The organism is Vibrio sp. VP6, assembly GCF_028823755.1.
Taxonomy (GTDB): Bacteria; Pseudomonadota; Gammaproteobacteria; order Enterobacterales; family Vibrionaceae; genus Vibrio; species Vibrio parahaemolyticus.
The window spans coordinates 1-85,200 of sequence record NZ_JAPEID010000021.1 but is presented as its reverse complement, the minus strand read 5'-3'; the positions used below and the strand labels follow the sequence as shown (position 1 = coordinate 85,200).

The window sequence follows — 85,200 nt, the reverse complement described above, 5'->3', positions numbered from 1 at the left end:
ACGCCCGATAAATCGTCTTCATCAACCATAATGGCATCGACGTTTGTGATGGTCGGTTGGTCATCGACGATGGTCACTGGGATCACCGCTGAGCTGGTGTCACCATCAAAATCGGTTGCAATAATCGGGAAGTTCAGCGTTAGATCGTCACTACCATTGGCATGGTCGATAGGGCCTTCTAGCGTAAAGTTATAAGAGCCATCAACGTTCACTACCAAAGTAAATACTGGATTGCCATTTGCTGTTGCAGTGTAGGTGAAGCTGCCATCGGCATTCGCTGTTTCAACCAAATCAACAACTTCACCATGTGACGTCAGCCCTGCAACAGGATCGGCAGAAGAATCCAATTGATAACTAACGACACCATCAGAACCTTGCGTTGTTGCAAATTGGCCGTTGATAGAAATTGCATCATTTTGGTCTGAGCCAATCCCCGTCAAGTCATCTTCATCAACTTGAATTGCATCCACATTTGTGATGACTGGTTTATCATCGACGATAGTCACTGGGATGGTGGCAGAAGTTGTATCGCCATCAAAGTCAGTCGCAATAATTGGGAAGTTCAGCGTTAGCTCATCGCTATTAATAGCGTGATCGATTGGGCCTTCCAGTGTGAAGTTATAACTGCCATCCGATTTCACTTCCAACGTAAAGACAGGGTTGCCATCTGCGGTCGCAACGTAGTTGAAGCTGCCATCAGGATTTGCAGTCTCTATCAACGCCACTGGATTGCCTTGCGAGGTGAGCCCTGCAACCACATCTACAGAGGTATCTAACTGGTAACTCACCACGCGGTCAGAACCTTGCGTTGTCGTGAACTGCCCATCAATCGAAAGTGAATCATTTTGGTCCGAACCGATGTTCGCTAAGTCGTCTTCATCAACACTGATGGCTTCAACATTTGTGATAGTCGGTTGGTCATCGGTAATCGTGACAGGAATAACGGCGGAAGTCGTGTCTCCATCAAAATCGGTCACTGTGATCGGGAAGTTGAGCGTTAAGCTGTCGATGTTTGCTGCGTGGTCAATCGCGCCTTCAAGTGTAAAGTTGTAGCTGCCGTCGGGATTGACGGTTAATGTGAAAACCGGATTTGTCCCTGCTGTTGCCGTATAGGTGAAGCTGCCATTAGAATTAGCCGTTTCTGTCATTGTGACAGCTACGCCTTGTGAGGTTAATCCATCAACAAGTGTCGCATTCGAGTCAAGCTGGTAACTCACAACTCTGTCTGCACCTTCAGTGGTCGTAAACTGGCCATCAATTGAAACTGAGTCGTTTTGGTCAGAACCGATACCAGCCAGATCGTCTTCATCAACACTGATCGCTTCAAAATCCGTTACAACTGGCAATGAGTCAACGATCGTGACTGGCAACGTAATTTTGCTCGTGTCACCATCAAAATCCGTCGCGATGATGGAAAAGTCCAACGTTAAGGTGTCACTATTTGGAGCATGATCAACAGCCCCTTGCAGTTCAAACGAGTAACTCCCGTCACTGTTTACCTGTAACGTAAATACCGGATTGCCGTTTGCCGTCGCCGTGTAGGTAAAGCTACCGTCGGCATTACTGACTTCAGCCAACGTGATAACTTGACCGTTGGAGGTCAAACCGTTTAGCGGGTCTGAACCTGTTTCAAGCTGGTACTGAACCACACCATCTGAGCCTTGTGTGGTCGTGAACTGCCCTTCAACCAACAGTGCGTTTGATTGTCCACCATTCGTAATTAAGTCATTTTCATCTACAGTGAGAGGCTCGACATTCTCAATCGTAGGAACGTCATCTTGAATGGTGACAGGCAAAACCATGGTGCTGGTATCGCCATCAAAATCCGTCGCTGTAATAGGGAAACTCAGTGTTAACGCATCACTACCACTAGCGTGATCGATTGTGCCTTCTAATGTAAAGTTGTATGAACCATCAACATTCACCACTAGCGTAAATACTGAGTTGCCGTTTGCTGTCGCGGTGTAAGTGAAGCTGCCGTCGGCATTTGCGGTTTCTACCAGCTCAACGGCTTCACCATGTGAAGTCAAGCCATCAATTGGATTGGTCGATGCGTCGAGTTGATAACTCACCACTCGATCGGAGCCTTCTGTCGTGGTGAACTTGCCGTCAACCGAAACAGAATCATTTTGATCCGAACCGATGCTCGCAAGGTCGTCTTCATCCACCGTTAAAGCTTCCACACCATCAATAGAAGGCGCATCATCTTTAACTTCTATAACGATTTCTGCGGCTTTGGCATCGTTCGAACCGAGCGTCAAAGAAGAGCGGTCACCGTCGGCATCAACGGCGTAAACTGGAATGGTGAACGTTAACGATTCGTCGTTTACGCCAGTATGATCCAGCTGTTCATAGAGGTTGAACTGATATTCGCCTTGAGACGGTGAGTCGATACTGATGTCGAATACCGTAATGCGCACACCATCAAGCTCAATGTAGCCTTCGTAAGTACGAACGCCATTGACATCAGAAGTGAGTTCAAGAAGTACAGTTTGCCCTTGCGATTGCAACTCGCCAGAGACATTAAATTCCGTTGGTTCTACTTCGAAGTGATCAATAATATCGCTGCCTGCGGCTGCAGAAATTGATCCGGTACCGCTAGTAATCGCGATGCCCTGTAGAGAACCTTGCTCGACGCCAGACTCATCCAAAGACAAGCTTGTGACATTGTTAATGACTGGGTTATCGCCATCAGCAATTGTAATCACAAAGGTATTGCTGACCGTATCTTGGTCGAAATCCACGATCGTCGTTGGAAGGGAAAGCGCTATCGTATCGCTATCATTCGTCTGCTCAAGCGGTTTGAACTGTTCAAATTGGTACGTGCCGTCGGTGTTTAACGTGATGCTTAATACCACCTCTCCCGTACCAGCTACGGTTAACGTGATGTTACTGCCATCTTCAGACAAGGTCGCAACCGTCGCTTGGTTATCAGTTAACAAACCATCAAATTGCGACAAACTTTCCTGATTAAAAGTGACTGAAGCCAACTGGTCACTGCCAATTTCGACAAACGTCCCCGTAATTGGCGTCGATGAAGATTCTTCATTCTCAAACGAGATGTCTTGCGGCGCTGGATTATCACCATCGATAATCGTCGTGACAAAATCAATTGGCGTACGAATGCTATTACCACCAATATCAGTACCCGTCATCTCAAACTCAATACTGATGCGGTCACCAACAATCGACACCTGCCCGTCATCTACAGACGCAACATGGTCAATGCCTTGGCTTATGGTGGTCGTCACCTCCAACTCTATATCACGAACTAGCGAAGTCGCTTCAATTTCAATACGTAGGACTTCATTGCCATCTTGGACACCAATGATGGCATTTTGCGCTTCGTCGTATGAGAACTCGACAGCTTTACCACCAGATTGAATATCGGTGTTCAACTCTGCCAGTAGCGACTCTAGTGAAGCAGCAGATGGGACAAATGAGCTAGGGTCAAGCGGGAGATCCCCCGCCTCAACGGAGATGCTGGTTGCAGTAGATTGAGGATAAGTCGTAAGGGAAATCGAACCTTCGGTTACTTCCGATTCAAGAGATTGTCCACCATCAGCAAAAATGGTGACATTGATGTCATCGGTTTCTTCGCGATCTTGCACGCCAGTGCGTGCTGCAGAGGTTTCGAAAAACGTCGAGGCAAGCATTTCTGGGTTGTTGTATTCAACCGTCACATAGCCAGCATTTGCCGAGCCAGACGCATCGCCACCAGCGGCCGTTGCTTCAAGAATTGCCGTCGGGTCGGCACCTTCCAAAATCGCTTGTTGGATAGCAGCAACATCATTTGCGTCAAAATTAGCACTATCAATCGCCGTCGGGTCGAAAGCAATTTGACCATCAACCGGGGTTTGAACCAAAGTTTCCGGTTGTTCTGATGAAGGCTCAGGAAGACACGCGACACAGTTTTGGTCGACAAGATAGAGCTCGTTATTGATTAGAACATCCAAAGACGCATTGTTTTCTGTGACAATGACATCCCCTGTATTTAACGCATCTCCGGCGCTTACCACTCGGATCTTACCTGTAAGATCCAATACCAAAACTTCCCCTTTGACAGCATTTACAATCGCGTTTTGCGGCACGGTTTGCGTACTCATCTGACCTCCGCTAATGGCCAACGTTTCCCATTAACCTATTGCATAGTTTTTAGTTGAATATATGTGGTGTTTTGCACATCGTTGGTTGATTAAACTAACTATCAACTCATTAAACAATCGACTTATTGCGTTCCACATCCCAAAACAAGTGAAAGTTACTATCTGTCACAAAAATGGGACACATATCCTAGCGGCGCAATATCAATTAATCATATGAAATGCGTCACTTATTTCTAAACAAGTGTAGTCGGTCTGATAAAAAACGGAGTTATCAAAGTCACTTAACTAAAAGCGATACTGCCAGTTGCGATCAAAAGCGGTAAAAACGCAAACAAAATACTGTAGCGACTTGAGCGAGTTGACAACTTTATTAGTAAAGGAGAAGAAAAGAACGTCACAATTAGATACTGAACGAGATAAATAGGTTGGAAAAACAGGGCTAACATCATGTGTAAAGCCATGTGCAAACCTACACACCATGAATTAGGTTTTGTCCGAAGCGCAACAGCGCATAAAACAACCAAACTAGCAGAAAAATACATCATAAAAACGACACAAATAAAAATAATTCTCATTTGTAATATTAGGACAATATGCCCATATATTCAACTGCGTTTGAGCTATCAATCCCATCGTTATTATCAATCAACATAATAAGTAAAGTTATCAGTAATTTTCTCCCTAAACGTTTGCGTAATCGCTAACCTTCTCTTAACCTTGATTTGAGGCTTTCATCACGGTTTTTCCATTGATATAGTACGGCCAATACAAAAATAAAGACCATTCGAGGCATGGAGCTTCCTCGCTAATCTCAAGATGAGAAGAATTGGTACCGACAAATTCGGCAGATTTAAAGAGGGTCAAATAATGGAAATGAATATGGTTGAGATTTTAGGCTACGCAGCTTCAATCATGGTCGCAATTTCGCTAACTATGAAAGATATTGTTAAGCTTCGTATCCTTAACTTTATCGGCTGTGCACTGTTCACTGCTTACGGACTGATGATTGATTCGTGGCCAGTAGTGCTAACAAACGGCTTTATTGCATGTGTTAACGTGTACTTCCTAGCTAAAATGCAGCAGGAAAAAAAAAGCCTAGAGCCTGAAAAAGCCCAATAAAACTCGTATTTTGAAAAGCCCGCAAGTCATACACTGCGGGCTTTTTTATTGTCTAAATTTCGTTTTTATCGAATCCAATCAAGCTCGAGCGTCTCTCTACGTGAAAACATTTCGACATGCGATTCGATAATGCCCTTCACTTGCTCCAACTGCTTTTCAGAATCCGCTTCACACGCAATAATGAGGCACAGCCCATTCAAACTGAATTCTGCCTTTCCAGCAGGGAATGTTACCAAGCCACTTTGTTCATCCCACGTTGCAGGCACTTTACGTGCGAAATGTCGGCATAGTGTCACTAAGTATTTGCTCGCGTGTTCACTTTCAATCTGGGTCGTTTCTTTGATCATATTGTCACTTTGCTTATTCGTGTAAAAAGGCTCTCTCTCGAGAGCCTTATGAGTAGGTTTTAGAATTGGTAAGCCGCTGAAAGCTTGAAGTTACGACCTGGTTCGTAATCATCTAGCGTGAAGCCGCGTACCGTGCCCGAACGTGACGCATGTGATGTGTAAACCTCATCGAAGATATTATCGATACCGAACGTTACCGATAAGCCATCAACGTTTGACGGCACCCACTGAGCGTACAGATTATGCACATCGTAGCTATCTTTAGCAGGCTGGCCATCAAACACATTGTCTTCTTCAAGTACAAACATGGATGTCCAACCAAAGATGGTTTCTAGCGAATCAGATTGGTAATCCAGCGTTAACGCAATGCTGTCACCCATGTCGATACTGCGACCATTTCCACCTGCAACTGGGCCGCCAGTGTTCTTGTTTTTGGTATCAGACTGCGAGTAAGAAAGCTTACTGTTGAATTTGTCATACCCGTAGGACGCACTGGCTTCAAAGCCTTTGATCTCAACGTCACCAATGTTGTAAATCAGGTAGGTTTGAGTCGCATCTTGGTATTTATCAGCAATGTAATCATCAATATTTGTTTGGAAAACCGTCACATTGGCACCGAAGAAGTGTTTATCTAACGTCTTGTTGAAACGCAGACCACCTTGGGTGTTTTGGCCCGTTTCCGCCTTCATGCCTTCATCGAGGTACGTAACATCTTGATACGCGATGAACGTTTCCATCAACTCTGGGCCCTTAAACAGGGAACGCGAGCTCGCAAACAGTGTCCAGTCTTGTGTCACCGCCCACTCTGCAGCCAATGCCCAAGTCACGTCATCAAAATTGCTTGTACCTGTTTCCGCTTTACGTTTGTAATCATCAAAACGCAGACCCGCAGTAATAAAGAAGGCATCCGAAAAGAAGAACTGATCTTCAACAAACAGCGCCGTTGAAACTGCCGATTCATCCATAAACTTGCTGCTGCCGTAGTAACTAGATGACGTCTTATCCATGTAGTCAAAGCCATAAGTCACTCGGTTATCAAACTGAGCGAGAGCAAAATCCGATTGGAATTTCGCATTTAAGCCAAGGTTTTGGTTCTTAGCCGTGTTCTTTGACAAGCGGTTCGAAGGCCAACGCGGTGCCATAACCGTTTCATCACGTTTGATTTCAGTTTCGGTGTTGTAAAGCGTCACGTTACCTTGGTGCTGCTCGCCTCTTAGCTCGTAACTGAGCGTGACGGTATCGCGATCATAATCCGTTGGGATCAGCAACTTGCTCGACAAGCCATTGTTTGCGCTACCAGCCATATCAGGGCGCGGACTGTAATCGCCGCTGTCACGGTACATATCGTAGGAAAGTTCGAAGCGGTGAATGTCATTAAACTCGTAGCCAAGCTTCGCAAGAATGTTGTAAACGTCCCCTGCCGAGCCGAACGTCTTATCACCGTTTCCATCTTTGAAATCGTCACGCGTCACATAGTGGCCATAAACCATTGCATCTACGTTTTCGGACAGCAAACCGTATAATGTTAATGAGCCTTGTTGGTTGTCGTTAGATGCAAAACCACCGTATACACGCGCGCCAAAAGTTTCATCGTAACGAAGCAAATCGCGTGCATCTTTGGTTTCAAAATACACCGAACCACCCAACCCATTTTGCGTCACTGAGTTGTTACCCACTTGGATATCTGCCGACTTTAGAATATCGGGGTTCAGCGTCAAGTTACCGATGTGGTGGAACATACTCGCGTGTTGTGACGCGCCATCCAGACGGATATCCAAGTCAGTCTCACCCAAGCCGCGAATCGTGATGCGTTGGTTGACTGAGTGAGTGCCGCCCACATCAACGCCCGGAATATCACGCAGTAGATCCGACATATGATCGGCCTGCTTTAATGACATATCGTCCGCGAACATCGATTCGGTATTGCTGGAAACTTTCGTTCCCCATACTACGACTTCTTCGAAATGAGAGTCAGATTCTTGAGCTAAAACGGGATTTGCCAAGGCCATTCCCACTGCAAGGCAAAGGCTTGAAAGCTTGATTGATGAGCAAGCTGGGCTTTCCATAAGTATATTCCTAAATATTAATGATAATAATTCTCAGGTATAATGAGCAGGTGTTTTATAAATACAAAGGCGATTCAGTTATGCGAAATCGCACAAGTGTTATGAGGAAACGTCAAATGCAGGAAGTCACCGCCAAACGAACTAAACTTGGCAAAATAGCTATGACCCAAAAACTGGAAGCCACGGAAAAACAGTTTATTGTAACGCAAGGACAACCATGCCAGACCCAACTGGCTGAAGGGAAGTTTTTGTCTTATCAGTACAATGACCAGATTTTTGTGCATGGCGGGCGCTGCATTGAATTGGTTGACTCCAATATCGTCTCTACCGCGCACGCTTCGTTGTTGATCACCATTCTTCTCGAAGGAAAACTCTCTTTCGGCTACGACGATTTACAGTTCGATCTCGATGCCAGTGATACACCTCAAGGCGTGGTGGTGAATCTCATTCATCCTGCTAACTTTCGTCGTTCGCTTATTGAAAACAATCAGATCAACAAGATTAATATTCTTGTAAAGCCGCAATGGTTAGAGTCCCGCTCGGAAGAATCGTGTTGCAGTACTGCTTTCTTTGAAACGCACCAAGCCTTTTACCACCTAGAGCTTAATCAGGCGTTAACTGAACTTGCCACCGAACTCACCAACCGGGATACACCGCATAGTTTCCAAGACAAGCTCGAAATCGAAAGTTTGATTTATCAAATTCTGTTTCACGCAACACAACAAATGCCACAGGATTTTTGCCCTCAAAACACCAACAGTTACCGAGATAAAATCACCGAACGTCATAGTGATTCACGCGTGGAAAACATTGTCAGCTATATCGAAACGCACCTTGAACAAGAGTTGAGCCTCGAACACATTGCAGAGGTGTTCTCCATGAGTGTGTCTAACCTACAACGCCGCTTTAAACAGTCACTCAATATGACAGTGAATGGTTATATTCGTTATCGTCGTCTTGAGATCGCAAGAGTACATTTGGAGCGTGGTTTAGTGTCGATCACTGAAGCCGCGTACGAAGCGGGCTATCACCATCCTTCTAATTTCACTAATGCGTTTAAAAAAGTGTTCGGTGTGCCGCCCCATGAGATCGTAAAAGAGTGACGGGAACGCTCAACAATGCGTCTATCCAGACTACTTAGGTACTTTGGGGGTATATATCGTCAGCGACATGGGTATATACTCGCGTTAAACATCAAGCCAATGCCATCAGGTTGCAAATCAAACGCTGCGTAGAAACCAATATGTTTAACGCGCTGATACACAACGACAATTAACGGCATCGGCGTTATCTCGAATGTGGAGGTTAAACATGAATATTGGCGCTGTCGCGAAGCTAACTGAACTGTCATCAAAGTCGATTCGTTTGTATGAAGACAAAGGGATCATCTCTCCACCAGCACGCAGTGATTCTGGCTATCGCGAGTATTCGGATAATCATATTCAAGAACTTAACTTAGTTTCACGAGCAAAAAACGCAGGATTTTCACTTCAAGAATGTAAAGAGTTCGTCCAGCTTGCGCATAATCCAAACCGTAAGAGCAGCGAAGTGAAAGAAAGAACGATGGATAAACTGCGCGAAGTAGAAGAGAAAATTGCTCACCTGATGGAAATCAAAAAACAGTTGGAAGGTTGGGTATCGGCTTGTCCTGGCGATGCAAAAAGTCGCTGCCCAATCATAGACGAGCTCACTAAGTAAGCTCGCCTATCTATTGCAGTTCGTTAAAGGCAACAAGTTGGTTCAGATTAATGGTAAGTGCACATGCGCTTGCCATTTAACTCAATGATGTTAAATGGCGTTTCGTAGATGTCTTCCAATGTTGTTGCCTTAATCACCTCTTCAACCGCGCCACTTGCCACCACTTTGCCTTGTTTAAGCGCCAGAATGACATCGGAATAGCACGCCGCGAAGTTGATATCGTGAATCACAACCACCATTGCTTTGTTCATGTCATGAGCAAGCCTTTGAATCACCTTCATGATCTGCAATGAATGCTTGATATCCAAGTTGTTCAGCGGTTCATCTAAGAAAACGTAGTCCGTATCCTGAGCAATCACCATGGCGATAAACGCCAACTGGCGCTGACCACCACTCAACTCATCCAAGTATTTATCTTGAATGTCTTGCAGGTCTAAGTAATCAATGGCTTGTGCAATGACAGCATGATCGTCTTTGGTAAGATTGCCTTTTGAATAAGGGAAGCGACCAAAAGAGACCAGTTCTTTCACGGTAAATCGCATCGTGATTGAGTTCGCTTGGCGAAGCACAGCAAGCCTTTTCGCCAGCTCTTTAGTATCCCACTCAGCGATCTCTTTACAGTCGATGATGACGCTACCACCGTCTCGCTCTGTTAGGCGAGAAGCCATCGAGAGTAAGGTACTCTTGCCAGCTCCATTTGGGCCAATGATTGACGTCACTTTACCTTTTTCGAACTGAGTATCCGCGCTATCAACGACTTTACTCGAACCAAATGCTTTGGTTAGTTTCTCTATGACTATCATGTTTATACGACTTTGTTTTTCAACAGCAGATACAAGAAATAAATGCCGCCAAGGAAGTTAATGACCACGCTTAGCGTTGTCTCAAAATTAAATACGTTTTCAATGATCCACTGCCCTGAAAGCAAGGAGCTAATGGCCAACAGTGAACAGCCTATCAACAATGTTTTATGTTGATAGGAATGAAACATCTCGCGGCTCAAGTTGGTCACAAGCAAACCAAAGAACATAATTGGGCCAACCAAAGCGGTAGAAATTGCAATCAAAACCGCAGAAAGGATGAAGACGTTGCGCGTCACTTTCGGCACATCAACACCCAAGCTTTTCGCGTTGTCTTGATCTAACCAGAACACATCCAATGTGCGATGCATACGAAACAGCAACCAGCAAGCCAATATCAACATAGGCGCACTGAAGTACACGAGATTAACCTTTACGTTGTTAAAGCTTGCATACAGTTTGGACTGCACGAAAGCGAACGTATTGGGATCCATCAATAGCGAAAAGAAAGACGCAATGTTAGAAAAGAGCTGCCCAAATATCAAACCGACCAGCAATAAGGTGATCAAATTTCGGCTGCCTTTGGAGAAATAGAAACCAAACAAAAGCAGTGAAAACGCCACCATGATGCATGCCGCGATGGTGAAGTTGACGTAGATATTCAACACTAATGTGCTCAACCCACCAAACAACAATACGATCAACACTTGCGTTAACACGTACAAAGCATCAAAGCCCATAATGCTTGGCGTCAATATCCGGTTATGCGTAATGGTTTGAAACACCATAGATGACTGAGCAATCGCCACGCCAGCTAATACAATCGCCAACACTTTGGGTACGCGTCGCGAAAGAAAGTACTGGTAGTTGTCTGCGTTCAAGCCAATGCCGATAAACAAAAAGGCAAACACCAGAGCGATAACACCAAGCAAAACGATTTTGGTTGAATCACGCATGCTGCTTACCTCTTAGCAACATCGCAATGAATACCACGCCACCTAAAATGCTGATCACAATAGAAATTGGCATTTCATGAGGGAAGATGATCAAACGACTCACCAAATCACAGCCGAGAACCAATATGGCACCATACATGGCGGTTAAAGGAATGTTCTTCTTCAGGTTATCACCGTAAAAATGACTGACGAGGTTCGGCACAATAAGGCCAAGAAACGGCAACTGACCAACTATCATCACCACACTTGCGGACATGATGGACACCAACAGCACGCCAATAGTAACCACTTGCTGATAGTTCAAACCCAAGTTCACGGCAAAGTCTTTACCAATACCGACCGCAGAGATTCTTGCGGCAAACAAATAACTGAGAATCACCATCGGAACCGCAATGTAAAGCAGTTCAAAATCCCCCCGCAAAATGTTGGCGAAGTTCGCGACCGACCAAGCACTCAAGCTTTGGAGCGCATCGTACTTGTAGGCGATGAACGTGGTCATCGATTCAATAACGTTACCGAAAATAATCCCGACAAGGGGTACAAACACCACACTTTTGAATTGGATACGTTGGATGAAATACACAAACGTGAGCGTTCCGAGCACGGAGATACCAAACACCAACCAAAGATGATCACCATCGCCAAAGAATACCACACTCATTACGTAGCCCAACATGGCACACTCGATTGTCCCCGTGGTCGAAGGCGCGGCAAAACGGTTTTGACTGATCTGCTGCATCACAAGGCCAGCGATACTAAGCCCTGCCCCAGCAAGCAAAATCGCGAACAAACGAGGAATACGGCTAGTAAAGAAAAGCTCTAACGCTTTTGCATCGCCTGAAAACAATTGTTGGGGCGTCATATCAGCCACCCCAACAAACAACGAAACCGTGCTTAAAACCACAAGGGTTAGCAATAACTTTCTCAAAGTTAACCTCTGCTAGCGGGGCTTAAAGATCGACGGTGTTTTTGATCTCGTTGACCATTTTTTCTGTCGCAGTCACGCCTGACATAGCCAAGTACCACGCATCTACATCCAAGAACGTAATTTTTTGGTTCTTGTATGCCGTCGTCGCTTTCACCAAATCATTGTCCATCGACTTACGAAGGTCTTGGCTCGGCTTCGCATGCAGCGAGTTACGGTCGATCACCAAAATGTTTTTCGGATCAGCTTCACGGATAAACTCGTAAGAAATCACGTCACCGTGTGTACCAGTCTTGATGTTTTTTACCGTTTCAATGAAACCAAAGTCATTGTAAATCGCACCGAAGCGGGACTTCGCACCAAAGGCACTGATGTTGTCACCGATGCTCAAAATCGTTAGTGCATCGTTATTGTTCGTTTGGTTGTAGTCGCGAATCGCTTTAAATTGAGCATCCAATGTTTCAATCTTTTGCTCGACTTTGTCTTCAATATTGAAGATTTTGCCAATGTTACGCCATTGAGCCTGCGTGCCTTCCCAATAGCCTTCGCCTTCTTTAGCTGCAAACACAACCGTTGGGGCAATTTCACTTAGCTCTTCATATTTCGCAGAGCCACGCGGGCCAACCAAGATCAGATCTGGTTTTTGCATATAAATAGCTTCAAAGTCAGGCTCAAACAAACTGCCTGCAGATGTGTAATTCTCTTTGCTGTACTTAGAAAGGTAGCTCGGAAGATGAGATGCGTTTGACACAGCTACAGGGTCAATCCCGAAGTTATCCAACGCATCTAAAGGACCAAAACCAATCACAACCACGCGCTTAGGTGATTGTTCTAGCTCGGTTTTTCCCATGTAATGGTCAATAACAACGTTAGCAGCAAAAGATGGAGAAATGGTTAGCAGCGAGAAAACAGCCGCACTGACGAGTTTTTTCATTTTGTTGAGCCTTAATGAGATCTATTATCATGCGCGTTCGCAATATAGCGTTACTCTCAAAAGCATTCAACAAGATTTATACGACTTTACATTCATTACAGTGATTTTAGATTAAACCATTTCAAGCACTTATGAATGACAATCATTACAATCCCGAATTGAATTATTCGTGCGAATCGATGAACGCTTTTAGCGCCATTTCATCAAGAATCGCTAAGCCATTGTCGGTTTTTGCAATGAGTCCTTTATCGATAAGATCTTTGACCGCACGTCGATAAACTCGGCCTGACGTACCAAATCGTTCCGCCTCTCGGTTCACTTTGTCAAAGCCACCAAGCAGCGTATCCGTCTGATTACGGACGAGAAGATCATAGGCAATGTTGTAAGTGATGGGATGCAGCAAACGGTTAGTATAGATATCCATTGAGTCCTGATAGTCTTCTGCCAGTGCAGAGGCAAAAAACACCATCATCTCAGGGTGCTGCTGTAGTGCTTCGGTCAGTTTTTGAATGCAAATGACATCGACTTGCATGTGCTCATCAGCCACCACATTCCACTGGCAAGGGGTTTGAGTAAAGTACTCCATTTCGCCATAAATGTGGTAATCGCAGTTCGCCTCCCCTAGTTGGAAACGTCGCCCATTGGCGGCCAAAATGCTCATAGAAACACGTCCAACAGGCACGATATACAGGTACTGAAGTTGCTCGCCTTGGCGCAAAATGGCTTCGCCGGCATCAAAATAACGAGTGTTTACTTGGCACTGATAGATGAGATCACGAAACGCGGCACTTTTCTGTTCTAGATAGTTTTTGAAGCGACCAGTCGGATAAGGGCTGATTTTCATGCGTTTTTCTCTGCGCTAGGAAGGATGCGAATCCGGACAAATGAGCAACTCAAAGACTAAACCAGTTTGCTTGTTCATCCAGACAATTACTATTGATAACAATCTCAGATGGATTGTACCCCTTCCATTAAGACGATGAAACCAAGTAAATTATCACCTACTGAAATAGGTGCTTTAGGGCTGAAAATAAAAAAAGAGCGTCCATCGACGCTCTTTAATAGTTTACTGAGTCTAGACCATTAAGCGGCTTCGGCTTGACCTATCCAATGGTAATGGTGGTTGGCTTTTTTACCCACTAGCCCAAGCTCTGCCAGCTCTTCGAAGACTTTGTCTACCTCTTCCGCGGAAAGTCTAAATTGCTTCGCTACCGCTTTTTTCGTACACGTGATTTGATGAGTTTTAAGGGCATCGCTCACCTGTTCTAGTAGTGTTTTTGGCTCTTCCGGTTCTTCAACTTTTTGCTCAATGGCGGGTTCATCTTCATCCTTAATGTGTGGAAGATAACCCGCTGGTTCTGGTTCAATATCGCGAATTGATGCCACAGTCATGCCTGCATAGCGACGGTAATAATGACGGAAACGTTGTTCTTCACCAATCAAACCAACAAAAAACGCCGCAAAGAAATCGAGCAGGATGGATAAGAACACCACCAGCCATAACTGAGCTTGTTGCGATGTCGTACCGAACGCATTTGCAAGGCTATCGATCAGACCGATGACCGAGCCTTGTGTCACCGGAGGCAAGCTGTCTCGCTCCATCGCCAATCTCTGCTGCTCTTCGCGCAGGGTTTTGTTTTGCTCTTGAATTCGCGTCACCCCCGTTGCGATGCGCTCCATCTCGATGTACTTCCGCGCCGCGATGTTGTTCAGCTCGATCTGTTTATCGATAGACGCAATCTGGCGGTTAAACGCTTCGATTTTTGCTTGCTCGACAGAAATATGGCTTTGTGCGCTGTTAGTCGCGCTGTTGATGCCGCCGATACTGCCGCCAATAGAGATAGCGGCAAGCACAGAGTAAAACACCAAGGCCGTAATTGCCCCACCGTAATTTCTGTGGGCGCGACGCTCGCCGTATTCATACCACGCATAAAATTTGCCAGCTTCAAAGATGATGGCCAAACCACCAAACAGCGCCTGCATCATTGGGTTGTCGTCAATTGATAAAAACAGCAATAGAGAAAAAATCGTCGACGCTAAAATAGCGGCGCCTGTGAATGTATAAACACTCACCATCGCGAATCGACCTTTAGGGTATCGAAATTCGATCTGTTGTTCGTATTTCATTGGAGAAATTTCTTAAGATGACGCCCCTCTTGCCACAGCAAGAAACGCTCAGGAATACACAAAGGAGCGAGAGAATACCGTATCCTTTATTAAATTACTGTCATAATTCCGTTAACGTAAAACAAGTGTAGAATCAGTGTTCAGTTTGATCTTTTATCCCTCAAATTTTGCACACTAACTCGCCAGTCCATTTTCGCTATCGCCCGTCGTTAATGGTCTTGGGTTCACGATTCACCTGTTTTTTCCTTTTGCACATTTTCGCGCGGTGGGTAATGCACACAAATAAAATACACTTGCATCACTTTTTGGAAATCTTGCAGTTACATTTTTAAGGTTATTTGTTAGTATCCTGCGCCGAATCAGTCAGATATCAAATCGTATGGAAACCACTCAAATACAACCTAGGAAACAACGCGTCGCCGCTATTGCGGTTATTTTCGCGGTACTGTTTCAGCTGTATTTGGCCTCCACTGCGGCGCTCAATCCCACGCAAGTGCACAATAAAAGCTGGCTTAACAAAGTTCAGAATGAAAAGGTGTTGCTCTGTACCGCTGAAGGTTTTAAGTGGGTCGACATCAATACACTCATCGCTGCAAACGCTCAACCGTCTTCCGAATTTATTGATAACTTGAAGCTACACGACGGTTTCCAGTTTGAATGTCCACTGCTGCAAGCCGTGCAATTTTTTTTGCTTGTCTCGGTTGGGCTTTATCTTGCTACCATTCAGTGGTTACGCCGCGTTAAACACGCGCTCACGCCCTACCATTTTGCTCAATGCGGCAGATTGGTTTACCAGCATATCGCACCAAAGCAATCCCCTCCTTGTGTTTTTCCTGCCTAATGGTTCTTTAAGAACCCAGGCTCACAATAATAACAAATATCCCATTGAGCATTTGCTCGGGAAGTCATTCTATTTAAAAGGAAAATACACATGCTTAAACAAATGAAAATCGCCACTTTGTCACTTATCGCTCTCATTGCTAGTCCTATGAGCCTTGCTCACGATTACGAAGCCGGAAAAATTCACATCGATCATCCTTGGAGTCGTGAAGCGCCACCAAATGCCCCTGTTATTGGCGGATTCTTTCAGCTGACCAACCATGGGGATACAGAAGACGCGTTGATCGCAGCAGAAAGCCCAATCGCTGGCCGTGTGGAGATCCACACTCACACGAACGAAGACGGTGTAATGAAGATGATTAAAATCGATGAAGTGCGTGTAGCGGCACACGAAACCGTGGTATTTAAGCCAGGCAGCTTCCACTTAATGATCTTCAACCCAACGCAAACATTGCAAGAAGGCGATCGCTTCCCAATGACGCTGACGTTCAAAAACGCAGGCAAAATCGATGTTGAAATGGCGGTGGAAAAGAAAGGTCATATGGAAAAACACATGCACCACTAAGCTCCTTTCATTTCATGCAAAAGAGCCCGGTCATACTGCCGGGCTCTTTTATTAGAAAAAGGTTCTATTTAATGCGTGACATCAGTAACTCGCTCAGAACTAAAGATCACTTAAAGCAAACGTCCGCCCAGCGTGCCAAGCCTGCGGTTACCGAACCAAAATAGTTACCGCTGACGACAGGAATATTTGGCAACACGGTTTGTACCGCGTCACGTAAAATCGGCGAACGAGCGGAACCACCAGTCATAAAGATCGCATCCGGTTTTATGCCTGCTTGCTCAACAGCTTCTGTTACCAGCGCCGTCATCTTGTTCTTTGGTGATTCAATCGCTTCAATCATCTCATCACGCTGAACATCCACTTCAATCAGCTCCGACAATAAGTTGATGCCAGTACGGTAAGCCGTTTGATCAGAGAGTGCCACCTTCGCTTCTTCTGCACGGCGGACAATGTTGTAGCCTAATGATTCGTGATAAACCTCTAGCAAGCGCGCTAGTTTTTCTGGCTCTTGTGCCTGTTTCTTCAACAATTTTAACGCCGCTAAATTCTCACGTGAGTAGAAGTCGTTTTGCGCTTCAACGTTATTGATAGCAATCGGATTCCAAAACTGAGTCGTCGGCATCACAATGCCCGATTCCATCTTGCTTTCCATCCCAAACGGGAACATCAACTGTTTGAAAGCCAACGCAATATCCAGATCGTTACCACCGACACGCTGGCCACTGTGTGCCAATAAGCTTGCCGTCCTGTCTGCTTTTCTTCGCCAAGATGGCCCCATCTGAATCAAAGAACAGTCGGTTGTACCACCACCGATATCCACCACCAAAATCAGTTTGTCTTCGCTAAGCGTCGCTTCGTATTCCAGTCCAGCGGCTACTGGCTCAAACTGAAATTCTATATTTTTAAAACCGGCACGTTTGGCAGCGCGAAGCAAAATATTCTCCGCTTGAATGTTCGCCGTTTCTCCACCACGACCATGAAAGTTGATTGGGCGACCAATCACCGCATCCGTAATGCTTTGCTGAGCATGGTTTTCTGCCTGAGCTTTGATGTTGTCCATCATGGCGCAAACCAGATCTTCAAAGAAGCTCAGCTGAACATCACGCAAGCCAGATGCACCAAGAAACGACTTTGGTGACTTCACGTAATAGATATCGCGTGGGTCTTCTAAATAGCGGTTCAACGCTGCCTGACCAAACGCGATGTCTTCTGGCTCCAGCTCGATGCTCTCTTCTCGGTTCAAGTTGATTGCGCGGCGCAGTACCTGCTCTCCAACTTGATCAAACGGTTTGATGTCACGGTGACGAAACAAATGCTCAGACACAGACTCACGAGTCGGAGCTGCTAGGGTGGAAGGAATGAACGGGCTATCCCCTTCAAGATTTAGCAAAACAGGCTCGCCTGATTCCATTTTTGCCACTGAACAGTTTGCAGTGCCATAGTCAAAGCCAATATACATGAGTCCTCCCACTGACGAAAAAAGGTCGGCAATGCTAACTCAATGGCACATGAATTACTACTCAAACGGTAGAGCGATTCTCGCTTATTCGCTTTCGGACGTTTCTTTTTTCATGGCAGGTAACACGACGGCTAACAATAACGCTAATAAAAGAAAAGCAGGCGTGAGTTTCAATCCTTGCCAAATTGAGTACGTGTCGTGAAACAGCCAAAAAATTCCTATCGTTAACAAGTAAGCAAAATAGCTGCTGAACACTAAACTCATGGCGACAAAACGCGTGCGATTGATGATAAGGATTCGCACTAAATATTGGCTGAGTAAACTCGCGCAATGCATCGCCAGTTGCCAGTTAATGATAAAAAAAGCCAGAGAAACAAATCCAGCTACCAGCATGGCGTCGTGCGTACTAACAATAAAGTAGCTGCCGAAACGGCTCATCATAACAGGATAATTGCCTTCGTAGACGATGGACCAAGAGATCGCATTCGCCACTGCAATATAATTGGCAAAATAGGCAATAGCATAGAAAGTCGTGCGGGAACTAAAAGGTTGAAATACGTCCGCACAATAGCCGCGCCATTCTTCTTGATTAGCGGTGGGGCCAACCCAACTGCGTTTGTGATCTGGGAGTCGCTCGGCAAATGCAGGGCCATTTCGAAACAGCAGCCAGAAAATGTACAGCGCCAATGCAATCAACAGTATCGTCAACATACTCCCCCCTTGGAATGTCTGTGCCACTGCCGTTGCTATTGAGGTCGTAAACTGCACTTCCCTAATTGTCATCGCTAACGTTACACATCGGTTAACGCGTATTTAAGCCTTTCTAAGCGATTAGAATTGCGATGATTTTTCTATCTTATATGTTTACTCAGCGAGTAATGTTAGTTTTAGAAACGAGCACGCTAACGGTTTTAAACGCGCGAAGGCACACCTTTAGGTCTAGCACACTACGGGATGGATTGCAGGGAAGGAAATAGGAAGAGAGGGAACGCGCCCAAATGATATCGACGTCATACGTCTATACCATTTGGGCAAAAATCGTTAATTCTCTAGCTTTTCTTCGAAAACACCTAGTTCGCGACCTAACCAAATCGCGCTCTCTGTGTGATCACGCAATTCTCTTTCGCTGACCGGGTGAATAAGCACAGAAAAATCCCCACGAATGGTATCTAACCAAGCCAAAAACTCTTCACTGATCGACTCAAGGTGCATTTCAAACATCGGCATCTTGTGCGGACCGACTAATCTGTCGACCAATGGATACACGCGCAACACATCTTGACGCTCTTGGCGGATGATCTCATTCAGAGCTTGTGCTTTTTCCAATTGTTGCAAAGGAAAGTAAACGTGAACGTGGTACATAACTTCTCCAATCTGAATTCTAAGTGTTGCACTCCCCCGTCATTCAAAACCTGTGTAGTCATCTAGACACTGAGCCACACTAGGTTCGAATTAACGCCGCTTAGGCACGTTGGAATCCAAACTTCTTCAATTGACTGCCACCCTACCTTGATTCCGTCTGATTGGGAAGAAGTTATCTTTCTGCAACAAATAAATCTACGACACTCAAATACTTTAGCTTTGTTTGTCAAATTTCACAGCCCAATTTTGTTGCAATTTTGTAACAAATAAAAGTGATTAAATTCAGCCTTTGAAATGAATAATAAAAAAAACCAGTATTTTACTCTGCAAAAATGGGGTGTAAGCAAAACTTTACTGATGGATTAAAGTCGAATTAAAGCGCGATTTAACATTTTGTTTACACTTACTGTATCTGGTTATACCAAGATTGAATCAGAGGGTTGGGCCAAGTGAATAGCAGTCAACACGAGGTCTTGCGTTTTAAAACAATGTGTTTTTCAAACAAGCAGCGGTGTGAGAGACCAATCGTTTAAAGGACAAATAGATGCCTCAAACGCTCGATGACATTCGCAACCCTAGGTATGGCCTTTTGCGCTGATATCAAAGACTGAGTACCCATACAGACTTTGGTTTAATAATGAACAGCTGCAGTCCAAAAGACCCGCAGCGTCAAAAGGAGCTTGAGATGAACGTTCAGGCGTTACCCATGCATCGGTTTATCGACCATGATGGGAACCTAGTCGGCCAACTACCCAACTGGGCTGACATTGAAACTTTGGTCGGGTTTTACCGCGACATGGTATTAACTCGCACCTACGATCAGAAAGCCGTTGCGTTGCAACGAACAGGTAAGCTAGGTACCTACCCTTCACACCTTGGCTCAGAAGCCATTGGTATAGCGGTAGGACGGGCATTAAAAACCGATGACGTCTTTGTCCCTTATTATCGCGATATGCCTGCGATGTGGTGTCGTGGCATTGGTATGGAAAAAAACCTTCAATATTGGGGCGGCGATGAGCGCGGCAGTGACTTCGCGCCAGAAGGCAGCCCAATCCCAAGCCGAGACTTGCCATTTTGTGTTCCAATCGCAACACAATGTACACATGCGGTCGGCGTTGCTTCTGCGTTGAAAATTCAAGGCAACCATGAAGCGGCACTGGTCATGTGTGGCGACGGTGGGACATCCAAAGGAGATTTTCTCGAATCCATCAACTGCGCAGGGACATGGAACATTCCGTTGGTTTTCGTGGTGAATAACAACCAATGGGCGATTTCTGTACCACGCAGTTTGCAATGCGCGGCGGAGTTTCTTTCTGAAAAAGCAAAAGGCGCTGGCATTCCAGGGATTACCGTCGATGGCAACGACGTTGTTGCTATGTATGACGCTACCATGACCGCATTAGAGCGAGCACGAAAAGGCAAAGGGGCGACACTGATCGAAGCGGTAAGTTATCGTCTGAGTGACCACACCACCGCCGACGATGCGACGCGTTATCGTAATGCAGATGACGTGCAAACCGCATGGCAATTCGAGCCCGTGAGCCGACTAAAAACCTTTTTGATCAATCAAGGTGCTTGGAGCGATGAACAAGAGCAACAATGGCAAAGCGACTGTAAGGAACAAGTCGAACTCGCGGTTGAACGCTACCTAAACTTGCCTCAACAAGCGCCTGAAACTGGATTCGATTACCTCTACGAATCGCTTCCTCAAGAGCTTCACGCTCAACGCGATGAATTGATCAATAAAGCAATGCGAATGCAAGGAGGCAAACATGGCTGAACTTACGTTAGTTGAAGCAGTAAACCTCGCTCTGCATCATGAAATGGAACACGATCCAAACGTCGTCGTACTTGGCGAAGACGTGGGTGATAACGGCGGCGTATTCCGCGCAACCGTCGGGCTCAAACAAAAGTATGGACTAAAACGCGTCATCGATACTCCGCTTGCAGAAGCCTTAATCGGCGGCGTTGCAGTGGGCATGGCAACTCAAGGTTTACGCCCTGTTGCAGAATTTCAGTTCCAAGGTTTCGTCTTCCCGGCTATGGAGCACCTAATGTGTCACGCGGCCAGAATGCGTAACCGTACTCGCGGACGCCTCACTTGTCCGGCTGTATTCCGCGCGCCTTTTGGTGGCGGCATTCACGCGCCGGAACACCACTCAGAAAGCATTGAAGCACTGTTTGCACATACCGCAGGCTTTAAAGTGGTGATTCCATCTTCCCCTCAGCGTGCTTACGGTTTGCTGCTTGCTGCCATTCGCAGTAACGATCCAGTGATGTTCTTTGAACCCAAACGCATCTATCGCACCGTTAAATCCGAAGTGATTGATAGCGGGGAAGCATTGCCACTAGACACTTGTTTTACGCTGCGCAAAGGCCGAGATATTACGCTCGTGACATGGGGAGCATGTGTAGTTGAATCTCTCCAAGCTGCGCAAACCCTATCAAGCCAAGGGATCGAAGTCGAAGTTATTGATCTGGCAAGTATTAAGCCGATTGATACCGCGACGATTTTCCGTTCACTAGAGAAAACCGGACGCCTGCTGGTTGTACATGAAGCCAGTAAAACGTGTGGTGTGGGTTCTGAGCTGCTGGCTCGAACCGCCGAGCACGCGATGTGCTTGCTAAAAGCGCCACCTAAACGAGTCACAGGTATGGATACCATTATGCCTTATTACCGTAACGAAGATTATTTCATGGTTCAGGAAGAAGACATTGTGATCGCAGCGCGCGAGCTCGTGGAGGATTGGAAATGAAGACGTTTAACTTACCCGATCTCGGCGAAGGTCTCGCTGAGTCAGAAATTGTAAAATGGCATGTCAATGTGGACGACATGGTCAAACTCGACCAAGTGATCCTCACTGTTGAGACGGCGAAAGCAACCGTAGACGTTCCTGCTCCGTACGCAGGCAGAATTGTCAGCCGCCATGGTGAAGAAGGCGACGTTATTAATATTGGCGCCCTACTTCTAGAAATCGACGAAAGTGGCGCAGAAAACACTGTCTCTGCGGAAAAACGACAAACCGCCGATGCCGCAACCGTTGTTGGCACCGTATCTCACCAATCTCACAACGTAAATGTTGATGATTTTTGGGTGGGCGGCAGCCACAACAAATCGGCAGACAAACTCATCACCGCTTTACCTTCCGCGCGTTTGCTAGCGAAAAAGCTAGGCGTAGATTTGAAAACGATGGTCGGTAGCGGACCAAGCGGTTTGATCGTCGATGCCGATGTTTACGAAGAAGCAGGCAAACAAGTTCCTGGAACTGAAGTGCTCAAAGGAGCGCGCCGTACGATGGTCTCGACCATGGCAGAATCACATCAAAACGTCGCAGCGGTGACCATTACCGAAGAAGCGTTATTGGAAGATTGGTTGCCAAACGAGGACATCAGCATTCGTCTGGTACAAGCTATCGTTTCCGCTTGCCAACAAGAGCCAGCTCTCAACGCTTGGTTCGATGCCGAAACCATGACGCGCTGTGTTCATCCTACCGTCAATCTTGGCGTAGCGGTGGATAGCCGTCACGGACTGTATGTCCCCGTGCTTCGCCACGCGGATGAGTATGAACCGCAAGACGTTCGTCGCTGGCTCGATCAAACCGTCAAAGGCATCCGAGACAGAAAGATCAGCCGAGAAGACTTACAACACGCAACCATTACTTTATCCAACTTTGGGGCCATTGGCGGCATTTTCGCAACACCAGTGGTTTCGCCACCGCAAGTCGCGATTGTCGGTGCAGGACGAATTGTGGATCGAGTCGTGATCCGTAACGGTCAAGCCGTGGCCGTAAAAGCAATGCCGCTGTCCATTACCTTTGACCACAGAGCTTGCACCGGCGGTGAAGCCGCGCGCTTTACCAAGGTGCTTGCAGAACATCTGCAAAGGCCAAGTGTAACTAAGTCATAACGACATAAGGCTTCCTAAATGGAAGCCTTTTTTCTGCTTTACGCGCTAATTCAAACCCACCAACCGAACAGATAAAATCATCACTAACGGTTTAATTTTCAAACACATGTCACTCTTTCATGCTTCAAAGATATGACTACCTCTCATCGAATTCACGTTTACGTTAACTGAGCTATAGTTTTCTATATAAACGAAAAATGTCACCCAGATGACGAAAATAAAAAGGAAGCACAAAAATGGAACGTGAATGCATGGAGTTTGATGTGGTGATCGTCGGAGCTGGCCCTGCGGGGTTAAGTGCAGCATGTCGATTAGCACAGTTGAACCAAGATCGTGAAGGCGAAGCGCTGTCAATTTGTGTGGTAGAAAAAGGCTCTGAGGTCGGCGCACATATATTATCTGGCGCGGTGTTAGAAACTCGCGCCTTAGACGAGCTTTTCCCAGATTGGAAGGAAATGGGAGCGCCCGTTTCAGCCCCCGTTCAACATGATGATTTTCTCTATCTAACAACGGAGCTTAATCATATACGTGTGCCCCACTTCCTCACGCCTAAACCCATGCATAATGACGAAAGCAACCACGTTGTTAGCCTTGCTAATCTTTGTCGCTGGATTGCTACTCAAGCTGAGCAACTTGGCGTTGAAGTTTTTCCTGGTTTTGCCGCTGCGAGCATTAACTACGATGAATCAGGTGCCGTTACTGGAATCACCACCAGCGATATGGGGCTGGATAAAAACGGACAAGAGAAAGCCAATTTCGAACCGGGCATTGAGCTTAAAGCCAAATACACGCTGTTTGCTGAAGGGTGCCGTGGGCATTTAGGAAAAGAGCTCATTCGTCATTTCGATTTGGATGCAGGCAAACAACCTCAGCATTACGCACTAGGCTTGAAAGAGATTTGGGAACTGCCAACTGATGCGAAAGATTTTACTGGCAACGTCATCCACTCCGCCGGTTGGCCATTGAGCGAAACCAACACAACTGGTGGTGGATTCCTCTATCACATGGAAAACCGCCAAATTGCGGTTGGGTTGATTGTCGATCTTAACTATCGCAATCCCCACTTGAGCCCATTCGATGAGTTTCAGCGCTTTAAACACCACCCTGCAATCAAACAATACCTAAAAGGGGCGCAGCGTATCGCTTATGGCGCAAGAGCCATCGCAAAAGGTGGGTTATCTTCTTTACCGAAACAACAATTCCCCGGCGGTTTATTAATTGGCTGTGACGCAGGAACACTTAACGTTGCGAAGATAAAAGGCAGCCACACCGCGATGAAATCAGGCTTACTAGCAGCAGAAGCCATTCATCAAGCCTTACAAGACTCAAGGTGTGAACCTGATTATCAAACGCGATTTGAAGCCTCTTGGCTGTACGATGAACTCGCCGAAACGCGTAACTTTGGAGCGAACCTGCATAAGTTCGGTAGCCTGTTTGGCGGAGCTCTTTCTACCTTCGAGCACAACTTGTGGCTTCCTCTGATTAAAAAGCCAATACCGTGGACAGTGAAAGACTATTCCCACGATCACGAACAGTTAAAACCCCAAAATGAATGCCCGCCGATTGAGTATCCAAAACCGGATGGAGAAATCAGCTTTGATAAACCATCTTCGGTGTTTTTATCCGGCACACAACATGAAGAAAACCAACCGTGCCATCTTGTTTTGACTTATCCTCATATCCCCATCGATGTGCACCTCGGGTTGTTTGATGAGCCAAGCCAGCGTTACTGCCCTGCCGGGGTTTACGAAGTGGTCGAAATTGATGGGAAAGTGAAGTTTCAAATCAACGCCGCGAACTGCGTACATTGTAAAACGTGCGATATAAAAGATCCGTCACAAAACATTACGTGGAAGACGCCTGAAGGCGGTGGCGGGCCTAATTATCAGAATATGTAGTCAATAGAGCATGATAGCACCGTGTCTATCATGCTCTGTCTTTCAAGGGTGAAACAAAATCGAGGACTTAAACCTCTACTCCTGCTTCATCTTCTTCCACAATATCTGTTTCTTGACTTGCTTCCGCTAGCCACTTTTGTACCGCTTGGCTTGCTAGCACTTTTTGCTGGTAAGCTTTAGCGCCTTGGGACAATTCAATGCCATAAGTTTCAAAGCGCAATGCAACCGGTGCATACATAGCATCGGCAATCGACCACTCTCCAAACAAAAAAGCGTCTGGGAACTTTGCCATTTGCTCAGACCAAATTGCGTCTATGCGTGCAATATCCTTCAGTGCTCCATCGCTCAGATCTACTTTTCGACGTGCGCGACAGTTCATCGGTAACTCGTTTCTCAAATCAAAAAAGCCCGAATGCATTTCAGCCGAAATCGCGCGCGCTTTCGCTTTGTCCACTACATGGCTCGGCCACGCCTTTCCCTGTAGGTACTGCTCGTTCACATATTCCAAAATCGCTAAGGAATCCCAAACCGTGACTTCGCCATCAACCAATGTTGGCACTTTGGCCGTTGGTGTTACGCTCGCCAGCTTGTCGTAGAAGTCTTCAGTAAACAGCGTTAGCTTAGTCACATCCACTTTTAAATCGTATTGAGAAAAAATGAGCCACGCTCGCAATGACCAACTTGAGTAGTTTTGATTTCCGATAAAGAGTTGCATTGTTGCCTCCATGCCAAATGGTGTTGTTATTAATTAAAGCGTGAAATCACAATATCTGATTGTTTTATTTCAAACTAACGGATAGTTTTGATGGGACACTTCAACAAAAACGATGGATAGAAAAGAATATGGATATTGACGCGCTGCGCAGCTTTCTTGCGTTTGTAGAAACAGGCAGCTTCACTCGAGCTGCAAAACAAATTAATCGCACCCAATCCGCGTTTAGTGCTCAAATGCGAAAGCTTGAAGATGAACTCCGTGTCAGCTTATTCGAAAAGGAAGGTCGCAACCTTGTACTGAGCGAAGCGGGTATGTCACTTCGTGCGCACGCAGAGCAACTCGTAAGTTTGCACAATCAAGCCGTCAAGCAAGTAAAACGCTACGAAAACAAACGCCCACTGCGTTTAGGATGTCCAGAAGACTATAACGATAGTCTGCTGCCTAAAGTCATCCGCGTATTGCAGCAAACCGAACCGACCTGCTCTATCCAGGTGTACAGTGAGCCAAGCGTGACGCTCCGTGAATGGCTAGATGAAGGCAAATTAGACGCCGCCATCGTGACTCGTGCACCCGATAGCGAAGAAGGATACTGGCTCGCAAGTGATAGAGGCGTGTGGATCAGTCACCCCGATTTCGCTATCGACGAATCACAGCCAGTCCCTCTCGCGCTATTTCAAACCGATTGTAAATACCACGCCGCCGCTATTAATGCGCTGACCAAAAGAGGAACGCCATATCAACTCTTAGCTTGCTGTAACACCTCTTCTGCGCAGCGAGCCATTGTTCGCTCTGGCATGGCGATTGGCGCGATGGGAAGAATCAGTGTCACAGATGATCTGAAGATCTTAGAAGATCTACCTCCACTACCGTCGGTGGATATTGTTTTGGTGACTGGTGTCGAACCTCATCCCATACTAGACAAAGAATGCTTGTCGCAGTTGGCTGAGTTGATGCCTTGCTAGCGAACATCAAACAGATTAAGCAATCACGAAATCGAACGTTCCGGCAATTCGCCGATCAATATTTATCGGCTCAAACTGTAAATGGTCGCGGGCTTTACCACCCCACCATTCGTTGCCCGTCTGTCCTTTCAAATAGAGTTGGGTGGTCAACAATTCGTGGTCGCCACGCCACAGTTTGACGTGAATGTGAGGAGGTCTTGAGCTGTATGGGACAGGAAACAGCGTTTGGAAAAGATAGCGTCCATCTTCTTCAGTTACTGTCGCGCCAAAACCTGAAAAACTTGGGTCAAACTTGTTTTGGCTGGGTTGATTCGGATGATCATAAATCCCTTGGCCATCACACTGCCAAATTTCTATTTTTACGCCAGAGATAGGACGACCAAACACATCCAACACTTTACCTTGCAATGTTATCGCCTCTCCGATCAAAGTATCCGGTTTCAATACTAAATTTTGGCGAAGTGGAATCTTCACCACGGGATAAAATGGCCCTTCGGTCTGAGAGGGCGTCGGACGCATCGAGCTTTCCGCTTTAAGAAATGGCGCAAACATCAATGTCCATAGCGCAAGAAAATGTCGTCGTTCCATGTTACTACCCAGAAAAATCTACTCACTTAAGTTTGGTGAAAGATGCGCAGTTTTCCACTTCCGGGTAAAACAAGAGAAGAGAAATAAAAAATGCCCCTACCAGAGAGTCAGTCGCAGAGGCATGGTGAAATTGAAGATGTGATGAACTTAAATCAACAATGGTTTGGTATTTATACGGCTTCAAAAGCCAGAGCTTTCTTCTCAACTTGGCGGAAGATAAGCGTCAGAATCCCGTTCACGCTCAGATAAAACGCGCCTGCTACACCGAAGACCATTAATGTATCGTAGGTTTGAGCATTAATGCGCTGAGCATAGCCCATCAAGTCCATGATGGTGATGGTGCTTGCCAAAGACGTGCCTTTGAACACCAAAATCACTTCGTTTGAGTAAGCAGGCACCGCGCGGCGAATCGCATAAGGAAGTAACACACGTAACGTGGCACTTTTGTTCATACCCAGCGCACGACACGCTTGCCATTGACCTGAAGGAATAGCATTAAACGCACCTTTAAAAAGCTGAGTACTGTACGCGGCAGTATTTAATGCCAACGCTAACATGGCACAGAACCAAGGTTGGCTCAGCCAAGTCCACAGCACACTCTCTCTAACTGCATCAAATTGACCCGGACCGTAGTAGACCAAGAAAATCTGAACCAACAACGGTGTCCCAGTAAACAGCGTGATGATGCCACGGCTTACCCAGTGCAAACCCGGAGTGCGTAGAATCAACGTCAAGGTCATCAATAGTGCAAGAATACAGCCGACAGTCAAAGACGCAGCCGTTAATTGAAGGCTAGTGCCTAAACCATCCAGCATTTGCCATACATGTTGTTCGTTCATGCGTTTGCCTCCTGCCCCATACTCATGCCTTGGATTGAGAATTTCTTATCAATCACTTTGACCGCGCGCTGCGTGATAAGCGTGATCACTAAGTAAATCGCCGCTGCCGTCGCATACCAAGTAAACGCTTCGTGCGTTGCTGCCGACGTAAGCTGAGCTTGTTTCAGCAGATCCGTCACGCCAATCAAAGAAACCAGCGCCGTGTCTTTTAGCAAAACCAACCATTGGTTGGTTAAGCCAGGAAGCGCATGTCGCACGGCTTGTGGCAACACAATGCGCACAAACGCGTGAAACTGACTGATACCGAGTGCGCTTGCAGCTTCTCTCTGTCCTCTGCCTACGGCTTTTAATGCGCCGCGCAGAGTTTGAGAAGCATAGGAAGCGAAGATCAACGATAACGCCACCACACCAGACAAAAACGGGCTAACCTCAATAAAGTCTCCGGTGATTAAAAACAGAACCTGAGTCGAACCAAAATAGATGAACAATACGACAAGGATTTCTGGCAAGCCACGCACCACCGTAACAAACGCCGTTGTAGGCCATTTCACGAATACGCGACGAGACATTTCACCACTGGCGAATACCACTGCCAGAATTAAACCGACTAAAAGGCTTGTGAAGGCTAGCTGAACCGTCATCCAGCTAGCTTGTACAAGCGATAAAGAGTAACCCGTTAACGCCATATTACTTACCGAAGTACTTGTTGTAGATTGCGTCGTATTCGCCGTTCGCTTTCACGGCTTCTAGCGCTGTGTTTAGCTTGTTCACAAGTTCATCGTTGCCTTTGTTTACTGCGATACCAAAACCATTACCGAAGTATTTAGGATTCGTAACGCGCTCACCAACGTACGCAAGGTTGTCTTCCTTCTTGAACCACTCCGCCACTACCGCTGTGTCACCAAATACAGAATCAATACGGCCATTCTTCATGTCGATGAAAGCATCTTGGTAGCTTGAGTAAGGAACCGACGTTACACCCGGCATTTGCTCGATAAGGTAGCTTTGGTGAGTTGAACCGTTTTGAACGCCTACACGCTTACCTTCTAACGCGTTTTGGTCAGCGACTTTATCTCTGATAGAAACAAACGCTGCTGAGTTGTCGTAGTAAGCATTCGAGAAATTGACTTGCTCAAGACGCGCTTCAGTAATGTCCATTGCAGAAATAGCCGCATCATAACGTTTGAATTTTAATGCAGGGATCAAGCTATCGAAAGATTGGTTGTGGAAGCTACATTTTGCGTCCATTTCCTTACATAGAGCATTCGCCAGATCCACATCGAAACCTTGGATTTGATTGTTCTCATCCATGTATTCGAATGGGGCGTACGTCGCCTCCATCGCGAATTTGATTTCATCTTGTGCCACTGCGTTTGCTGCCACGTTTGCAGAAATAAGGCCGATTAGTGAAGTTAGTAGAATCTTTTTCATTGCAATACTCCGTGTGTACGTCTTGGGCTGACACTCGCAATGACAGCCGAGCTTATCTGTTAGTTGACTGAATTTATTGGTGTTGTTTTTAGTGCTTTAGATAATCAGCAAACTGTGTGGTTTGCGGGTTAGCAAAAGCGTCGTGCGTACCATGCTCTACGATGTGTCCTTTCTCGAGGTACAGAACGTGGCTAGCAATCTTCTTAGCAAAATCGACCTCATGCGTCACTACGACTTGGGTGATGCCAGTTTCGCTTAAATCTTTAATAATCTTAACGACTTGGTTAGTAATTTCAGGGTCAAGAGCTGCGGTCGGTTCATCAAAAAGCAAGACTTCCGGTTTCATCATCAATGCACGAGCAATCGCCACACGTTGTTGCTGACCACCAGAAAGCTGCATCGGCCATGCGTCGGCCTTATCAGCCAAATGCAACGTAGACAAAATTTGCATCGCTTGGGTTTTAGCTTCTTCTTTATCCATTCCAGACACTTTAATAGGCGCTTCAATCAAGTTCTCCATGACCGTCATGTGTGGCCACAAGTTGTACTGCTGAAATACCATGCCCACTTTACGGCGAAGCGCTAATGTGTGGCCACAAGTTGTACTGCTGAAATACCATGCCCACTTTACGGCGAAGCGCTAAACCTTGCTTTTCTTTGATTTCAGCCGAGAAATCAAAGACGTCATTAGCGATGTTTAACTTGCCGTTATCCGCCCCTTCCAAAAGGTTTAGAACACGTAATAAAGAACTCTTCCCCGCGCCGCTTGGGCCCAGTAACACTAGCGTTTCACCGTTTTCACAATTGAAACTCACATCGTGAAGAACTTGTGTATCACCGTAGGATTTGTTGATTCCGCTTACCTGAATACTCATGCTGCAATACCGCATTAATTGTCACTTGGCATTCATCTTACCAACAAGGAGTTTTTATGCAATAAAAATGTATAAAAATTTAATTTGTTAACTTTTTGTATAAGAAACGAACAGCTAGATAGATAATATGACTGGTTTGATGAGTGTGGTTTTTACAGAATTTGTTGATCAAAAAAGCCAGCTTACTTGCTGGCACTTATCTAACCTTGCATATATCGATAACCCCCAGAAAATTATGAAATAGTTCAGGATTGAATACCGGACAAGAATACGTAGCTTTGACCGTGGCTACGTATTCTTGAGTTACCAAACAGATACAACATAACGAAGAACAGAATATCGAGTCACTCACTCTGGCTTGATGTTCTGATTCATTCTGAACAAGTTATTTGGATCAAACTTCTTCTTCACTTCTTGTAAGCGCGCATACGTTGGGCCATATGCGGATTCAGTGCGTTCTGCTTCATCTTGCGTCAAGAAGTTAATGTACGCACCGCCACTGGCATACGGTTTGGTTTTGGCAAAAAAGTCTCTCGCCCACGCGATACAAGCTTGGTCATCTTCTGCGGAGTCCCATCTCCCGTGCACATTTAATACGTAATTAGCGTCACGGCTAGAATAAGCCATAGATTCAGGTTCTGGTCTAGATGCCGCGCAGCCAAGAGAAGCGATAAAAATCTCGCATTGAGGCGATGGTAACTTCCCTGCGTATTCTATCGCCGCATCAATAACACCTTCGCTTAGCGAGTTAAAGTTATGCGATTTCCAATAGTTACGTGCGCCCGGAGTGAGTAAGGGATCAAACGCTTGTTGCCATGCAGCAAATGGTTGTACGCCAACATGCTCACCATGTGCGTCACCAAAATCTCTGAGTGGTTCAATTAGCTTTTCACCCTCGGATGGGTTGCCTGCATAACATATCGCCAGTACGACTACTTCTTTACCGTGAACGCTTTCAGGTAAGAATGGGAGTGGCGGTGCTTTACGACTCACCATCCACACACTTAACTCTTCTGGCGCAGATTCGGTGAATCTTGCAAACTGCGTGATGACCGATTTGGCTTGTTCAAACGGGAAGACAATCAAACCACTCAGTACTTCAGGGCCTACGGGATGCAATTGGAATTCAAACTGCGTAACGATGCCAAAATTACCACCGCCTCCGCGAAGCGCCCAGAAAAGATCTTCGTTTTCTGTTTCACTGGCAAGCAATTGGCGTCCGTCGGCAGTAACAACGTTTGCAGAGACTAAGTTATCTATCGTCATACCGTATTTACGGCTCAACCAACCAAAACCACCACCTAAAGTAAGACCAGCAATACCAGTGGTAGAGTTAATTCCTACCGGGGTCGCTAACCCGTGTTTTTGAGTGGCTTCGTCTAAGTCGCCTAAGGTACAGCCCGGCTCAACAAACGCTCTCTTGGCATTTTCATCAACTCGGACTTGGGTAAGGAGCGACAGGTCGATCATGACCCCATTATCACAGACAGCGTTGCCCGCAATATTGTGTCCCCCACCTCGTACAGAAAGTAGCTGACCATTGTCTCGCGCAAAGTTAACCGCCATCACAACGTCATCTGTCGACTTACAGCGAGCAATCAAACTCGGCTTGCGATCAATCATGCCATTCCAGATTTGGCGAACTTCATCGTAATTAGATTCGGTAGGTAAAACGACGTCACCTTGAAAGTGACTTTTGAAATGTTCAATGGTTGTGTTTTCTAAACTCTTCATATTAGTTGCCTCTCACGTTTTACATGAGCGCTTGTAAAAAGTGATGCAACTACGAGCTTGTACAAGCTTCCTCACTGTTAAACGTGACGTTTTAGTAGTCATTTTCTAGTAAACAACACACGCATCAACACAAACCGCATTCGAGCGTCATCATTCACTTCCGGCACAAGCTTGGAAACCTAAAGTGCAGAATCGGCAATCCATTGAGCGTTCAATATTGCAGATCCTTTACCTTACCCTCGTGCCTAGTTTGAAATAAAAACGCTTAAAGTTTAGAACGCCACTGAGTTTCATCTATGAAACACTGTCTTATTATTGATATTTTTGACGATTAATATTATTCCCATGTTTTATCAATGAGATGGAATTAAAAAATCGATAGGACTTAGTTGATGAGAAAAGCCAAACCAAAACGCAGCTGTCGAGTGTTTATGATAATACGGCCATAAAACCAAGCCTCCTTAGATACGAGGAGGCTTCTTCATTGGCTATGTAAACTCACTAACTGCGGCGGTTTCGGTTCTTATATACCACACAGAAGTTGCCGCGCTTAGTTCGGCATTTAGAGCAACGTTCACAGTCTACTGGTGCGCGATTGCCTTCTTTCCAACGTTTAATCAACTGTGGCTCAGCGAGTAGAGGACGTGAAACAGCAAAAAACTGGATGTTGGTATTCTCTGCAATGTTCTCGATCGCATCAATATCGCGTAACCCGCCAACCGTAATCACGGGGATATGAATATCTTGACTGATCACTTGCCCGTATTCGTGAAAATAGCCTTCTTCTTGCAGTGTGTAACCATCGAATCTTTCACCAACAAGTTCGTTTGCTTTGCCGTGAATGTTGCCGGAGACGATGATCGCATCAACGCCCACTTCTTCGAGTTTCTTACACACGATGCGTGTTTCATCGAATGTTAAACCGCCGTCAAAGAATTCAGTCGCGGTTAGCTTCACAAGAATTGGAAACGCATCCCCCACCAACGTTCTGGTCTCAGAATAAATTTCCAAAAGCAAACGCATACGATTTTCTAAGCTGCCTCCGTATTCGTCTTCGCGTCGGTTGTAGTACGGGCTTAAAAACTGGTTGATTAAGTAAGTGTGCGCGGAATGAATCTCGACACCGTCAAAACCGGCTTCTTGAGCTCTTTTACTCGCTAATGCAAATGCTTTTACGATGTAGTCGATTTCATCCTTCGTCATCGCTTTGCCTTGAGTATTCGTGCCGCGCTCAGGCACATCACTCGGAGCAAAGATCACGCGCTCACCGACGTTATAGGTGGTTTTAGTACCGCCATAAGCAATTTGCATCACAATTTTAGAATCGTACTGATGAACCAGTTCTGTGAGTTTTTTGTATTCTCCGATGAAAGAGTCATTGTAAATACCCATCATCCCTGCGTTGGGCTTTTCTTCTTCAACGATATTGGCGTAACCTGTGACGATTAACCCGACTTCACCTTTAGCAAGCTCTTCGTAAATATCGTAAAGCTTTGCCGTCATGTGGCCATCTTCGGTCGCCATGTTTTCCCACGTTGCGCTACGCACAAAGCGGTTCTTTAGGGTCATGCTGCCAATGCGGGCTTCGGAAAACAAAATACTCAAAACCAGTCCTCTTAATTCGTTTTTATTGTTTGACGCGTTTGTAAATCAACAAGAACGAAAAAGGAACAGCGATACATAATGCATGGCTGTTCCTTCTCTGAATCCTTGAGACTTAACATCAACAAGGCGCACCTTACTGTTTTGAGGAGGACAAAACTTTAATCTGGGTTAAGGTTTGGTGGGATGAGTCTTAATACAACAGAATATTGGGTGGAAATAGTTTAGGAGAAGCGCCAAGCCGAGTAAGCCCTTCTCCACAAGGCCCGCTCTATAAGCCAGAGGCCTTCATAGCGAATTGAGTTTTCATTTTCAAAGATGCTGGCTTTACACAAAGCACATAGTGTTCTTTATTATTTCGCAATGTCCTAAGCAAACGACCGCGGACCTCAGAAGAAAGCCAACTCATTGGACTTTGTCCCACAGCCATTGGCCTTGGCACCATGTCGATTAGGTCGCTACATTTCTTTGACTCTTCTAGAAGTTTATATGTTAAATCGAACATGTCCGCGTTCACTGGCCATTGATTTGCTTGAGGGCCATATAAACTAATCCAGAATGTCTTTAGGTTTCTCTTTTCTTCAATTGTTAAACTCATTATTTTTCTCCCGAATTGACTGATAAAGGTTTTTAAAAAGCTCATCTGAGCCCAAAAAGGTAAAATGATGTATTAGACTAGTATCTAATATAAAAATCTGTCCACTTTGGCTTTCAGAATCATAGAAACCTAATATTTCTAGCCCACCTTTAACCTCAATAACTTTATTATCCTTCGTAATACCTAATGTCTCAGATAACTCATTAGAAGCTGCGTTTAACCATTGTGGAAATAAACTATTTTCCGTTAGCTTGAACAGAGATCTAACAAATTCTTTTTCAACACCAGTTAAATCTATGGGAGAAAAAAACTCTTTAGGACTCAAAACTTCATGAGAAATATGGCTATCGCCAAATTTAAATATAAGTATGTTACCCGTATGAAGTATTGTTTTTGATAAGGGGACATCGAGCACAACGTTTTGAGATAGATGTAACTCTTGACTTTGTGCAAAGCATTGAAACGAGAGTACTAAGGCTAACAGTTTTATAAACTTCATTTTATACACGACTCAGATTTGATTTTATCCAAATCTTCATATGGCAATCTTTTAATGTCTATAAACGTAGAAACTGTTTCTTCGAAATGCGACTAGCCTAATAAATCTCTGCAATTGTTAAATATGTAAGCTAAAATTACTTTTCAATATGAGTTGATTATCAACCTTAAGTCTATTTTCAATATTAAAGCACGTAGTATCCAACCAACTTGTAACTCGATCATATATTGTTAATTCATCTTGCAAGCCATTGATTTATTAAAACAATTATTTTTAGAGCGCACGGTCAATGAAAGGGAGAAAATAAAAACACAAAAATGGAAATGTATTAATAGATGCAATGAAATAGAGTTAAAGCGAAAATATCCTCTCACTTCAACTCCATGTTTTGACAGTTCCAGAGTTCTATTGCAAAGCACTTTTTGCAAGCATCTAAAACTATGGTTATCCGTTGTCTAGCCTTTAAAGAGCAAGAGGTATCAACTCGACGCCAAGCACACCACTTATCCCCATCACCACCAGCAACGAGACTTTAAATACCGACTTCGACCACGCGACGTAGTTACTGTCGTCAATACTGCGAAAGGTCACTTTCGTCCACATAAAGCAAACGACAGCCGCAACCGCTAAGTATTCATACCCAGCTTCACCAAGTAAAAATAATCCCAACGATACTGCGCCAAAGGCCACCACATACGCTTTCATGTGTCGGTGTGCTTTATGAATACCCTCTTTAACGGGTAAAACCGGAATCCCCGCTTCTCGATAGTCTTGCATACGGAACATCGCAATCGCGTAGGAGTGCGGCATTTGCCATAAACAAAACATGGTAAACAGCAAAATCGCTTCTAAGCTAATGAAGTTGGTCACCGCCAAGTAGCCCACTAATGGCGGCACGGCGCCAGAGATGCTACCAACGAGAGTGCCGTATACTGAGTTGCGCTTGTACCACATAGTGTAGAAGAACACGTAGTAGACGTAACCGAGTAGCACCACGACCGCCGAAAGCGGATTAACTAATTGGAACAGCAGTGCCGTTCCCACCAGTAACATCGCCAAGGCATAGACAAAGGCGACATCAATATTGATGTTCCCTTTTACGGTCTCACGATTTTGTGTCCGCGCCATCTTTTGATCGATATCGCGGTCAAAAATATTGTTCACTACACAACCTGAAGCAATCACCAGCCCCACACCAGCCAAGGTTGTTAAAAACAACGTCAGACTCGCTGGTTCTGATTTTGCGGCGAGGAAGAACCCCGCCGCAACTGAGATCAGATTGCCGAAAATAATGCCCGGTTTGGTGATAGACAAATAACTTTTCAGCATACCCGTGCCTACAACTTCATGTTGACGTTCATGTTGTAAATAATCCAGATCGAACCGGCAATCAGAATCAGCACAACAATGGCGGTAAACATCAATGACACCAAGTTCCAACGCCCATCTGACGTTTTCGCTTCCATGTGTAGGAAGTACTTGAAGTGCACAAAAATCTGCACCAAAGCACAAGTAAACATCACAACGTAAGTGTTGCTCGCTGGCAGCGTTTGCGCCCAGACGAAGTAAAACGGAATCACCGTTAAGATTAGCGACGCAACGAAGCCTTTTACGTAATCCGACGAGCTGGTTTCAACATGTTGGCCCATTACATCACCCCCATTAAGTAAACGATGGTAAAGACACAAATCCAAACGATATCTAGGAAGTGCCAGAACAGGCTCAAGCAGTTAAAACGCATTGCCATGTTGTCGTTCAGTCCTTTGGTTGAAAGCTGGTGATAAGCCACCACTAACCAAATCAGACCGAATGTCACGTGCAGGCCGTGCGTACCAACCAGCGTAAAGAATGCCGATAGGAACGCACTGGTTTGTGGGCCATAGCCTTCTTTAATCAGGTGATGGAACTCGTAGACTTCCATGCAGATAAAGCCCAGACCTAGCGCAAACGTCACTAGCATCCAACGCTTGAGACCCGCCACGTCGTTGCGCTTCATCGCGATAATGCCAAAACCGAAAGTGATACTGCTGAATAGCAGCAACATGGTTTCGACAAACACGAAAGGCAGTTCGAAAATCTCTTTACCTGTAGGACCGGCAATCGAGTTGCTAGACAGCACAGCGTATGTCGCGAACAAAGTCGCAAACAATACGCAGTCACTCATCAGGTAAACCCAGAAACCAAACAGCTTGTTGCCATTCGTGTCATGATGGTGATCGTGGTCATGATGAGCTGCGACATTAGTTTGCATAGGTCACCTCCAGATCATCGCTGTTTTCGTTGTCTTTCACGGTTTCTTTCTTCGCTTCTTCTAGCTGAGCTCGGCGAGCGGCTTCGATCGCTTTGATCTCTTCCACTTCAACGTAGTAGTCCACGTCATCGTTGTAGCTGTGTTGAATACACGTCACAACGATACCCACCAAACTTGCTGCCGCTAGCCACCAGATGTACCAGATCATCGCAAAGCCAAAGACCAGCGCCCAAGCCGACACATAAATACCCGTTGCCGTGTTCTTCGGCATATGGATGCGTTCGTATTCCACTTCTTTCATTGGATCGAACTCGCCACTTTGTTTTTGATACCAGAACGCGTCCAGTACATCGCCTTTTGGCAGATGAGCAAAGTTGTAGAACGGCGGAGGTGAAGACGTTGCCCATTCCAATGTACGGCCGCCCCACGGGTCACCCGTTAGGTCACGGTTTTGCTCACGGTCACGAATACTCACGTAGATTTGGATGAACTGAGACAATACGCCCAGAGCGATCACAACCGTGCCCGCCGCCGCAACAGCCAATAGCGGGAAGTATTCCGGGTTGATGTCTTGGCTCAGACGACGGGTCATCCCCATAAAACCCAGCGCGTAAAGCGGCAAGAACGCCATCAAGAAACCGACAATCCACAGATAGAACGCGCGTTTGCCCCAAGTTTCATTCATGGTGAAACCGGTCGCTTTCGGGAACCAGTAAGTGATCGCCGCAAAACAGCCGAACACCACACCACCGATAATCACGTTATGGAAGTGTGCAATAAGGAATACAGAGTTATGCAGAACGAAATCCGCACCCGGTACCGCCATCAGTACGCCCGTCATACCACCAACGGTGAAGGTAATTAGGAAACCTACCGTCCACATCATCGGTGTGGTAAAGCGAATGCGGCCTTTGTACATAGTGAACAGCCAGTTGAAGATCTTCACCCCGGTTGGGATGGAAATGATCATCGTGGCGATGCCGAAGAAGGCATTCACGTTCGCGCCAGAACCCATGGTAAAGAAGTGATGCAGCCAAACCACGAACGCAAGAATGGTGATGACAATCGTCGCCCACACCAGTGAGGTGTAACCGAATAGCTTTTTACGCGAGAAAGTTGCCGTCACTTCTGAGAACACACCAAAGATAGGCAGCACCAAGATGTACACTTCTGGGTGGCCCCATGCCCAAATCAGGTTGACGTACATCATTACGTTGCCGCCAAGATCATTGGTAAAGAAGTGCATGCCCAAGTAACGGTCGAGCGTCAGTAGTGCGATGGTGACAGTCAGAATTGGGAACGAAATGATGATCAGAATGTTGGCACATAGCGACGCCCAAGTGAAAACTGGCATCTTCATCATAGGCATTGACGGTGTGCGCATACGCAAAATGGTGGCGAAGAAGTTCACACCCGTTAGCGTGGTGCCGACACCAGATATCTGCAACGCCCAAATCCAATAGTCGACCCCGACGCCCGGACTTGCTTCAATGCCAGACAGCGGCGGATACGCCAACCAACCTGTACGGCCAAATTCACCCAAACCTAGCGACATGTTAGTTAGGATCACACCAACCACAAACAGCCAGAAGCTTAAGTTGTTCAGGTACGGGAAAGCCACGTCACGCGCGCCGATTTGCAGCGGTACAATGATGTTCATCAGACCAATCACGAGCGGCATCGCAACGAAGAAAATCATAATCACGCCGTGCGCGGTAAAGATTTGGTCGTAGTGATGCGGCGGCAAATAGCCTGCTTCACCCGCAGAGGAAAGTAGCTGCTGGCTACGCATCATCACCGCGTCCGCAAAGCCACGTACAAGCATCAGCATCGCCACTGCGATGTACATGAAGCCAAGTTTTTTGTGGTCTACCGAAGTAAACCATTCATTCCATAGGTATTGCCATTTTCCAGCTTTGGTTACGGCAACCACCACGGCTAATCCCACTAACGCGACGATCGCCAGCGTGATGATGATGATCGGCTCGTGATATGGAATTGAATCCAGAGTTAATCTTCCAAACATGTGATTATCCTTGGTTTTCAGGCAAACAGTTCATGGAACCCGGATGTTGGGTTACGACGTTGCTGAACAGAAACGGAGGAATACTTGAGAACAGAGTGACAGGCGCAGCAACGCTTGGCTCAGCCAGCGAGCTGTATTGCTCCCAATCTTCGATTCGATCAGGGCTCGCTTTCACTTTTTGCACCCAGTTGAGGAACGCAGCGCGATCCGGCATTGCGGATGCGGTGAACTTCATCTGCGAGAAACCTTCACCGCTGTAGTTCGACGCAAAGCCCTTGTAGTCCCCTTCGTGGTTAGCGATCAGATTCAACTTAGTCACCATGCCTGGCATCGCGTAAATCTGAGTACCCAAACGCGGGATAAAGAACGCATTCATGATGTTGTCTGAAGTCAGCTTAAAGGTCACAGGCACATCTTTCGGAAACGCCACGTAGTTTACGGTCGCGATGTTTTCTTCCGGATAGATGAACAGCCATTTCCAATCAAGCGAGACCACTTCAATCGTCATCGGTTTGACATCACTCACCAGAGGTTTGGATGGCTCTAGTTCGTGGGTAGAACGCCAAGTGATGGTGGCAAGAATGGCGATAATGATGATGGGAATTGTCCATACCACCACTTCGATTTTGGTCGAGTGCGACCATTCTGGTGCGTACTCTTCGTCGGTGTTACTTGCTCGGTATCGATAAGCGAAGTAAATCGTCATCAGAATCACAGGGATCACGACGATTAACATCAGCAAAAGAGCGGTGATGATCAGCTCTTTTTCTTGGACACCAATGGCACCTTTCGGGTCAAGCAAAGCGGAATTACATCCTGAGAGGAAAAGTATGACGCACGCCAAACTCCCCCTCGACAAGATGCGTTTATATCTTGAGGCTTCCATTAACTTTCTCGATGGTTGTCTGGTTTCAAAGCAAATGCCATTACGTTCGGTATCAAGCTAAGAACCAGTTGTTATAGTCATTAGAATGTTTATGTGTTGAGCATGTGCAACATTGGGATCATCGAGTATCAAACGGGATTGCAGCGTGGTTAAAACCACACTTACAGTGTGAGTTTAATGTTACACTTTGAAACACAATGTTACATTTGGCGCATTATGAGGAGTAAAAAGTTAAAGCTCATTAGTCACAACTGGAAACTAACCTTCCAATAATGAAATTTAGGTGTGTAAACCACCAGCTAAAACTCTCGCGTAAAATTGACGTGCCACAGAGTAAAAGCCATATTTAATAAGGTGTTAGATAGACAGGAAAGAACGGACTGATGAATTGATCATAAATCCGGTGATAGTTATAAGATGATTAAAAATCAAACCAAAGAATTGTGACCAACATCAAATTAATGATTTCACGCAATATTTAAATGGTATTTATTCTTAATTAAATATGGCACGAATTTTATTTACCACATGAATGTGTGTATTGGTATTAAAAAGAAAGCAGATACAGCCCTCAATGCGACTCGTCACCGAGCAGACAAATATGCTTCCCTGAGGGAGTCATTCTCTGAAAAAAGCGTTTACATTCGGATTCCGCCATCCACCTCAAGCACGCGGCCAGTGAAGTAATCACTCTCAAGAATGTATTTGACGGCATGAGCGATTTCACTCGCTTCCCCCATTCTCCCTACCGGAATCATCTTTTCTAGACGTTCGATCGCCTCTGGCTTCATTTGATCAGCCATCGCCGTATGTACAACCCCTGGCGCAATCGCAGCGGCTCGAATGCCATACCTAGCAAGCTCGCGTGCCCACGTTGTTGCCATGGTAGCGACCGCCGCTTTGGAGGCGGAATAGTTAGTTTGACCAATATTCCCGGCTCTCGCAACGCTGGAGATATTGATGATGACCCCTTGTGAGCCACTTTCAATCATTTTTACAGCAGCCTCACGCCCACACAGAAATGTTCCCGTGACATTGACATTCATGACGAGATTAAACTGCTCCAAAGACATTTTGCTGATAACGCCATCTTTGGCTTTTACAAGCAAACCATCTCGCAGCACTCCCGCATTGTTGATGAGTCCATTAAGCTGACCGAAATCTTGAAGAATAGCATCAAATGTTGCTTCCACATCCGATTCATTTGTCACATCAACCGGATAAGTGAACGCTTTCGCACTTAACATCTGACATTGTGATTGTGTCTCTCGTAAACCGATTTCATTCACATCGAGCAAAGCCAAATCAGCTCCGGATTGAGCGAGGGTAATCGCCATCATTTGGCCCAGCCCCTGCCCTGCACCTGTAATCGCAATAACGCTATTTTTTATGTCCATATTTGCTCTCCCAAACTTGTCGATGCTTAGACACGAAATATCGAAACTGGGAGCTTATCGCTCCCAGCACAATGGTCATTTGTTGTTCTTATAGAATTCAAACAGACTTGAGAAATCGAGCTCGCCATGACCGCTCGAGTTATGGAATGCATAGAGGTTACGCGCCAACGCTCCCATAGGCACCGAGGAGTGGGTTTGCAATGCGGCATCTAATCCCAAACCTAAATCCTTTAGCATCAGCTTGCTCATAAAGCCCGGTTGATAATCATGGCTGGCTGGCGCGCTATCCATCACGCCCGGGCATGGATTATAAAGCTCTAACGCCCAGTTTCGTCCCGAGCTTTGCAGCATGATGTTGGACAAGACTTTTGGATCGAGCCCATGATCAATGCCTAAGTTCAGCGCCTCACACGTGCCTGACATCAAAATACCCAGCATCAGGTTATTACAGATTTTAGCCATCTGCCCATCGCCAGCTTTACCCGCATGAAAAACGTTTTTCCCCATGTACTGCAAAATGGCGTTCGCTTTTGAGAATGCCTCATCCGAGCCACCGACAATGAACGTCAACGTAGCCGCTTTAGCTCCCGCAACGCCACCCGAAACCGGTGCGTCGACAAACAACAAACGCTTGTTTGCCGCTTCATTGGCAACCAATCTTGCTGAATCGGGATCGATCGTCGAACAGTCAATCAATAGCGTATTCGGTGCGACAAGGTTCATCACGCCAACGCCCCCGTGTAAATCCCCTAAATACACCGACCGAACGTGAGACCCCGCTGGAAGCATGGTGATCACGGTGCTTGCACCATCCACCACTTCTTCGAGCGAGCTCGCAACCACTGCCCCAAATGGCATCAGTTGTTTTGCGGCTTCCACATCCACGTCAAATATTTGCACGTTAAACCCTGACGCTAACAAGTTCTGCGCCATTGGATTCCCCATTCGACCCAACCCAATAAATGCGATGGTACTCATGATTATTCTCCTTATTGACCTAACGGCTAACCTAGCGGCTATTCACCGAGCTTGGCGAGCGGGTGCTCATCGTCAGCCCAAAGCGAGGTAAACAATAAGTCGATGACATCTTCATCGACTTCACTGACCGTTTTAAACATCCAGTTTGGCTCACCATCTCGGTCGATAAGGCGAGCACGAACGCCCTCTTCAAATTCCCCTAAGAGCGCACAACGAACCGACAGGCTCAGCTCCAATCGGAAGCAGTCTGCAAGTGGTAAGCGGTGATATTCTTTGACTTGTCGAAAGCAGATATGAGCAGTAATTGGGCTGCCTGACGAAAATGTTTCTTTCGCACCTGCAATCCACGGGCTGCTGTCTTCCATCGCCATAATGCGTTGAGCAATGAGGTTGAGGTCTACGCCTTTGCAAGCTTCTTTGATTTGCTCGAGATGAGGGCAGATTTGCGTGGTTGGTTTGCTGTCGATGATTTGTTCTTCCAACAACGCCAACAGCGCACTAACCAGTTCCTTCGCACCAGAAGTCCCCCATGGCACTTTTTGTAACTCTTTTAACAAAGTGGGATATTGCTCTTCCAGCAACAGCCAATCCGCCAGACCAGTAGTGACAGCGTCACTCGAATTAACGAGCGCTCCGGTCAAGCCAAGAAATAAACCCACTTCGGGATCGATTTGACTAAGGAACCAAGTACCACCTACGTCTGGATATAGTCCGATGTTGATTTCTGGCATGGCTAAACGCGATATTGGCGTAACAACCTTGTGGCTTGTGCCCATAAACAGCCCCATGCCACCACCCATCACGATGCCTTCACCCCATCCAATGATGGGTTTGTTGTAGGTATGGATTAAATAGTCACACTCGTATTCCAACGCAAAGTATTTTGTGCAAAATTCTACGGTCGCTTCTTTGCTCTCATTGTGCATGACGTGATACATCGCCCGCACATCCCCGCCAGCACAGAATGCTTTTTCTCCCGCACCACTTAACACCACACAAACCACGTGCGGATCATGTTGCCATTTGATCAATTGATCGTGAAGTTGAAGCAACATATCGAACGTCAATGCGTTCAGTGATGGCGTGTTATCCAACGTCGCGACGCCGATGCGATGTACGCCATCGACACAATCCATTTCTGTAATGGTGACCGTTCCTACCATGAAGCCTCCTATTGGTTCTTCCAGTTAGGTGGACGCTTTTCAAGAAAGGCGCGTACGCCTTCTGTTTGATCTTCGGTATCAAATAAATCGAGGAATAATTCACGCTCTTTCATTAAGCCGTGTTTGAGTGGCGCAGAGCGCATGTTTTGAATCAAAATTTTGCACGCGGCGACCGAAGATGGCGATTGATTTGCAACCGAATCAGCCATCTCAATCGCTTTACTTAAGGCTTCCCCTTTTGGCACTAACTCCTCCGCTAAGCCTAGCTCTTTTGCCAGAGAGGCGCTGATTTGTTCGCCGCAAAGAATCATGCGTTTGGCCCATCCTTCGCCAATAAGCGCGGTGAGGTTTTGTGTGCCACCAGCGCAAGGAAGCAGCCCAACTTTCGCTTCTGGCAGCGCGAGTATGGCTTGCTCTTCGACCACTCGAATATCACATGCCAACGCCACTTCTAGCCCACCACCCATGGCATAACCATTAATGGCAGCAATAGATACACCTCGAAACTCGGAAAGGGTTTCAAACGCTTCACCAAAGCAGCGCGCCATCTCTAATGCGCGTGCTTTGTCACCATCAGCAAACAACTTGAGATCCGCACCTGCCGAGAAAAACTTGTCACCACTACCAGTAATGACCAAGGCATATACGTCTTTATTTTGGTTAAGCGTGCACACCAACGCTTTTAAAGCGTGAAGGCTGTCTGCCGTCCACGTGTTCGCGGGGGGATTATGCATCGTAATCACTGCGACGTGATTTTGAATGGTGTGCTCAATGGCTTGTGGCGTTGATGGCATAATGTGACTTCCCCTTTTGATGGCGCAGACCCGATAACTTGTTAGAGCAACGCTGACGTTTCTGAGAGCAGACGACGCGCGATGATCAGACGCATGATTTCATTAGTGCCCTCAAGAATTTGATGTACGCGAACGTCACGGAAATAACGCTCCATGGGGTACTCTTTTATGTACCCGTAACCGCCGTAGATCTGCAACGCCTGGTCGCAAATTTGAAAACCGACGTCGGTTGCAAAGCGTTTCGACATCGCGCAGTACGTCGTCGCATCGGAATCGTCTCGATCGAGTTTGCTGGCGGCATAACGCACCAATTGCCGTGCTGCGACAAGCTCCGTCGCCATGTCCGCTAACTTGAATTGCAGCGCCTGAAATTGCGCTAACGATTTTCCGAACTGCTTTCGCTCCTGCATATATTGCGTAGCTTGATTCAGAGCTTGTTGCGCCGTACCAACGGAACAGGTCGCGATATTAATGCGCCCACCGTCCAATCCTTTCATGGCAAATATGAAGCCTTGCCCTTCTTCGCCCAGTAAATGACTTGCTGGAATAACGACATTTTCAAACGTAACCGCGCGTGTTGGTTGACTGTTCCAGCCCATTTTCGGCTCTTTTCGCCCATAACTGATGCCGTCAGCTTGAGCAGGAACAACAAATGCAGACACACCTTTGGCACCCGCTTCGCCCGTTCGCGCCATCACGACCAAAACATCCGTCTCTCCTGCACCGGAGATAAATGCTTTACCGCCATTCAACACGTATGTATCGCCTTTTTTGTGCGCGGTTGTACTCAACGAAGCGGCATCCGACCCCGCATTGGGTTCCGTCAAGCAATACGAACCCAACCATTCTCCGGTGACGAGTTTAGGACAATATTTGGCTCTCACGTCTTCGGTCGCGAAACTCGCCACCATCCAACTCACCATATTGTGGATGGTCATGAAAGCAGTCGTCGACGTGCACCCCATTGAGAGCTGCTCAAAAACAATCGACGCATCCAAACGGCTTAACCCCAAACCACCATGTTCTTCTGGCGTATAGAGGCTGAGAAAACCCAGTTCTCCCGCCTCTCTCAATACGTCTTTGGGAAAGTTCTGTTTTTCATCCCACTCTGCGGCCATTGGTGCTAAACGCTCTAACGAAAACTGCTGAGCCGTATCGGCAAATGCACGTTGATCTTCATTAAGTTCAAAGTCCATAAAAGCTCCTTGCTGTTCACTCAGCGCAGTTGAATGGTCAAATTCGGCCCTGTTGGGATGTCATCATCAAACCATCTCGCCGTTACCGTTTTAGTCTCGGTGTAAAAACGCACAGCTTGCTTGCCATACGCATGCAAATCACCATAGAAACTGCCCCTCCACCCCGTGAAGGAGAAGAATGGCAAAGGCACCGGAATCGGAACATTGATACCGACCTGACCAACTTGAATCTCGTGCTGATATTTCCGTGCTGCCGCGCCATTAGCGGTGAATATCGACGTGCCATTACCGTAAGGATTGCGATTGACTAGCTCGATCGCCTCTTGCAACGTCTCTACTTCAATGCAGACCAAAACTGGGCCAAAAATCTCTTGGGTGTAAATCGACATATTCGGCGTTACGCCGCTAAACAGCGTTGGCCCGATCCAATTACCATCGGGAAACCCTTCGACTTCACATTGGCTGCCATCAAGTTCACACACCGCACCTTGTTGTTTGCCTAACTCAATCAAACCCAAAACGCGCTGCTTGGCTTGCTCACTGATCAATGGGCCATACGCAGCATCCTCATCATCCCAAGCGCCGGGATGGATTTTCGCCATTTCTTGTTTGAGATCGGCAATCCAGGCTTTTGACTCACCAACAAACACCGCGACTGAAATCGCCATGCAACGTTGCCCTGCAGCACCAACCGATGATCCCACCAAGTTGTTGATGACGTGCTCTTTGTTAGCATCAGGCATGACAACCATGTGATTTTTAGCGCCAGCAAAGGCTTGTACGCGTTTAAAGTATTGAGTTCCCGTGGTGTAAATGTACTGCGCGACAGGCACTGAGCCGACGAAAGACACCGCGCGAATATCGGGATGAGCAAGCAAGAAATCGACTTGATCTTTGCGGCCATGAACGATCTGCAATACGCCTTTTGGCGCACCCGCCTCTTCAAAAAGCTCAGCTAAGCGAATCGAGGTTAAAGGCACTTGCTCGGAAGGCTTAAGAACGAAAGTGTTACCGCTCGCGATTGCGATGGGAAACATCCACAACGGGATCATGGCAGGAAAGTTGAACGGAGTAATGCCGCAGCACACACCCAAAGGCTGGATGAGAGAGTAGCTATCGATCTCAGTCGCGACATTTTCGACCGTTTCTCCCATCAGGTTGCTGGCAATGTTGGCCGCTTGCTCAACCACTTCTATGCCGCGCCAAACATCGCCTTTGGCATCGGCAAAGATTTTGCCCGTTTCGTGCGAAAGTAAGGTTGCGATTTCATCATGATGTTCTTTCAAAAGATGCTGATAGCGAAGCATCAAACGCGCTCGCTCTGATACCGCCACCTCTTTCCAAGATTGAAAAGCCGTTTGCGCACTTTCGATGGCCGCTTTCATCTCAGCATTTGTCGAACATGGCACATACGCGATTACGTCATTGGTGGCGGGATTGGTGACCTCAACCCAATCTGAGGTTTGAGACTCACGAAACTCACCATCAATAAATAAGGGAACCAAACGAGTCATCATTTACTCCTTTGTTAACTGTGCAGAAATTACAGCGGGATCTCGATACCTATCGCTGTTGCCTCGCCACCGCCAATACACAGTGACGCAACGCCTCGCATCACTTTCTTGTTGCTTGCATCCCCATCAATTCCCAGTGCTTGTAGCTGTCTTAAACTGTGGAACAATGTGACCAAAATTCGAGCCCCACTGGCACCAATTGGATGCCCGAGCGCACAAGCTCCGCCTTTAATATTGACCTTGCTTGAATCAAGCCCTAATTCCGCAACCGCAATTTGTGTCACTACCGCAAAGGCTTCGTTGATTTCCCAGAGATCAATTTCGTCAATCGACCAATCCAGTTGCGACAACAATTGTTCAATGGCGTAGACCGGAGCTAACGTAAACTCATCCGGCTTTCTCGCATGAGTCGCGTGCGATTTGATGATGGCAAGCGGGGTAAGATTTTGATGGCGCGCCGTCTCTTCATCCATCAAAATCAACGCGGCTGCGCCATCGGAAATGGCACTGGAGTTCGCCGCAGTCACTGAGCCTTTTTTATCGAAAGCGGGTTTGAGCTGAGGAATTTTTTCTAGATCGATGGAACGAGGATGTTCATCATAATCGAGGTGGGTTGTGGCTGTTTTTGTCCGGATGTCAATGGGTGCAAGTTCATCATCAAACAAACCGCGCTCTTGCGCTTCTAACGCACGTTTTGCAGACATGGTTGCCCACTCATCCATTTTCTCACGGCTAAATTTGAGCCTATCTGCAATTTGCTGAGCATAGACGCCCATCAAGTGCCCTTCGTAGGCATCCTGCAATCCATCAAGAAACATGTGATCGTAAGTGGAGTGATGCCCTAATCGCATGCCATTGCGCGCCTCTTTCAACAAATAGGGCGCATTCGTCATGCTTTCCATACCTCCAGCAACAGCCGTTCGAATGGTGCCAGCTTTGATCAAGTCATGAGCAAGCATGATGCTTTTCATTCCCGAACCGCAAACTTTATTGATGGTTGTGCACCCTGTACTGGGTGGTAAACCCGCACCGAGCGCTGCCTGTCTAGCCGGCGCTTGTCCGCATCCGGCTGGTAGCACGCAGCCCATCAACACTTCATCAATTACGGTCTCAGAAAGTACGTTTTCACCCAGCGATTTCATCGCGGCCTTTATGGCAAATGCGCCTAACTGCGGTGCGGAGTACGGTTGCAACAGCCCTTGAAAGCGCCCAATTGGCGTTCTTTTCGCACTGACAATCCAAATGTCGTTTCCCATGATTCGCGTTCCCTAACGGTGTATCACAGCGTACGAACTACCCACCACAATTGCCTATTCAGGTTTTCTCACCTCAAACGATGAAGCTCTATCCCTTATCCGGCAACGAAATTATCGCACTGTGATTTCTTGACGTTTACGTAAGCATAGCACTAGCCTTTACAGTGAGGTAAAGAAACACATTGATAACAACCTAATTTTTATTCAGTCATGGTCAGATTTCGAGAAGCTGGATTTTTATTCGAGGTAAGTGTGTTATGGAAAAATACAAAATCAGTGATCTCGCCAAAGAGTTCGACATCACGACGCGCAGTATTCGATTTTATGAAGATGTTGGCCTGATTGAGCCAGAGCGAAAAGGCAATATGCGCGTTTATCAGCGTAGGGACAAAATCCGACTTAAACTGATTCTTAGAGGGAAACGGCTCGGCTTCTCACTGGCAGAAATACGTGAACTGTTCGAACTTTACGACATGCAACAAACGGATGAGCAGCTGCTCAAAATGCTCAATATCATTGAAGAAAAGCAAGCCGTGCTGCAACAGCAGTTAAATGACATTGGTGTCGTCATGGGCGAGCTCAATGCGGCAAAAGAACGCTGCCTTCAAACACTAAAAAACAACGAAAAGTAACAACGCCACTAACTCAAATTTCCCTCACTCAAGCAGTGCACGATTTTCACAGTCACACACCTGCAACAGGGAGACGTTATGAAAACGAGCTACATCCCGCTGAATTTCGGGCTCGGTGAAACCATTGATATGCTCCGAGATCACGTCAATGCGTTCGCGAGTGAGCATATTGCTCCTATTGCCGCTGATATTGACCATTACAATCAGTTTCCGAACCATTTATGGCCACTTCTTGGCGAAATGGGCTTGCTTGGCGTAACCGTCAGCGAAGAATATGGTGGTGCTGAAATGGGCTACCTCGCCCACGTTGTAGCAATGGAAGAGATAAGCCGAGCATCAGCCTCCGTCGCGCTCAGCTACGGCGCGCATTCTAATCTTTGCGTAAATCAAATCTTTCGAAACGGCACCCCAACGCAACGAGAAAAGTATCTGCCTAAATTAGTTGATGGTTCGCACATAGGTGCTCTGGCGATGAGCGAAGTCAATTCGGGTTCGGATGTCGTCAGCATGCAACTAAAAGCCGAAGACAAAGGCGACCACTTCTTACTCAATGGCACAAAAATGTGGATCACGAACGGCCCCGATGCGGACGTGGTCGTGGTGTACGCGAGAACAGACGCTGATGCAGGTTCACGCGGTATCACGGCGTTTATTGTCGAGCGCAGTTTTACCGGATTCAGTGACGCGCAAAAGCTCGATAAGTTGGGAATGCGAGGCTCAAACACATCTGAGCTCGTCTTCAACAATTGCAAAGTACCTAAAGAAAACATTCTCGGATCACTCAATTTTGGCGTCGAAGTATTGATGAGTGGGCTTGATTACGAGCGCGTTGTTTTAGCTGCTGGCCCACTCGGCATTATGCAAGCGTGTATGGATATCGTCGTCCCCTACGTGCATGAGCGCAAACAGTTCGGCAAATCCATCGGCAAGTTTCAGCTTGTGCAGGGCAAACTGGCCGATATGTACTCACGTATGAACGCTGCCAAAGCGTACGTCTACACCGTCGCGGCGGCTTGTGATCGTGGTGAATGCACGCGCAAAGATGCCGCTGGGGTGATTTTGTACAGCGCAGAATTGGCAACACAAATGGCGCTCGACGCCATTCAGCTACTCGGCGGTAATGGCTACATCAATGAATACGCAACCGGACGTCTTCTGCGTGACGCAAAACTGTATGAAATTGGCGCAGGAACCTCCGAAATTCGCCGAATGCTCATCGGGAGAGAATTGTTTGAGGAATCACGCTAGCTCCTGATTCACTCGCTAGGAAAAGGAAGTCATCATGGCCATCATAAAAAGCAAAACCAAGCCAACTGACGAGCTGTTTCTTTCTAACCAAGCCGCGATGGAAATGCTGGTTGAAAAGCTGCAAAAAGACATCGCCACCATCAAACTCGGTGGCGGCGAACGTGCCATTGCTCATCAGCAACAAAAAGGAAAACTCCCGGTTCGAGAACGAATTTCACATTTGCTCGATGATGGCAGCAACTTCCTTGAAATCGGTCAGTTTGCCGCTTGGCAAGTGTACGATGAATCCATCCCATGCGCGGGTGTCGTGGCTGGCATCGGCATGATCGAAGGAGTTCAATGCATGGTGATTGCCAACGATCCTTCGGTCAAAGGCGGCACCTATTATCCTGTCACCGTGAAAAAGCACCTTCGAGCACAAGAGATAGCTCAGCGTTGCCAACTACCGTGTGTCTACCTTGTCGACTCTGGCGGCGCGAATCTCCCTCATCAATCAGACGTTTTTCCCGATAAAGATCACTTCGGCCGTATCTTCTTCAACCAAGCCAGAATGTCGGCCAAAGGCATTCCTCAAATCGCCGTTGTTATGGGGCTGTGCACCGCAGGCGGTGCTTATGTCCCAGCAATGGCAGATGTGTCGATAATGGTGAAAGAACAAGGCACCATTTTTTTAGCTGGGCCACCATTGGTAAAAGCCGCAACGGGCGAAATCGTTACTGGCGAGGAGCTCGGCGGTGCAGACGTGCATTGCCGAAAATCGGGGGTGGCGGATTATTACGCCGAAAACGATGAGCACGCCTTAGACTTAGCACGCGAGGCGATTGCCAACGCGAACCGTCCAAAGCCGCCGAAATCGGACAGTGCCATCTTACCTCCACGTTACAATGCCGAAGAGATGTACGGCATTGTGAATGCCAATTTGCGTTTGTCGTTTGATGTACGTGAAATCATCGCGCGTATCGTCGATGATTCGGATTTCGATGAGTTTAAAGCCCTTTACGGACGCACGTTGGTGTGCGGTTTTGCGCGCATTCATGGTCAGTTGATTGGCATTGTCGCGAACAACGGCATTTTGTTTTCTGACTCCTCACAAAAAGGCGCGCACTTTATTGAACTGTGCGCCAAACGCAAAACGCCGCTACTCTTTTTGCAAAACATCACCGGATTCATGGTCGGCAAAAAAGTCGAGGAAGAAGGCATCGCCAAACACGGTGCAAAACTGGTGATGGCGGTAGCGTGTGCTGATGTGCCTAAATTCACGGTGATCATTGGCGGATCTTACGGCGCAGGAAACTACGGCATGTGCGGGCGAGCGTATGACCCAACCATGATGTGGATGTGGCCAAACGCACGCATCTCCGTAATGGGCGGAGAGCAAGCCGCTGGCGTGTTGACCCAGGTGCGCAAAGAGATAAACCAACGTCGCGGCGAAGAATGGTCCGAGCAAGAAGAACACACTTTCAAAGAATCGATCATAGACTTGTATGAGACCCAAGGGCATCCGTACTTTGCCAGTGCAAGATTATGGGACGACGGCATCATTGACCCCAAAGAGACGCGAAACGTGCTTGCACAAGCGTTAATGGCCGCGCTCAACGCGCCAATACCTGATAGCGAATTTGGCATCTTTAGAATGTAACCGCGCAATTGAAATAAACGTTCACAAGGAAATCATTATGCAGGAAAGACAACCAAGCATTGTTCCAAACGCTCAACGACACAATGATGTGCTTTGGCAGGTTGACGAATTCGGTGTTGCAACGCTGACGCTGAATCGGACAAAGAAACACAATGCCTTTGATGCCTGCATGATTGATTTGATCATCCATCGATTAGATTATCTTGCACTGAGGACTGATGTGCGTTGCTTAGTGCTGCGCAGTAATGGCAAACACTTTTCCTCTGGTGCGGATTTAGCTTGGATGCAATCGATGGCAAATAGTACCCGAAAAGAAAACCTAGTCGATGCACAAAGCCTCGCTCGCTTAATGGAAACGTTGGATGCCTTCCCTCAACCCACCATCGCTGTCGTACAAGGCTCAGCCTTTGGTGGCGCATTGGGGCTAATTTGCTGCAGCGATATCGCTATCGCCAGCCACTCCGCTGAGTTTTGCTTGAGTGAAGTCAAATTGGGATTGGTGCCCGCCACCATTGCACCATACGTGATGCGTGCGATGGGCAATCGACAAGCACGTCGTTACATCCTCAGTGGTGAAGTCATCCCTGCGGTTAAAGCGCAACAGTTTGGCATCGTGCATGAAGTGAAAGAAGATGACGAGCTTGAATCATGCGTAAGCGAAGTCGTCGCTTCTTTGCTACTCAATAGCCCAGATGCGATGAGAAAAGCGAAAGCACTGTGCGAACAATGCCACCAAAATCCCATTGATTCTCAGCTTATCCGCTATACCAGCCAATTGATCGCCGATATCCGTGTATCGCCGCAAGGGCAAGACGGTTTACAAGCTTTCTTAGAAAAACGGCCTCCGAGCTGGGTCCATCAACCTGATGCGGAGGAAGAATGACACTGCCTACTAACGTAAACATTGTTGAAGTTGGCCCTAGAGATGGACTTCAAAATGAATCACCGGTTTCGACTCGCACTAAAATCCGTCTGATTGATTTACTTTCTGACACGGGTTTGAGTCACATCGAAGCCGGCTCATTTGTCTCACCCAAATGGGTTCCGCAAATGGCAGATTCCAAAGAAGTCATGCAAAATATCACGCGAAGAGCCTCGGTGACTTACTCGGCACTCACCCCTAACCTCCAAGGGTTAGAGCAAGCCTTAGATGCTGGGGCCAATCAGGTCGCCATTTTCACTTCGGCTTCTGAAGGTTTTTGCCAGCATAACATCAACTGTTCAATTACAGAGAGCTTGAAACGCTTCGAGCCATTAATGGTTCAGGCCGATAAATACCATATTCCCGTTCGTGGCTATCTGTCGTGCGTCGTCGATTGTCCTTACGATGGGGCGACATCTCCAACACAAGTAGCCAACATCTCGCAAGCGTTGATCGAGTTGGGATGCTATGAGGTGTCCTTGGGCGACACGATCGGGACCGGTACACCTAATCGTATAAAAGAGATGCTGGAATCGGTGCTAGCGCGCATTCCAAACCAACGTTTAGCCGTACACTTTCATGATACATGGGGACAAGCGCTGGCAAATATCTACCAGGCCTTAAGCATGGGCATCAACACGGTAGACAGCAGTGTCGCAGGATTGGGAGGGTGTCCATACGCGCATGGTGCATCTGGCAATGTCGCTACAGAAGACGTGTTGTATTTATGCCAAGGCTTGGGCATTGAAACTGGCGTGGATTTAGAGCTGTTAGCCAAAGCAGGATGGATGATAAGCGATGAACTGCAACGCCAACCAACATCGAAAGTTTCACAGGCATTACGTCATAGAATGGAATAACGCACTTTGCATGACGGGCTCAACTAACCCGCCCGTTAGACTTCATAATTCGCTTTGATGCCGATATCAAAGTGCAGTGGCATGCGCCATTTTGCTATAGATAAGTAGGCCATGATCAAACCCGCAAGAAGCGCAGAGATTGCAACAATGGTTGACTGTTCGAACCACAACGTAAATATCGTCACAACCAACAGCGTAGGTACCAATTTCAAACCAAGAACTTTGAAACAGAACGACTCTTTCAACGCAATTCCAGAAAAGGTGACAAAGATAAAGCCTAATGCGAGCCACACTCGATTTAACTCTGGGTCGCAGACCATCAAGATCATCCCTATCCAACCAGACCAACTGATGATGGTGCGAACTGACTTACTGTAAACGTGAATATTACTCGCAGACATTGCACCAGCAATGGTGAATACCGCAAAGACTGCTCTATACCTGCCATCCATCCCATCGAGCCATTGACTTTCCAACGCAGCCAACCCCACAAGAGCGATGGCAAACACACTGATGCCAGCGCGATACAAGCAAACGCTCAGCTTATCTAAAAAATCTAATGTTTCTTGATGTTCAGTATTTGCCATCGTCGTTCATCTTTAGAGCGTCTATTTACGCTCGCTTGGGGAAGCGGAATCTGCCGCCAGTGCGGTAAATCACCAAAGAAAAGAGAATCAGCAGACAACCAACAAGTTTATTGGCCGTCAGAACTTCACCATACCAAAGAATGCTGAGAACAACCGTCCAAACCGGCTCTAAGATCATAATCAGTGCCGCATTCCCTGCTTGGACAAACTTTTGCCCCATAGTCTGCATAACGTAACGCAAACTCGTCGCGAGCAACGTACTGAGCGCAAACCACCACCAAATGGATGAATCTACCTGCTCTGGTCGTGATTCCATCAAGAACGACACCAACAGACCTAAACAGCCTGCCGAAAACAGCTGAACACAAGTCAGTAGTAATACGGGCAACTTCTGCGAATATTTGCTGTTTACATTAAAGTGTAGCGCCAAGATAAGCGCCGCTCCAAGAAACCAGAGTTGACTCGCAGACTGCTTCCAACCTCCAGCCAATGAAAGGCACGCTAAACCAATCACCGCAATAGGTAACGAGATCCAAAAGATGCGCTGAGGGCGTTGTTGAAACATTACCCAAGCCACGATTGGCACGAACAGCATCGAGAGGCTCATAATAAATGCGCCCTCGCCTAGCGTATCGCTGATTGAAATGGCGTAAATCCACGTCATCACAGCGCCACCAAGCAGCAAACCAACACCGCTAGCCGCCAACACGTCTTTTAACCGTGCCGCTTTTAGTGGTCGGAAACACAATGGCAGTAAACAGAGAGAGGCGATGGTAAATCGCAAGCCAATAAAACCAAAGGGAGGCAGCCCTTGTATCGTTTCTTTGGAAAAAATCCAGCCCAGTGCCGCTATCATCGTAGTGGCCACCAGAATCACGGTCGCTTTGCGTTCTGAGTTAAACATAATTACTCACAAAAAGGCCTGATGAATCGTCATCAGTGGGGATATTTATATCGATTTTAATCTACGAAAGTTATTTATATTCGTATCGCAAATGCTGACGAGGTGTGTAATAAGAATGGAAGATGTTAACGTTTGCGAAACGTCGGCATTATACATTGCAGGTGAGATTTCATCGAGAAATAACAGCGTGTTACCTTCCTCGCTATAAACGGTATTCGCGAAGCGAGGAAGGAAAACTAGAACCGAGAATGGGCTCTTTGAAGCAGAAGTTTTTGAAGCGATTAATTACAAGGTGCGGTTGAACTGTGCGACAGCTTCAACCACTCGGCTTGCTCCGTCTTGGATATCGTTCATAACATTGCCCGCCTTTTCAGACAACTCTAGCGTATCAAGCGCCTCTTTTTGACACTGAGAAATCAGTGCAACAGCATTATTGGTGCGCTCTAGATTTTCCGTCACCATCGAGACAATCTCATCTGTCGTGGTATTGGTGCGCATGGCAAGCTGGCGTACTTCATCGGCAACCACCGCGAAACCGCGTCCATGCTCGCCGGCACGAGCAGCTTCTATTGCCGCGTTGAGCGCCAACAAGTTCGTTTGGTCAGCAATTCCGCTAATGCTATTCACCAGTTCACTAATTTTCGATGAGTGTGCTTTCAAATCTTCAATGGCGGCGTTGGCTTGCTGCATTTGCTCTGAAAGGGTCTGCATTTTCTCAAGGGTAGAACCGATTACTTGACGGCCTTGGACGGTTTGAGTGCCCGTTTCCTGAGATACTTCATTCGCCAACTGCGCCGCTTGCGCCATGGATTGCTCTTGAAGCACTTGCTGAGTAATGTTGGTCGCAAATTTGACCACTTTGTACAGCTCGCCTCTGTCGTTATGGATCGGGTTGTAAGAAGCTTCCAACCACACGACTGAGCCATATTGGTCTACGCGTTTGAATCGGTCGGTAACAAACTGCCCACTTGCCAGCCTTTTCCAAAAATCGTGATACGCCGAAGAGTTTGCCTCTTCTGGCAAACAGAAAATTCGGTGATGCTTACCCACGATTTGTTCATGCTTGTAACCCATCGTGCTGAGGAAGTTATCATTTGCTTTAAGCACTGTACCGTCTAACGTAAATTCAATGACTGCCATCGAGCGGCTCAGTGCATTCAGCATGTCTTCGTACTCGCGCGATGTCGTGATCGTTCGAGTCAGTTCAGAGGCAAACACAAAAAAGCTCTCAACCTGGTCACTTGTGTTTCGCACAGGCTGAATAACCACTCTTAACCACGCTTCTTCACCATCCCCCTTGGTGATTTGAAACGCGCCATTCCAGAATGCTTTTGCTTGAACCGACTGTTTCATGCGGTAAAAGTGGTCAGTATTTCTAACGTTTGATGGTACAAGGTCAGAAATATGCTTCGCCAAGATGTCCTTATCTGACAGTGAAAGTTGCTGCAAAAACTTTTGGTTTGCCGATGTGACGTTGCCTTTCGCATCCAACGTCAGCCTTAACATTTCTTCGTCTAGGCTTTGCTGGATCTGTTGCAGGCTGTAGAGCTCTTGTTTTAATCGTTGGTTTTCTTGTTGAAGCGACTTATTAAAAAACATTACTTTCCCTTACTCGACCAATCTATTGATTAATCAAAGGTTTATTATTTATATCTATACAGCTCGATATTACTCAGGTAGCAGTATACTGGAATTTAGACTTGGCTCACAATTAATTACATTAATATCACTAGAGGACATTTGTTAATCAATGTGAACGACAAAATCGCAATCAGATTCGGGCAAGACGCTTATATGAGGAAAGTGAAGTGATAGATCAAAAAAAGCTCTTTCCTTACGGAAAGAGCTTTGACTTAGTTCCCAAAATTTTTGCCGTTTTACAGCAGTTCCACCGACTGTTGAGCGATTACCCACTCTTCGTTGGTAGGAATAACCAGTGCTTTCGCACCTAGCAACTCAGATGTAGCAATCACACCTGCGTTACCAAATCGAGCGTCTTCGTTACCTTTCACATCTTCAACAAAACCTAGCAGTTTTAGGTTTTTCAGAATTTCACGACGAATTGGCATAGAGTTCTCGCCAATACCGCCAGTGAAGATGATGCCGTCGAATGAATCAAGCGCAGCAAGGTAAGAAGCGATGTATTTAGACACACGGTATGTGAACACTTGGAATGCAAGGGCAGCGCCTTCGTGGCCTTCTTCCATTGCTTCCAAAATACCGCGTGCGTCGCTTGTTAGGCCAGAAACACCTAAGAAGCCAGAAGCTTTGTTCAGTGAGTTGAACACTTTCTCTTGAGACCAACCTTTCTTCAGAAGGTACTCAATGATGCCTGGGTCAAGGTCACCACAACGTGTACCCATCATTAAACCAGACAGCGGAGTGAAGCCCATAGACGTATCTACAGATTCACCATTGTTGATTGCACAAACAGAAGCACCGTTACCTAAGTGAACAGAGATGAAGCTCGATTCTTCAATCGGCTTGTTGATCATCTTCGCAGCTTCGCGACTTACAAAGTAATGACTTGTGCCGTGGAACCCGTAACGACGAATGCCGAAATCAGTGTAAAGTTCTTTAGCGATTGCACCAGTGAACGCACGTTGAGGCATTGTTTGGTGGAACGCTGTATCGAATACTGCAAATTGTGGAAGGCTTGGAAACGCTTCAACAGCAGCACGGATGCCGATAGCACCAGCTGGGTTGTGAAGTGGAGCAAGGTCTGCAAGCTTCTCAATTTCTTGTGTAACTTCTTCAGTAATACGAACGGTTTTAGTGAATTTCTCACCGCCGTGAACAATACGATGGCCCACAGCAACGATGTCTTGAGCTAGACCTAACTCTTCGGTTAAACCTACTAGTTTGCCGATAGCGATTTTGTGATGGCTATCGTCACCTTCGATGGAGATTTCCTTTTTTTCACCGTTGAATTTCCAGCTCATACGAGCGTCTGATAGACCAAAGCATTCGCCCAGACCACTTAGCACCGCGTCACCCGATACGGAATCGATGACTGCAAATTTTAGTGAAGAGCTACCAGAGTTGATCACCAGTACAAACGAATTAGACATGTAGTTATCCTGTTGTGGAGCAGAGGTTGTAATTGCGCTTCCGCGCTGCGTACTTCTTGTTTGCTCCCCTATTATTCAATAATTTTTTAATCTTTCAACAATCTTTTAGTGAAAGCGATTTGATTGAACAAATTTTGTTGATCTATAGCAAGTTTTGATTTTATTTGAAGTCTAAAAAATATGATTTGTTAAAGCTAATTTATGAATTGGTCAATTTGTACAAATTCAAACCTATGAGCTACGTTGTTTATTGGATGTATAAAAATAACAATCTCATCAATAATTCGGGGTAATAGCGTGCCCACAATAGCCTTTTTATTAGTGATCTTAGGTTTGATTTTGCTCTGCTGGGGATGGCAGATGACAAAAAATATTTGCTCGAAAACAGAGGTACCCGGGTGGACATGGCTGTTGATGTTAATAAGTTGCTTCATTTTTGCGTATGCTGCTTTCTTGCACGCAATCATGAAAAAACCGGTGGCATCATTGCTTGAAACTGGTGTTTCTTTGCTCTTATTCGGTGGCAGTATTTTTGTCGTTTTAGTCATCAAGTGGAGCAACGATTCCATCTTAGAGCTACACAGCGTCGCGGAGCGAGAAAAACGCAATGCGGTTCATGACTCCCTGACAGGGCTTCCCAATCGCAAGTATTGCTTCGAACTGATTGATGACAGAATACAATCTGGTGACCCTTTCTCTGTCATTCTGTTTGACGTAGTGAACTTTAAACAAGTGAACGATGCGATGGGACACTTCTGCGGAGACCAGTTACTGATTCAGATTGGTCAACGATTGCAAGACAAGCTCAAAGGGAGCGACAAGATCTTCCGTGTGGGGGGCGATGAATTTGTCATTCTCACCTCTTCCGCCTGTGAAAAAACGGGCACAGAACTTATCGAAAGCCTAGATTGCGCCCTCTCTGCACGCTTTCACCTAGATGAGTTCCAAGTATCTTCACGTGTCGTGTTTGGGATAAGCACCTATCCTTACGACGCGATCTCAAATGATCTTTTGATTAAACATGCCGACATTGCCATGTACCACGCCAAACGTAACGGCAATTTATTCGCATTTTATCATGATGATATGAACGTGGGTGCCAAGTACCAACTTGAAATTTCCTCTCGCATTCAATGCGCGTTAGAGAAAGAAGAGTTTCAGTTGTACTACCAACCCTTGATTGATGCGAACACCAATTTAGCTGTCGGATTCGAGGCAGTGATCCGTTGGCACGATGAAAACGGGAAAACTATCTCACCCAACGACTTCATCCCTATCGCGGAGCGCAGCAACCAAGTCCACAACATCACCATGTGGGTATTGGGCCAGGTAGAAAAAGATCTCAAAACCTTTATCGAAAAAGGCATTAAGTTGCCCGTACACGTGAACCTTTCAGCCAAAGACCTCTCTTCGAACCTTCTTTTCCATCGTCTTGAGAAACTGCTTGAAAACAATCCGCAATTTGCCGATCTGATCAGTTTGGAAATCACGGAAACCATGGCAATAGATAGAGTTGTAGAACTCAACCCACTCATTCACCAAATTAAAGGATTAGGTATTAAAATCAGTTTGGATGACTTCGGTACGGGGTACTCGTCGCTTTCTTTATTGCGGGATCTGCCTGTGGATCAAATTAAAATCGACCGTTCGTTTTTGTGCACAGCAAATCGCACAGAAGGCTCTCGTTCCATCGTAGAGAACACGATAGCTCTAGCACATGGTTTAGGGTACTCAGTGGTAGCGGAAGGCGTTCAGGACATGGACACGCTGTATTTTTTAAGAAGCAGAGGCTGCGACATCATTCAAGGCTACCTATTTTGCCCTGCGCTGCCGCTGAATGAAGTGATTAATTGGGTTAACGAGCACGACGACAAACAAAGTCATACCCGACGCGCATAAATAAAAAAGCCGAGCTTAATGCTCGGCTTTCAAATCAATCTCTACAACAATTTATGTAACTGTGTAGTACTGCGCTGATTATGCGTCTTGAGTGCGACGGCCACGGCCGTGACCACGTTCGCCACGGTAGTTACCACGGTGATCACCACCACGGTTACGATCGAAACGACGTTCGCCACCTTCACGGTTACCTTCGCGGTTGCCGTCACGGTTACCACGGAAGCCACCTTCACGACGACCGCCTTCACGACGCTCACCACCACGGTTGCCACCTTCGCGGTTACCACGGAAACCACCTTCACGACGACCGCCATCGCGACGACCACCGTCACGGCGACCACCACGAGACTCGCGGAAATCGTCGAAGTCACATACTACAGCACCAACATCTTGTTGACGGATACGCAGTTTGCTTAGCTTGCTCGCAGCTTCAGAAGTCATTGCTTTTGGTAGCTGAACGAATGTGTGACCTTGCGCTAGCTTGATCGCACCGATAGAACCTTTACCTAGGCCTAGTTCGTTTGCTAGAGCACCAACGATATCTTTAACTTGAACGCCTTGCTCGCGACCAACTTGAAGCTGGTAAGTATCCCAGTCTTGGTTGTTGAAGCTACGACCGCCTTCACGGCCACCTTCACGGCGTTCTTTACGACGCTGCTTGTCACGCTCAATTGCTTCAACCATTGGGTCTTCGCCAATGTAGAACAGAGGACGTTTACCTTGTTGACGCTTAAGAAGCATTGCAGCAAGCATCGCAGGGTCGATTTCTAGAGAAGTTTGTAGTTTCTCTACTAGCTCTGCGAACTTGTCTAGTGCTTTGTGCTCTTTCTCAGCTTCCAGTTCAGCCGCTAGCTTGTTTAGACGAGCTTCTGCAACTTGGTCACGTAGAGGAAGTTGGATTTCTTCCATAGATGACTTAGTCACGCGCTCGATAGTGCGAAGCATACGGATTTGGTTAGTGCGAACTAGAAGGATCGCTTTACCTTTACGTCCGGCACGGCCAGTACGACCGATACGGTGGATGTAAGACTCAACATCGAATGGGATGTCGTAGTTAAATACGTGAGTGATACGTGGAACATCAAGACCACGAGCAACAACGTCAGTTGCCACTAGGATGTCGATAACACCTTGTTTGATGTGATCAACAGTACGCTCACGTAGAGACTGAGGAATGTCACCGTGCAGTGCAGCAGCTTTGAAGCCACGTGCAGATAGCCAGTCAGCTAGACGCTCGGTGTCTTGACGAGTACGTACGAATACGATTGACGCGTCAGTTTCTTCAGTTTCAAGAAGACGAGACATAGCTTCATCTTTCTCTACACCTTTCACTACCCAGAACTGTTGTTGAACTTTGTCTACAGTGTGGTTTTTACCAGCAACGTCAACAGTTACAGGATCACGTAGGAAGCGCTCAACAATGTTTTTCAGCATTGGTGGCATAGTTGCAGAAAATAGAACGCGTTGTGCTGATTCAGGAGCGTGCTCCATGATTGCAGTTACGTCGTCCACAAAACCCATGTTTAGCATTTCGTCCGCTTCATCAAGTACGAAAGTATTCACTTCGTCAAGATGTAGACGTTCACGGTTGATAAGGTCTTGAACACGGCCAGGAGTACCAACAACAACGTGTGCACCGTTTTTAAGCGCACGCATTTGATCTACGATAGATGCACCACCGTAGATTTCTAGAACTTTAAGACCCTTGATGTTTTTACCAAGGTTTTTCATTTCAGCCGCAACCTGGATCGCTAGCTCACGAGTTGGAGCAAGAACGATTGCTTGTGGTTTACGTTGATCAAGATCTAGCTTGTTTAGAAGAGGCAGAGAGAATGCTGCCGTTTTACCTGTACCCGTCTGTGCTTTACCCAGCGCGTCAGCACCTTCCAATAGGTGTGGGATTGCCGCAGCCTGAATTGGAGTTGGTGACACGAAACCCATTCCGTCTAGAGCAGAAAGGATAGAATCATTCAGAGATAAATCGCTGAATTGAATAACAGAATCTTGCATTGGGATCCTACTTAATTAAACAAAAAAACAGTCCCATATGCTCTTCCAATTCGATACTGATTCATCCAGTTACTAAATCCATTCAGACAGGAGTTAGCACAGTACACAACCGCGATAAGCCATTAGGGACGACTAAGGGAGGCGGATTATTCCTTAAATGCATAAAAAAAGCTAGAAAAAATTGAATTACATCACAATTTATTCTCACTAATGGTAATATCCGCATAAAAATCCACCTACCGCCCGTTTCTCCGAAGAGAAAAGCACCGTTGAGCTGTTTAATTCCTCAATAATTCACAGCGAATTTGTGTGCTTTAGGTAGTAATAATAGCCCGCAATGATTATAGTGTGGCCAACTCCATTGGTAAGTTAAGAAAAGATGTTTCAAGATAACCCGCTATTAGCCCAGCTTAAGCAGCAAATCCAAGAAAACCTGCCTAAAAAAGAAGGTTCAATCAAAGCAACAGATAAAGGCTTTGGTTTCCTGGAAGTGGACAGCAAGACCAGCTTCTTCATCCCACCAGCGTACATGAAAAAGTGCATTCACGGCGACAAAGTCGTGGCCATCATCCGTACTGAAAATGAACGTGAAGTCGCAGAACCACAAGAGCTGATCGAACAATCTCTTACTCGCTTTATCGGTCGAGTAAAGATGTTCAAAGGCAAGCTAAATGTCGTGCCTGACCATCCTCAACTAAAGAAATTGTCTCTAAAAGCGAAACTAAAGAAAGGTTTAAAGCCTGACAACTTCGCGGAAGGTGATTGGGTTGTAGCACATCTTGTTCGTCACCCGCTAAAAGGCGACAACACGTTCTTCGTTGAAATTTCAGAGAAAATCACTGACGCTGACGACAAAATCGCACCGTGGTGGGTAACGCTAGCGCAAAACGATCTACCAAACTCAGAACCTGCTGGCATTGAGAACTGGGAATTAAAAGATGACGCCGATCTAGAGCGCATCGACATGACTCATGTTCCTTTCGTCACAATCGATGGTGAATCAACCAAAGATATGGATGACGCGTTGTACGCGAAGAAAACAGAATCTGGTGATTTTGAGTTAACTATCGCGATTGCTGACCCAACTGCTTACATCACACCTGAAGACGAAATGGATAAAGTCGCGCGTGAGCGTGGTTACACCATTTATCTACCAGGCCGTAACATCCCGATGTTACCTCGCGACCTAGCGGACAACCTATGCTCTCTAATTGAAGGCGAAATCCGCCCAGCAATCTGCTGCACCGTAACAGTGAGCAAAGACGGTGTGATTGGTGACGATATCAAATTCTTCGCTGCAAACATCAAGTCACACGCGCGCCTAGCATACGATCACGTTTCTGATTGGCTAGAAAACGGCAACTCTGACGCATGGCAACCTTCAGAAGAAATCGCAACTATCGTACGTGATCTATACGAGTTTTCTCTAGCTCGCGCAGAATGGCGTGAGAAAAACGCAGTCGTATTCCCAGACCGTCCTGACTACCGTTTTGAGCTAAGTGAAGACAATGACGTTATCGCGATTCACGCTGATATGCGCCGCAGTGCAAACCGTCTTGTTGAAGAATCGATGATCACAGCGAACATCTGTGCAGGCCGTACACTGCGTGAAAAATTTGAAACTGGCGTATTCAACACTCACGCAGGTTTGAAACCAGAGAAAATCGAAGAAGTTGTGCAACTCGTTAACCCTGAGGGTACGCTAGAATTCACAGCAGAATCGATTGCAACGCTTGAAGGCTTTGCGGCTCTACGTCGTTGGTTAGCGGTTCAAGAGACATCTTACCTAGACAACCGCATTCGTAAGTTCCAAGCATACAGTGAAGTGGGTAACCAACCTCTTCCTCATTACGCGATGGGTCTAGACATTTATGCGACTTGGACATCCCCAATTCGTAAATACGGCGATATGATCAACCACCGTATGCTAAAAGCGGTGATTCTAGATAAAGAACCAGTACAAAAACCTGACGATCAAGTGGGTGAAGAACTGGCACTGCACCGCAAGCACCACAAAATTGCAGAGCGTAACGTGTCCGATTGGCTATACGCACGCACTCTTGCAGATGAACCAAGCAAGCAAACTTGTTTCACAGGTGAGATTTTCGATATTAATCGTGCTGGTGCACGTGTTCGACTTCTCGAAAATGGAGCAGCAGCCTTTATTCCTGGTGCCCTGATTCTTGATAATAAAGAACGAATTGAGTGCAATGGCGACAACGGCACAATCTCTATCGATAAAGAGGTGGTGTACAAGCTGGGTGACACATTGGAAATCGTTCTTGCGGACGTTAACCAAGAAAACCGCAGTTTAGTTGCAAAGCCAACACAGGTATTTGCTGATCAACCAGCAGCACAAACAGAACAAACTGTAAGTGAAGAATAATACCGAATGAAGTTTAAAGGCGCTCGAATGAGCGCCTTTTTTATTTGTCATGGAAAACGATAAGAACGAATATGCCGAACATTGAGATCATTCGCTTTAACCACTTCACTGCTCGCAAAAGTGAACGTTACACCGCCACCCATAACGGCTTATATGTCGTAGAAGAAGGCGCATTAGTCGTCCACCAGCCAAATGGCGAACAATTTGAACTACAAGCTGGCGACTTTACCCTATACAACTCTTCTGACTTAAGAAGTGCAGAAGCCATACCTGGCGAGAATGGCTTTAAAGCTGTCGCGCTAGTCTTTGACATCAGCCTATTTTGCGAGTTTAAGAAAGCACACCCTGGATTGCATTCAGAAGCAGAACACCGACGCTTCTACCCTTTCTCGCCAGAATCCAATTCAGAAATCACACAGCTTAAGAATACGTTATTGGTCTTAGCCAGTCGCAATGCTCCTGATTACACTCAGAGCCACATCGCAATGGCGCTACTTTCTCTTATGGTGGAAGTTCAGCCCGACATTCTTTCGATCATTGACGATGCAAGTAGCCTAACAGCGTCTCAAAAGGCCATTAAGTACATCGAAAAGAACATTGAGAAGGATATAACGTTAGAAGGCCTAGCGGCGCACATGAGCATGTCTATCGCGACGTTAAAACGCCGCCTTGCGGCTGAAAACCTTTCTTTTTCTCAGATATTAAAAGTAAAACGTATTAACTACGCGGCAACACAATTGCGCGTTTCACAAAAATCGATAACAGAAATCGCATTTGAATCTGGATTTAAGAGCGCTGCTCACTTTAGTACTGCGTTTAAATCCATTTACAACATCACCCCAAAAGACTTTCGTAATCAGGTAGTAAGAGGTTAATCCCCTACTCCCAAAAACACGCTTGAGGATCGCTTTCAAGTTCGGCAAGGAGATCTTCAAGCGTGTGACTATGCGGCAACTTTTTGTAAGGAATCCATCGAATGTCTTCTGAGCGAGAGGCGGGAACATAAAAGCGCCAAAGCTGAGTCTGAGAATCAAATAGAATTTTTGCAATTGGCGAGGTGTATTCACTGTGTTGTGAATCTAGCAAGAAATGCGCATGGTGAAGTTCAACGCCGTTTTCAATTGGCTCATAAAGGCATTTTCCTTGCTCTACCGGCAAATTCGCATTGCGCGCCGAACAAAGAATCTGAACCAGTTTATATAAGCGGCTGGTTGCCATTTGAGAAACAGACATGACGTTCTCCTGATAGGTAGTTTTTAGTATACACCCAAGCGCCATTTAAGGCTGACTTCACCAACGTTCCGTTTACAGACTTCTCAGAGATTACCATCTCACTCTCCGAGGAAACACTACGTACATCACCACTTTGCTCAAATAACGCGATAAACACGCTGCTGTTTCACATTCGAACAATCTTTTCTGATTCACAAAAGTGTAACCTGAACGCAATATCATAAGCGCTGCTTTATACCGTATATGGAGTTTAAATATGTTACGTTTTACTGTGGCAACTTTACTAGCCATGGCTGTCTCCCTTCCTTCTGCTATGGCGAAAGAAGTCAACATTTCAGGTTCAACTTCCGTTGCTCGCGTGATGGACGTACTCGCCGAAGAATACAATAAGACACACCCAGATAATTACATCGCTGTACAGGGCATTGGTTCTAGTGCGGGGATCACCATGGTGAACAAAGGTGTCGTGAAACTTGGTATGAGCTCTCGCTATCTGACAGAAAGCGAAAAAGGCGAAGACTTGAATGTGTTTCCAATTGCTTACGATGGCCTTGCCGTTGTTGTGAACCGTACAAACTCTGTGACTAACCTTTCAGCACAACAACTGTTTGACATCTACAAAGGCGAAATCAAAAACTGGAAAGAAGTCGGCGGCGCGGATCAACCGATAGCAGTTGTCACACGAGAAGCATCTTCTGGCTCGCGCTACAGCTTTGAAAGTTTGTTGGGTCTCACCAAAATCATTAACGACCGTCTGGTTTCTGATATCAGCCCAAACAACTTAGTTGTAAACAGCAACAGCATGGTTAAAACCATTGTGAACCATAACACACGTGCGATTGGTTTTATTTCGGTGGGGTCTGTAGACCTTTCTGTGAAGGCGATTCAGTTTAACGGGATTGAACCAACAGCAGCGAACATCGCAAATCACAAATACAAACTGGCTCGACCATTCTTGGTGCTTTACAAAGTCGACTCGCTAGAGCAAGCCGGCAAAGACTTTGTCGCGTTCCTAAAATCGGAAGCGGGACAAAAAACCATTGCTGACTACGGGTACATACCGGTTAAAAACTTTAACCAGTAAAAACAAAAAAGAGAGCATTGAAATGCTCTCTTTTTTATTGATTCGAATATGTTTTTAGAAGTGCAATTGAATCACAGATACCACTACCGCACCTGGGCGTCTTACACCTTCAATTTCCACTTTGATTTCACGCTCGATCTCTAAACCTTTCTTGATAGGCGTTACTTTAGTTAGTGTACTTACTGCACGCACGTTGTTACCAGCTTTAACTGGGTAAGGAAAACGTACTTGGTTCAAGCCTAGATTCACAACCAATTTCGCTGTCGGAAATAATGGCTTATCCGCATCAACTGAGTCCGTCAGTTTTGGCAGTAGAGCCAACGTCAGGAAACCATGCGCAATGGTTGTTTTAAAAGGTGATTCAACAGATGCACGCTCTGGGTCAGTATGAATCCATTGCATATCTTCTGTTACCGCACCAAATTGATTGATACGCTCTTGAGATACATGAACCCAGTCACCCGTATGGATCACTTCACCGATCTTACCGCTTAGCTCGTCATACAGTTTTTGAGCTTCTGGCTGAAGAACAATCGGCGCAGGTTGAGGAGCCACTTCTTCATTTACTGCAGGCTGATTATGGTCGCGCACATTAGAAAACAAAAAGCTGTTTTGTGCCTTACCCAAAAAGTCACTCCAGTAATCGCGTAGCGTTGGAGACATCCAATTCATAAACTCGGATTGATGAGCAGAAATCGCATCAACTTTGTCTTTAAATAGATTTGTGACCTTCATAAACACCCTTAGAAAAATTAAGCACAACTGGCTATACCAGTTAATTTTGAATTAGTTCACAAACTGTTGCAAACACTTTCGGGCGAACACATGTATCCTCAAAGCCTATAATTTGTTATTTTTCATAAAGATAACAATAAAACACCATTTTATTGATTAGCGCTAGGATAAAGTAAAAACTCTACATTTAGGTGCGTTTCGCATTGTTTTCACTCACTTTCAGTGTTGCTCACTATTGCATCGGCGTCTAGAAAATCATCAAACGGCACTTCAATTGTAATTCAGTGCTTTACAACGACTACTCCACTCCCTATTATACGTCCCGCAACGGAGAGATGGCTGAGTGGTTGAAAGCACCGGTCTTGAAAACCGGCATACGTTAATAGCGTATCTAGGGTTCAAATCCCTATCTCTCTGCCACATTCAAGCCCTTGATTTATCAAGGGCTTTTCTCGTTTTAAGACGATCAAATGTCACCTAATACAAGTAGGTGATACATATGTATTTGATTAAATTGAGCAATAACGTGTTTTATACACGTATTTCCACACCCGCCATTCTGCAAACTTCTCTGGGTTATCCGAGAGAGATTCGTCTCTCTCTTTTCACTAAATATCGTCGATTAGCGACCAAACGAAATGCTCAGCTTGCTAGCGCGATTCACACGCTACATGAACAAGCTTTAGCAGAAAACATCCCTTATACAGATTTTAAGATTAGCTTATCTACAAAGGTGGCGGAGATTCGCCAACAGTTCTGCTCTAATCTTCCGCATGTAGACAACCCACAGTCAAAATGTACGTCAAGGAGTATAGAGACCCGAGCAATGCCTGCTCCTGCTCCTGAAGAAAGCGTAAACAGTCGTTTGATTGGAGCACAAGAACTTATCACAGAGTTAAATAACTTTATTCGTAGTAAACGTCTGGAACAAGTAACACCTTTGACTCTAACTCAATTAAATCAACGGTGTACTAACTTCTTGAACTATCTAGCCAAACAGGAGATCTGCTTATCTGCGAAAGCTGCCAACACTTACAGAGATCGCTTAATTGAAAAAGGATTAAGTGCAAAGACAGTAAAAGAATACATTGCAGCCAATAAGCAGTTCTTTGATTACTGTGAACGAATTGAACTCATTGAGAAAAATGTCTTCAAAGCGATAAAAGCACCAAAAAGCCGTGGAACAAAAGCATCCCAGCAACGCGATCGGTGGCAGTTGAAAGATCTTAAAAGGCTATTTTCTAGCTCCGAATTTCGTAAAAAAGATGTCCAGTTTCAGTGGACAACTAAAGTACAAGTCTATCAAGGATGTAGGCCTTCTGAAGTTTGCCAGTTAACGACTAATGACATTCAAGTAATTGACGGTGTCTCATGCATCACGATTTCAGATTCTGACACTGAACAGCGGCTAAAAACATCCAATGCTGTCCGCACTATCCCTTTGCATAATCAATTGATAAAAGAGGGTTTTCTTGATTATGTGCAAGAGCGCCGAGAACAAAAACAGAAACAGCTTTTTGATTATAAGCCGCACGGAGAAAACAAAGATTGGTCATTTAGATACCGTACCAACCTTGGGAAACTGCAAACCGCAATGGGGATGAAGCCCAATGCTCGACCAACGGCTTACTCATTCCGACACACTTTTATCGATGAGTTAAAGATTGCTAATACACCTGAGCACATAGTGGCTGAGATTGTAGGTCATTCTCATCCCAATATCACCTTCGGACGATACGGAAAACAAGCGAAAATTAAGCAATTGAATGAAGCAGTTAATAAATTTCCATCAGTGGAGGTGAAGTATGCGTAAACTAGCAAATTTTGAGCTTAAAGCGATTCTAGAAGCCATTGAACATGCTGATTTTACTAATAACTATGACTTCTTCAATCTGTTAACTTGTGGGATATCAATAGAACAGATTAGAGGAGTATATAGACTCAGATCAGCTTTGCAGCGTGACTCTTCTAAAACAATCTTCGATTATCCCTCGTTTCTTGCTCAAATTTACGCGAATGTTGAGTCCTTCTACTCAGTGAAGGAGGCTCTTGGATACGAAGTTGATGCCCAAGAAATAGAGCGGGAAGATAAGCTTATATTTCTTATGCAGTTTTTAGCTGAAAACAAAATGCAACTCAGTATAGACCGCCGTAATACACCGTACTCTATTGCAATAAATCTAGGCTAGGAAGGAGCTTTAGCATGGAAGACATTCATGAACAATTAGGTGTCAGCAAATCATATCTCAACGATACTTTTGCAATGATACGCATCGCGAAAGATGGTGAAGTATGGGTGCAGTATTCAGATAAGCTTGATATACCCACTGGCATTAAGGCTGTGCGGATTGCAGCGGAAGTTCTAAAAATCATAGCTACTGAGTCAACTAACTATAACTGACAAGGTTTCTAAACCTAGATTAAAGCGGCTACAACGAGCCGCTTTTAAGAATAAGTGGACAAGAGTGAGTTAGCTTACTTACCTTAAGTAACTGCTAAAAACAAACTTGAGTTAAAAGGCATACCCAAGAACTAATTTCACTTCTTGAAAAGAATATTTAAAATTTATCTTTATCTCAACAAGTTAAAAAAGATATAGAGATACTGTAAGCTAACATGCATTAGAAAGTACAAATAACTTTTAGTTGGTATAGGTCATATGGCAGACAATCCACTCGCAGAAGCTCAACGTGAATCCGCAGGAGCAAGCACATTTGGTAAATATAACTTCCAGTTTCACTGGGCTTTGTGTCAAATCATTGAAAAACACAAACAGAAAAATGAATATGCGTTACTGATTGAGCATCATGAAGATGTTGTTATTGCTGATAGCTTGGATGCTTCAAGTGCGACTTTTGAGTTTTATCAGGTTAAAAATCAATCTGCGACGTTTACACCTGCTAACTTAACCAAGCGGAAAAAAGGCAGCAAAGAAAAACTAAAAAGTTCTGTGCTTGGAAAGTTACTAGAATCCTGTATAAATACACAGTACGAAGATAGAATTACAAAAATTGGTTTAGTTTCCTCTAGTGGGTTTTCGTTGAAAACCGATGGAGATTTGACATTAGATGTTATCAAGGTCGGTGACATTGCTGAAGAGGATCTTACAACACTAACTGATAACATCCAGAGCGAACTAGGAATTACGATTCTACCTGAAAATTTGCAGTTTATTGTTCCTAACATACAGCTTAAAAATCAAGAAGATTACGTGTTGTCACACTTTGCTCGTCTAGTAGACAAGCTGTTTCCTGGAGCGCTATGTAATCCTGTAAATATCTATCGTTCGGTTATTGACGAAATGGGGCGAATTGGCCGTATTGAGTATGACTACAAAGAATGGACTAAGCTTCTAGAAAACAAGTCGTTAACTTCGACTCAAGTGCATGACGTGATTATCCAACACACAAAACACCCTTGTGTAGATGACTTGAAAAGTAACTTCGATGACTTAGCAAGTGACCTTGGGTGGAAATCAAAACAAAAGCGCGGCTTTAAGAACAAGCTAGTTTTACTCGCTTTAAGTAGAGCTGGTTTTATGACCTCTTTAGATATAGAGCTTATTAACTTATTTCAAGCTTCGCATGAAAAAATTGACGAAGAGAGTTACTCGGATGATACAACATACCTTGAAGCACTGCGCAACCAAGCAATCGCAGATGGCCTACTAGCTCGAGTTAATAATGAGGATGAGCTGTTATTAGAGATCATCTACTGCTTATTAAAGGCTTAATGATGAAAACAACAAAAAATTACAAATTATTGATTAGAAATCTTAGGAATCATAAAAATGAAAGGCTTGCAATTTCAACGTCTAGTTCTACTGTCCGATTCGAAAAGAACGGCGAATCAGTTCACATTTCCGAAGAGGTTCAATCTCGTTACAGGAAACGACAATAGCATTGGGAAGTCTACGTTAGTCAAAAGCCTATTTTGGGCTATTGGTTGTGCCCCTCATTTTGATAGTGAGTGGAAATCAAATGATGTAAAAACAATTCTGTACTTCACGGTAAATCAAAATAAATACATTGTTAGCCGTTATGCTGATGGCATTTACTTCGGAGCGGAAGGATCGTCATTAACTAAGTACTCGAAAATTACAGGTCAATTCGCTGAAGATTTTGCTAAAGTTGTAGGTTTTGACTTAAAGCTAGCCAATAGGACGGAAGGTATAGACTGCCCCCCTCCTGCTTTCTATTTCCTACCGTTTTATATAGATCAGAAAAAAAGCTGGGATGAACCTTGGAATGGTTTTGAAGGGCTTGGGCAATACGCTCGATTTAAACAAAACCTGATCAAATATTTCAGTGGTTATTTGCCTAAAGAGCACTTTGATCTTGAAGAAGAAATTTTTGAGCAGAAATCTATTGAAAAAGAAGCTAATCAACAAGTTGTTAGAATAACAGAAGCAATAGATCTTCTTAAAGAAATCGCTCCAGAGCAGACCGTCGCAATTACTTCAGATGAGTTTCAGAGCATTCAACGTGAAATAGAAGAAGAATTGGCTAGCTTTTCATCTAGTCAATCAAATCTGTACGAACTGCAATCTATATTAGCTAATGATATTCATGAATTGGAACAGCAGCACTTAATTGCTAGTGCTTCAGCCAGAGAATTGAATGAAGACTACACATTTGCTGTCGAGAATATTCCATCAGACTCTCTTGAATGTCCTTTATGCGGTATAGAGCATGATAATTCTCTGTTAAGTCGTGCAGGACTTTTGGCTGATAAAGAAAGTATTGAGCAACAAGCAGATAAAATTAAATCTCTACTCGAAACTAAGTATCAGGAACGCGATGATCTCAATCAAGAGATCAGTTTCGTTACTGCTGAGATTGAACGTATAAACGAAAAATACTTAAAAGAAGATTCTGAGGAGCAGCAAACAGAATTTGAACAAGCTATTCACGCTGTTTCGCAGCATAAAGTTAATCAAAATGTTACTCAAAAGAAAGAAAGCTGTCAGCTCCAATCAAAACAAGCTAACGAGCTGCAAAAGAAAATTAAGAAGGAACAAAATAAGCTAGTCAAAAAAGCTACTCGTGATGAACTAAATGAACTATTTATGGGCAACCTAGTTGAATCTATCAATTCATTGTCTGCTACGGGTGTAAACCTTGATGGCGTTAAAGCGCCAATGGATTACAAAAAAATACTAGGTGGTGGTGCTGCTGAGGGAACACGAGGAACACTTGCTTATCAACTTGCCGTTCTTCGCCAAATTGATCACGCTAATCCATGTGAAATAGCCCCATTTGTTATTGATACACCTAATCAACAAGAACAAGCCAAGCATCGATATGATCAAGTTATGGACGTGCTTACTGAAAACATTCCTAAAGGTTATCAAGTCATTTTGTGTGCAATGGATAATGCGGCTTTAGACAACTATAAGCAAGATGCTCATATCATTAAGTTGGACAACAACCGCCTACTGCTACATAAACCTTATGCTCAACTTCGTGCTGAGTATGAACAAGTCGTCTTAAGCAACAGCTAACAAAAAGGGTAACCTAACTCGCTTTGAGGCACATCGTGTCTGTGTATACATCTAAAAGCACGTTTTAGTATCAAAAATACCCAAGCGGCCAGTTTTCTGACGGCTTGGGCATTACCCCACACCTTACCCGTTTATCATGACGGCGTTTCGATTAATAAGCTTCCCGTTCATCTAGCTTTTTACAAAGCAGCAGTCATGAATACCAAAAAGAATGCTAGCGCCATAGCTACAAAAGGTAGCGTACGGGGCTTTCCTTTTAGGATCACATTCAAACAGGTTTTTAGCCTGATACTTGAGCTTTTGGTGCTCGAACCATTTTGGGTTGGATCTATACCCTACCAAACAGCAGGAAATTCAACAATATCTTCAACTGAAAAACCATGGTTTAAAAGAGACTGACGTATAAGAAATGGAAGAGTATTGGCATCGCTTGGGTATTTGCTCAAGCGTTCACTTGCATAATTATCAACAAACTCGATAAGCTGTTTGCTGGTGAACGGAGCTAGTACTTGAGATGTCCATACTGCATCCTCAACACTATGCTCTAGTTCTTCGCTGGAATGTCGAAACTTCAACCGACCTTGGCTAACGACGCGAAACTGTTCTGCACCTTGGTAGTGAATGACGAGTTTTAACTCTGGAATCTTTTTGACCAGTTTACCACGTTGATCTCTTCGCGGATCGTAAAACGCTTGGCTAAGAATTACTTTGCCCTCAACTCGAAAGAAGGTTTTCTCCATAGTTTCAGTATCTAAAGACCAATAAACCTTAAAACTGTTACGTCGAATCTTGTTCCCATAGATATTCAACAAGGGTAACAACTGTTGCTCTGTACCTTGTTTAGTACCTTTTTTCCATGCACTTACAACTGATTGCTGTGTTCTGCACTTTTCGGCAATTTCTTGCTGTGTCCAACCATCGTTCAAGGCCAGCCTAACGATTTCTCTTGTCCATTTGAACGGTTTCTTTTTACTATTTTTGCTTTTTTCCATGAGTTCCTTCGAAGAAAGGGAGCTTTAGCTCCCCCTTTTGAGTTTATTTCTTCTTACCACCGTTTTGCGGATTTTGAGGATTCATTTGCCATCCACGATTTCCTTGGTTTTTTGAATATGTCTTATTAGTGCCAGATGTACCTTTGTTAGCGTTTACCATGTCTGAGTTGTGGTTGCTTTGCTTAGGCATTTGTTTACTCCTTGTTGAGGTCAAAGTTACAAGGTATATGCTAACAACAGAAAAAAATCTCGCGACTGATGATTTGGTGATAACTAATGATATTCCATGATATTTTCTTGATTTTCAATCTGTGAGCACTTTGCAAATGGCATTTGCATAAGTTTTGATAAGATAATTATCAATTAATAAAATGCTAATAAATGATTTCTATCAGTGATAATGTAGCAAAGAAAGCTAGTCCATACGCCATGATATCTAAACTTTAGCTCCCTCTTCGGGGAGTGACGAAAGTTCACCAAACATGTCTTTCAGTCCATTAAGCTAAACCCAATCGTCTTAGCATTTTAGAGATTGCTACTCACCACAACCTTCCCCTACCAACCAATATTCTGGTTATTTTTTGACCAATCAGATCATTTTTTTCAAAAAATTTTCTAGGTAAAAAATCTCGATAAACTCGATGTGTATAGGTTTGATAAATAATCTCAAATTCGATATCGATTATTTCTACGTATAGACAAATGATGTCAAAAGTAAATAATTTATTGTTAATATTCAGCATCTTACTGAGTTGACGACTATAATTTTTAGCCGTAACTTCCGTTTTGACGAATGACTTGCATTCGATAAAAAACGGAAAACATTATGAAAACTATAACAACTACAAAGTTACCAACTATAAAAGACTACATCGACGCATATCTCATAGAGAGAAAATATTGTTCAGCTCCTTCGACATTAGCCTCCGACCTCAGCAGAGCAAAGAATATAAACGAGGCATTAGGAGAGTTCCCTATCAATGCAGTTAGCCACTCTCAGATTAATACGCTTCTAGTAAGTTGGCACGAGCGCTTTAGCAACAAAACCATCAACGAACATCTGACAATCTTACGTCGTATATTTTTGAAAGCAGTACGTGATGGCGTAATTGGCAGAAATCCGATGAAAGGCGTACAGAACTTCAAAACTGTGGATCCTGAGCCAAACCCTTTCACAAAAAAGGAATTAGCACGGATGCATGAGTGCAAGAATGTCTGCACCCAGGGACAGAATGCCGCAATGCTGAATCTGCTGACAGGTCTTCGTATCAGTGAACTGATAGCGTTGTCTTGGCAAGATATAAACTGGGAACGCGAAGTGCTCTATGTCCGTCGAGCTTGTGTATTGAACATTTATAAATGCCCGAAAACGAAAGGTTCTGTACGTGAAGTTGATTTAAATCCACTTGCTTTAAAACTATTGAAAGAGCAGCTGAAACTGACAGGAAAGCGCCGCCCACAAACAATCAATATTCTTGAATGCGACAATAAAACATTCACGAAAGACTCTGTCAGTTTCATTTTCTTAAATACGAAAACGAATCAACCTTTTACTGATGCTAAAGAATTCACTGAGCGATTCTTCATCAAATTTCTAGAACAAGCGGGTGTGGCTCACAGAGGTGTTGGTCAGCTACGTCATACATTTGCTTCCCAGTGCCTAACGGCAGGGATCAGCAAAGACTGGCTCGCGGTTCAAATGGGGCATAAAAGCACAACAATGATCGACAAACATTATGGTCGATGGATTCGTGAAGATTCACCAAACTACGCGAGTGAGGCTGCGCAACACCTTCAGGAGATATTCGGCCTACCGCAAATAAAGCCAACAGTGACTTTACCTGCTGTTCCTCACTCTTCGTTAGTGCTGTTGAAAAAACTTCAGTCCAAACCACAGCTCATTCAACTTCTTGAAGGCATGCTGGAGAGCGACAGATGAGCACGGTGACCATTGAGAACAAACATAAAGTCGTACATTTTGAAAATGTGACGACATGGCAACCCGCTACGCTTCCGTCACACTTTTGCTTCGCAAAAGATGCACGGAAGCTGCGGGCAAGAGAAGGCTCTCTTGACTCTCTAACTCGACCTCTTGGAGGTCGAGAATGAGAACAATCAGATTATTCCACCGACGAATGAATTACTCTTCAACTACAGAAAGTCGTGTGAAATGCGAACACTCTCTTGCGCATTCACTGCGGATTGCTCCTCCAACTAATGCCAAAATATCCAAGAAACTTGAGTGGAACGAGGAGCTAAGTCAACACAATTTCATGTGGATAAACAACCATATTTCTCCAATAGAATCTTGGACTGAAGCTGAGCGGCTTGAACTCTTGTATGAGATTGTTCCACAGCCACGTATTCACAACCAATCAAAGCTTCAAACACAGCAGCGCCAGTATCGCCGAAAAATGAAAAACGCAATAGATAGTGAAATCAAAAGTGGTAACACGGATGCTGCTAAGTTTTTGCAGAGTATTTTAGAAACTGATGGTCATGTTTCGTACTCCTCTATTCAGAAGTTTTCTCTTTTGACAATGCAGCGCAAGAAACAGCGTCTCAAGATGCTAGAGACTTATCTGAACGCTCACAATCAACTACAACACAGAGCGCCGACCAATAACATATTCATCCAAGAAGGGATTTTTAAGATCCCTCACCGATGGGAGGTTGGTAGTGATCTGGTGAATGCTTCGGATTATATCGAGTTCACTCGACTATTCCTTGTTCATTATTTCCCAGACTATGAAATTAAAACAATTATTTGCCATGACGATGAAAGGGATAAAAACCAAAACACAGGGTGCCACACGCATTATTTTTTATCTGCGTTGAATCAGAAAACCAACAAATTTGATCTTCACAAACGTCAAATACAAGTTGTGAGCGAATACATAGAAAAAGTTACAGGGGTAAAGGATTTCTTTCCGAATGATTCAAAGTTGACACGTGAGGAGACACAAGACTTTGGGCATTACTTTCAACGAATGGTTCAGGATTTTGCGAATAAGCATTTGTGTCGTTCAAAGGGGTTGTTAGTTGAGTTTTCTACTGAAACAGAAAGGAGAACAAAGCAGCGTAAAGAAATGGATCAGCAAGCAAAACTTCCGAAAAGCCAGAGGAAAAACAACTTAAATAACTACTTGCTCAAAAGACAAGCAATACAACGCAAGGAACTCGCGAGTGATATTGAAGCTGGAAGAAGTGAACTAGACGACATTAAAACGCAAGTTGCTATTTCTACAGGCGAAAACGAAATGATCAATGAACTAAAAAGGCAAAATAGCCGAGATATTTCTGCTGAGAATAAAGAAATCGTTCAATTGCGTGCTGAAAAGCACGCTTTAGAAAAATTAGTTCAAAACTTAAAAGATGACATCATCCGTCCTTTAAGCCAGTTCTGCCAGTCAGTTTTCTTGGGTTTGAAAGCTAAAGAATCAGGTCAATCACGGATGGTTGAATCATTCTTGGATAACGCCATGAAAGACATGTTGAACCTGCCACCCAGCATGCAGGTAAAAGCAAAGGTACTGTTGGAATCAGTAGAACTGCGCAAAAGTAATCTTGAGCGCAATAAGACCGACCAAACGTCAGAAAACGATACGTTTGAAAGGTAAGTAAGTTAAGTTCTTAACTTACTAACTTACTAACTTACTAACTTACTAACTTACTAACTTTCATTAAAAAAACAATAATAATGGTGAACAGCATGGCAAGACCGAAAACTTACACTGATGAAGACCTCATCAAAGCCGCTAATGAGCTGATTAGCAGAGGAAAGAAGCCCAGCGGATGGCGCATTAGAGAGTATTTACAAAGAGGAAAAAGCTCTTCGATTCAGGTTGATCTGGAAAAGCTCATTGCTGACGGTAGGATTCCAGAAGCACTAAATGATACCCCATCAACAACAACTCAAGTAAGAACCTCATATGAGCTACCAGCGGAAATTCAGGAGCTTCTCGACAGAAAGGAATACGATATCTCTACATCACTTCGAGATATTGTTATTGCTATGAATGACAGTATTCATACCCATTTTGAGTCAATTACTTACACACGCATAAGAGAAGCAGAGGCAATCAGTCAACACGCGATCAAACAAAAAGAACAGTCTGAGGGAGAAGCTTTGGATATTGAACAGACTCTCCAAAGGGCTACAGATGCAAATGATCAATTAGAGGAGAAAATTGAAGCTCTGCAATCTTAGGTAGTCGAATCACAAATCGAGAAATCTGAGTTATTAAAAAATATCAGTCAACTTACGAGTTCACTCAATCAAGCAAATGACAGGTTAGAAAACCAGCAAGATACCATTTGTGGACTCCAAGCCAGCCTATCAAAAGTCGAAAAAATGAATTCTGCACTAACGGTACAACTGGAACACGCACTTAACGATGCTAAAAAGCTTGAGTCTCAGCTTACTGAACTATCTGAACGCTATGAGAGTACTTATATCAAACTAACTGAAAGTTCGACTAAGCTACAGTCAATGACAGAAGCACTGGACAATTCTGAACATAAGTTAAGCACTGTCCAGGATGAAAATACCGATCTTTTAGTAAACTATCGAATCTTAGAGAGTAAGTTACATGAGTCTCAATCTAATATTGCAGAACTTAAGCATGTAAATCATGAGCTTGAAAAGCAGCTTACGTACTTTTTAGAAGAAACTGACTCCATTTGTGATGCTGTCAATGACTCATCAAGTGGACACTAAAGTATGCTATGGTTACTCATGTCGTCTACTTAGTAAACTTAACAATATGGATATTCAAACGGCGTTAGAACGTCTGCATAAATTTGATGGGCAACGCATTTACGTATATACCAAGCGCAACTTGCGAAGAGTATTTTTTGATGACAGTGAAGAAGCTTTTAAGCAAAGTTTACCGCGTTTAATCAAGTTTGGGGTACTAGAACGAGCTTGCCGAGGCATTTATGTGTTTGCTTTAAGTCGCCACAAAGGTGGCTATACCATTGAATATGTGGCTAAAAGTCTACGTCGTGGTGAATACAATTACATCTCGCTTGAATCCGCTCTTTCAGAATATGGCGTAATTTCTCAGATTCCGATTGATCGTCTGACAGTAATGACTACTGGTCGAAAAGGTGTATTCAAGACTCCATACGGGGTGATCGAATTTACACACACTGATCGCTGCGATATCGATATTCTGAACAATACAATTCTGTATGACAGACCACTAAGAATCGCCACGGAGTCTGCGGCGATTCGAGATTTGAAGCGCGTAGGGAGGAATACTCATATGCTTTGCAATGAGTTTGATTGAGTACGGTAGAAAGTAGGCCAAAGTTAGGAATTTACTCTTAAATTATTTATATACAATCACTTACGGCGCACAATAAATTATTGGTATTGCGTTCATATCTCTAACTGCGTGTGCAAAAGAAGAAATAATCCACAATAATTGCGTGATATGCCCAGGAACAGGCTCCCCATTCTGGATTCGTCTGAATTGCGCCTCAATGGCAGACTTCGACATAAAAGAACAGCTAAGAATACATTTCCGATGAAGTTGATAGTTTTTCAGTAAACTCTCAAGATCCGCTTCAATTTTTGTTGTGTCACCTCTGCGTACACGATTGATCTGCGTTTGAGTGCTATTGTTAGAGTACACACTATTGAGCTTATCTTCGATTCTTTGAATAAACTGCCGTTTATCAAAGAACATATTACCCAGATTTTTAATGCCTTGACCAACTACGTCATGTAACTTACTTGCTGAAGTTGTTTCATCACCATGTTTCGAGTGAATAAAGGCAATACTGCCTTCGTTAAGATTGAAGGTGATATGGTCAGCCCACTCAATACCTAAATCATCACAAAAAACATAATCATCACCTTCGTGCAAGTTCTCTACAAAATGGAACATCGAGCCTTCAGCAAAAGCGGTTTGATCAGATACGAACGTCCCTTTCTCTGAAGTGATTTCAGACATTTCATCAAATGGCTTCAGTATATCAAGGATACTATTTATCTCAGATACACCTGATGAATCTTGAAAGCAGGCGCCCATAAAATACATATATTTGGGGTCAGAAAAAGTAACACTGTAAAACCCATTTTTAACAATGAATCTCTGCAAGGTAATCTCTTTCCCATTTTCGATTACTCTGAAATTAGTGAGCTTCTTTGATTGTAGAGTTAAAGTTTTAGGGTTTCTTCTAATCTTCGCATCGGACTCATAACCCACAATCTGGTCATTAGAATTAACCTCAAAAGTCTTCTCAAGATATTGAAATAGTCTTTGTTTTACTCTGTTTGAAACAGTTATGGTTTTACCACGCTTTGATCTATACTTAATTATCAAACGATCTTTCTCAACTCGCTCAGATAGCAGGGTACTTTCGATTAACAAAGCATTTGGACTAGTGATAGCAAGAACATCTGCTAACTCAACTTTTTTTGCAAACGCTTCAAGGAACTCATTGTCTGTTGCATTTGCAAGCAAATCAACTTGCTCTTTTACCCACAAAGCGATGTCATCGACTGAGATCCTTTGCGATGCCTCTACAATTCGACCTGTACCAGAAATTGATTTCGTTGATGCACCTTGTCTGATTTTCAAGTAATAAGGAATTGATCTGCCTGCTGAATGGGTAGAAAGTAGACCTTTGAGATCCGCAGCCTCATAAGACCTTGCACGCATCGCCCTATCTGAAATAGTCATATTCCTTAAAGCCATTTTTTGATATTCCGCATCATGGCTAAAGGTTCGACTCAATTCGGTGCTACCAATTAACTCAAAATGGTCTTTGATTAGTTCTGTGATATTGGAGCAGCTCTTTTTCAACACCGCATAGTGGTTATTGAACTCAATAATAATGATGTAGGCATGAATTCGGTCTTCAACCTGCTCATTTAAAAAGTAAACAGGTCGAACAGAAGGGAAAACTTTAATAGAGTATACGTAGCGTAACTCCCTATCATCCACTACCTTTTCTTCTCTGAACTCATCAATTAGATAGCTTCCACCACTCTCCATATTATCCGATGCAGCTTCTAGGATACTTCGGATAATTTCATCGCTTATTTCCGTTTTAGGAAGGTAGAAGTGTGCGTTTTTTGTTAACTCTAATCTTTCTGGCATTTATTTTAGCCTTATAATCAAAAGTTATATCTACCGTGTATTAACACTTTTCAGGCGTATTTTTACTGCATTTGAAGTCCGTTCATTTTGATATCATTCATTATGAAACTCAACTACTATCAGGCTATTATGTGAATAGAAAGTGTGTAACTGTAGAGAATACAGAAATTTTCCGTTCAACTTCCTGATACTTCGATTAACTCGACTTGATTTGAGCCTAAGTTCTCACTGACAAAGTTTGGTGAACCTCAGTGGGTTTGACTAGAAATAGTTGGTCGAACAATCATCAGCTTTATAACTCGATGATTCTGCAAGAATAACTTAGTTTTATGATTCACCAATCCTCTGGGTCACGAAGCTTTGCCTGCTCTCGGCTTACTACTTTATCTTGAATATGTAGCTCAAGATCGAGAGATGACAGCAGGCGCATCAGACTTTCGATACTGGACGAGGCGGGAGCACGTTCAAGTTTCGATACCGTGGTCTGTTTTAGACCAACAATATCGCCGACTTTGGTTTGGTTGCGCCTTTGATTCCTGCGAACATCACGCAAGTATATTCCCAGTTGCTTAGGACTTGTTATGAGCATATCTGCCTCCAATCTAAATTAACCCCTGTAGGGGATATTAGCACTTTAACCCCTGTGAGGGTTAAAGTTAATTTTACCCCCGCACAGGGGTAATCAGTAATAGCTAAGATTAAGAGGATTAGTTGACTGGGTAAGGATACTAGAAAATATTTCGGCTTATATGCTTGATGCTCTTGCTAAGTTCGATTGTTTTCGTATACTGATTGTGATTAACATTCGTCAACGTGACATTTGGTTGATGAACGTAGAAAGCTAGAAAATTCAAGAGCTTGATATATATAGGTTTTCAAAGAGATGGGGTTCAAATCCCTATCTCTCCGCCACATTTAGAAAAAAGCCGTTGATTATCAACGGCTTTTTTCGTATCTACTGTCAAACTTCTTGTTATACACATCTAGAAAGTCATTCATCAGCTTAGAAATGGTACTGTGTAACCACACAATCATAGGATCGTTTTTGTAGGCCTTGTCGTATATAAAGCCAAACTCTTTTTCTTGCAGCGGCAGAAACACCTCATCGCTCGAAGTAATGTAGCTAAATTTTTCACCCAACTGTTCTGCTATGTAGATTGAACAAGGAAACAATAAGTCTGTCGTCTCAACGGCATTAATAATGACATTGATATGCGTCGTTTTAAGTTTTACTTTGAAATCGATACCGTGACTCAACAGCAATCTTGAGAGTTTATCTTGCCGCTCATTCCAATGCTTTTGCAAGTGGATAGCCAGAGGATAAGACGCGATTGTCTCCAAGGATATTGACTCGTTATTAATTGGATGATCTTTTCTACAGACCATAACCGACATATCTTTTCCGACTTTTCTTTGGACCAAGTTTTTATTTAAATTTAATGGAAAATAATGAATTCCAAAATGAACGAGCTGATTATTAATTCGATCTGGCGTTAACTCATTCCAATCTTCAATGGTTAATTCTATATTCGGCGCGTTCTCTGAAAAATATTGAATTATTTCTGGGGCTAGCCAATATGCGATGTAGCTATTCATCGCTATATTGATTTTTATATCTGAGGTCGATGGATCAAAAGACATATCCTCAGTTAATTCATCAATATCATGAATAATATTATTGAGCTTGGCACGTATGGAGATTGCTTTTGGCGTTAGCTCCATCCTGCCGTTTTTTCTGGTAAGTAATTCATCCTGAAATATTTCCCTTAAGCTTCTTAGAGTTCGGCTCACCGCAGAAGCACTTGTCGACATTTGGTTTGCTGTTGCTGTGATACTTTTTGTTTCCAAAAGTAACGCCAATGGTTTCAGTAAGTTATAGTTAAATATCATGTCTAAACTCTCTCACAACGCTCCCTAAAAACATAATATCAATTTTGATAAGTATCAAGTATCACTATTATCAATTGTGGACAAGAACATATTAATTAAACTAGTTCCATCTTGGTTGGAGTAGAAGAATTCCTTATGGCTGGTTTACATACTACAGTGAAAGTTGTTGGCTCAAAATGCAACTATGATTGTCAATATTGTTTTTATTTAGAGAAGGACCTGCTCTTAAAATCTAAAAAATCAATGAATATAGAAACGCTAGAGACTTATATTAAAAATTATATTTCTAGCCAAGATACGCCTATTGTCGAGTTCGCATGGCACGGTGGAGAACCTACATTGATAGGCATTGATTTTTTTGAAAAGGCTGTTGAGTTTCAAAAGCAATACGCTAACGGAAAATTAATAAAGAACACAATTCAAACCAATGGCTCTAAATTAAACAGTGATTGGTGCCGATTCTTTCGAGAAAATAACTTCTTGGTTGGATTAAGTTTAGATGGGCCTGAGTGGCTTCAAGAAAAATACCGAACCAAACAAGGAAAAAGTGCTTTTAAAGAAAGCTTTTCTGCATTAAAGCTTCTACAAAAAATGAACGTTGAATACAACGTTTTGGCATGTGTGACCAAAGAGTATTGCAAACATGCTGAGGCTATCTATTCATTTTTCCGCAAGAATAAGGTGAAACATATTCAGTTCTCACCTCTTGTCGAATCTTCTCCGTTAAAAACAGAGCAAGCTCGTGGCCAGCACTTTGGTAGCAATCTGATTTTCTCGACAGACAAACACCATACAGATCCTCAGAAATACGAACCTATCGCTTGGTCTGTTGATGCCAAAGAATACGGACGTTTTCTCACCGACGTATTTCATCTTTGGGTTTCTCAAGATGTGGGAAAAGTCTTCATTTCGAACTTCGAACAGGCATTAACACAATATCTTGGCAACCCCTCTCCAAACTGTATTCATGCAAAAAAATGCGGCTCGTCTTATGCCGTTGAAGCAAATGGTGACGTTTATTTCTGTGACCATATCGCCTACCCGGAGTCGAAACTCGGCAATGTATTCGAAACATCGTTGCACGAGATGTCGCTGAATCACGAACTTCAGTTCAATAAAGAATCCCGCTTATCTATGCGATGTAAACAATGCCAGTTCTTGTCTCTCTGCAACGGCGGCTGCCCAAAACAACGCTATCTCTCCGACACTGGAGAGCATGAAAACGTCCTTTGTGATGGTTATTTCTATTTTTTCAGCTCAGTACAAAAGTATTTGCAAGCAATGACGACGCTCTTAGCTCATGGCTATCCAGCGAGTTATGTCATGCAAGCATTAGACGGCCCTTTAATCCTAACACCCTCTAATAAAAGGTAATCAATAAATGGATATTTTGAAAACAACGGTGACCATCACCGGAGCGCTCGCTCCGTGTTTGGTTGCGGCAGGAACGGTAGACAGAACAAAGCTCCCAATTCCTGACATTGAGCCCCAAACTTACACTCAACTCGACGTGCGAGATGTTCAGCGCCCCGAGCCAACTCGCCGAATCGCGGCACCAAAAGATGCACCTAACGTGCTTGTTATCTTGTTAGATGACGTCGGTTTTAGTCAGTCATCCCTTTTCGGTGGCGCAGTTGATATGCCGACACTTGATGCGTTGGCTAAACAAGGTCTTATCTATAACCAATTCCATACAACTGGCGTAAGCTCTGCAACTCGAACTGCCTTGCTTACTGGCCGCAATCATCACCAAAATAATATGGGTTCAATTGCGGAAACATCGACGGCCTTCCCTGGCAATACAAGCGTTCGACCAAACTACATCGCTGCCCTACCAAAAATTTTGAAATATAACGGTTACAGCACGGCAATGTTTGGTAAAAACCACGAAATTCCAGCTTGGGAGACAGGGCCCGCAGGTAACCAAACGCTTTGGCCTTCTGAAGTGGGTTTCGACAAATTCTACGGCTTCTTCGGTGGTGAAACCGACCAGTTCCAACCCGTGTTGATTGACGGTAATACGGGCTTTGTTGCGTAATTCGATGGAACTAAATCAAGAAACTACGATCTGAGCGGC

Annotated in this window: 75 protein-coding genes, 1 tRNA gene and 1 pseudogene; 32 read left to right on the top strand and 45 right to left on the bottom strand. The window is 44.9% G+C overall.

Annotated elements, in window-relative coordinates:
• Positions 1 to 4,106 (bottom strand): retention module-containing protein (locus OU793_RS14590; RefSeq protein ID WP_274647787.1); only part of this gene is annotated, 4,106 nt, incomplete at its 3' end.
• Positions 4,107 to 4,973: 867 nt separating this feature from the next.
• Here OU793_RS14590 and OU793_RS14585 point away from each other — a divergent pair.
• On the top strand, positions 4,974 to 5,225 hold the full coding sequence (locus OU793_RS14585; protein WP_005454365.1) for a YgjV family protein: 252 nt from the start codon (positions 4,974 to 4,976) through the stop codon (positions 5,223 to 5,225).
• Between the two features lie 65 nt (positions 5,226 to 5,290).
• On the opposite strand, the gene OU793_RS14580 is transcribed toward OU793_RS14585, so the two are convergent.
• Positions 5,291 to 5,572, bottom strand: a complete 282-nt coding sequence (locus OU793_RS14580) for a DUF2218 domain-containing protein (RefSeq protein ID WP_005482124.1) — start codon at positions 5,570 to 5,572, stop codon at positions 5,291 to 5,293.
• Between the two features lie 59 nt (positions 5,573 to 5,631).
• The gene (locus tag OU793_RS14575) at positions 5,632 to 7,638 is read right to left on the bottom strand and encodes a TonB-dependent siderophore receptor (protein WP_140103088.1); all 2,007 of its coding nucleotides are present in this window, start codon (positions 7,636 to 7,638) and stop codon (positions 5,632 to 5,634) included.
• Between the two features lie 116 nt (positions 7,639 to 7,754).
• On the opposite strand from OU793_RS14575, the gene OU793_RS14570 reads away from it, so the two are divergent.
• On the top strand, positions 7,755 to 8,741 hold the full coding sequence (locus tag OU793_RS14570) for a helix-turn-helix domain-containing protein (protein WP_170926599.1): 987 nt from the start codon (positions 7,755 to 7,757) through the stop codon (positions 8,739 to 8,741).
• Between the two features lie 208 nt (positions 8,742 to 8,949).
• Positions 8,950 to 9,336 (top strand): Cu(I)-responsive transcriptional regulator, encoded by a 387-nt coding sequence (cueR, locus tag OU793_RS14565; protein WP_140103089.1) that lies wholly within the window; start codon positions 8,950 to 8,952, stop codon positions 9,334 to 9,336.
• A gap of 47 nt (positions 9,337 to 9,383) precedes the next feature.
• On the opposite strand, the gene vctC is transcribed toward cueR, so the two are convergent.
• The 6 genes from vctC to OU793_RS14535 all read right to left on the bottom strand — a co-directional run bounded on the left by vctC (position 9,384) and on the right by OU793_RS14535 (position 15,078).
• Positions 9,384 to 10,139 (bottom strand): iron chelate ABC transporter ATP-binding protein VctC, encoded by a 756-nt coding sequence (gene vctC, locus OU793_RS14560; protein ID WP_023624399.1) that lies wholly within the window; start codon positions 10,137 to 10,139, stop codon positions 9,384 to 9,386.
• Between the two features lie 2 nt (positions 10,140 to 10,141).
• Positions 10,142 to 11,092, bottom strand: a complete 951-nt coding sequence (gene vctG / locus OU793_RS14555; protein WP_023584867.1) for an iron chelate uptake ABC transporter permease subunit VctG — start codon at positions 11,090 to 11,092, stop codon at positions 10,142 to 10,144.
• Entirely contained in the window at positions 11,085 to 12,020 is a 936-nt protein-coding gene (gene vctD, locus OU793_RS14550; RefSeq protein WP_159404318.1) for an iron chelate uptake ABC transporter permease subunit VctD, read from the bottom strand. The genes vctG and vctD overlap by 8 nt, the downstream gene beginning before the upstream one ends.
• Positions 12,021 to 12,042: 22 nt before the next feature.
• Complete coding sequence (locus tag OU793_RS14545) at positions 12,043 to 12,951, bottom strand: siderophore ABC transporter substrate-binding protein (protein ID WP_005487329.1); 909 nt, start codon at positions 12,949 to 12,951, stop codon at positions 12,043 to 12,045.
• 163 nt (positions 12,952 to 13,114) lie between these two features.
• On the bottom strand, positions 13,115 to 13,795 hold the full coding sequence (locus OU793_RS14540) for a Crp/Fnr family transcriptional regulator (protein WP_069550128.1): 681 nt from the start codon (positions 13,793 to 13,795) through the stop codon (positions 13,115 to 13,117).
• Positions 13,796 to 14,034: 239 nt separating this feature from the next.
• On the bottom strand, positions 14,035 to 15,078 hold the full coding sequence (locus tag OU793_RS14535) for a Preprotein translocase subunit SecY (protein ID WP_140103091.1): 1,044 nt from the start codon (positions 15,076 to 15,078) through the stop codon (positions 14,035 to 14,037).
• A gap of 379 nt (positions 15,079 to 15,457) precedes the next feature.
• On the opposite strand from OU793_RS14535, the gene OU793_RS14530 reads away from it, so the two are divergent.
• Both OU793_RS14530 and OU793_RS14525 read left to right on the top strand, forming a co-directional pair.
• Positions 15,458 to 15,919: a hypothetical protein gene (locus OU793_RS14530; RefSeq protein WP_159404317.1), complete on the top strand. Its 462-nt coding sequence runs from the start codon at positions 15,458 to 15,460 to the stop codon at positions 15,917 to 15,919.
• 90 nt (positions 15,920 to 16,009) lie between these two features.
• Positions 16,010 to 16,483, top strand: coding sequence for a copper chaperone PCu(A)C (locus OU793_RS14525; protein ID WP_005483350.1), 474 nt, complete (start codon positions 16,010 to 16,012; stop codon positions 16,481 to 16,483).
• A gap of 106 nt (positions 16,484 to 16,589) precedes the next feature.
• On the opposite strand, the gene yegD is transcribed toward OU793_RS14525, so the two are convergent.
• The 3 genes from yegD to OU793_RS14510 form a co-directional block, all read right to left on the bottom strand.
• Positions 16,590 to 17,942: a molecular chaperone gene (yegD, locus tag OU793_RS14520; RefSeq protein ID WP_025520356.1), complete on the bottom strand. Its 1,353-nt coding sequence runs from the start codon at positions 17,940 to 17,942 to the stop codon at positions 16,590 to 16,592.
• Between the two features lie 84 nt (positions 17,943 to 18,026).
• Positions 18,027 to 18,653: a hypothetical protein gene (locus OU793_RS14515; RefSeq protein WP_025637449.1), complete on the bottom strand. Its 627-nt coding sequence runs from the start codon at positions 18,651 to 18,653 to the stop codon at positions 18,027 to 18,029.
• Between the two features lie 330 nt (positions 18,654 to 18,983).
• Positions 18,984 to 19,304, bottom strand: coding sequence for a DOPA 4,5-dioxygenase family protein (locus OU793_RS14510; RefSeq protein ID WP_005455725.1), 321 nt, complete (start codon positions 19,302 to 19,304; stop codon positions 18,984 to 18,986).
• Between the two features lie 685 nt (positions 19,305 to 19,989).
• On the opposite strand from OU793_RS14510, the gene pdhA reads away from it, so the two are divergent.
• The 4 genes from pdhA to OU793_RS14490 all read left to right on the top strand — a co-directional run bounded on the left by pdhA (position 19,990) and on the right by OU793_RS14490 (position 25,109).
• The gene (gene pdhA / locus OU793_RS14505; protein WP_005483380.1) at positions 19,990 to 21,084 is read left to right on the top strand and encodes a pyruvate dehydrogenase (acetyl-transferring) E1 component subunit alpha; all 1,095 of its coding nucleotides are present in this window, start codon (positions 19,990 to 19,992) and stop codon (positions 21,082 to 21,084) included.
• Positions 21,077 to 22,060, top strand: a complete 984-nt coding sequence (locus OU793_RS14500) for an alpha-ketoacid dehydrogenase subunit beta (RefSeq protein WP_031428989.1) — start codon at positions 21,077 to 21,079, stop codon at positions 22,058 to 22,060. Before pdhA ends, OU793_RS14500 begins: the two co-directional genes overlap by 8 nt.
• Positions 22,057 to 23,211 (top strand): dihydrolipoamide acetyltransferase family protein, encoded by a 1,155-nt coding sequence (locus tag OU793_RS14495; protein WP_193237394.1) that lies wholly within the window; start codon positions 22,057 to 22,059, stop codon positions 23,209 to 23,211. The genes OU793_RS14500 and OU793_RS14495 overlap by 4 nt, the downstream gene beginning before the upstream one ends.
• Positions 23,212 to 23,447: 236 nt before the next feature.
• A complete protein-coding gene (locus tag OU793_RS14490) occupies positions 23,448 to 25,109 on the top strand; it encodes an electron transfer flavoprotein-ubiquinone oxidoreductase (RefSeq protein ID WP_140103094.1) in 1,662 nt (553 codons plus the stop codon).
• Between the two features lie 67 nt (positions 25,110 to 25,176).
• On the opposite strand, the gene OU793_RS14485 is transcribed toward OU793_RS14490, so the two are convergent.
• Positions 25,177 to 25,824, bottom strand: a complete 648-nt coding sequence (locus OU793_RS14485) for a glutathione S-transferase family protein (protein ID WP_053048034.1) — start codon at positions 25,822 to 25,824, stop codon at positions 25,177 to 25,179.
• A 128-nt stretch (positions 25,825 to 25,952) separates the two neighbouring features.
• Here OU793_RS14485 and OU793_RS14480 point away from each other — a divergent pair, with 128 nt between their 5' ends.
• Complete coding sequence (locus tag OU793_RS14480; RefSeq protein ID WP_025635971.1) at positions 25,953 to 26,786, top strand: LysR family transcriptional regulator; 834 nt, start codon at positions 25,953 to 25,955, stop codon at positions 26,784 to 26,786.
• A 15-nt stretch (positions 26,787 to 26,801) separates the two neighbouring features.
• Here the strand turns inward: OU793_RS14480 and OU793_RS14475 are convergent, their stop codons facing one another.
• The 20 genes and pseudogenes from OU793_RS14475 to OU793_RS14380 all read right to left on the bottom strand — a co-directional run bounded on the left by OU793_RS14475 (position 26,802) and on the right by OU793_RS14380 (position 48,413).
• Positions 26,802 to 27,374, bottom strand: a complete 573-nt coding sequence (locus OU793_RS14475; RefSeq protein ID WP_053048033.1) for a protocatechuate 3,4-dioxygenase — start codon at positions 27,372 to 27,374, stop codon at positions 26,802 to 26,804.
• Between the two features lie 170 nt (positions 27,375 to 27,544).
• Positions 27,545 to 28,213 carry an arginine ABC transporter permease ArtM gene (gene artM / locus OU793_RS14470; protein ID WP_053048032.1) on the bottom strand — a complete coding sequence of 223 codons (669 nt, stop codon included), beginning with the start codon at positions 28,211 to 28,213 and terminating at the stop codon, positions 27,545 to 27,547.
• Positions 28,210 to 28,899 (bottom strand): arginine ABC transporter permease ArtQ, encoded by a 690-nt coding sequence (gene artQ, locus OU793_RS14465; RefSeq protein WP_005498519.1) that lies wholly within the window; start codon positions 28,897 to 28,899, stop codon positions 28,210 to 28,212. Before artQ ends, artM begins: the two co-directional genes overlap by 4 nt.
• A 1-nt stretch (position 28,900) precedes the next feature.
• On the bottom strand, positions 28,901 to 29,644 hold the full coding sequence (locus OU793_RS14460; protein ID WP_140103095.1) for an arginine ABC transporter substrate-binding protein: 744 nt from the start codon (positions 29,642 to 29,644) through the stop codon (positions 28,901 to 28,903).
• Positions 29,645 to 29,732: 88 nt separating this feature from the next.
• Positions 29,733 to 30,519, bottom strand: a pseudogene (locus OU793_RS14455) (arginine ABC transporter ATP-binding protein ArtP).
• Positions 30,520 to 30,867: 348 nt separating this feature from the next.
• Positions 30,868 to 32,253, bottom strand: coding sequence for an FAD-binding oxidoreductase (locus tag OU793_RS14450; RefSeq protein WP_140103096.1), 1,386 nt, complete (start codon positions 32,251 to 32,253; stop codon positions 30,868 to 30,870).
• 501 nt (positions 32,254 to 32,754) lie between these two features.
• Positions 32,755 to 33,858: an NADH:flavin oxidoreductase gene (locus OU793_RS14445; RefSeq protein WP_140103097.1), complete on the bottom strand. Its 1,104-nt coding sequence runs from the start codon at positions 33,856 to 33,858 to the stop codon at positions 32,755 to 32,757.
• A 578-nt stretch (positions 33,859 to 34,436) separates the two neighbouring features.
• Entirely contained in the window at positions 34,437 to 34,952 is a 516-nt protein-coding gene (locus OU793_RS14440) for a hypothetical protein (protein WP_193237395.1), read from the bottom strand.
• Between the two features lie 462 nt (positions 34,953 to 35,414).
• Positions 35,415 to 36,329 (bottom strand): heme o synthase, encoded by a 915-nt coding sequence (gene cyoE / locus OU793_RS14435; RefSeq protein ID WP_195183103.1) that lies wholly within the window; start codon positions 36,327 to 36,329, stop codon positions 35,415 to 35,417.
• Positions 36,290 to 36,601 carry a cytochrome o ubiquinol oxidase subunit IV gene (gene cyoD, locus OU793_RS14430; protein WP_025577163.1) on the bottom strand — a complete coding sequence of 104 codons (312 nt, stop codon included), beginning with the start codon at positions 36,599 to 36,601 and terminating at the stop codon, positions 36,290 to 36,292. The genes cyoE and cyoD overlap by 40 nt, the downstream gene beginning before the upstream one ends.
• Entirely contained in the window at positions 36,601 to 37,203 is a 603-nt protein-coding gene (cyoC, locus tag OU793_RS14425) for a cytochrome o ubiquinol oxidase subunit III (RefSeq protein WP_021448088.1), read from the bottom strand. Before cyoC ends, cyoD begins: the two co-directional genes overlap by 1 nt.
• Positions 37,193 to 39,229, bottom strand: coding sequence for a cytochrome o ubiquinol oxidase subunit I (gene cyoB, locus OU793_RS14420; RefSeq protein ID WP_020835098.1), 2,037 nt, complete (start codon positions 39,227 to 39,229; stop codon positions 37,193 to 37,195). Before cyoB ends, cyoC begins: the two co-directional genes overlap by 11 nt.
• Positions 39,230 to 39,233: 4 nt before the next feature.
• Positions 39,234 to 40,115, bottom strand: a complete 882-nt coding sequence (gene cyoA / locus OU793_RS14415; protein WP_025586853.1) for a ubiquinol oxidase subunit II — start codon at positions 40,113 to 40,115, stop codon at positions 39,234 to 39,236.
• Between the two features lie 638 nt (positions 40,116 to 40,753).
• The gene (locus OU793_RS14410; protein ID WP_021821509.1) at positions 40,754 to 41,512 is read right to left on the bottom strand and encodes an SDR family oxidoreductase; all 759 of its coding nucleotides are present in this window, start codon (positions 41,510 to 41,512) and stop codon (positions 40,754 to 40,756) included.
• Between the two features lie 75 nt (positions 41,513 to 41,587).
• Positions 41,588 to 42,490: a 3-hydroxyisobutyrate dehydrogenase gene (mmsB, locus tag OU793_RS14405; protein WP_005498503.1), complete on the bottom strand. Its 903-nt coding sequence runs from the start codon at positions 42,488 to 42,490 to the stop codon at positions 41,588 to 41,590.
• A 38-nt stretch (positions 42,491 to 42,528) separates the two neighbouring features.
• Positions 42,529 to 43,653, bottom strand: a complete 1,125-nt coding sequence (locus OU793_RS14400; RefSeq protein ID WP_140103661.1) for an enoyl-CoA hydratase/isomerase family protein — start codon at positions 43,651 to 43,653, stop codon at positions 42,529 to 42,531.
• Positions 43,654 to 43,661: 8 nt separating this feature from the next.
• Positions 43,662 to 44,447 (bottom strand): enoyl-CoA hydratase, encoded by a 786-nt coding sequence (locus tag OU793_RS14395; RefSeq protein WP_159408165.1) that lies wholly within the window; start codon positions 44,445 to 44,447, stop codon positions 43,662 to 43,664.
• 41 nt (positions 44,448 to 44,488) lie between these two features.
• A complete protein-coding gene (locus tag OU793_RS14390) occupies positions 44,489 to 45,643 on the bottom strand; it encodes an acyl-CoA dehydrogenase family protein (protein ID WP_140103659.1) in 1,155 nt (384 codons plus the stop codon).
• Positions 45,644 to 45,663: 20 nt separating this feature from the next.
• Positions 45,664 to 47,157: a CoA-acylating methylmalonate-semialdehyde dehydrogenase gene (locus OU793_RS14385; RefSeq protein ID WP_140073553.1), complete on the bottom strand. Its 1,494-nt coding sequence runs from the start codon at positions 47,155 to 47,157 to the stop codon at positions 45,664 to 45,666.
• A gap of 29 nt (positions 47,158 to 47,186) precedes the next feature.
• Entirely contained in the window at positions 47,187 to 48,413 is a 1,227-nt protein-coding gene (locus tag OU793_RS14380) for a thiolase family protein (protein ID WP_159404314.1), read from the bottom strand.
• Positions 48,414 to 48,670: 257 nt separating this feature from the next.
• Here OU793_RS14380 and OU793_RS14375 point away from each other — a divergent pair, with 257 nt between their 5' ends.
• The 5 genes from OU793_RS14375 (at position 48,671) to OU793_RS14355 (ending at position 53,714) form a co-directional block, all read left to right on the top strand.
• Entirely contained in the window at positions 48,671 to 49,045 is a 375-nt protein-coding gene (locus OU793_RS14375) for a MerR family DNA-binding transcriptional regulator (RefSeq protein ID WP_005455792.1), read from the top strand.
• Positions 49,046 to 49,123: 78 nt separating this feature from the next.
• Complete coding sequence (locus tag OU793_RS14370) at positions 49,124 to 50,293, top strand: isovaleryl-CoA dehydrogenase (RefSeq protein WP_140103658.1); 1,170 nt, start codon at positions 49,124 to 49,126, stop codon at positions 50,291 to 50,293.
• Positions 50,294 to 50,327: 34 nt separating this feature from the next.
• Positions 50,328 to 51,932 (top strand): carboxyl transferase domain-containing protein, encoded by a 1,605-nt coding sequence (locus OU793_RS14365; RefSeq protein WP_140103657.1) that lies wholly within the window; start codon positions 50,328 to 50,330, stop codon positions 51,930 to 51,932.
• A 37-nt stretch (positions 51,933 to 51,969) separates the two neighbouring features.
• Complete coding sequence (locus OU793_RS14360; RefSeq protein WP_025502700.1) at positions 51,970 to 52,815, top strand: enoyl-CoA hydratase-related protein; 846 nt, start codon at positions 51,970 to 51,972, stop codon at positions 52,813 to 52,815.
• Positions 52,812 to 53,714 (top strand): hydroxymethylglutaryl-CoA lyase, encoded by a 903-nt coding sequence (locus tag OU793_RS14355; RefSeq protein ID WP_021452604.1) that lies wholly within the window; start codon positions 52,812 to 52,814, stop codon positions 53,712 to 53,714. The genes OU793_RS14360 and OU793_RS14355 overlap by 4 nt, the downstream gene beginning before the upstream one ends.
• 35 nt (positions 53,715 to 53,749) lie before the next feature.
• On the opposite strand, the gene OU793_RS14350 is transcribed toward OU793_RS14355, so the two are convergent.
• The 4 genes from OU793_RS14350 to OU793_RS14335 form a co-directional block, all read right to left on the bottom strand.
• Positions 53,750 to 54,301: a DUF2301 domain-containing membrane protein gene (locus OU793_RS14350; protein WP_140103656.1), complete on the bottom strand. Its 552-nt coding sequence runs from the start codon at positions 54,299 to 54,301 to the stop codon at positions 53,750 to 53,752.
• A gap of 25 nt (positions 54,302 to 54,326) precedes the next feature.
• Entirely contained in the window at positions 54,327 to 55,205 is an 879-nt protein-coding gene (locus tag OU793_RS14345) for a DMT family transporter (protein ID WP_005483368.1), read from the bottom strand.
• A 285-nt stretch (positions 55,206 to 55,490) separates the two neighbouring features.
• A complete protein-coding gene (locus OU793_RS14340; protein ID WP_023624353.1) occupies positions 55,491 to 56,804 on the bottom strand; it encodes a methyl-accepting chemotaxis protein in 1,314 nt (437 codons plus the stop codon).
• Between the two features lie 278 nt (positions 56,805 to 57,082).
• A complete protein-coding gene (locus tag OU793_RS14335; protein ID WP_005483382.1) occupies positions 57,083 to 58,276 on the bottom strand; it encodes an acetate/propionate family kinase in 1,194 nt (397 codons plus the stop codon).
• Between the two features lie 360 nt (positions 58,277 to 58,636).
• On the opposite strand from OU793_RS14335, the gene OU793_RS14330 reads away from it, so the two are divergent.
• Positions 58,637 to 60,175 carry a bifunctional diguanylate cyclase/phosphodiesterase gene (locus OU793_RS14330; RefSeq protein WP_021821499.1) on the top strand — a complete coding sequence of 513 codons (1,539 nt, stop codon included), beginning with the start codon at positions 58,637 to 58,639 and terminating at the stop codon, positions 60,173 to 60,175.
• Positions 60,176 to 60,253: 78 nt separating this feature from the next.
• Here the strand turns inward: OU793_RS14330 and OU793_RS14325 are convergent, their stop codons facing one another.
• Entirely contained in the window at positions 60,254 to 62,185 is a 1,932-nt protein-coding gene (locus tag OU793_RS14325; protein WP_005483383.1) for a DEAD/DEAH box helicase, read from the bottom strand.
• A gap of 379 nt (positions 62,186 to 62,564) precedes the next feature.
• Here OU793_RS14325 and rnb point away from each other — a divergent pair, with 379 nt between their 5' ends.
• Both rnb and OU793_RS14315 read left to right on the top strand, forming a co-directional pair.
• Positions 62,565 to 64,571: an exoribonuclease II gene (gene rnb, locus OU793_RS14320; protein ID WP_017448089.1), complete on the top strand. Its 2,007-nt coding sequence runs from the start codon at positions 62,565 to 62,567 to the stop codon at positions 64,569 to 64,571.
• A gap of 71 nt (positions 64,572 to 64,642) precedes the next feature.
• Positions 64,643 to 65,446 (top strand): AraC family transcriptional regulator, encoded by an 804-nt coding sequence (locus OU793_RS14315; RefSeq protein ID WP_015313061.1) that lies wholly within the window; start codon positions 64,643 to 64,645, stop codon positions 65,444 to 65,446.
• 4 nt (positions 65,447 to 65,450) lie between these two features.
• On the opposite strand, the gene OU793_RS14310 is transcribed toward OU793_RS14315, so the two are convergent.
• The gene (locus OU793_RS14310) at positions 65,451 to 65,804 is read right to left on the bottom strand and encodes a DUF3024 domain-containing protein (protein ID WP_005489200.1); all 354 of its coding nucleotides are present in this window, start codon (positions 65,802 to 65,804) and stop codon (positions 65,451 to 65,453) included.
• Positions 65,805 to 66,060: 256 nt separating this feature from the next.
• On the opposite strand from OU793_RS14310, the gene OU793_RS14305 reads away from it, so the two are divergent.
• Positions 66,061 to 66,888 (top strand): phosphate ABC transporter substrate-binding protein, encoded by an 828-nt coding sequence (locus tag OU793_RS14305; RefSeq protein WP_140103655.1) that lies wholly within the window; start codon positions 66,061 to 66,063, stop codon positions 66,886 to 66,888.
• Positions 66,889 to 66,942: 54 nt separating this feature from the next.
• Here OU793_RS14305 and OU793_RS14300 read toward each other — a convergent pair whose 3' ends face one another.
• Positions 66,943 to 67,623: a MaoC family dehydratase gene (locus OU793_RS14300; RefSeq protein WP_005462115.1), complete on the bottom strand. Its 681-nt coding sequence runs from the start codon at positions 67,621 to 67,623 to the stop codon at positions 66,943 to 66,945.
• A 329-nt stretch (positions 67,624 to 67,952) separates the two neighbouring features.
• On the opposite strand from OU793_RS14300, the gene OU793_RS14295 reads away from it, so the two are divergent.
• The 6 genes from OU793_RS14295 (at position 67,953) to OU793_RS14270 (ending at position 73,126) form a co-directional block, all read left to right on the top strand.
• Positions 67,953 to 68,043 (top strand) — tRNA-Ser (locus tag OU793_RS14295).
• Positions 68,044 to 68,122: 79 nt separating this feature from the next.
• Complete coding sequence (locus OU793_RS14290; protein ID WP_159404313.1) at positions 68,123 to 69,436, top strand: tyrosine-type recombinase/integrase; 1,314 nt, start codon at positions 68,123 to 68,125, stop codon at positions 69,434 to 69,436.
• Positions 69,429 to 69,812, top strand: a complete 384-nt coding sequence (locus OU793_RS14285; protein ID WP_025542454.1) for a hypothetical protein — start codon at positions 69,429 to 69,431, stop codon at positions 69,810 to 69,812. Before OU793_RS14290 ends, OU793_RS14285 begins: the two co-directional genes overlap by 8 nt.
• Before the next feature lie 14 nt (positions 69,813 to 69,826).
• Positions 69,827 to 70,024, top strand: a complete 198-nt coding sequence (locus tag OU793_RS14280; RefSeq protein WP_005479470.1) for a hypothetical protein — start codon at positions 69,827 to 69,829, stop codon at positions 70,022 to 70,024.
• A gap of 258 nt (positions 70,025 to 70,282) precedes the next feature.
• Positions 70,283 to 71,356, top strand: coding sequence for a DUF4297 domain-containing protein (locus tag OU793_RS14275; protein WP_021452597.1), 1,074 nt, complete (start codon positions 70,283 to 70,285; stop codon positions 71,354 to 71,356).
• 57 nt (positions 71,357 to 71,413) lie between these two features.
• Entirely contained in the window at positions 71,414 to 73,126 is a 1,713-nt protein-coding gene (locus OU793_RS14270) for a hypothetical protein (RefSeq protein WP_140303727.1), read from the top strand.
• 335 nt (positions 73,127 to 73,461) lie between these two features.
• Here the strand turns inward: OU793_RS14270 and OU793_RS14265 are convergent, their stop codons facing one another.
• Together OU793_RS14265 and OU793_RS14260 are read right to left on the bottom strand one after the other, a co-directional pair.
• The gene (locus OU793_RS14265; protein WP_021452594.1) at positions 73,462 to 74,118 is read right to left on the bottom strand and encodes a helix-turn-helix transcriptional regulator; all 657 of its coding nucleotides are present in this window, start codon (positions 74,116 to 74,118) and stop codon (positions 73,462 to 73,464) included.
• 43 nt (positions 74,119 to 74,161) lie between these two features.
• Complete coding sequence (locus OU793_RS14260; RefSeq protein ID WP_021452593.1) at positions 74,162 to 74,308, bottom strand: hypothetical protein; 147 nt, start codon at positions 74,306 to 74,308, stop codon at positions 74,162 to 74,164.
• Between the two features lie 636 nt (positions 74,309 to 74,944).
• Between OU793_RS14260 and OU793_RS14255 the strand changes: the two genes are divergently transcribed.
• The 5 genes from OU793_RS14255 (at position 74,945) to OU793_RS14235 (ending at position 79,412) form a co-directional block, all read left to right on the top strand.
• The gene (locus tag OU793_RS14255) at positions 74,945 to 76,057 is read left to right on the top strand and encodes a site-specific integrase (RefSeq protein ID WP_021452592.1); all 1,113 of its coding nucleotides are present in this window, start codon (positions 74,945 to 74,947) and stop codon (positions 76,055 to 76,057) included.
• 166 nt (positions 76,058 to 76,223) lie between these two features.
• Positions 76,224 to 77,738, top strand: a complete 1,515-nt coding sequence (locus tag OU793_RS14250; protein ID WP_069526124.1) for a hypothetical protein — start codon at positions 76,224 to 76,226, stop codon at positions 77,736 to 77,738.
• Positions 77,739 to 77,830: 92 nt separating this feature from the next.
• Positions 77,831 to 78,328, top strand: a complete 498-nt coding sequence (locus tag OU793_RS14245) for a hypothetical protein (RefSeq protein WP_236578048.1) — start codon at positions 77,831 to 77,833, stop codon at positions 78,326 to 78,328.
• A gap of 144 nt (positions 78,329 to 78,472) precedes the next feature.
• Positions 78,473 to 78,838 (top strand): hypothetical protein, encoded by a 366-nt coding sequence (locus tag OU793_RS14240; protein WP_236578047.1) that lies wholly within the window; start codon positions 78,473 to 78,475, stop codon positions 78,836 to 78,838.
• Between the two features lie 46 nt (positions 78,839 to 78,884).
• Positions 78,885 to 79,412, top strand: coding sequence for a type IV toxin-antitoxin system AbiEi family antitoxin (locus OU793_RS14235; RefSeq protein ID WP_069526122.1), 528 nt, complete (start codon positions 78,885 to 78,887; stop codon positions 79,410 to 79,412).
• Positions 79,413 to 79,472: 60 nt separating this feature from the next.
• On the opposite strand, the gene OU793_RS14230 is transcribed toward OU793_RS14235, so the two are convergent.
• The 3 genes from OU793_RS14230 to OU793_RS14220 all read right to left on the bottom strand — a co-directional run bounded on the left by OU793_RS14230 (position 79,473) and on the right by OU793_RS14220 (position 83,123).
• Entirely contained in the window at positions 79,473 to 81,233 is a 1,761-nt protein-coding gene (locus tag OU793_RS14230) for a hypothetical protein (protein WP_069526121.1), read from the bottom strand.
• Between the two features lie 334 nt (positions 81,234 to 81,567).
• Positions 81,568 to 81,822 carry a helix-turn-helix domain-containing protein gene (locus tag OU793_RS14225; RefSeq protein ID WP_069526120.1) on the bottom strand — a complete coding sequence of 85 codons (255 nt, stop codon included), beginning with the start codon at positions 81,820 to 81,822 and terminating at the stop codon, positions 81,568 to 81,570.
• Positions 81,823 to 82,169: 347 nt separating this feature from the next.
• Positions 82,170 to 83,123 carry a LysR family transcriptional regulator gene (locus OU793_RS14220; protein ID WP_021452586.1) on the bottom strand — a complete coding sequence of 318 codons (954 nt, stop codon included), beginning with the start codon at positions 83,121 to 83,123 and terminating at the stop codon, positions 82,170 to 82,172.
• Positions 83,124 to 83,258: 135 nt separating this feature from the next.
• Between OU793_RS14220 and OU793_RS14215 the strand changes: the two genes are divergently transcribed.
• Complete coding sequence (locus OU793_RS14215; RefSeq protein ID WP_193237396.1) at positions 83,259 to 84,497, top strand: anaerobic sulfatase maturase; 1,239 nt, start codon at positions 83,259 to 83,261, stop codon at positions 84,495 to 84,497.
• 7 nt (positions 84,498 to 84,504) lie between these two features.
• Positions 84,505 to 85,161 (top strand): sulfatase-like hydrolase/transferase, encoded by a 657-nt coding sequence (locus tag OU793_RS14210; protein WP_274647786.1) that lies wholly within the window; start codon positions 84,505 to 84,507, stop codon positions 85,159 to 85,161.
• Positions 85,162 to 85,200 lie beyond the last annotated feature (39 nt).

Excerpts from the sequence above, each read along its gene's own strand:
- OU793_RS14585 (WP_005454365.1), top strand. The coding sequence starts at position 4,974 with ATGGAAATGAATATGGTTGAGATTTTAGGCTACGCAGCTTCAATCATG.
- OU793_RS14580 (WP_005482124.1), bottom strand. The coding sequence starts at position 5,572 with ATGATCAAAGAAACGACCCAGATTGAAAGTGAACACGCGAGCAAATAC.
- OU793_RS14575 (WP_140103088.1), bottom strand. The coding sequence starts at position 7,638 with ATGGAAAGCCCAGCTTGCTCATCAATCAAGCTTTCAAGCCTTTGCCTT.
- OU793_RS14570 (WP_170926599.1), top strand. The coding sequence starts at position 7,755 with ATGCAGGAAGTCACCGCCAAACGAACTAAACTTGGCAAAATAGCTATG.
- cueR (WP_140103089.1), top strand. The coding sequence starts at position 8,950 with ATGAATATTGGCGCTGTCGCGAAGCTAACTGAACTGTCATCAAAGTCG.
- vctC (WP_023624399.1), bottom strand. The coding sequence starts at position 10,139 with ATGATAGTCATAGAGAAACTAACCAAAGCATTTGGTTCGAGTAAAGTC.
- vctG (WP_023584867.1), bottom strand. The coding sequence starts at position 11,092 with ATGCGTGATTCAACCAAAATCGTTTTGCTTGGTGTTATCGCTCTGGTG.
- OU793_RS14545 (WP_005487329.1), bottom strand. The coding sequence starts at position 12,951 with ATGAAAAAACTCGTCAGTGCGGCTGTTTTCTCGCTGCTAACCATTTCT.
- OU793_RS14540 (WP_069550128.1), bottom strand. The coding sequence starts at position 13,795 with ATGAAAATCAGCCCTTATCCGACTGGTCGCTTCAAAAACTATCTAGAA.
- OU793_RS14535 (WP_140103091.1), bottom strand. The coding sequence starts at position 15,078 with ATGAAATACGAACAACAGATCGAATTTCGATACCCTAAAGGTCGATTC.
- OU793_RS14530 (WP_159404317.1), top strand. The coding sequence starts at position 15,458 with ATGGAAACCACTCAAATACAACCTAGGAAACAACGCGTCGCCGCTATT.
- OU793_RS14525 (WP_005483350.1), top strand. The coding sequence starts at position 16,010 with ATGCTTAAACAAATGAAAATCGCCACTTTGTCACTTATCGCTCTCATT.
- yegD (WP_025520356.1), bottom strand. The coding sequence starts at position 17,942 with ATGTATATTGGCTTTGACTATGGCACTGCAAACTGTTCAGTGGCAAAA.
- OU793_RS14515 (WP_025637449.1), bottom strand. The coding sequence starts at position 18,653 with ATGTTGACGATACTGTTGATTGCATTGGCGCTGTACATTTTCTGGCTG.
- OU793_RS14510 (WP_005455725.1), bottom strand. The coding sequence starts at position 19,304 with ATGTACCACGTTCACGTTTACTTTCCTTTGCAACAATTGGAAAAAGCA.
- pdhA (WP_005483380.1), top strand. The coding sequence starts at position 19,990 with ATGAACGTTCAGGCGTTACCCATGCATCGGTTTATCGACCATGATGGG.
- OU793_RS14500 (WP_031428989.1), top strand. The coding sequence starts at position 21,077 with ATGGCTGAACTTACGTTAGTTGAAGCAGTAAACCTCGCTCTGCATCAT.
- OU793_RS14495 (WP_193237394.1), top strand. The coding sequence starts at position 22,057 with ATGAAGACGTTTAACTTACCCGATCTCGGCGAAGGTCTCGCTGAGTCA.
- OU793_RS14490 (WP_140103094.1), top strand. The coding sequence starts at position 23,448 with ATGGAACGTGAATGCATGGAGTTTGATGTGGTGATCGTCGGAGCTGGC.
- OU793_RS14485 (WP_053048034.1), bottom strand. The coding sequence starts at position 25,824 with ATGCAACTCTTTATCGGAAATCAAAACTACTCAAGTTGGTCATTGCGA.
- OU793_RS14480 (WP_025635971.1), top strand. The coding sequence starts at position 25,953 with ATGGATATTGACGCGCTGCGCAGCTTTCTTGCGTTTGTAGAAACAGGC.
- OU793_RS14475 (WP_053048033.1), bottom strand. The coding sequence starts at position 27,374 with ATGGAACGACGACATTTTCTTGCGCTATGGACATTGATGTTTGCGCCA.
- artM (WP_053048032.1), bottom strand. The coding sequence starts at position 28,213 with ATGAACGAACAACATGTATGGCAAATGCTGGATGGTTTAGGCACTAGC.
- artQ (WP_005498519.1), bottom strand. The coding sequence starts at position 28,899 with ATGGCGTTAACGGGTTACTCTTTATCGCTTGTACAAGCTAGCTGGATG.
- OU793_RS14460 (WP_140103095.1), bottom strand. The coding sequence starts at position 29,644 with ATGAAAAAGATTCTACTAACTTCACTAATCGGCCTTATTTCTGCAAAC.
- OU793_RS14450 (WP_140103096.1), bottom strand. The coding sequence starts at position 32,253 with ATGAAGAGTTTAGAAAACACAACCATTGAACATTTCAAAAGTCACTTT.
- OU793_RS14440 (WP_193237395.1), bottom strand. The coding sequence starts at position 34,952 with ATGAAGTTTATAAAACTGTTAGCCTTAGTACTCTCGTTTCAATGCTTT.
- cyoD (WP_025577163.1), bottom strand. The coding sequence starts at position 36,601 with ATGGGCCAACATGTTGAAACCAGCTCGTCGGATTACGTAAAAGGCTTC.
- cyoC (WP_021448088.1), bottom strand. The coding sequence starts at position 37,203 with ATGCAAACTAATGTCGCAGCTCATCATGACCACGATCACCATCATGAC.
- cyoB (WP_020835098.1), bottom strand. The coding sequence starts at position 39,229 with ATGTTTGGAAGATTAACTCTGGATTCAATTCCATATCACGAGCCGATC.
- cyoA (WP_025586853.1), bottom strand. The coding sequence starts at position 40,115 with ATGGAAGCCTCAAGATATAAACGCATCTTGTCGAGGGGGAGTTTGGCG.
- OU793_RS14410 (WP_021821509.1), bottom strand. The coding sequence starts at position 41,512 with ATGGACATAAAAAATAGCGTTATTGCGATTACAGGTGCAGGGCAGGGG.
- mmsB (WP_005498503.1), bottom strand. The coding sequence starts at position 42,490 with ATGAGTACCATCGCATTTATTGGGTTGGGTCGAATGGGGAATCCAATG.
- OU793_RS14400 (WP_140103661.1), bottom strand. The coding sequence starts at position 43,653 with ATGGTAGGAACGGTCACCATTACAGAAATGGATTGTGTCGATGGCGTA.
- OU793_RS14395 (WP_159408165.1), bottom strand. The coding sequence starts at position 44,447 with ATGCCATCAACGCCACAAGCCATTGAGCACACCATTCAAAATCACGTC.
- OU793_RS14390 (WP_140103659.1), bottom strand. The coding sequence starts at position 45,643 with ATGGACTTTGAACTTAATGAAGATCAACGTGCATTTGCCGATACGGCT.
- OU793_RS14385 (WP_140073553.1), bottom strand. The coding sequence starts at position 47,157 with ATGACTCGTTTGGTTCCCTTATTTATTGATGGTGAGTTTCGTGAGTCT.
- OU793_RS14380 (WP_159404314.1), bottom strand. The coding sequence starts at position 48,413 with ATGGGAAACGACATTTGGATTGTCAGTGCGAAAAGAACGCCAATTGGG.
- OU793_RS14375 (WP_005455792.1), top strand. The coding sequence starts at position 48,671 with ATGGAAAAATACAAAATCAGTGATCTCGCCAAAGAGTTCGACATCACG.
- OU793_RS14370 (WP_140103658.1), top strand. The coding sequence starts at position 49,124 with ATGAAAACGAGCTACATCCCGCTGAATTTCGGGCTCGGTGAAACCATT.
- OU793_RS14365 (WP_140103657.1), top strand. The coding sequence starts at position 50,328 with ATGGCCATCATAAAAAGCAAAACCAAGCCAACTGACGAGCTGTTTCTT.
- OU793_RS14360 (WP_025502700.1), top strand. The coding sequence starts at position 51,970 with ATGCAGGAAAGACAACCAAGCATTGTTCCAAACGCTCAACGACACAAT.
- OU793_RS14355 (WP_021452604.1), top strand. The coding sequence starts at position 52,812 with ATGACACTGCCTACTAACGTAAACATTGTTGAAGTTGGCCCTAGAGAT.
- OU793_RS14350 (WP_140103656.1), bottom strand. The coding sequence starts at position 54,301 with ATGGCAAATACTGAACATCAAGAAACATTAGATTTTTTAGATAAGCTG.
- OU793_RS14345 (WP_005483368.1), bottom strand. The coding sequence starts at position 55,205 with ATGTTTAACTCAGAACGCAAAGCGACCGTGATTCTGGTGGCCACTACG.
- OU793_RS14340 (WP_023624353.1), bottom strand. The coding sequence starts at position 56,804 with ATGTTTTTTAATAAGTCGCTTCAACAAGAAAACCAACGATTAAAACAA.
- OU793_RS14335 (WP_005483382.1), bottom strand. The coding sequence starts at position 58,276 with ATGTCTAATTCGTTTGTACTGGTGATCAACTCTGGTAGCTCTTCACTA.
- OU793_RS14330 (WP_021821499.1), top strand. The coding sequence starts at position 58,637 with ATGACAAAAAATATTTGCTCGAAAACAGAGGTACCCGGGTGGACATGG.
- OU793_RS14325 (WP_005483383.1), bottom strand. The coding sequence starts at position 62,185 with ATGCAAGATTCTGTTATTCAATTCAGCGATTTATCTCTGAATGATTCT.
- rnb (WP_017448089.1), top strand. The coding sequence starts at position 62,565 with ATGTTTCAAGATAACCCGCTATTAGCCCAGCTTAAGCAGCAAATCCAA.
- OU793_RS14315 (WP_015313061.1), top strand. The coding sequence starts at position 64,643 with ATGCCGAACATTGAGATCATTCGCTTTAACCACTTCACTGCTCGCAAA.
- OU793_RS14310 (WP_005489200.1), bottom strand. The coding sequence starts at position 65,804 with ATGTCTGTTTCTCAAATGGCAACCAGCCGCTTATATAAACTGGTTCAG.
- OU793_RS14305 (WP_140103655.1), top strand. The coding sequence starts at position 66,061 with ATGTTACGTTTTACTGTGGCAACTTTACTAGCCATGGCTGTCTCCCTT.
- OU793_RS14300 (WP_005462115.1), bottom strand. The coding sequence starts at position 67,623 with ATGAAGGTCACAAATCTATTTAAAGACAAAGTTGATGCGATTTCTGCT.
- OU793_RS14290 (WP_159404313.1), top strand. The coding sequence starts at position 68,123 with ATGTATTTGATTAAATTGAGCAATAACGTGTTTTATACACGTATTTCC.
- OU793_RS14285 (WP_025542454.1), top strand. The coding sequence starts at position 69,429 with ATGCGTAAACTAGCAAATTTTGAGCTTAAAGCGATTCTAGAAGCCATT.
- OU793_RS14280 (WP_005479470.1), top strand. The coding sequence starts at position 69,827 with ATGGAAGACATTCATGAACAATTAGGTGTCAGCAAATCATATCTCAAC.
- OU793_RS14275 (WP_021452597.1), top strand. The coding sequence starts at position 70,283 with ATGGCAGACAATCCACTCGCAGAAGCTCAACGTGAATCCGCAGGAGCA.
- OU793_RS14270 (WP_140303727.1), top strand. The coding sequence starts at position 71,414 with ATGAAAGGCTTGCAATTTCAACGTCTAGTTCTACTGTCCGATTCGAAA.
- OU793_RS14265 (WP_021452594.1), bottom strand. The coding sequence starts at position 74,118 with ATGGAAAAAAGCAAAAATAGTAAAAAGAAACCGTTCAAATGGACAAGA.
- OU793_RS14260 (WP_021452593.1), bottom strand. The coding sequence starts at position 74,308 with ATGCCTAAGCAAAGCAACCACAACTCAGACATGGTAAACGCTAACAAA.
- OU793_RS14255 (WP_021452592.1), top strand. The coding sequence starts at position 74,945 with ATGAAAACTATAACAACTACAAAGTTACCAACTATAAAAGACTACATC.
- OU793_RS14250 (WP_069526124.1), top strand. The coding sequence starts at position 76,224 with ATGAGAACAATCAGATTATTCCACCGACGAATGAATTACTCTTCAACT.
- OU793_RS14245 (WP_236578048.1), top strand. The coding sequence starts at position 77,831 with ATGGCAAGACCGAAAACTTACACTGATGAAGACCTCATCAAAGCCGCT.
- OU793_RS14240 (WP_236578047.1), top strand. The coding sequence starts at position 78,473 with ATGAATTCTGCACTAACGGTACAACTGGAACACGCACTTAACGATGCT.
- OU793_RS14235 (WP_069526122.1), top strand. The coding sequence starts at position 78,885 with ATGGATATTCAAACGGCGTTAGAACGTCTGCATAAATTTGATGGGCAA.
- OU793_RS14230 (WP_069526121.1), bottom strand. The coding sequence starts at position 81,233 with ATGCCAGAAAGATTAGAGTTAACAAAAAACGCACACTTCTACCTTCCT.
- OU793_RS14225 (WP_069526120.1), bottom strand. The coding sequence starts at position 81,822 with ATGCTCATAACAAGTCCTAAGCAACTGGGAATATACTTGCGTGATGTT.
- OU793_RS14220 (WP_021452586.1), bottom strand. The coding sequence starts at position 83,123 with ATGATATTTAACTATAACTTACTGAAACCATTGGCGTTACTTTTGGAA.
- OU793_RS14215 (WP_193237396.1), top strand. The coding sequence starts at position 83,259 with ATGGCTGGTTTACATACTACAGTGAAAGTTGTTGGCTCAAAATGCAAC.
- OU793_RS14210 (WP_274647786.1), top strand. The coding sequence starts at position 84,505 with ATGGATATTTTGAAAACAACGGTGACCATCACCGGAGCGCTCGCTCCG.